General features: G+C 50.6%; 98 protein-coding genes, 2 tRNA genes and 1 other RNA gene (1 of these 101 running past the window's edge). 61 read left to right on the forward strand and 40 right to left on the reverse strand.

From position 1 onward, the window contains the following. Positions 1-252 precede the first annotated feature (252 nt). Positions 253-495 (reverse strand): hypothetical protein, encoded by a 243-nt coding sequence (locus ACMGDE_RS05570; protein WP_436831781.1) that lies wholly within the window; start codon positions 493-495, stop codon positions 253-255. Between the two features lies 1 nt (position 496). Between ACMGDE_RS05570 and ACMGDE_RS05575 the strand changes: the two genes are divergently transcribed. From ACMGDE_RS05575 to ACMGDE_RS05585, 3 genes are all read left to right on the forward strand, one after another. After that, positions 497-961, forward strand: coding sequence for a PH domain-containing protein (locus ACMGDE_RS05575; RefSeq protein WP_436831782.1), 465 nt, complete (start codon positions 497-499; stop codon positions 959-961). A gap of 135 nt (positions 962-1,096) precedes the next feature. Further along, complete coding sequence (locus ACMGDE_RS05580; RefSeq protein ID WP_436831783.1) at positions 1,097-2,257, forward strand: helix-turn-helix domain-containing protein; 1,161 nt, start codon at positions 1,097-1,099, stop codon at positions 2,255-2,257. A 96-nt stretch (positions 2,258-2,353) separates the two neighbouring features. Then, a complete protein-coding gene (locus ACMGDE_RS05585; RefSeq protein ID WP_436831784.1) occupies positions 2,354-3,505 on the forward strand; it encodes an acyltransferase family protein in 1,152 nt (383 codons plus the stop codon). Here ACMGDE_RS05585 and ACMGDE_RS05590 read toward each other — a convergent pair. Together ACMGDE_RS05590 and ACMGDE_RS05595 are read right to left on the reverse strand one after the other, a co-directional pair. Further along, positions 3,462-6,131 carry a hypothetical protein gene (locus ACMGDE_RS05590; protein WP_436831785.1) on the reverse strand — a complete coding sequence of 890 codons (2,670 nt, stop codon included), beginning with the start codon at positions 6,129-6,131 and terminating at the stop codon, positions 3,462-3,464. The two genes, ACMGDE_RS05585 and ACMGDE_RS05590, sit on opposite strands and share 44 nt — an antisense overlap. A 123-nt stretch (positions 6,132-6,254) precedes the next feature. After that, positions 6,255-7,187 (reverse strand): GLPGLI family protein, encoded by a 933-nt coding sequence (locus ACMGDE_RS05595; RefSeq protein WP_436831786.1) that lies wholly within the window; start codon positions 7,185-7,187, stop codon positions 6,255-6,257. A 189-nt stretch (positions 7,188-7,376) separates the two neighbouring features. Here ACMGDE_RS05595 and ACMGDE_RS05600 point away from each other — a divergent pair, with 189 nt between their 5' ends. Continuing rightward, complete coding sequence (locus tag ACMGDE_RS05600) at positions 7,377-8,927, forward strand: sensor histidine kinase (RefSeq protein ID WP_436831787.1); 1,551 nt, start codon at positions 7,377-7,379, stop codon at positions 8,925-8,927. A gap of 8 nt (positions 8,928-8,935) precedes the next feature. Beyond that, on the forward strand, positions 8,936-9,640 hold the full coding sequence (locus ACMGDE_RS05605; protein ID WP_436831788.1) for a response regulator transcription factor: 705 nt from the start codon (positions 8,936-8,938) through the stop codon (positions 9,638-9,640). A 106-nt stretch (positions 9,641-9,746) separates the two neighbouring features. Here the strand turns inward: ACMGDE_RS05605 and ACMGDE_RS05610 are convergent, their stop codons facing one another. Further along, entirely contained in the window at positions 9,747-9,944 is a 198-nt protein-coding gene (locus ACMGDE_RS05610) for a hypothetical protein (protein ID WP_436831789.1), read from the reverse strand. Between the two features lie 115 nt (positions 9,945-10,059). Here ACMGDE_RS05610 and ACMGDE_RS05615 point away from each other — a divergent pair, with 115 nt between their 5' ends. Then, a complete protein-coding gene (locus ACMGDE_RS05615) occupies positions 10,060-11,691 on the forward strand; it encodes an acyl-CoA carboxylase subunit beta (protein ID WP_436831790.1) in 1,632 nt (543 codons plus the stop codon). 74 nt (positions 11,692-11,765) lie between these two features. Further along, complete coding sequence (locus tag ACMGDE_RS05620) at positions 11,766-13,115, forward strand: acyl-CoA dehydrogenase family protein (protein WP_436832469.1); 1,350 nt, start codon at positions 11,766-11,768, stop codon at positions 13,113-13,115. Positions 13,116-13,118: 3 nt separating this feature from the next. Here ACMGDE_RS05620 and yidC read toward each other — a convergent pair whose 3' ends face one another. Both yidC and pyrG read right to left on the reverse strand, forming a co-directional pair. Continuing rightward, positions 13,119-14,933 carry a membrane protein insertase YidC gene (gene yidC, locus ACMGDE_RS05625; RefSeq protein WP_436831791.1) on the reverse strand — a complete coding sequence of 605 codons (1,815 nt, stop codon included), beginning with the start codon at positions 14,931-14,933 and terminating at the stop codon, positions 13,119-13,121. Between the two features lie 13 nt (positions 14,934-14,946). Next, a complete protein-coding gene (pyrG, locus tag ACMGDE_RS05630) occupies positions 14,947-16,572 on the reverse strand; it encodes a CTP synthase (protein WP_436831792.1) in 1,626 nt (541 codons plus the stop codon). A 355-nt stretch (positions 16,573-16,927) separates the two neighbouring features. Between pyrG and ACMGDE_RS05635 the strand changes: the two genes are divergently transcribed. After that, positions 16,928-19,954, forward strand: coding sequence for an amidohydrolase family protein (locus tag ACMGDE_RS05635; protein ID WP_436831793.1), 3,027 nt, complete (start codon positions 16,928-16,930; stop codon positions 19,952-19,954). A gap of 22 nt (positions 19,955-19,976) precedes the next feature. Next, positions 19,977-21,284: an amidohydrolase family protein gene (locus ACMGDE_RS05640; RefSeq protein ID WP_436831794.1), complete on the forward strand. Its 1,308-nt coding sequence runs from the start codon at positions 19,977-19,979 to the stop codon at positions 21,282-21,284. Positions 21,285-21,368: 84 nt separating this feature from the next. Here the strand turns inward: ACMGDE_RS05640 and rplS are convergent, their stop codons facing one another. Further along, positions 21,369-21,716 carry a 50S ribosomal protein L19 gene (rplS, locus tag ACMGDE_RS05645; RefSeq protein ID WP_436831795.1) on the reverse strand — a complete coding sequence of 116 codons (348 nt, stop codon included), beginning with the start codon at positions 21,714-21,716 and terminating at the stop codon, positions 21,369-21,371. Between the two features lie 155 nt (positions 21,717-21,871). Here rplS and ACMGDE_RS05650 point away from each other — a divergent pair. From ACMGDE_RS05650 to ACMGDE_RS05680, 7 genes are all read left to right on the forward strand, one after another. Continuing rightward, positions 21,872-21,945: transfer RNA gene (locus tag ACMGDE_RS05650), tRNA-Pro, on the forward strand. A 135-nt stretch (positions 21,946-22,080) separates the two neighbouring features. Continuing rightward, positions 22,081-22,284, forward strand: a complete 204-nt coding sequence (locus ACMGDE_RS05655; RefSeq protein ID WP_436831796.1) for a tyrosine-type recombinase/integrase — start codon at positions 22,081-22,083, stop codon at positions 22,282-22,284. Between the two features lie 106 nt (positions 22,285-22,390). Continuing rightward, the gene (locus ACMGDE_RS05660) at positions 22,391-23,671 is read left to right on the forward strand and encodes an erythromycin esterase family protein (protein WP_436831797.1); all 1,281 of its coding nucleotides are present in this window, start codon (positions 22,391-22,393) and stop codon (positions 23,669-23,671) included. Next, positions 23,668-24,576 (forward strand): ABC transporter ATP-binding protein, encoded by a 909-nt coding sequence (locus ACMGDE_RS05665; protein WP_436831798.1) that lies wholly within the window; start codon positions 23,668-23,670, stop codon positions 24,574-24,576. Before ACMGDE_RS05660 ends, ACMGDE_RS05665 begins: the two co-directional genes overlap by 4 nt. Then, the gene (locus ACMGDE_RS05670) at positions 24,569-25,339 is read left to right on the forward strand and encodes an ABC transporter permease (protein ID WP_436831799.1); all 771 of its coding nucleotides are present in this window, start codon (positions 24,569-24,571) and stop codon (positions 25,337-25,339) included. The genes ACMGDE_RS05665 and ACMGDE_RS05670 overlap by 8 nt, the downstream gene beginning before the upstream one ends. A gap of 153 nt (positions 25,340-25,492) precedes the next feature. Continuing rightward, the gene (locus tag ACMGDE_RS05675) at positions 25,493-25,681 is read left to right on the forward strand and encodes a DUF1016 N-terminal domain-containing protein (RefSeq protein ID WP_436831800.1); all 189 of its coding nucleotides are present in this window, start codon (positions 25,493-25,495) and stop codon (positions 25,679-25,681) included. A 315-nt stretch (positions 25,682-25,996) separates the two neighbouring features. Continuing rightward, positions 25,997-28,000 carry an FUSC family membrane protein gene (locus tag ACMGDE_RS05680; protein WP_436831801.1) on the forward strand — a complete coding sequence of 668 codons (2,004 nt, stop codon included), beginning with the start codon at positions 25,997-25,999 and terminating at the stop codon, positions 27,998-28,000. Here ACMGDE_RS05680 and ACMGDE_RS05685 read toward each other — a convergent pair. Beyond that, positions 27,997-29,052 carry an NAD(P)-dependent alcohol dehydrogenase gene (locus ACMGDE_RS05685; protein ID WP_436831802.1) on the reverse strand — a complete coding sequence of 352 codons (1,056 nt, stop codon included), beginning with the start codon at positions 29,050-29,052 and terminating at the stop codon, positions 27,997-27,999. The two genes, ACMGDE_RS05680 and ACMGDE_RS05685, sit on opposite strands and share 4 nt — an antisense overlap. Before the next feature lie 118 nt (positions 29,053-29,170). Between ACMGDE_RS05685 and ACMGDE_RS05690 the strand changes: the two genes are divergently transcribed. The 3 genes from ACMGDE_RS05690 to ACMGDE_RS05700 all read left to right on the forward strand — a co-directional run bounded on the left by ACMGDE_RS05690 (position 29,171) and on the right by ACMGDE_RS05700 (position 32,722). Beyond that, positions 29,171-29,821, forward strand: coding sequence for a Rossmann-fold NAD(P)-binding domain-containing protein (locus tag ACMGDE_RS05690; RefSeq protein WP_436831803.1), 651 nt, complete (start codon positions 29,171-29,173; stop codon positions 29,819-29,821). Between the two features lie 213 nt (positions 29,822-30,034). Continuing rightward, a complete protein-coding gene (locus ACMGDE_RS05695) occupies positions 30,035-31,198 on the forward strand; it encodes an aldose epimerase family protein (RefSeq protein WP_436831804.1) in 1,164 nt (387 codons plus the stop codon). A 165-nt stretch (positions 31,199-31,363) separates the two neighbouring features. Continuing rightward, positions 31,364-32,722, forward strand: a complete 1,359-nt coding sequence (locus ACMGDE_RS05700) for a M23 family metallopeptidase (protein ID WP_436831805.1) — start codon at positions 31,364-31,366, stop codon at positions 32,720-32,722. 143 nt (positions 32,723-32,865) lie between these two features. Here ACMGDE_RS05700 and ACMGDE_RS05705 read toward each other — a convergent pair whose 3' ends face one another. The 6 genes from ACMGDE_RS05705 to ACMGDE_RS05730 form a co-directional block, all read right to left on the reverse strand. Next, on the reverse strand, positions 32,866-33,891 hold the full coding sequence (locus ACMGDE_RS05705; protein ID WP_436831806.1) for a hemin-degrading factor: 1,026 nt from the start codon (positions 33,889-33,891) through the stop codon (positions 32,866-32,868). A 1-nt stretch (position 33,892) separates the two neighbouring features. Then, positions 33,893-34,702, reverse strand: a complete 810-nt coding sequence (locus ACMGDE_RS05710) for a heme ABC transporter ATP-binding protein (RefSeq protein ID WP_436831807.1) — start codon at positions 34,700-34,702, stop codon at positions 33,893-33,895. A 106-nt stretch (positions 34,703-34,808) separates the two neighbouring features. After that, positions 34,809-35,858, reverse strand: a complete 1,050-nt coding sequence (locus ACMGDE_RS05715) for a FecCD family ABC transporter permease (RefSeq protein WP_436831808.1) — start codon at positions 35,856-35,858, stop codon at positions 34,809-34,811. Further along, positions 35,859-36,725, reverse strand: coding sequence for a heme/hemin ABC transporter substrate-binding protein (locus ACMGDE_RS05720; protein ID WP_436831809.1), 867 nt, complete (start codon positions 36,723-36,725; stop codon positions 35,859-35,861). Positions 36,726-36,782: 57 nt separating this feature from the next. Further along, entirely contained in the window at positions 36,783-37,376 is a 594-nt protein-coding gene (locus ACMGDE_RS05725) for an HmuY family protein (protein WP_436831810.1), read from the reverse strand. 30 nt (positions 37,377-37,406) lie between these two features. Continuing rightward, complete coding sequence (locus tag ACMGDE_RS05730) at positions 37,407-39,500, reverse strand: TonB-dependent receptor plug domain-containing protein (RefSeq protein ID WP_436831811.1); 2,094 nt, start codon at positions 39,498-39,500, stop codon at positions 37,407-37,409. A gap of 88 nt (positions 39,501-39,588) precedes the next feature. Between ACMGDE_RS05730 and ACMGDE_RS05735 the strand changes: the two genes are divergently transcribed. Further along, on the forward strand, positions 39,589-40,383 hold the full coding sequence (locus ACMGDE_RS05735; protein ID WP_436831812.1) for a copper homeostasis protein CutC: 795 nt from the start codon (positions 39,589-39,591) through the stop codon (positions 40,381-40,383). Positions 40,384-40,402: 19 nt separating this feature from the next. Here the strand turns inward: ACMGDE_RS05735 and ACMGDE_RS05740 are convergent, their stop codons facing one another. Beyond that, positions 40,403-40,585, reverse strand: coding sequence for a spore protein (locus ACMGDE_RS05740; protein ID WP_436831813.1), 183 nt, complete (start codon positions 40,583-40,585; stop codon positions 40,403-40,405). A 30-nt stretch (positions 40,586-40,615) separates the two neighbouring features. After that, positions 40,616-40,686: transfer RNA gene (locus tag ACMGDE_RS05745), tRNA-Cys, on the reverse strand. A 252-nt stretch (positions 40,687-40,938) separates the two neighbouring features. On the opposite strand from ACMGDE_RS05745, the gene ACMGDE_RS05750 reads away from it, so the two are divergent. Then, positions 40,939-41,577 carry a porin family protein gene (locus tag ACMGDE_RS05750; RefSeq protein ID WP_436831814.1) on the forward strand — a complete coding sequence of 213 codons (639 nt, stop codon included), beginning with the start codon at positions 40,939-40,941 and terminating at the stop codon, positions 41,575-41,577. 74 nt (positions 41,578-41,651) lie between these two features. On the opposite strand, the gene rpsJ is transcribed toward ACMGDE_RS05750, so the two are convergent. The 7 genes from rpsJ to ACMGDE_RS05785 form a co-directional block, all read right to left on the reverse strand. Next, positions 41,652-41,957 (reverse strand): 30S ribosomal protein S10, encoded by a 306-nt coding sequence (rpsJ, locus tag ACMGDE_RS05755; RefSeq protein WP_090632042.1) that lies wholly within the window; start codon positions 41,955-41,957, stop codon positions 41,652-41,654. A gap of 66 nt (positions 41,958-42,023) precedes the next feature. Beyond that, positions 42,024-44,138 carry an elongation factor G gene (gene fusA / locus ACMGDE_RS05760; protein WP_436831815.1) on the reverse strand — a complete coding sequence of 705 codons (2,115 nt, stop codon included), beginning with the start codon at positions 44,136-44,138 and terminating at the stop codon, positions 42,024-42,026. Positions 44,139-44,237: 99 nt separating this feature from the next. Continuing rightward, on the reverse strand, positions 44,238-44,705 hold the full coding sequence (gene rpsG / locus ACMGDE_RS05765) for a 30S ribosomal protein S7 (RefSeq protein WP_436831816.1): 468 nt from the start codon (positions 44,703-44,705) through the stop codon (positions 44,238-44,240). 19 nt (positions 44,706-44,724) lie between these two features. Continuing rightward, positions 44,725-45,138: a 30S ribosomal protein S12 gene (gene rpsL / locus ACMGDE_RS05770; RefSeq protein WP_079717716.1), complete on the reverse strand. Its 414-nt coding sequence runs from the start codon at positions 45,136-45,138 to the stop codon at positions 44,725-44,727. 120 nt (positions 45,139-45,258) lie between these two features. Then, the gene (locus ACMGDE_RS05775) at positions 45,259-45,963 is read right to left on the reverse strand and encodes a hypothetical protein (RefSeq protein WP_436831817.1); all 705 of its coding nucleotides are present in this window, start codon (positions 45,961-45,963) and stop codon (positions 45,259-45,261) included. Between the two features lie 83 nt (positions 45,964-46,046). Further along, entirely contained in the window at positions 46,047-46,652 is a 606-nt protein-coding gene (locus tag ACMGDE_RS05780; protein ID WP_436831818.1) for an FMN-dependent NADH-azoreductase, read from the reverse strand. Between the two features lie 31 nt (positions 46,653-46,683). Next, a complete protein-coding gene (locus ACMGDE_RS05785) occupies positions 46,684-47,043 on the reverse strand; it encodes a DoxX family protein (protein ID WP_436831819.1) in 360 nt (119 codons plus the stop codon). A gap of 100 nt (positions 47,044-47,143) precedes the next feature. Between ACMGDE_RS05785 and ACMGDE_RS05790 the strand changes: the two genes are divergently transcribed. Next, positions 47,144-47,515 carry a winged helix-turn-helix transcriptional regulator gene (locus tag ACMGDE_RS05790; protein WP_436831820.1) on the forward strand — a complete coding sequence of 124 codons (372 nt, stop codon included), beginning with the start codon at positions 47,144-47,146 and terminating at the stop codon, positions 47,513-47,515. Between the two features lie 107 nt (positions 47,516-47,622). Here ACMGDE_RS05790 and ssrA read toward each other — a convergent pair. From ssrA to hisG, 3 genes are all read right to left on the reverse strand, one after another. Further along, positions 47,623-47,991, reverse strand: a transfer-messenger RNA (tmRNA) gene (ssrA, locus tag ACMGDE_RS05795). Between the two features lie 79 nt (positions 47,992-48,070). Next, positions 48,071-49,357: a histidinol dehydrogenase gene (hisD, locus tag ACMGDE_RS05800; RefSeq protein WP_436831821.1), complete on the reverse strand. Its 1,287-nt coding sequence runs from the start codon at positions 49,355-49,357 to the stop codon at positions 48,071-48,073. A 6-nt stretch (positions 49,358-49,363) separates the two neighbouring features. Next, positions 49,364-50,215 (reverse strand): ATP phosphoribosyltransferase, encoded by an 852-nt coding sequence (gene hisG, locus ACMGDE_RS05805; protein ID WP_436831822.1) that lies wholly within the window; start codon positions 50,213-50,215, stop codon positions 49,364-49,366. 249 nt (positions 50,216-50,464) lie between these two features. Here hisG and ACMGDE_RS05810 point away from each other — a divergent pair, with 249 nt between their 5' ends. From ACMGDE_RS05810 to ACMGDE_RS05840, 7 genes are all read left to right on the forward strand, one after another. Next, complete coding sequence (locus ACMGDE_RS05810; RefSeq protein ID WP_436831823.1) at positions 50,465-52,918, forward strand: glycoside hydrolase family 31 protein; 2,454 nt, start codon at positions 50,465-50,467, stop codon at positions 52,916-52,918. A gap of 50 nt (positions 52,919-52,968) precedes the next feature. Further along, positions 52,969-54,888 (forward strand): 1,4-alpha-glucan branching protein GlgB, encoded by a 1,920-nt coding sequence (gene glgB / locus ACMGDE_RS05815; RefSeq protein ID WP_436831824.1) that lies wholly within the window; start codon positions 52,969-52,971, stop codon positions 54,886-54,888. Beyond that, positions 54,878-56,311 carry a glycogen synthase gene (locus tag ACMGDE_RS05820; protein ID WP_436831825.1) on the forward strand — a complete coding sequence of 478 codons (1,434 nt, stop codon included), beginning with the start codon at positions 54,878-54,880 and terminating at the stop codon, positions 56,309-56,311. The genes glgB and ACMGDE_RS05820 overlap by 11 nt, the downstream gene beginning before the upstream one ends. Then, positions 56,311-57,579 carry a glucose-1-phosphate adenylyltransferase gene (locus ACMGDE_RS05825; RefSeq protein ID WP_436832470.1) on the forward strand — a complete coding sequence of 423 codons (1,269 nt, stop codon included), beginning with the start codon at positions 56,311-56,313 and terminating at the stop codon, positions 57,577-57,579. The genes ACMGDE_RS05820 and ACMGDE_RS05825 overlap by 1 nt, the downstream gene beginning before the upstream one ends. Positions 57,580-57,600: 21 nt before the next feature. Next, positions 57,601-58,962 (forward strand): tRNA uridine-5-carboxymethylaminomethyl(34) synthesis GTPase MnmE, encoded by a 1,362-nt coding sequence (gene mnmE, locus ACMGDE_RS05830; RefSeq protein WP_436831826.1) that lies wholly within the window; start codon positions 57,601-57,603, stop codon positions 58,960-58,962. A 177-nt stretch (positions 58,963-59,139) separates the two neighbouring features. Then, positions 59,140-60,408 carry a DUF2130 domain-containing protein gene (locus tag ACMGDE_RS05835; protein WP_436831827.1) on the forward strand — a complete coding sequence of 423 codons (1,269 nt, stop codon included), beginning with the start codon at positions 59,140-59,142 and terminating at the stop codon, positions 60,406-60,408. Positions 60,409-60,507: 99 nt separating this feature from the next. Then, positions 60,508-61,239 (forward strand): SIMPL domain-containing protein, encoded by a 732-nt coding sequence (locus ACMGDE_RS05840; protein WP_436831828.1) that lies wholly within the window; start codon positions 60,508-60,510, stop codon positions 61,237-61,239. On the opposite strand, the gene ACMGDE_RS05845 is transcribed toward ACMGDE_RS05840, so the two are convergent. Further along, on the reverse strand, positions 61,236-65,564 hold the full coding sequence (locus ACMGDE_RS05845) for a translocation/assembly module TamB domain-containing protein (protein ID WP_436831829.1): 4,329 nt from the start codon (positions 65,562-65,564) through the stop codon (positions 61,236-61,238). The two genes, ACMGDE_RS05840 and ACMGDE_RS05845, sit on opposite strands and share 4 nt — an antisense overlap. A gap of 85 nt (positions 65,565-65,649) precedes the next feature. Between ACMGDE_RS05845 and tsaD the strand changes: the two genes are divergently transcribed. Together tsaD and mgrA are read left to right on the forward strand one after the other, a co-directional pair. Further along, the gene (gene tsaD / locus ACMGDE_RS05850; protein ID WP_436831830.1) at positions 65,650-66,651 is read left to right on the forward strand and encodes a tRNA (adenosine(37)-N6)-threonylcarbamoyltransferase complex transferase subunit TsaD; all 1,002 of its coding nucleotides are present in this window, start codon (positions 65,650-65,652) and stop codon (positions 66,649-66,651) included. A 38-nt stretch (positions 66,652-66,689) separates the two neighbouring features. After that, complete coding sequence (mgrA, locus tag ACMGDE_RS05855) at positions 66,690-67,721, forward strand: L-glyceraldehyde 3-phosphate reductase (RefSeq protein WP_436831831.1); 1,032 nt, start codon at positions 66,690-66,692, stop codon at positions 67,719-67,721. Position 67,722: 1 nt separating this feature from the next. Here mgrA and ACMGDE_RS05860 read toward each other — a convergent pair whose 3' ends face one another. From ACMGDE_RS05860 to ACMGDE_RS05875, 4 genes are all read right to left on the reverse strand, one after another. Continuing rightward, complete coding sequence (locus ACMGDE_RS05860) at positions 67,723-69,108, reverse strand: LutB/LldF family L-lactate oxidation iron-sulfur protein (protein ID WP_436831832.1); 1,386 nt, start codon at positions 69,106-69,108, stop codon at positions 67,723-67,725. A gap of 55 nt (positions 69,109-69,163) precedes the next feature. Beyond that, positions 69,164-70,906 (reverse strand): aspartate--tRNA ligase, encoded by a 1,743-nt coding sequence (gene aspS, locus ACMGDE_RS05865; protein ID WP_436831833.1) that lies wholly within the window; start codon positions 70,904-70,906, stop codon positions 69,164-69,166. An 85-nt stretch (positions 70,907-70,991) separates the two neighbouring features. Further along, positions 70,992-71,675 (reverse strand): response regulator, encoded by a 684-nt coding sequence (locus tag ACMGDE_RS05870; protein ID WP_436831834.1) that lies wholly within the window; start codon positions 71,673-71,675, stop codon positions 70,992-70,994. Between the two features lie 235 nt (positions 71,676-71,910). Beyond that, on the reverse strand, positions 71,911-72,321 hold the full coding sequence (locus ACMGDE_RS05875) for a hypothetical protein (protein WP_436831835.1): 411 nt from the start codon (positions 72,319-72,321) through the stop codon (positions 71,911-71,913). Positions 72,322-72,583: 262 nt separating this feature from the next. Here ACMGDE_RS05875 and mraZ point away from each other — a divergent pair, with 262 nt between their 5' ends. The 18 genes from mraZ (at position 72,584) to ACMGDE_RS05965 (ending at position 95,548) form a co-directional block, all read left to right on the forward strand. Then, a complete protein-coding gene (mraZ, locus tag ACMGDE_RS05880; RefSeq protein ID WP_436831836.1) occupies positions 72,584-73,057 on the forward strand; it encodes a division/cell wall cluster transcriptional repressor MraZ in 474 nt (157 codons plus the stop codon). After that, a complete protein-coding gene (gene rsmH / locus ACMGDE_RS05885) occupies positions 73,050-73,955 on the forward strand; it encodes a 16S rRNA (cytosine(1402)-N(4))-methyltransferase RsmH (RefSeq protein ID WP_436831837.1) in 906 nt (301 codons plus the stop codon). The genes mraZ and rsmH overlap by 8 nt, the downstream gene beginning before the upstream one ends. 14 nt (positions 73,956-73,969) lie before the next feature. Continuing rightward, positions 73,970-74,377 carry an FtsL-like putative cell division protein gene (locus tag ACMGDE_RS05890; protein WP_436831838.1) on the forward strand — a complete coding sequence of 136 codons (408 nt, stop codon included), beginning with the start codon at positions 73,970-73,972 and terminating at the stop codon, positions 74,375-74,377. A 24-nt stretch (positions 74,378-74,401) separates the two neighbouring features. Further along, positions 74,402-76,495, forward strand: coding sequence for a penicillin-binding protein (locus tag ACMGDE_RS05895; protein ID WP_436831839.1), 2,094 nt, complete (start codon positions 74,402-74,404; stop codon positions 76,493-76,495). Continuing rightward, the gene (locus tag ACMGDE_RS05900) at positions 76,492-77,949 is read left to right on the forward strand and encodes a UDP-N-acetylmuramoyl-L-alanyl-D-glutamate--2,6-diaminopimelate ligase (protein WP_436831840.1); all 1,458 of its coding nucleotides are present in this window, start codon (positions 76,492-76,494) and stop codon (positions 77,947-77,949) included. The genes ACMGDE_RS05895 and ACMGDE_RS05900 overlap by 4 nt, the downstream gene beginning before the upstream one ends. Positions 77,950-77,956: 7 nt before the next feature. After that, entirely contained in the window at positions 77,957-79,201 is a 1,245-nt protein-coding gene (gene mraY, locus ACMGDE_RS05905; protein WP_436831841.1) for a phospho-N-acetylmuramoyl-pentapeptide-transferase, read from the forward strand. A 5-nt stretch (positions 79,202-79,206) separates the two neighbouring features. Further along, positions 79,207-80,580, forward strand: a complete 1,374-nt coding sequence (gene murD, locus ACMGDE_RS05910; RefSeq protein WP_436831842.1) for a UDP-N-acetylmuramoyl-L-alanine--D-glutamate ligase — start codon at positions 79,207-79,209, stop codon at positions 80,578-80,580. A gap of 10 nt (positions 80,581-80,590) precedes the next feature. Next, positions 80,591-81,766 (forward strand): FtsW/RodA/SpoVE family cell cycle protein, encoded by a 1,176-nt coding sequence (locus ACMGDE_RS05915; RefSeq protein ID WP_436831843.1) that lies wholly within the window; start codon positions 80,591-80,593, stop codon positions 81,764-81,766. Positions 81,767-81,794: 28 nt separating this feature from the next. Continuing rightward, positions 81,795-82,901, forward strand: coding sequence for an undecaprenyldiphospho-muramoylpentapeptide beta-N-acetylglucosaminyltransferase (gene murG, locus ACMGDE_RS05920; RefSeq protein ID WP_436831844.1), 1,107 nt, complete (start codon positions 81,795-81,797; stop codon positions 82,899-82,901). A 79-nt stretch (positions 82,902-82,980) separates the two neighbouring features. Next, complete coding sequence (murC, locus tag ACMGDE_RS05925; RefSeq protein WP_436831845.1) at positions 82,981-84,336, forward strand: UDP-N-acetylmuramate--L-alanine ligase; 1,356 nt, start codon at positions 82,981-82,983, stop codon at positions 84,334-84,336. Beyond that, entirely contained in the window at positions 84,329-85,192 is an 864-nt protein-coding gene (locus ACMGDE_RS05930; RefSeq protein ID WP_436831846.1) for a POTRA-like domain-containing protein, read from the forward strand. Before murC ends, ACMGDE_RS05930 begins: the two co-directional genes overlap by 8 nt. Positions 85,193-85,194: 2 nt before the next feature. Next, complete coding sequence (gene ftsA, locus ACMGDE_RS05935) at positions 85,195-86,541, forward strand: cell division protein FtsA (protein ID WP_436831847.1); 1,347 nt, start codon at positions 85,195-85,197, stop codon at positions 86,539-86,541. A gap of 139 nt (positions 86,542-86,680) precedes the next feature. Beyond that, positions 86,681-88,399 (forward strand): cell division protein FtsZ, encoded by a 1,719-nt coding sequence (gene ftsZ / locus ACMGDE_RS05940; RefSeq protein ID WP_436831848.1) that lies wholly within the window; start codon positions 86,681-86,683, stop codon positions 88,397-88,399. A gap of 133 nt (positions 88,400-88,532) precedes the next feature. After that, the gene (locus ACMGDE_RS05945; RefSeq protein WP_436831849.1) at positions 88,533-89,780 is read left to right on the forward strand and encodes an aminotransferase class I/II-fold pyridoxal phosphate-dependent enzyme; all 1,248 of its coding nucleotides are present in this window, start codon (positions 88,533-88,535) and stop codon (positions 89,778-89,780) included. 282 nt (positions 89,781-90,062) lie between these two features. Further along, positions 90,063-90,248: a BF3379 family histone-like protein gene (locus tag ACMGDE_RS05950; RefSeq protein ID WP_436831850.1), complete on the forward strand. Its 186-nt coding sequence runs from the start codon at positions 90,063-90,065 to the stop codon at positions 90,246-90,248. A 108-nt stretch (positions 90,249-90,356) separates the two neighbouring features. Further along, complete coding sequence (locus tag ACMGDE_RS05955; protein ID WP_436831851.1) at positions 90,357-92,354, forward strand: T9SS type B sorting domain-containing protein; 1,998 nt, start codon at positions 90,357-90,359, stop codon at positions 92,352-92,354. A gap of 20 nt (positions 92,355-92,374) precedes the next feature. After that, positions 92,375-94,351, forward strand: a complete 1,977-nt coding sequence (locus ACMGDE_RS05960; protein WP_436831852.1) for a T9SS type B sorting domain-containing protein — start codon at positions 92,375-92,377, stop codon at positions 94,349-94,351. Between the two features lie 57 nt (positions 94,352-94,408). Beyond that, complete coding sequence (locus tag ACMGDE_RS05965; RefSeq protein ID WP_436831853.1) at positions 94,409-95,548, forward strand: sugar phosphate isomerase/epimerase family protein; 1,140 nt, start codon at positions 94,409-94,411, stop codon at positions 95,546-95,548. Between the two features lie 22 nt (positions 95,549-95,570). Here the strand turns inward: ACMGDE_RS05965 and ACMGDE_RS05970 are convergent, their stop codons facing one another. Then, complete coding sequence (locus ACMGDE_RS05970; protein ID WP_436831854.1) at positions 95,571-96,212, reverse strand: response regulator transcription factor; 642 nt, start codon at positions 96,210-96,212, stop codon at positions 95,571-95,573. A 297-nt stretch (positions 96,213-96,509) separates the two neighbouring features. Here ACMGDE_RS05970 and mscL point away from each other — a divergent pair, with 297 nt between their 5' ends. After that, on the forward strand, positions 96,510-96,920 hold the full coding sequence (gene mscL / locus ACMGDE_RS05975) for a large-conductance mechanosensitive channel protein MscL (RefSeq protein WP_436831855.1): 411 nt from the start codon (positions 96,510-96,512) through the stop codon (positions 96,918-96,920). Positions 96,921-96,978: 58 nt separating this feature from the next. Here mscL and ACMGDE_RS05980 read toward each other — a convergent pair whose 3' ends face one another. Beyond that, entirely contained in the window at positions 96,979-97,854 is an 876-nt protein-coding gene (locus tag ACMGDE_RS05980; RefSeq protein ID WP_436831856.1) for a ChaN family lipoprotein, read from the reverse strand. A gap of 131 nt (positions 97,855-97,985) precedes the next feature. Between ACMGDE_RS05980 and rpmH the strand changes: the two genes are divergently transcribed. From rpmH to tsaB, 4 genes are all read left to right on the forward strand, one after another. After that, positions 97,986-98,144 carry a 50S ribosomal protein L34 gene (gene rpmH / locus ACMGDE_RS05985; RefSeq protein WP_436831857.1) on the forward strand — a complete coding sequence of 53 codons (159 nt, stop codon included), beginning with the start codon at positions 97,986-97,988 and terminating at the stop codon, positions 98,142-98,144. 64 nt (positions 98,145-98,208) lie between these two features. Then, positions 98,209-98,616 carry a ribonuclease P protein component gene (locus ACMGDE_RS05990; protein WP_436831858.1) on the forward strand — a complete coding sequence of 136 codons (408 nt, stop codon included), beginning with the start codon at positions 98,209-98,211 and terminating at the stop codon, positions 98,614-98,616. Next, a complete protein-coding gene (gene yidD / locus ACMGDE_RS05995; protein ID WP_436831859.1) occupies positions 98,613-98,867 on the forward strand; it encodes a membrane protein insertion efficiency factor YidD in 255 nt (84 codons plus the stop codon). The genes ACMGDE_RS05990 and yidD overlap by 4 nt, the downstream gene beginning before the upstream one ends. A gap of 81 nt (positions 98,868-98,948) precedes the next feature. Then, complete coding sequence (gene tsaB / locus ACMGDE_RS06000) at positions 98,949-99,644, forward strand: tRNA (adenosine(37)-N6)-threonylcarbamoyltransferase complex dimerization subunit type 1 TsaB (RefSeq protein ID WP_436831860.1); 696 nt, start codon at positions 98,949-98,951, stop codon at positions 99,642-99,644. Positions 99,645-99,775: 131 nt separating this feature from the next. On the opposite strand, the gene ACMGDE_RS06005 is transcribed toward tsaB, so the two are convergent. Next, positions 99,776-100,678 (reverse strand): magnesium transporter CorA family protein, encoded by a 903-nt coding sequence (locus ACMGDE_RS06005; RefSeq protein ID WP_436831861.1) that lies wholly within the window; start codon positions 100,676-100,678, stop codon positions 99,776-99,778. Positions 100,679-100,806: 128 nt separating this feature from the next. On the opposite strand from ACMGDE_RS06005, the gene ACMGDE_RS06010 reads away from it, so the two are divergent. After that, positions 100,807-102,303, forward strand: a complete 1,497-nt coding sequence (locus tag ACMGDE_RS06010; protein WP_436831862.1) for a glycoside hydrolase family 130 protein — start codon at positions 100,807-100,809, stop codon at positions 102,301-102,303. Here the strand turns inward: ACMGDE_RS06010 and ACMGDE_RS06015 are convergent. The 3 genes from ACMGDE_RS06015 to ACMGDE_RS06025 form a co-directional block, all read right to left on the reverse strand. Further along, positions 102,292-103,302: a glycosyltransferase family 4 protein gene (locus ACMGDE_RS06015; protein WP_436831863.1), complete on the reverse strand. Its 1,011-nt coding sequence runs from the start codon at positions 103,300-103,302 to the stop codon at positions 102,292-102,294. The two genes, ACMGDE_RS06010 and ACMGDE_RS06015, sit on opposite strands and share 12 nt — an antisense overlap. Next, entirely contained in the window at positions 103,253-104,362 is a 1,110-nt protein-coding gene (locus tag ACMGDE_RS06020; protein ID WP_436831864.1) for a hypothetical protein, read from the reverse strand. Before ACMGDE_RS06020 ends, ACMGDE_RS06015 begins: the two co-directional genes overlap by 50 nt. A gap of 127 nt (positions 104,363-104,489) precedes the next feature. After that, on the reverse strand, positions 104,490-105,095 hold the full coding sequence (locus tag ACMGDE_RS06025; RefSeq protein ID WP_436831865.1) for an OmpH/Skp family outer membrane protein: 606 nt from the start codon (positions 105,093-105,095) through the stop codon (positions 104,490-104,492). Between the two features lie 204 nt (positions 105,096-105,299). Between ACMGDE_RS06025 and gyrB the strand changes: the two genes are divergently transcribed. Further along, entirely contained in the window at positions 105,300-107,258 is a 1,959-nt protein-coding gene (gene gyrB, locus ACMGDE_RS06030) for a DNA topoisomerase (ATP-hydrolyzing) subunit B (protein WP_436831866.1), read from the forward strand. Between the two features lie 79 nt (positions 107,259-107,337). On the opposite strand, the gene ACMGDE_RS06035 is transcribed toward gyrB, so the two are convergent. Both ACMGDE_RS06035 and ACMGDE_RS06040 read right to left on the reverse strand, forming a co-directional pair. Next, a complete protein-coding gene (locus ACMGDE_RS06035; protein WP_436831867.1) occupies positions 107,338-107,556 on the reverse strand; it encodes a hypothetical protein in 219 nt (72 codons plus the stop codon). Between the two features lie 23 nt (positions 107,557-107,579). Continuing rightward, positions 107,580-108,071, reverse strand: coding sequence for a hypothetical protein (locus ACMGDE_RS06040; protein WP_436831868.1), 492 nt, complete (start codon positions 108,069-108,071; stop codon positions 107,580-107,582). 424 nt (positions 108,072-108,495) lie between these two features. On the opposite strand from ACMGDE_RS06040, the gene ACMGDE_RS06045 reads away from it, so the two are divergent. Genes ACMGDE_RS06045 through ACMGDE_RS06065 form a run of 5 tightly spaced genes read left to right on the forward strand, consistent with a single transcriptional unit; the run spans position 108,496 to position 114,119 of the window. Further along, positions 108,496-110,139, forward strand: a complete 1,644-nt coding sequence (locus ACMGDE_RS06045; RefSeq protein WP_436831869.1) for an ArnT family glycosyltransferase — start codon at positions 108,496-108,498, stop codon at positions 110,137-110,139. Positions 110,140-110,198: 59 nt separating this feature from the next. Continuing rightward, on the forward strand, positions 110,199-110,636 hold the full coding sequence (locus ACMGDE_RS06050; protein ID WP_436831870.1) for an Xre family toxin-antitoxin system antitoxin: 438 nt from the start codon (positions 110,199-110,201) through the stop codon (positions 110,634-110,636). Positions 110,637-110,643: 7 nt separating this feature from the next. Then, complete coding sequence (locus ACMGDE_RS06055; protein WP_436831871.1) at positions 110,644-111,105, forward strand: RES family NAD+ phosphorylase; 462 nt, start codon at positions 110,644-110,646, stop codon at positions 111,103-111,105. Positions 111,106-111,144: 39 nt separating this feature from the next. Then, a complete protein-coding gene (locus ACMGDE_RS06060) occupies positions 111,145-112,452 on the forward strand; it encodes an acetylxylan esterase (RefSeq protein WP_436831872.1) in 1,308 nt (435 codons plus the stop codon). 23 nt (positions 112,453-112,475) lie between these two features. Next, the gene (locus ACMGDE_RS06065) at positions 112,476-114,119 is read left to right on the forward strand and encodes an FMN-binding glutamate synthase family protein (RefSeq protein ID WP_436831873.1); all 1,644 of its coding nucleotides are present in this window, start codon (positions 112,476-112,478) and stop codon (positions 114,117-114,119) included. 32 nt (positions 114,120-114,151) lie between these two features. On the opposite strand, the gene ACMGDE_RS06070 is transcribed toward ACMGDE_RS06065, so the two are convergent. Further along, positions 114,152-115,343, reverse strand: the 3' portion of a protein-coding gene (locus ACMGDE_RS06070; protein ID WP_436831874.1) for a M20/M25/M40 family metallo-hydrolase. Its footprint extends 407 nt past the window's final position; only the last 1,192 of its 1,599 coding nucleotides appear in the window; the start codon falls outside the window, past its right edge — the gene reads right to left on this strand; the stop codon is at positions 114,152-114,154.

Here is a 115,343-nt window from a genome sequence, read left to right on the forward strand (position 1 = left end):
GAGACGGAAAGGAAGATCGCAGAAAGCATCCGGGTTTACAATGAAGTAAGACCCCATGCCAGTTGTGATTACCTCACTCCCCGGCAGGCGCATCTCAGGGCAGGGACCCTGCCCAAACGGTGGAAAAACAAAAAGAAGGAATTTACTCTTGTATAGCTCAGTCAGAATTAACAATTTGCAGGGTATAATCCAACCAGGAATAACAGATCTCAGTGTATAATTAATTCAGGATTTATTTATTAACCTGTATAGCTATATCAGGATAAGACATAGTTCCTCCTTTCTACCGCCTTTTTTCTGCCTTTCTTCTGCCAGTGTTCTCCCATAACGCGGCCCCCGCTTGGGCTGTATGCGGGCCGTACGCGGGTTTTTCTCAGATACGCCCCGAGCGAGCCCCAAGTGGGGGACGGGAGATGGCGGGAAAACGGCAGGAGAAAAGGGGAAGTTCGTCAGGAGAAAATGAAGAGCCAAAATAAAGTTACTTATCTTTGGCATGATGCGGACTCATTTCAAAAGCAGGAAAGACCCCTTGTTCGGGGTGGTTATCTTGGGTGCGGCACTTACGCTGTTGGTTGTCTCGTTGACGGGTTTGGTCAATGGTAAGTTTGAGGGTGCTGTGGACGTATTTGGGTTGATGCTGATGGTGCCGGCTATGGTATTCATGTTTTGGCTGTGGTTCGATACCCACTATCGAATAAATGACGCGTTTGTTTATTTCCGCTCAGGCCCGTTTCGTGGAAAAATCCCTGTGTCATCGATACGTGAAGTGGTTGTAGGCACAACCATGTGGGTTGGATTCAAGCCTGCGTTAGCCCGGAATGGCGTGATTGTGAAATATAATAGATATGATGATATCTATTTTTCGCCGGATAATAATGACACATTCATCGACGCGTTACTGCATATAAATCCGGAAATACGGATTGTTGGCAGGACGGATAACGGACTTGTACAGTCATAGGGCGGTTTCGCTTTCAAATTCTGCATCCCTATGCCGCCGTGCTTTTTCGCCATAGGGTTGCCGTTAGGGAAAAACTCGGGTTGGTGCGCTACTTTTTCTTACTTTTGATGTACCGTTGCACCTATTTTGCTGCCGATGGCTGATACGAATATCCCTGTGACCCTGGATTTTTATGCCTTATTCACTTTGTTGGGTATTGCGCAAGGTCTTTTCCTATCGTTGTTTTTTCTCGGTTCTGCCAATCGTAGTAAACCATTCAATGTCTTTCAGGGGTGGATGCTGGTCTGTATGGCCCTCAGCCTGCTGGAGATTTTCCTCCTGTATACGGGGTATATTGCCGAGGTATTGTTTCTGGTGGATTTTTCCGAAACCCTCAGCCTGCTGATTGCCCCGTTGTTCTATTTGTCGGTAAAGTCGCTTTTGAAGGGAAGAATCAGCAGGGGTGAAATCGCCGTTCACTTGGCCTTGCCTGCCGCGTACCTCCTGTCATCGCTGCCTTACCTGTTTTCTTCGGAGGACATCAAGTTCAATGCATGGGTGGCCTCGTATGACCTGGATTATCCCCTGAGGGAAATCGTTCTGCCGTGGTGGTGGTATTCTCCCTTTTTCCGCCTGACTATTTACCACACCGATATCCTAGTGCCTTATTTCGGTATTTATTTTTTGATGGCTTCGTGGTTGCTCGTCAATGCTTTCAGGCATCGGAATGAACGATTGCTCGCACCGAAAACACAGACACTCAAGACGGCCCGGGCATCGGCTATCCAGTTTTTTGTGGTGCTGCTGATCATCATCGTTGTAAAATTACTGAATCCCCACGATACGGGCGACCAGATTATCGCAACCTGCATTTCTCTGAGCGTTTACTTTACGAGCTTCATTGTGGTCAAAAATTCCGGTTTCTTTAAGCAGGTGCCGCTAACGGAAGATGTAAAATATAAAAACTCGAATTTATCTTCCGATGACAAGGTACGGATAGCCAATCTGCTATCCCGGATGATGGCGGAGGGCAAGCTATTTGCCTCGGCGGACATCAGCTTGGCAAAACTCGCTACCGAAATCCGGAGCACCCCTCATGTGGTCTCCCAGGTGATCAATGAACAATTCGGCAAGGGCTTTTTCGAGTGGATCGGTGAATACCGTATCCGGGAATCCAAGGTGCTGCTGAAACAGCATCCCAACTATAAGATCGAGGAAATTGCCGATCGGGTGGGGTACAGTTCCAAGTCCTCATTTAACACCGCCTTCAAGAAAATCACCGGTACGACACCTTCGCAATATCGGCAATCTCAATAAATCAGCGTTCGACTTTATAAAAGCGAACGCCGTACCGATAAAATCGCTCTTTCCGGGTGATTGAAAGTGTTTTCTTTGGTGAACAATTCAAAGAAAATGAAAACTGCATTTACATCGACACGGAGACACGACCTGGATTGGTTGAGGTTTCTGGCCATTTTGATTCTCTTGTTTTTCCACACCGGTATGTGGTTCAATACCTTCGGCTGGCACGTCAAAAACGCGGAGTTGACACCCTCATTTGATTATTGGATGATCTGGCTGCATTTCTGGCGCATGCCGCTGTTATTGTTCATTTCTGGCGCGGGTACCTACCTCGCGCTAGGCAAACGCTCGCCGCGCCAATTCGCGGGCGAGCGTATCCGAAAGCTGTTGATACCGCTGGTATTCGGGATGCTCGTGGTCGTTCCCCCACAGATCTACTTTGAGTACATCGGTAAGTACGGCAACTATTGGGATTTCTATAAGACGGTGTTCGAATTTGCCCCCTATCCGGGGGGCAGCTTCAGCTGGCACCACTTGTGGTTCATCCTCTACCTATTGATATATAGCCTGCTGGCCCTACCGTTGCTGCTGTTTATGAAATCGCCGCGTTCCTTAGGCTTCAAAACCCTGCTTTACCGTGTGCTGGGTGCCCCCTGGGGGATGGTTGGGATACCTTCTGGGTTTATCTTACTGACGCAGGTATTGCTGCGCCCTTATTTTCCGGAGGAAACGCATGCGCTGGTGGACGACTGGGCCTTTTTCACGTTCTACGCCTGTTTTTTTCTGCTGGGCATGTTATTTTATTCGACCCCCCAGCTGTGGGAGACGGTGCGGCTGAACCGGAAGTACCTGTTGGTTGCGGCTTTGCTGATGTTGATCCCGTTTTATGGATGCTATCTCCATATGCGCGGAGTCATCGCTTTGCCCATGACCGCCCGTGAGGCGGAGGTGGTATTCGATGTATCGGCTATCTTCCTGAGTTGGTTTACGGTAATCACGGTGGTAGGATATGCCCAGCAATACCTGAACCGCCCCCATCCCTGGTTGAAGCACGTAAACGAAGGGCTGTATCCCTTTTATATTTTGCACCAGACGGTGATTATCTGGATCGGCTATTACATCTGCCAGTTGGATTGGGGAATCCTGGCAAAATTCTGTGCCATCAGTTTGCTGACCCTCGTGGGTTGCATTGGGTTTTACCTGCTGTGCATACGTCCGTTTAACGTGATGCGGTTGTTGTTTGGGATGAAGTGGAAAGATTAAACGTCAGCTTCAACACGGCCATCCGCCCGCGCAGGTCATACCGGTTGTAGCCGAATTGATTGGCCGAGAGGCTGTAGGTCTCATATTCGGTGATGTTGGCCAGGTTCGTCAAGTTCAGCTCAATATCCGTATTCCACTTATTGAGTTTATAGCGGATGTTCGCATCAGCAAAGAAGTAGCTGACATCTTCCAGCTGCTGCTGGCTCATATACTGGTGGCGACCGCTGAGGCGCAGGAACGTATTGCGGAAGGGCGAGTAAAGCAGGCTCACCGACTGGTCGTACCGTCGGATCTGCCGGTCGGGCATGGTCACGACGGTTTCGCCCGATATCAGTTTGCTGGTCGTCCAGGTGCCCGTGCCTTCATAACTGAGGCTGATGCGATCCCAGAGGCGGGCTTCGAAGCTCGGCGTGACGCTGACCGATACGTTGTTGAAGGGGAGCAGCTGGTCATTGAGCAGCTGATTGAAGCGGGAGGTGCTCCAGGCTCCTTTCAATCCTGCCGTAGCCCCCAAAGCGAAGATGTACTTGCTGATGCCCGCATTCGTGCTGAACGTGCTTACATTATTGTCATAGGGCAGCAGTACGGTATTCATGATGTTATCGGTCACTACATTGGATGCAATGGTGTTGCTCGTCGTATAGCTGTAGTTGATACCCACATTCATAAACAGCATGCTGATGTTGCGTTGGAAATGATAGTTCAATCCCATGTTATGGCTATTGCGCTCTTCCAACGGGGCATCATTGGCTCGCAGGCTGCGGTAGTTGGAGAGGATGGCCCCTTGGTATACGCTGTTGATGTTGCCCATCTGGTTGTTGTAAACGTAGTTGAACGAGAGGTAATCTTCGGGCGTGGTCATGTATTTGGCCCGAAAAAGGGGGTTGAACAGCAGGCGTCCGCTTTTTTCGTCGAGCGCAAAGCCCGTATCTTTATAGGTGATATGCTGCCAGGTAAATGGCAAGGAGAGGAGGGCCTCCCACCGGCCGCCCAGCTGCAGTTCATAGGTAGCGCTTAACTGGGCGTTGTGCCGTTGCCATTCCAGGTTATTGCCGGAGCTCTCCGTGTATGGGAGCTGTTCGCCAGTGGCTTGGGTAAGCAGGAGCTGCGAGTGGAGCTGCTGCCATTCGTTGAGGGTGCTCAGTCGGTAGTTTTGCATGATCAATCCATCAGGGATCCTGTAGCCTACCGACAACGTGTTGAACCAAGTGGGTGTCTCGGTATACTGCTGTATGCCATCAAAAGGCTGACCGCCGTTCAGTATAGCTGCATTGATGCCGGGCTGGATGTCCAGCGTCTGCGGACGATTGAAATGGTTGAGGTACCAATTAACGCTGAGGATATGTTGATTATGCAATGCAGGTAGGTATTCCAACTGATTGGAGAAGTCGCGCACGCGGTTGCGAAGCTGCTGCGTCATGTCCATTGCGTTGCTAGCCAGTGTGGAACTGCCGGTTTCGCCCGAATAGCCGATTTTGAGTGCGTTGTTGAAGTAATACGTTTCTTTGTTGGCCTGCGCGTTGAGCGAGACATCCACCAAGAAAGGGCTCCGGTCGATTTGCTGGATTTCACTGTACTGGATGGTGTCATCGGCGAGGTAAAGGTCGTTGGCGCTGTAATAATCCATGTCATTGTTATCCAGCAGTAATCCGACGTTTGATTTCAGTTGCAGCCCATTCTTGAGGTTGATGAGATTGTTGGCGTTCAGCGAACCGGAGTTGTTTAAATAGTAGCGGCTGGTGGGCAGTGCGGGATTGCCTACCGTGCCGGACGATAACAGTTCCGCGGGGCGCGTATTGCCCAGACCGGAGAGCCTGCCCGCTTGGTTGAATGCGGTGAAATCCGTGGCGAGGTCGGTGCCGACGTTGTTTGCCTTGCCTACGTTGAGCATCTTGTATTTCTTGTTAAACAAGATGGCGTTCAACTCGCTGTCGTATTGACCAGGAAGCCCGCCCCCCGGTTTGGCCTGTCCGGTAAGGTCCAGCTTGGCCTCGTCCTTGATTTTAAGATTGAGGGCTACGTTTTCGCTGAGTGTCTTGCCTTGCAATACCTTGAGAGGCTGATGGTTTTGCATCACTTCCACGTCCTGCACCATGGCATGTGGTATGGTCTTGGTGCCGATGGCATATTTGTCGTCCAGCAGGTCATCTCCGTCCACGTAGAAATTCGATATCGCCTTGCCGTTATATTTGATCTGTCCGCTTTCATCCACTTCCATACCCGGCAGGCGTTTCAGGACGTCGCCGATCGTGCGGTCTTCCGCCTTGGTGAAGGAAGCTACATCATAGCTCAACGTGTCACCCCGGAGACTGATTTTCGGTCGGCTTTTGACCTCCACTTCGGCCAGATCGATGGCTTGCGCTTCCATCAGGACGTCATATCGGTGCTTGTCGGCAATCAATGGTAGGGTAACTTTTTTATACCCCAAATGATTGATCTCGATTGACAACTCCGTGAGCGCGGCCGTATCGGGCCATGCCAAGGTGAATGCCCCCGCATGGTTGCTGGTATGGAACGCCAGCACACGCTGCTGCTTGTTTTTGACCATGACACTGGCGTATGGCACGGGCTTGCCGTCCTTGGTATTCAGCGTTCCAGTGATCTGCCTGTTTTGAGAAAAAGCCATAGCAGACCAACACAATAGGAGTATAAAGGGAGCGAGTATCCGCATAATTTTTAGTATCATTTATTTTGCTCTATCCACCCATCACTGATCATCAACCACCCATCACTGATCATCAACCACCCATCACCGACCACCCTCCAATTCCAAGGGGTTATTCGGGCGCTTGATCTTGCCTTCTTTCATGGCCATCTCGCGCATGGCGCTGAACTCTTCCGGTGTCAGCTCGCGGCCATTTTGGTCTTTCATGACGATTTTCCGTTCCATCTTGGCACCTGCTGGTGCATTGACGCCACGCATGGCATTGGCCATGGGGTTTTTGTCAAAGGCCGCTTTTGCCTTGGCAAATTCCTTGGCTGTGGCGGTCGCCGCATCCTTTGGGAGGGCGATATCGATGCGCGCACCTGTTTCTTTATCGAAGCCTGCATACCGGAAGATCACTTCCTTTCGACTGTCCTCTGCTTCGAGGATGAGTCCGGGTAACCCATGGAGTTTCCAAGGGCCATACGGAAATGGCAGTTCGGTGGTGAACCATGCGGTGTATTCGCGACCACCAAACGTGCCGGTTGCTTGCTGGCATTGATATCCGCCGATCGTCTTGGTCTCCTCACCGATCTGCCAATCGATCTGTGGGTAATCTTGCGGAATAATATAGGTGCTGGTACCCAGGCGATCGGTGAGGAAGGCTTTGCCTGCCGGTGGAAAAAGGTAGAGCATTTCATTGGATAGATTGGGGGAGCCGACAAAAAACCGGTTCATGCCGTTCCGTGCGTTGATCTTGGCGCCATCGGCCTGCTGTTTTTCTTCCATATCCTTTTTCATTTTCTCCAAGGTAATCGCCAACGTGAAGCTGTTGTACATCGTGGATTGCTGGCCGATATAGAGCATCATCTCTTCCTTACGCGGATTGTCTCGGAAGTTGGTATCATCAATATGTACGAATTCGTACTTGATGTGGGCCAGTGCAGCATCGGCTTCTTGTGCGCGGCCCGCTGTCGTGAGGCACGTCAGGATACTGCCTACCCATGCCGCTGTGATAAAATTTGTTCTTGTATTCATTATCTTGTATGATGTGTAACTGATTATGTTTGACAAAAATAAGAAGGCGGTGCCCTGTAAGGCGTGTTTTTACTGTTAAGCAGTGTTAACAAATGCCAGTTGTGTTAAATACTGTTAACGTCTGTTAACTGGTGTTATATTTAAGCATTACCTGTTTTCAATACCTATCAGGTTTCATAGTTTTGTATGATGTCTAAGAGGATACGCTTCATCGTCGTGATTGTCACCTGTTCATTGGTGGGTATACTTCTTTTTCAAGGGTATTGGCTAGCTAATTCCTACCAGCTTTCTGCCCAACAATTTAATCGAGACGTGCGGGAGGCGATGAGGCGACTGGAGCGCAGCCACGTGTTGGCTGATCTGGAAACCATGGGCTTCCTGTCAGACAGTACCGGAAAAAGCGATACCGGCCGATTAGCCAAAACGGTGGATTTCCTCCTATCGGGTCCGCAACCACCGCTAAATGGGATGATTGGCGAACGGTCCAAAGACCGCAGGTTCATCAAGCAATCAAAGGTGATGGTTACGTACCTGGATGATACAGCGGATGCCCCTCGAGGCATGAGTTTGGATAGTGTATTGACGTTGAGGACCCACGTTGGCGATTCGGTGATCCGGATGCGGACGGATAATCGGCCGGGACGGCCATTGACGATCAATGATACGACCCATGATTATACCACGGATGAATTTTCGGCGTTGAGCGGCGCATTGGCGCGCGAGGTAGACTCCTTGTTGCAGGCGGTGGGAATCGGTTCTGTTTTTGCCGTTAGGTTGAGTAATCTCAGCGGGCATGGTGATACCTATGTGTCGGACAGTACGTTCTTCGGGCGGCAACTTCCGGTAACCGCTGTCGACGTCAAAGTAGGATTGCGCAAGCCTTACCGCCTGACGCTGGCCATGGGCAATGATATCGGCTACATCTTGCGCGATATGCTTTGGGTGTTATTGGCATCGCTGGCCATCGTCGGAATTACCGTATGGGCGTTTATGGCCATGCTTCGCACGATTTTTCAGCAAAAGCGGCTATCCGATATCAAGAATGACTTTATCAACAACATGACACATGAATTCAAAACACCGATTGCTACGGTGTCCTTGGCAGTGGAAGCCATGAAGAATTTCGACGTCATCAACCGGCCCGAGCAGGCGAAGGAATACCTCGATATCTGCGAGCATGAACTGAAGCGGATCTCGGTGATGGTCGAAAAGGTACTGAAAATGGCCGCATTTGAACGAATGGACCTCAAGTTATCCCTACAGAAGACCGATATGGGCAAGCTGGTGCGCGATGTGGTCGAAAACATGCGGCCGCAATGGGAAAAGAAGGCAGCGAAACTGTCCATCCGACCGGAGAACAATCGCGTGGAAGCGATGGTAGACCCTACGCACTTATCGAATGTGGTATACAACCTGATCGATAACAGCCTCAAATACACGGCTAGTACGCCTGAGATCGAAATTGCTTACGACTTGATCCACGACGATCAAATTCAACTAACGGTGAGCGACAATGGCATCGGTATCCCTCCGGCGTATCGTGAGCGGGTGTTTGAGAATTTCTTCCGTGTACCGACAGGCAATATCCACAATGCCAAGGGCTTCGGCCTTGGATTGGGGTATGTGGCAGCCATCGTTCAAAAACACCGGGGAAACATTAACGTTAAAAGTGCGGCGGGCACGGGTAGTGTATTCACCATTACATTTCCGGTAGATCCGCAGCGCGATCGATCCAATTAACCCGAAAGATGATGCAACAGACCGGATTGCTCAAGGTGCTATTGGCAGAAGACGAGCCCTTTTTGGGAAAGATCGTGAAGGAGAGTCTGGAATCAAGGGGGTTTAATGTGCTGTGGGTGCAGGATGGATTGAAGGCTTACTCGGCATTTCGGACATTCGATCCGGCCATTTGCATCTTTGACGTGATGATGCCGACCAAAGACGGGTTCACGCTTACGGAAGATATCCGTAAAGTGAACGATCGGGTGCCCATTATCTTCCTTACCGCTAAATCATTGACCGAAGATGTCGTAAAGGGATTCGAGCTGGGCGGCAATGATTACCTGAAAAAGCCATTCAGCATGGAAGAACTCATTGTGCGGATGAACGCCTTGTTGAATAGGCCTGTCAAGCAACAGCTCACGGCTGTTGAACAATTTACGATCGGTAAGTACACGTTTAACAGTGCGTTGCAGGAACTTGTCTCGGATGGGGAGGTGGTGAAGCTCTCCTTTCGGGAGTCGGCCCTGCTTAAAATGCTGATTGAAAACAAAAATCAAGTGCTGGACCGCAAACTGGCGTTGGATTACCTCTGGGGAGATGACAGTTTTTTCAATGCGCGGAGTATGGATGTCTTTATTACCAAATTGCGCAAACGCCTGAAGAATGATAGCGACATTGAAATCGTGAACATCAGGGGAATCGGGTACAAATTAATGGTTGACGAACTTTGAACGAAACCTGCATGAGCCGTCACTCAGCAAAGGATGAAAAAAGGGGTAACCAGTTAAGGATACCCCTTTTTTACAGATTTTTCAATCCGGTTTTGAGATACTGATCTTACAAAGAATCAGGTGCCAAAGAGTCGATTGAATCGATTGCTGAGTCAGCCACAGAATCTACAGAATCAACCATAGATTCGATTTCGTTTGTCAATGAATCAGCTGTTTCTTCGCTTTCAGAAGTAGTCGTGTTACAAGCAGCGATCGCTACAGAAAGAGCCAAACCTAAAAAACCGAACTTAAATGCATTTTTCATGTTAACTTTCTTTTTTGGTTAAAACAAATTTGTTTATTTATCCCTTAATACACGGCTATTAGAAAAGGTAACCCAAAAATTTTAAAAAAGTCGGAAATATCGTACCTTGTGGACCATGGTAAACCTAGAATTTAACCAGTATGAGGATTTTAATAAGCAGGCGGCTGCTGAACTGAAAAGTCGGCTGAAAAAGGTTTATGCGGGTGGGGGAGCGGTGGCCGCGGAAAAGCAGAAAGCCAAAGGAAAGCTATTGGCGCGCGAACGGATTGCGTACCTACTGGATGCCGACCGGCCATGGCTGGAAATCGGTGCATTGGCAGCGGACGGCCTGTATGCCGAACACGGCGGTTGCCCTTCGGCGGGTGTAGTGGCTGGTATTGGCTATGTAGCGGGGCGGCAATGTGTGGTCGTGGCTAACGATGCAACGGTAAAGGCGGGGGCCTGGTTTCCGATGACGGCCAAGAAGAATCTGCGCGCACAGGAGATCGCCCTGGAAAATCGGTTGCCGATTATTTACCTGGTGGATTCTGCGGGAGTGTACCTGCCCTTACAGGATGAGATTTTTCCGGATAAGGAACACTTCGGCCGCATCTTTCGGAACAACGCCCGGATGAGCAGCGAAGGAATTGTGCAGATCGCGGCCATCATGGGCGCCTGTGTGGCGGGCGGCGCATACCTGCCCGTCATGAGTGACGAAGCGATGATGGTGGAAGGGACGGGTTCCGTGTTTTTGGCCGGGTCGTACCTCGTCAAATCGGCCATCGGCGAATCGGTAGACAACGAAACGCTTGGCGGGGCGACTACGCACTGCGAAATTTCGGGGGTGACAGATTATAAACATCCGGATGACAAGACCTGCCTGGATGCCATCCGCAACATCATGGGAATGCTGGGCAAGCCCCAGGATGCGGGGTTTGACCGCATAAAGCCCGCCGCTCCGAAACGGGATGAGCGGGAAATCTATGGAATACTGCCATCATCCCGTGAAAAACCCTATGATACCAAGGAAATCATCCTGAGGCTGGTGGACGATTCTGAATTCGAAGAATACAAGGCCCTGTATGGAAAAAGCATCATCTGTGGTCTTGGCCGTGTGGACGGCTGGGCGGTGGGTTTCGTGGCCAACCAGCGCAAGGTGGTAAAGACCAAAACAGGGGAGATGCAGTTCGGCGGCGTTATCTATTCGGATGCGGCCGACAAGGCTACGCGCTTCATCATGAACTGCAACCAGAAGAAAATCCCGCTGGTGTTTTTGCAGGACGTGACGGGTTTCATGGTCGGCAGCCGTGCCGAGCAGGGGGGAATCATCAAGGACGGCGCCAAGATGGTCAACGCCGTGGCGAACTCCGTGGTGCCGAAATTTACCATCGTGATGGGTAATTCTTATGGGGCGGGCAACTATGCCATGTGCGGCAAAGCGTATGATCCGCGGCTTATCGTCGCTTGGCCGTCGGCGAAGATTGCGGTGATGGGCGGTGCACAGGCCGCCAATACGCTGTTGCAAATCCAGACAGCATCCTTGAAAGCAAAAGGAATGGAAACTGACGAGGCAGAAAGAGCGGTATTGCTTGAGGAGATCACGGCGCGGTATCACGAGCAGACGACACCCTACTATGCTGCGGCACGACTATGGGTGGATGCCATCATCGATCCCTTGGATACCCGCAAGGTGATTTCCATGGGTATTGAGGCAGCCAATCAGTCGCCCATCGAGAAGCGGTTCAATGTGGGCGTGATACAGACATGAATGGTGGTTGGTGATGGGTGACCGGTGGTGGGTGTTCGGTGACGAAATTATTGAACTATTAGAAATAAAGCATGATGTTTTCAAAAATCAAAAAAGCTTATCAACTGTTCAAGAGTATAGATTTTGAGCAACTGGACAAATTATCTCGGAAAATTGACTTGCCCATGGCAATGGAATCGTTCGCGAAGTTGGACGATAAACAGCTCAGCGGCCTGATGAAAATGCTCGAAGGTGGGAAACCTAAAAAGGAACTGCCACCGATCAATGGCGACTTCTATGAGCTTCACTTGCGGCTCAACGAAGAGGACCGTGCCCTGCAACTCAAGGTACGGGAGTTCATGGAACGTGAAATACGCCCCTTGGTCAACCATTATTGGCTCCGCGATGAATTTCCCTTCGAGATCATCCCCAAGTTGGCTGAGCTGGATATCTGCGGCCTCACCTATGAGGGGTACGGCTGTGCGGGCAGGTCATCGTTGATGGAAGGCATCATCGCGATGGAAATTGCCCGGATAGATGCCTCCGTGGCTACGTTCTTCGGCGTGCAAAGCGGGTTGGCCATGGGTTCGATCTACCTATGCGGATCGGATGCGCAGAAGGAAGAGTGGCTGCCGGCCATGCAGCAGATGAAGCTAATCGGCGCTTTCGGCCTCACCGAACCGGAGGTCGGCTCAGGGGCGGCGGGGGGCTTGACAGTAACCGCGCAGAAGACCGAAGCTGGCTGGGTACTCAATGGACAGAAAAAGTGGATCGGCAACGCGACCTTTGCGGATGTGACCGTGATCTGGGCCAAGGACCTTGCCGATGGCGAGGTGAAAGGCTTTTTGGTGCGCAAAGGCACCCCAGGGATCGAGGTAGAGAAAATAAAGGGCAAGATGGCCCTGCGGATCGTGCAAAACGGACTGATCACGCTGACGGATTGCGTGGTGCCCGAAAGCGACCGCCTGCAACAGGCCAATACCTTTAAAGACACGGCAAAGGTGCTGCAGCTGACACGGGCCGGTGTAGCGTGGATGGCAGTGGGGTGTGCACAGGGAGCGTACGAAAATGCACTGGATTATACGCGTAAGCGCAAGCAGTTTGGTAGGCCCATCGCTTCTTTTCAGCTCATCCAAAACCATCTGGTGGAGATGCTGTCCAACCTCACGGCTATGCAGACATTGGTGTATCGGCTTTCCGAATTGCAGGACGGCGGGATGCTGCGGGACGAACATGCTTCCCTGGCAAAAGTGTTTTGTACGCTCCGCACACGAGACATCGTAAGCAAGGCGCGCGAAGTGATGGGGGGCAATGGCATCCTGCTCGAGTACGATGTGGCCCGTTTCTTGGCCGATGCAGAGGCCATTTACTCATACGAAGGCACGAAAGAGATCAACTCACTGATCGTTGGCCGGTCGATTACCGGGTTCAGCGCGTTTGTGTGATCCTTATTTTTTCTTCTTCGCCTGTCCCTGCTGCTGACGCATGTAGTCTTCCATGCGCTGCTGAAACTTCGATTTTTTCTGACCATCCACGGGCTTTTTCTTTTTGTTTGCCTCAATGATGGATAGGATCTTGTCATCGTTGATCATGTTGCGGATGAGCAACTGCTGGCCGAAGGTGATGACCGTGGATAGGAAATAATAATAGTTCAATCCCGCGGGGAAGCTGTTCAGTACAAAAAGAAAAATCAGCGGCATGAAGTAACCGATGTATTTCATCTGCCCGGTGGCTCCTGTAATGGAGTTATTGTACCACGTGGAGAGCAGCGTAGCGATCGTCATCAGGATACACATCAAGCTGATGTGGTCCATACCAATGAGGGGCAGCGGTGCAAAGGAGATGGGCGAATCGTATGTGGATAAGTCTTTTACCCATAGGAAGCTCTCGCCCCGCAATTCAAACAAATTGGGGAAAAAGAAAAAGAATGCAATCGTAAACGGCATTTGAAGGATCAGCGGGATACACCCCCCAAGTGGATTGACACCGGCCTGCTTATAGAGTTTCAGATACTCCTGTTGCAACAATGTCGGATTGTCTTGCCCTACCTTTTCCTTGATCTGGTCCATTTCGGGCTTGAGCACCCGCATCTTGGCCATGGATACATACGACCGGTAGGTGAGGGGCGATAGCACCAGTTTCAGCATCACTGTCAGGATCAGAATGACCAGGCCGTAGCTCCAATTGAAGCTATCCAAGAAATTAAATACCGGAATGGTAATGAAACGGTTGATCCACTTCATCGGTCCCCAGCCCATGTCAATTTGCTCTTCGAGTCCTTGGCCATGCGCTTTCAATACGTTGTATTGGTTTGGCCCGAAGAAAAAATGCATGGGGTAGGTGTTAATGTCCTGGCGGCTGAAGTCAAGCTGCAAATTGGCGGCAAACAGCTTAACGATATGGTCTTCTACACTGGTATATACATTCACCTTGCCACCGTCGAAACCATTATCGGCAACCAATACATTCGAAAAAAAGTGTTGTTTAAAAGATATCCATTTGACGTTTTCGGCGAGTGTTTCCTCGTCGTCCTCGGTGGTATTCAGGTGGTCTACTTCACCGTCCGTGAGCGCATAATATAAGGTAGACCGCTGGCGCTCGCTGTCCATGTCCTTTTCCTTTTGCGAAAGCGCGGCCTCCCAATTGAGCACCAGTTGTTTTTCGGTGGGAGCAACCACCTCCTGCATCCCCTTGGTAATAATGGTAAAGCCAAGTGTATAGCCGCCGCCCTTGATGGAATACACATAGTCAATGTACTGATCAGCCGCGTACGACAGCCTGAACGTGACGGAGGCCGAGTCTTGTCCCACGACCTGTATATCCTTGCCTTCCGTCGTGAAGTAGAGGTCGTTGGTCGTGATATTTTTTCCGGCGGACGAGAAAAAGAGGCCGAATTTATTTTGTTCGCCATCAAAGAGCATCAGCGGTTGGCTGTCATAGGTCTTTTCATCCTTCAGTTCGACCGATTTTACACGGCCGCCTTTAGTGCTGATCACCGCACGGATGTGCTCGTTTTCGAGCGTGATCGTTTTTTCTTCGCCAGCGATGGCTTGGCCGAAAGGACCGCGTAAGCGCGCCGAGTCAATGATGGGTGCCGTCTTCGCCACGGCGGCGGTGTCTATTTGCTCAATGCCTGTTCGGGCAAGGGAATCCTGTAATTGGCGTTCCCGTTTGAGTTCTTCATCCGAGGGCTGCAACAAATAAAAGGAGCCCGCGATGATGATGAAAATTAAAACGAGTCCGGTGATTGAATTTTTATCCATTTCTTAATATACGCTATTTCTGCTTGGCCGCTCTGCTTTTGCTATAGGCTAAGGAAGCGGCTACAAAGCTAACAAAAAGTGGGTGAGGATTTGCAACTGTCGACCTTAATTCGGGGTGAAACTGTCCCGCCACGAAAAAAGGATGATTTTTGAGCTCTACGATTTCGACGAGGTTGTTCTCGGGGTTGATGCCCGACGCAACCATTCCGGCGGCTTCGTATTGGGTTAGGTAATCGTTGTTGAACTCATATCGATGACGATGCCGTTCGGATACCTTGGTTTTTCCGTAGATAGCTGCAGCTTTAGTGCCCTTTTTGAGTTCGCACTCATAGGCGCCCAACCGCATTGTACCGCCCATGTTTTTGACCTTTTTTTGCGCTTCCATGAGGTGGATGACGGGATGTTTGGTTTTCGGATCCATCTCGTAGCTGTTGGCATTTTTGAGTTTCAGTACGTTGCGTCCAAACTCCACAACGGCACACTGCATGCCGAGGCAAATGCCGAAGAAGGGTATATTTTGCTCCCGGGCATAGCGGATAGCAGCCAGCTTGCCTTCCAATCCCCGTTCGCCAAAGCCGGGGGCTACCAGCACCCCGCATACACGCTTCAGTTTTTCTTCTACGTTGCCATCATTTACGCTCTCCGCCGCCATCAGTTTTATTCTTACCTTGCATTCGTTCATGGCACCGGCGTGAATGAACGCTTCATTGATGGATTTATACGCATCGGGCAGCTCGACATATTTGCCGACCAACGCAATGGTCACTTCGGCAGTGGGGTTTTTCAGCTTGCCCAAGAACACCTTCCAAGTTTCCAGGGCAGGCTCGTTTTTCGTAGAAAGCTTGAGTTTCGTCAGCACCGTTTTGTCTAACTGCTCTTTCAGCATGAGCAACGGCACATCATAAATGGATGGCGCATCGATCGATTCCACTACCGCATTGACATTGACATTGCAGAATAGGGCGAGCTTCTTGCGGATCTCGGCATTGAGGTGATGTTCGGTACGGCAGACCAATACATCCGGCTGGACACCGTATTCCAGTAACGTTTTTACGGAGTGCTGCGTAGGTTTGGTTTTGAGTTCACCGGCGGCGGCCAAAAATGGCACGAGTGTAAGGTGGATGACCAGCGAATTGTTGCTGCCCAGTTCCCAACGCAGCTGCCGCACCGCTTCAACAAAGGGGAGCGATTCAATATCGCCTACCGTACCACCAAGCTCGGTGATGATGATATCATATTGGCCGTCTTTGCCCAATAGACACATTCTCCGCTTGATTTCATCCGTGATATGGGGGATGACCTGTACGGTTTTGCCCAGGTAAGCGCCTTCGCGTTCCTTATCGATGACGTATTGGTAGATGCGCCCGGTGGTGACGTTGTTGGCCTGGGATGTCGGGGTGTTGAGGAAACGTTCGTAGTGGCCAAGATCGAGGTCGGTCTCTGCGCCGTCTTCCGTTACATAGCATTCGCCATGCTCATAGGGATTGAGTGTGCCCGGGTCAATGTTGATATAGGGGTCGAATTTCTGGATGGTTACTTTGTAGCCACGTGCCTGAAGCAGCTTGGCCAAAGACGCCGAAATAATACCTTTTCCCAACGACGAGGTGACGCCGCCCGTAACAAAAATGTATTTAGTCATGACAAATTTGGGTGTTTTTATACGTTGTCTATGGCAAAAAAAGCTTCGAACATCACGTTTGTGTACGGGATGCAAAGGTACGTTTTTTTCTGGTATGTTGATTAAAGATTTGTGCGATTCTGATTTTATTGGCCTAATAGAGGAATACTCGGGGAATATTCAGGTTGCCGTCTCATCGCTCGGTGAAGTGGAGTAACTTTCCTATTACCGAACCACTTTTTTGTCGCAAAATCGGGATATCCCATTAAATTTGATGAAAATCATTCCTTTTAAAAGGAAACCATCGTGAGCAACCTTCGCCAAACAAGCCAATAATGCTCATGATGGCCTCATTGCTGTTAAAACAATTACGCTAATGAAAAAATCAGTACTTTTCTTTTGTTTCATGCTCATTTCGCGGCTACTTATGGCCCAAGAAAGTTTTCCCGTAAACGGTTCGCATGACGAACGGCCGCGATTGTATGCTTTAACGAATGCAACCATCGTCGTGAGCGCCGGAGAAGTTATCCAAAACGGTACCTTATTGGTGGATGGGCAACGGATAGCGGCCTTGGGCAAGGGTCAGTCCATTCCAAAGGGCTATGTGACCATTGATTTACAGGGCAAATTCATCTACCCGTCGTTCGTCGATGCCTTTAGCGAATACGGGCAGCCCAAAGAGGACCGAGGAGCAGGCCAACAAGGGTTTGGTGGCGGACGGCGAACCCAGCTATTTGAGTCGACCAAGACGGGGCCTTACGGCTGGAATGAGGCGATACGTCCGGAGACAGCGGCCAAGGAGACCTTCACGGTGGACCAGCGGCAAAGCGAAGAGTTGAAGAAGATCGGATTCGGCGCTGTACAATCCATCGTGCGCGATGGCATTGCGAGGGGCAGTTCGACGGTAGCTACCCTAGCCGATTCACGGGAAAATGAAGTAATCATCCTGCCGGAGGCAGGCGCGCATTATTCGTTTAGCAAAGGGTCAGCAGAAACCAGCTATCCATCATCACTGATGGGAACAATCGCGTTGCTGCGACAGACCTACTATGACAGCCAGTGGTATGCCAAGCAGGACGATGAATACAATATGTCTTTGGAGGCCTTTGATAAGCTGCAAGCGTTGCCGCAGTTTTTTGAGGTAGATGACATGCTCGATATCCTCCGGGCCGACAAAATTGCCAAGGAGTTTGGAAAACGTTATATCATCAAAACCGGAGGCAACGAATACCAGCGGATTGCCGAGGTGAAAGCCACCGATGCCAGCCTGATCGTGCCGCTCAACTTCCCGAAGGCGTATGACGTGGAGGATCCGGTGGATGCCCGCAACGTGTCACTGGCGCAATTGAAGCACTGGGAAATGGCACCGGCTAACCCAGCGCTGTTGGAAAAGGCAGGCATTCGCTTCGCGCTCTCGCCGATAGGGTTGGATAACCTGCGCGATTTTTGGGGCAACCTCCGGCTGGCCATCGATAATGGACTCTCGCCAGACTATGCCCTGCGGGCACTCACCGAAATACCGGCAGAAATGCTGGGGCTGTCAGACAAGTTGGGTACCCTGGAAGCGGGGAAACTAGCCAATTTTATCATCACGAGTGATACCTTGTTCAAGCAAGGTACGGTGATCTATGAAAATTGGGTGCAAGGGAAAAAGTTTGTAACAACAGCAACTTACGCAACGGCCATTACGGGCGAATATGCCACCCAGCTGCCGGGTGTAGGTGCGGCGAAACTGTTTATCCAAGACCGAGACGGTAAATTGGAATCCCACCTGACCATCGGGAACGATACCGCCGAGACGAAGGTAGCCGCATCACGCGTCGGCGATTTGTTATCTTTCAGCTTCAATCCGAAAGGGCAGCAAGGCAGTACGCGCATTAGCGGCTATGTCGTCGAAGGTGATCCGATCGCTTTGAAGGGGGAGACCGTGCAGCCGGATGGCACCTCATCGCCGTGGACGGCCACCTATACGGCTGCTTACGCCGCGAAACCCTCAGACAAGCAACGACGAGGTGGTGCGAATAAAGTGGTTGCTGAAGGCGACATCATCTATCCCTTCGAGGCTTTTGGCAATAAGGAACTGCCACAAGCGGAAGCCGTGCTGATCAAAAATGCGACAGTGTGGACGAATGAGACGGACGGTATCGTGGAAAATGGGGATGTGCTGTTGGCTGGTGGAAAGATCAAGGCTGTCGGGAAAAACCTGTCAGCAGGCGGGGCAACAGTAATCGACGGAACGGGAAAGCATGTAACGCCGGGTATTATTGACGAGCATTCGCATATTGCCGTAAGCAGGGGGGTCAATGAAGGTTCGCATTCGGTTACTGCGGAAGTGCGGATAGCAGATGTGCTCAACTCGGAGGATATCAACATCTATAGGCAGTTGGCCGGCGGGGTGACCACGTCGCATCTGCTCCACGGGTCGGCCAACTCCATCGGTGGCCAATCCCAGTTGATTAAGCTGCGCTGGGGAGAAAATCCTGAAGGACTGAAATTTGGGGAGAACGATGGTTTCATCAAGTTTGCGCTGGGCGAAAATGTGAAGCAAAGCAATTGGGGCATTACGGGCACCCGTTTCCCCCAAACCCGCATGGGTGTAGAACAGGTGTTTTACGACGCATTCACGCGGGCGAAGGAATATAAAGCGCGCACAGCGGCGAATGACCCGACGCTTCGGCGCGACCTTACCTTGGACGCGCTGGTAGAGATACTGGATAAAAAGCGGTTTATCACCTGCCACTCCTATGTACAGTCCGAGATCAACATGCTGATGCATGTGAGCGACAGCATGGGCTTTACGGTGAACACCTTCACCCACATCTTGGAGGGGTATAAACTGGCCGATGAGATGGCCAGTCGGCAAATCGCTGGTGCATCCTTCGCCGATTGGTGGGCGTATAAGATGGAAGTACAGGAGGCGATTCCTTATAATGCTTACCTCATGCATAAGCGGAATGTGCTGACCGCCATCAACTCGGACGATGCCGAAATGGCGCGCCGACTTAACCAGGAAGCCGGAAAGGCTGTGAAGTACGGCGGGGTGAGTGAGGAAGAAGCGCTGAAGATGGTGACCCTCAACGTAGCCGAAATCCTGCATGTAGCTGACCGGGTGGGGAGCCTTGCTCCCGGCAAGGATGCCGACATCGTGATCTGGAGCGATAAACCGCTGTCCATTTACGCTAAGGCAGAGAAAACCTTCGTAGATGGCGTGAAGTATTGGGACATCGATGAGGATGCGGCAAAGCAACAAGCGCTGAATGCAGAGAAGGCGCGGCTTATCCGCAAGTCGCTGCAGGCAAAAGGGAATGGCGGTGTGACACAACGGGCCATTGCCCAACCCAACATGGAATACCACTGCGAGACCATCGGCGAAATCGGCGAGTTTGAAGAATACATGAATTAAGGGCTTTTCAAGTAACACGGCAATGAAATCAATCGTCACATATTTATCAGGCATAGCAGCACTGCTGCTCGTCAACGGGGTGGCCAAGGCACAGCCAACTATCTATCCGGCCAAGGCCCAGGAAGGGCCTGTGGCCATCACCGGAGCGACCATCCACGTGGGAAATGGTCAGCTGATTGAACAGGGAACACTATTATTTGATCAAGGGAAAATCACCTATGTGGGCGGACCTACCGCCATACCCGCCGGAGCGCTGACCATCGACGCCGCCGGTAAACACGTTTATCCAGGGTTCATAGCGCCCAATACCAACCTGGGACTGGTGGAGGTGGAATCGGTACGGGCGACGATCGACTACGCCGAAGTGGGCGAAAACAATGCCCATGTCCGCTCGCTGGTGGCCTATAATACCGATTCGAAAGTGATCAACACCTTGCGCTCCAACGGCATATTGCTTGCGCAGATCACACCGCAGGAAGGGTTGGTATCCGGACAGTCATCCATCGTACAGTTGGATGCCTGGAACTGGGAAGATGCGGCATATGAGGTAGACGAAGGCATCCACATCAATTGGCCGACGGTGCGTTTCGGACGTTTCGGCGGCGGCGCATCCGATCCCGATGTGCAGAAAGCACAAGTGCAGGCCGAAATTGCCCGGTTGGCGGATTATCTCAACGAAGCCAAAGCCTATGCGGAGCTGAGCGGCGACCATGCCAGCAATGCACGGTTTGAGGCGTTCAAGCCAGTATTTTCCGGTGAGCGCAAGGTATACGTGCATGCCAATAGAGCCGCGGACATCATCACCGCAGTGTCAACGTTGAAAAGGCTCGGGATTAGTCCGGTACTGGTAGGCGGCACCGAAGCCCATTTGGTGACCGACCTGCTCAAAGACAATCAGGTGCCCGTGATCCTTCGGCAATCGCATTCCCTCCCGTATGCGACCGATGCCGATGTATACCTTCCGTATAAGCAAGCGAAATTGCTGACCGATGCGGGACTGTTAGTGGCGTATAGCATAGACGGCTTTTGGCAACAGCGCAATTTGCCATTCATGGCGGGTACGGCAGCGGCCTATGGGTTGGATAAAGAGCAGGCGTTGGCGACCATTACCGGCAATACCGCGAAGATACTGGGCATCGATGACCGTACAGGTACGCTCGAAGTAGGAAAAGACGCCAATGTGATCATATCAGATGGAGACGCACTGGATATGCTCGGCAATGCAGTGGTGCGGGCGTTTATCCAGGGCCGGGACATCAACTTGGACGACCTGCACAAACAACTGTTCGAGCGGTATGAGTACAAATATGGGCTGACCGAAGATAAATAGCGGTTGATCGCATAATGGATTGCATAAAAAAAGAAGCTGTCAAAAATGACAGCTTCTTTTTTTATGCGGAGATGGCAAGCGCGCTTAAATCCTTTTGGATTTGATACGTGCAGCTTTGCCGGTCAGGCCACGCAGGTAGTACAGTTTCGAGCGCCGTACTTTTCCATGGCTGTTTACCTCGATCTTCTCGATATTCGGCGAATTTACCGGAAAAATACGCTCAACGCCTATACCATTGGAAATCTTACGTACGGTAAATGTTTGGTTGGCACCGACGCTATTGCGTTGGATGACCACACCTTGATAAACCTGAATACGCTCTTTGTTGCCCTCGCGAATTTTATAGTGAACGCTAACAGTATCCCCAGCCTTGAATGCGGGAACTTCGTTTTTTGTTACCGCTTGTTCTTCTACAAATTTTACTAAATCCATGATTTTAAGTAATTAATGACGATTATTATCCCGTAAAAATCGAGCTGCAATATTAGTGATTATTTTTGGAATATGAAAACCGTTTGTCAAAAATTAATTGTGAAGTTGTTTTTGGAATCTGGATTTAATTTATACCTTTGCAGACCCTCAAGGGACGGGGTGTAGCGTAGCCCGGTATCGCGCCTGCTTTGGGAGCAGGAGGTCGTAGGTTCGAATCCTGCCACCCCGACAATACTTACACTAAGTAAGGTCAAAAACCCGCAAATTGAACGAATTTGCGGGTTTTTTGTTTTCCCCCCCATACCAAATAAACCTTAAAGAATATCAATCAACATGTGAGCTATTCGGTGAGTGATTTGCTACATTGAGAAATTCCTGTTCCCCCGTCATTTCCAACCAGCGCATAAACGGCTACATAAAGGAAATAGCGGACATATGTGGAATCACCAAAAGGCTTACGTTCCATATCGCACGGCACGCGTTTGCTACTACGGTCACATTGAGCAACGGCGTACCCATCGAATCGGTGAGCAAGATACTTGGACACACAAGTATCCGAACCACATAGATTTATGCCAAGTGGTCGAACACAAGTTAAACGAGGATATGCAGAACCTCAGCGGGAGATTATTTTGTTTTTTTAATATCTTTAGAAGATCTAGAGTTCTTGAATGATGAAAAGATTTCTGATTATATTGGTAATTCCTGTTGTGTTGATTCTCGTAATCAACCTTGTTATATATGAAGAGGTTCCTGAATCGATAAGGACTGTACAGAGGGCAGAAATTGAACGTTATGGTACTATTGTTAAAAGCATATCTATAACTGACACCGATTACCATGATTTACAAATGCTTGATTCTATACTTGTTAGTAATAGGGTTCTGATGTTGGGAGAAAACGTCCATCACGATGGGCAAACCTTTAAGGCAAAAAGCAGGCTTATCAAATACCTGCATGAACATATGGGATATCACGTCGTCTTATATGAAGCCGGGCAGTACGACACTTGGTGGATGAATAAGGAAATGAATGAACGAGATAATCCACAAGTCTCCGATGATTCGATCGGTGGAATTGGTTTGTTTAATTTTTGGTGGGCAAATCAAGAATCAAAACCGCTCATCGATTATTACCTGAAAACGAAGTCAACTGTCACTCCCATTGAACTAGGCGGATTTGATATCCAATTTTCAGGAGGAGTGTTGACCGATACACGCATGCAACTAATAAAAAGCTTTTTTGCCAAGAACGGAATAAATCTTGAAAGCTACCCTACTTTTAGCACGTATTTGCCAGACCTTCATTTATTATTATACAAAGCCTATGCGGACAAAAGGCTCGACGATAAACAAAAAGCACACTTCCTCGATGAAATAACTCAATTGGAGCAGGTTACATCGACCCTTGAAACATCCGAAGAAAACACCATGTATGCAAGATACCTTAATGATATGAGAAATAATTTCTTTAAATCATGGAAATATGAGTCAGGGTCAATGGCAAGCATGCACTTTAGAGATTCGTTAATGGCAAGAAACCTTATCTATCAAATTGATTCCGTTTATACAGATCAAAAAGTTATCGTATGGTGCGCCAACATTCACACTTTTGCAAGCAGATACAGTAAAGATTATCTCCCAATGGGAACGTATATCAAAAATAGGTACGGGGAATCCGCCTATATGCTGAATTTTTCCTCTTATGCCCGATACCGTGATGGAAATAAGATTGTTGACAAGCCCAGCAAGCTTGCCATCGAAAATGCTTTTCATGCAACTGGATTTCCTTATTTTTTTGTCGACCTAAAAAGCCTTCCGCAAGGCTCGTTTTTAAAACATGATTTTGTTTCAACAATTAATCAAGGAGTCGCTCAAAAACGAGTATGGAGTGATTTTATCGACGGGATCTTCTATATCGATATTAACAGAAACCCCACTTATCCAGAAAAATGACGGAGAGCATAACGACAACAAACCTATGTTATAAAATTGGTTCCAAAACCATTTTGAGTGGCATTGATCTTCACGTACCGATGGGGAGTGTTTATGGCTACCTCGGTAGGAACGGAGCAGGTAAATCAACCACAATCAAGTTGCTTCTTGGACTTTTGAAAAGCGAGGAAGACAATATTCTTATCCAGGGGATAAGCCTAAAACAAAGAAGCACACAAATCCACTCAATTGTTGGAAATCTAATAGAAGCTCCTTGTTTTTATAATAACCTGACCGTATATGAGAATTTGAGATACCTGGATATTATTCATAAAAGGGGAGCAAGGCGAATCGACGAAGTCTTGGCGTTAGTGAATCTTCATTTAGAAAGAAAGAAAAAAGCAAGTGCTTTGTCGATGGGAATGAAACAGCGATTGGGGATTGCTATGGCTATCTTTCATGATCCACAGCTGTTAATTCTTGATGAGCCACTGAACGGGCTTGACCCACAAGGTATTTTTGAAATGAGAAAGTTGTTCCAAAATCTTAACGAACAAGGGAAAACCATTTTTCTGTCGAGTCATATCCTCAGTGAGTTGGAGAAAGTAGCAACCCATATCGGGATTATTGAGAACGGGGGTATGATCTTTCAGGGAACAAAAGATGATTTTTTAGGTAAAATAGAAAGACATGTTCGTCTTAGGATCGATGATGTTGAAACGGCAATTGCTGTTTTATCACCTTTAGGTTTCTCTATACAGCATGTTGGAGCCAATAAGATTTTGGTCACGATCAATGGTGATCAACATTTTAATTCACTTGTAAAAAATCTGATTTACAATGAGATTGGGATATATGAAATTGAATCCCAAAATGCTAATTTGGAACAAACCTTTATCAATTTAATATCCAAGGAAAATGACTGATACATTATATAGGGCTATTTCATCCGAACAGTACAAGCTCACTAAAAACAAGGAGATATTTGGGATTTTGTTAATACCCGTAGCCTTGATTGTACTCATCGACGGATATCTTATTTACGAAGCCAACAAATCAGGGTTTGTTGATTCCGCTGCCAATCCTTGGAAAATCCTGTTGGGGAGGTACGTCTTTCAATTTTTTTATATACTATATCCCATCCTTGTCGCGATTTTCGTCCATGCATGCTGTGATATTGAATATAAAAACAACAATTATAAAATCCTCTTTACTATTCCATTGTCTAAAACAATGATTTTTTTTTCAAAAGCCCTTTTTATTTTGTTCATTGTTTTGCTCTCCGTAATATTATCTTATTTGGCATTTTTGTCTAGTGGTTACTTGTTGAGTTTGATGTATCCAGAAATTGGATTCCAAAATTATGACTATCGGGAAGTTATTTTCTGTACTTTCCTAAAGCTTTTTGTTACACTGACAGCGGTTTCTATGATTCAGCTATCTATAAGCCTTGCTTTTAAAAACTTTATCTATCCAATTGGCGTTAGTGTGTTTATGACGGTATTTTCCATAATAGTAGCACAGAAGAAATTTTCAGATTTTATTCCTTATAAAGGCTCTTACAATTCATTCGCAAATATTATGAACGAAAATAGTTCTTTTGAAAGACTGGATTACAGTAATACTACAATGATAATTATATTTCTATTGGTAAGCTTTTTTCTATTTAAACGAAAAAAAGTGGTTTAGGTAAAAATTCTTCACCAAGGATTATATCCGTAACTTTCCTTCAAAGGACAAACCTAAAGATTTGAAAATATGCTGTAAACCAATACAGAAGCATATCAAAAATGACCATTCGGAAAGCAATTATTTTTAAATTTGTGCTTTATGCAGTCAAAAATGGACCAGAGATTTACCGACATCATAAACCTAATAAAGCAAGCCCGTTACAACGCGATAAAAGCCGTAAATGCAGAACTGATAAACCTGTATTGGAATATAGGCGAATATATCAGCAAAAGGGTTGAAAGCTCCAATTGGGGGGCAATCAGTTGTAAAGGAATTAGCTGTACATATACAACGCAATGAACCCGAAATAAAGGGTTTTTCAGATAAAAACCTTTGGAATGAAGCAATTTTATGAAGCCTACAAAGACTTTCCAAAACTCTCAACACTGTAGAGAGAATTAAAAGCCGATGTAACAAATGCTTTCAAAGACAGCTCGAGATTTTCGAGAACAGTAATGCCGAAGAAATTTAAGTATAAGTACATTAAAGCGTGTCAAAGCAATTAGTGATGCCCTATATAAGTACATTTAACAAGTATGGCAAACTAATCCCACCGCGCATTTGTGGCCTGGGAAACCCACTCAAGCACATTCCTAAGATCAAAACCAGTTAACCATGCGGCGAAAACGAACGGTGTTCAACAAAGTCCCGTTGTGCCTTTCCGGGGAGCATGGTGGGGATGCGTTGCGCAATACCCTTTGCGCCATCGTCCCCGGCGTGGTTTTCTATTGGCTGGGGCAAGCCGATATGGCCGTTGCCGCAGGCATGGGTAGTCTGCTCGTGTCGCTGACAGATGTTCCGGGTAACCGGGGTGACAAGTGGCGTTCGGCCTGTTGGAGCATGTTCCTGTTTTTCACGACCGCACTTGCCGTGGCGGCTTGCCTGCCTTATCCGTGGGTGTTGGTGGTATTGCTTATTATACTTGCCTTCGCGCTGACCATGCTGTCGGTATTTGGCCAGCGCTTTGCCGTAATGGGGATGATGGCGCTTATCCTGTCGGCATTCACCATTGGCCTACGGCCTACGCAACCATTGGTGTTTGGTATATACGTCACCATTGGTGTAATTTGGTATTACCTCATTAGCCTTATCCAGGTTTACATCAGCCCGTTCCGTTCCCTGCGTTACTCCTTGGACAATGGCTTCCGTAGCACGGCTGCGCTGCTACGTGCCAAAGTGCTGTGTTACGACGAGTCGGTGCCTGTGGAAAAGGCCTACCAGCGGATTAGTGCGCTCCATGTCAGGGTAAGCGATCAGCAGGAACTCGTAAGGCACCTTTTGCTCCGCGATAAAAAACTCATCGATGTAGCTAACAAGCAGGCCGTGCATTGGATGGTCCGGACGTATGGCCTGATGGATCTGTATGAATTGGTGACGGCCCTCGATCACGACTATGAATCCATCCGTGGTGCGCTCGCTCCGGTGGGCGCCCTGCCGCATGTCCGCGAACTCATCGCACTATTGGCAGAGGACGTGGAAGCATTAGCTGAACTACGTGCTAATGGAAAAGAGGATGGTTGGGAGGGGCGTGTGTTGACCATTAAACGGACCATAAGCCGGTTGGAGGGACTTTGCGGTACCCACCCGGGTGAGCCCGCGCAGATACTGGGGGCTATCATACGCAATGTTCAGCAAATCATCCATTGCATAGGACGCATCCGTTCAGCAGCCAACGATGTACTTCCCCGACCTGCGTTGAGTAAGCAGATCGATTATCGCCCGTTTCTTTCCCTGCCCCTGGGCGGATGGCGGGCTTTCCGGACACAGCTTTCTTTCCGTAACCAAGTATTTCCCTTTGCGTTGCGCCTGGCGTTGTTGTTTGGTTTGGGTGGACTGATAGGGCTGGCGTTGCCGGCTGATCGTTATGCCTACTGGATATTGCTGACGGTCGTTATTGTGGCGCGACCTGGGTTTGCCATGACACAGCGCCGCAATTTCCAGCGCATTTTAGGTACGTTGGGGGGCGTGCTGCTTGGATTGCTCTTGCTTTACCTGGTCTCGGACGTCAGGGTGCTGTTGGTGACGGCCGCTGTTTTCCTGTATGGGTTCTTTGCGTTCAATCGGTTGAATTACATGATCAGTGTACTTTGTATTACACCGGCAGTCATCATCGGACTTCACCTCTATGAAGGAGATATGGTCGACATACTTGGTAGCAGGGTGGTCTTTACACTGATGGGGTGTTTACTTGCGATAGGGGGGTGGTACCTTGTACCCGTACGGCAAAGCCATAACCTTGACGCCCTGGCGCGTGCCGTGACGGGAAAAAACCAGGATTATTTCCGGACAGTCATAAAACGGTGGCTGGGGGATGTGACCGATGGGTATGGCGTGCGGTTGGCCCGCAAGGAGGCCCATACGGCATTGGCGTCGTTTTCGGATGTTGTACAACAATTGCAGCGTGAACCAGGTAGGAATAAACAGGACTGGGAAACCATCCACGCCTTCCATATGCTTGCCTATCGTGTTAATGCACTGATAACTGGGTTGTCGTTGGCCGGATCGGGTATTACAGACTTGAGTGATGCCGAAAGCCAAGACCGAGACCCACGGGTGGTGTACTTAAAACAGTTGCTTGTAACGCTCGGATCGCGGCAATCTCTCTTGACCCAGCGCTAATTTTTCAACGAAGCCATATCAATTACGAAGCGGTAGTGCACGTCGCCTTTTAACAGGCGCTCATAGGCATCATTGACCTGTTGAATATCAATCAGCTCGATGTCTGCGGTGATATTGTGCTCGGCGCAAAAATCCAGCATCTCCTGTGTTTCGCCGATGCTGCCGATGGTCGATCCTGCAAAGCTTTTCCTGGCAGGAATGAGGCTGAATGCGGCGACGGGGAGCGGGTGCTCGGGTGCCCCGACAAGGGCCAGCGTACCGTCGCGTTTCAGCAACTGGAGATAGGCGTTCACATCGTGGGAGGCGGATACGCAATCCAGGATGAAATGTAGGCTATTGGCGTGCTTTTCCATCTGCTCGGCATCGGTGGATAGGATCACTTCATGTGCGCCCAGGCGCTTGGCATCTTCCGTTTTGGACGCGGATGTGGTGATGACGACGACATGGGCGCCCATGGCTTTCGCGAGTTTGACACCCATATGCCCCAAGCCGCCGATACCGACGATGCCTACCTTTTTGCCCGGACCGACACCCCAGTGCCTAAGCGGTGAATAGGTGGTGATGCCGGCACAGAGCAATGGTGCCGTGGCAGCCAGATCAAGGTTGTCGGGTACACGCAACACGTAGCGTTCGTCTACCACGATGCTTTCGGAATAGCCGCCGAAGGTTTGCACATTCAAGTGCTTATCCGGTGAGTTGTACGTCAATGTATTGCCCTGTTCGCAGTATTGTTCGAGCCCCTCTTTGCAGGAGTCACACTCCCTGCAAGAATCGACCATACAACCCACCGCCGCTAGGTCGCCTACGTTGAATTTGGTGACATGATCGCCTACGCGGGTGATCTTGCCGACGATTTCGTGGCCGGGAACGACGGGGTAAACACTGTTGTGCCATTCGTTTCGGGCCGTATGGAGGTCGGAATGGCAGATGCCGCAGAACAGGATATCGATTTCAACGTCGTGGGGTGTTACGTCCCTACGTTGGATATCCAGCGATGTTAGTGGGGTTTCGGCAGCTGCGGTACCGAATGCTTTTATTTCTTTTATAGCCATGGTTCGACATTTTTAACAAATGTAAGGGGATATTGTGTCTTTAGCCAGCGGCAATTGGCTTATAATTTGGTGAGTTTATCTGTAGAAGTTGTAACTTGCATTTTCTGATCACAAAGCCATGAAAATTATCCTTACCGGAACGACGGGAATGGTGGGCGAAGGGGTGTTGCTGGAATGCCTCGCCAATCCACAGATCACCGATGTACTGAGCGTCAGCCGCAAACCCTGTGGCCACATGCATCCCAAACTGAGTGAATACATCGTACCTGATTTTTTGGAACTAACGGTTGATGACGGGCATTTCAAGGGCTATGACGCCTGTTTCTTCTGCGCTGGCATCAGTAGCGTGGGATTGAAGGAGCCTGAATATACGCGTATCACGTTTGATACAACCGTACATTTTGCGAAGGTGGTCTTGCAGCAAAGCCCCAGTGCCGTGTTCATCTACGTCAGTGGCGCAGGAACAGACAGCACAGCGCAGGGGAGAAGTATGTGGGCGCGGGTAAAAGGTAAAACAGAGAACACGTTGGCCGCTATGCCGTTCAGAAGGGTATATAACTTCCGTCCGGCATTTATGAAGGCAACCAAGGGGCAGGTGCACCTGCTGCCGATTTATCCTTACCTGGGCTGGATGTATCCGTTATTGAAAGTACTGGTGCCTAATGGCGTGAGCACCTTGCAACAGGTGGCGCAGGCGATGATTCGGCTCGTGAAGGAAGATCTCCCGAAAACGATCATCACAGTCAAGGATATAAAAGCATTGGCTTGAGTACTTTTTGCATATTATACAGTTATTGTGCTGATATATAGATAATTGAATTAATTACATGAAGTGAAAGCCACTAACTTTAACTAAAACTAATAAATATATACTAATCAGTATAGTTACCTATATTATATAACTTATTAAGTTAATTAAGTCAAATTTCCTGAGGCGAGATATATTTGTAACTTTAGGGCGTTATTGGATAAACCTCGAGACATGAATAGATCGACAATTTATAGTACGTTGTGCATTGCTGGTGCAGCCGCGTTGATGAGTTGTGGCGCACCACAATCGATGCAAGACCTGACGAAATCGGGATTGGATAGGCAACGTTTCCAAACGGTGGTCAATGGTGATTCGACGGACTTGTTTGTGTTGAGCAATTCGAATGGAATGGAGGTTTGCTTGACCAATTACGGCGGCCGCATCGTGTCACTGATGGTGCCGGATGCCGGGGGGCATTTGCGGGACGTGGTCCTGGGGTTTGATCACATCGGTGAATATACGGCTCAGCCTTCTTCTTTTGGCGCGACGGTGGGACGGTATGCTAATCGTATTGACAGTGGACGTTTTATGTTGGAGGACGATACCATCCAGCTGGATATCAACAGCGGTGTGCACTCCATTCATGGCGGCCGGGAGGGATGGCAATATCAGGTGTTTGATGCACAACAACCAAACGATAGCACATTGGTGCTTTCTTACGTTTCGCCCGATGGCGAGGGCGGGTTCCCTGGTGAGGTCAGCGTGTCGGTATCGTATACGGTAACCTCCTTGAACGAATTGATGATCGGCTATGAGGTACAGACCACGGCGAAGACGGTCGTGAACGTGACCAATCACAGTTTTTTCAACCTTTCGGGTGACCCCAGCACGACCGTGTTGGACGATGTGCTTTATGTGAATGCCAGCCAGTATACACCCTTGGATAGTACGTTGATTACCACCGGAGCGCTAATGCCGGTAGCAGGTACCCCCTTTGACTTTACCGAACCGATCAGCATCGGTGAGGCAATGGCGCGCGACTCCGCCCACACCCAGCTGCAAATCGCATCGGGTATCGATCATAATTTTGTGTTGGATACGCGTGGGGATACCCGGGAATTGGCGGCACGTCTTTATTCACCGCAAAGTGGCATTGCGCTGGAGGTATATACCAACGAACCGGGTATGCAGGTGTACACCGGGAATATGCTGGACGGCTCCCGGATAGGGAAAAACAAACAGCCTTATCATAAACAAACCGCGGTTTGCCTGGAAACCCAGCATTTTCCCGATTCACCCAATAAGCCCCATTGGCCATCCACCGTGCTTGAGCCGGGTGCACCCTACATGAGCCAGTGCATTTATCGATTTACCGCGGAAAGCGACAATCGGTAGCCCGAAATGTAAAAAAATGTTAAAAAAACAGGTAGCACTCAATAAAATTGTTTTATTTGCGTTTTGTGTATAATGTGGAGAAGTGGTGACATAATTATTTTGTTGCCAACAAACTTAAATTAACACTGAATCAACGTTGAGAATTCTAACTACCAGTAATAAAAAATGATTTTAAAAAAGAATGTGCTTGCACTGGTGATGCTTGTTGTGGTGGTATTGGGTGCCAGTTTCATTTTCCTTTCGTCTTTTGACAACGAGCCTGAACAAGTAGCCCTTTCCGCCGAAACGGCCGATACAAGCAACGTCCCTGAACTTTTATACGGATTAGCAATCGATGAATATGATATCGAAACGAAATCCGTGGAACGCAACGAGTTTCTTTCAGATATCCTACAGCGCTACCATATTGATCTTCCGCGTATCGCCACGCTGACTCGTAAATCAAAACCGGTCTTTGATGTACGGAAGATTGCCGTAGGACATGATTATACCGTATTCAAGGACCAAGCCGGGAAGGCGGCATACTTCGTCTACCAGCCCAATGCAATCGATTATGTCGTTTATGATCTGCGGGACAGCATAGCGGTATATAAGGAGCAAAAAGCGGTGGACACGAAGGTTGAAACAGTTGCCGGCATCGTCGAAAGTTCGCTATACCAAACGTTGGAAGCAAAAGGCGCGAGTCCCGATCTGGCCGTGCAACTGGCCGAGATCTACGGATGGGCCGTCAATTTCTACCGCATCAACAAAGGCGATTGGTTTAAACTCGTGTACGAACGGAAATATGTAGACGGTGCGCCCATCGGTCCGGGCAGGATACAATCAGCGATATTCGGCCATGGCGGCAAGGAATACCAGGCATATTATTTTGAGCCTGACGATGGAAAGCCGGGAGCATATTATGACGAAAATGGGAAGAGCCTCCGCCGGACATTCCTCAAAGCCCCATTGAAATTCAGTCGCATCTCATCCCGCTTTACCATGCGCAGGTTCCATCCCGTGCAACGCCGGTGGAAAGCCCATTTGGGAACGGATTTTGCAGCTCCGCGAGGCACACCCATCGTGGCGACTGCTGCTGGCGTGGTTACCGAGTCAGCTTACGGGGGTGGCAACGGCAATTATGTCAAAATCAAGCATGATAACGTCTACACCACCCAATATTTGCACATGAGCAAGCGCGCGGTGAGGAGAGGGCAACGGATTGCACAAGGACAGGTGATCGGTTATGTAGGAAGTACCGGCTTAGCAACCGGACCGCATGTATGCTACCGGTTCTGGAAAAACGGACGGCAGGTAGATGCCTTGGCTCAGGTGTTTCCGCCATCTGAACCCATTAAGAAAAAATATCGCGTAGCATTTAATAGGACACTCAATGTGCACCAACACGCGCTCGCATCCCTCGACTTCGAAGAGCAAAGCAATTTAGAAGTTTACGGTGCGCTGGCGTTTAGCATTGAAAGCCTCTTTGAACCCACTGAAGACAACAGCCGCATCCTTGATGGTTTCTCGGCGCAAATGCTGTAAAAAATCAATTTCGTTGGTTTACTAAAAAACCCCGGTGATTCACATCAGCGGGGTTTCTACTAACTAAACTAAACAACTATATAAAACAAACCATATATAGATCTTATCGACGCGGTATCACGTCGTATTTCAAAAATCGTTTCTCATTGCTCCAGGGCATAGTCGTTGACGACCTGGCGCCAATCTTCGCGCTCGGGGATCCTTGGCTTGCGCTTGCCGAAGAACTGCACAATCACATTGCCATCCGTGTCAAACGCCTCCAGACTGGTCACTATGCCGTCTTCGGTGGGTTTCCTGACCAGCCACACGCTTTCGATGCCATCCTCACGCAGGTGCATGTTGAAGTCGGGATCGAGCACGTTGAACCAAGGTCCGGTTTGCAGCAATTTCTTTACCTTACCGGTGTGGATCTGGATGCAACCACGGCTGCCGATAAATACCATGATTTCCAAATCGCGTTCGGACACCCCCTCCAGGATGCGTTTCAACGAAGATACTGTGATTTGTGTGGCGTGCCCTTCCGGCGCCAACCGCATGGCTTGGCGGCGTGTGATGCCGAAATCGCGCAGCATGCCGAAGAAATGGTGGGTATCTTTCAGGTCGAGCCACGCTTGGCGGAATCCGGCTACGTCGATTTCACTATCCGGGATTTCCACGATGGATTTGTCTACCGTGGTCGTCTCTAAGGGACCGTCCTGTATGGGTGCTTGATATCGGGCAACTAATGTTTCATATGCGGCGACGTCGCTTTGCTCGGTGAGGTAAATTTTATGCACCGCTTCGCCGTCTTTGTCGAAAAACTGTAGGCTGCGGCGATCCCCTTCCTGCACGGCGAATCCGAAATGCCACGCAGTCATGAACAGCCGGAGATCAATATCGGGATTGACCACGAGGCCGATATGGCCATTGAACGTGGCTTTGGTATACGTGCCTTTTCGCTCGTGCACAGCATGGTCATTGCGTGTAAGGGCCATCACATACCCGAGCGTGTTGATCTCTTTCAGGATATTTTCGAACTCGGGTTTCAGTGCGATGTTATCATCGCCAGTGGCCACCAGGTCTGCTTCGGAAACGCCGAGTTGCTTGGCCGCATCGCGGATGCGAACCTTGGGGTTCTCGACTTTGAATGATTGATATTGCGCTTTGAGCGAGATTGTTGTGTTTTCCATGTTATATGTTATTTTTAATGACAGCTTGTTCGGATAAAGTCATTGATGGAATCACCAATGGACACTTAAATTCTTCATCATCGAGTAACCGCACACGAATATTGAATGCCTGATGGATGTTTTCACAGGTGACCACTTCACGTGGCTTTCCAAAAGCGATGCGTTTTCCTTTTTTCAGAATCAATACCTTGTCTGCATAGCGCGATGCAAAGTTGATGTCATGCAGGATACTCACCACGCAATACCCACGATTGGCCAGGTTTCGGGCCAATGACAGCATTTGCTGTTGGTAAAGCAGATCCAGCCCGTTGGTTGGCTCATCCAACAATAGGATTCCCTCGGGTTGGTCGTAGATCTGTGCAATAACACGCGCTAGCTGCACCCGTTGTTGCTCCCCTCCAGAAAGCGTATGATAATCGCGGTCGGCAAACTCCGTAATGCCCGTTTCGTCCATGACGGTCTTTACCATGCGGACGTCGTCTTCCGTCGGGTTGTTGGCAAAGTGCGGGTATCGGCCCATCATCACGAGTTCGCGTACACTGAAGGATATCGATAGCGTGTTGCTCTGCGCCAGTACCGCACGAAATTTGGCCAACTCTTCCAGTTTATAGGTTTCGATAGGTTGTTGGCGGATGTAGATATCACCCCGTGCTGCAGGGATTTCCTTGCAAAGCAGCCTCAGCAAGGTGCTTTTTCCGGCGCCGTTTGCTCCGATGATCGCTACCAGTTGACCGGGTCGCACATCGAAACTCACATCGTCAATCAACTTGGCGTTGCCTACCGAATAATGGATGTTTTTGACTTCAATCATGGTCTCCTAATTTACCCTGCCGTAGCGTTTGTGTAGTCAAAATTCAGTTTAAAATTAACAATTTCAATGACATCTACATGAACAAGCGTTTAAAAATTGCCGATCCTTACCTACCGATGCCCCGTTTGCGCCGCTCTACCAGTATGATGTAGATGAACACCGGTGAGCCGATGATCGCCGTGAGTATGCCTATGGGCAACTCAGCGGGGGCGAAGATCGTACGCGCGACCAGATCGGCGGCGACTAAGACAGACGCCCCTAACAGCGCAGAGCCCGGAATGACCAAGCGATGGTCGGCTGAAAACGCCATCCGCAGGATGTGGGGTATAACCAGGCCGACGAAACCGATGATGCCGGATACCGCCACCGAGGCACCTACGCCCATCGTCGCCATCACGACAACGAATTTCTTTAGCAGGCCTACATTGATGCCCATGTGACCCGCCTGCGATTCGCCGAGTGCAAGTGCGTTCAGCGACTTGCTGAAAAATGGCAGGGCTACGAGGGATACCGATACGAATGGCAGAATCCCCGTAACGGTCTTCCAGCTCGCCCCACCAAGGCTACCCAACGTCCAAAAGGTGATGTTGCGTAACTGCTCGTCGGTAGACATGTACGTAAGCAGTCCGGTAAACGAGCCGGCCAGCGCGTTGATGGCGATGCCGGCCAGTAATAATGTTGTGATGTCTGCTTTGCCATTGCCCACCGCCAAACGGTATACAACAAAAGTCGTGGTACAGGCGCCGATAAATGCCGCGATGGACAAGGCGTGGTAACCAAATACGGTGGTCAATACACCGAAAAAGCGATGCTCCAATACAATGACCATGACGGCAAAAAGCGATGCGCCTGACGAGATGCCGATCAGTCCCGGCTCGGCCAAGGGATTGCGGAAAAGGCCTTGTAATGCCGAGCCTGCTATGGCGAGCGTGCCACCCACCAAGGCGCCTAAAAGGACACGCGGCAGGCGGATGTTGAGCAATACGGCTTCCTGCTGCGGCGCAAAACCTACGTGGTTATTCAATCCGGTTCGATAAGCAATCATGGACCATAGTTCTGAAGCACTGATCTTTACCGCACCTACACAGACCGACAGTGTGCAAGCCGCGATCAGCAAAACCAAGAGAACGATCAGTAGGGTGCGATGGTTTTTCACTCAATGTATCTTTTCAGCCAGCGTGGCGATAGCGTCTCCTAAGCGCGGACCGAACCCGGTAAGAAACTGCCCATCCATTTCCACGACGTTCCTGTTTTTCCCCGCATTGGTTTCGCCGATGCCCTGCACTTGCAACAGCCCATCGATGCCTCCTAAACTGGAAAGTCCGCTATCGAATAAAAGAATGACGTCAGGATTAGCAGCCACCAGCGCCTCGGCGGTCAACGGTTTGAAATCCGTGAACCCCTGGGCGGCGTTGTCGCCACCGGCCAGCTTGATCATCTCGTCTACCTGCGTACCCTGGCCTGACACCATCATGGTGCCTGTGCCCCGGGCGTAGATGAACAACACCTTTGGCTTGCTTGATGACTGTGCGACGATGGAGTCAGCCCGCGCCAGATCCACCTCCAACGCAGCGACGATGGAGTCACCCTTCGCCGCATATCCAATGCTGTCGGCGACGGATTTGATCAACCGCTTGGCGCCCGCTACCGAATATTCATGGTCGAAGAGCAAGAGCTTGGTACCCGCGACCTGGATTTGCTGGGCAATTTCGGGTTTCACCATATCGGTGATGCCCAGCACCCAGTCGGCATTTAGTGCGAGTACGCCTTCTGCTGAGATATCCCGATTATGACCGATTTTGGGCTTCTGTAGTAAACTCGTGGGGTAGGTGCTGGCCACATCCACACCTACGATGTGATCCTCAAGACCCAGTGCAACGAGGATTTCGGATATCGTTCCGTTGGTGGATACCACGTTGGTGGAATCGGATAGGGCCGTTTGCGAGGTGCTGGAAAGGTTGCAAGAGCCAAGCGCAAACGCCAACAGGAACGCCAATCCCATAAAAAAGATGTTCTTTTTCATATGTAAATATAACTGATTGTGAAACAACCGCATGGTGTATGGACCTACGTATGTCAACTATTTCAGATTCGTCGAGCCATCGGGCTGGATGATATACCTGAACGTATATATCCGGCTTTGCGGTCTGGTTTCCAAATTGACAAACTCCTCGGAGTTTGTGTCAGGGTTCCCAAGATAGTAGCTGATGAATTCGATTTTTGCGTATTTATTGTCGTGTGTTTTCACGACGAGGATACGGCCTGGAGTCGGCAAGACAGCATGTTGGGCGCCGCTTGGTGCTTGACCGGTATAGGTGTATACACTGCCAATCCCGGCAAGGTCTTCTGCGGAATAGCCGGCTTCAGCTGCGACGACGTAGTTATCGAAAATACCTTCTATCACTTGCGCCTCGGCGCCGTTGCCAAATGAGAAACTGCTGCTGTTGAGTTTAATATCCCAAGTGGCGGCTGATTCTTCCACCGCTGTTCCCGTTGACAGGCTGAAAAATACCGGACCTTGCGAGCCATCTAAATCTTCCACGGTCTTTACCTCAAGCTCAGGTGTGACGTTGTCGTCATCGTCACCCTTACTGCATGACGTAAACGAAAGGCAGGTGATGCCCAGTATCAAGGCGATGGATCGTGTGTTTAGGGTGTTAAATGTAGTTTTCATTGCTATTTTGATTAAAATTATGAGTAGAAATTAGTTGGCAAACCGGTAAGATAACCCTCCGTAGATCAGCCGGCCCGGTAAGTAACTGATGTATTCCCTGTTGGTGAACCCGAAGATGTTGTCGGCGGTAAACTGTAGTCGTAGCGTGTTGTTAAAGAGCGATTTTGATATTGAACCGTTGAATAATGAATAGCCGTTTACGTATTCATTGTCCAGGTTGATGATGCCATTACCATCCGTATCGCGGATGCCATACCTGCCCCGGTAGTTCCAGCGCAACGACAGGCGTATTCCGGTATGGACTTCATCATAGGATATCCGTGCATTAGCCATGTACTTGGATCGGCTAAGTAAGCCGCCGTAGTCACTTCGTGCTACCGCCACAGTCTGTCCTGTCTCCGGATCGCGGGCATAGGCGCGCCCTTCTTTGACCTTGTTCCACTCGTCTACGTCCTTGGCTTCGAGGTACTGGATACCGCCCCCCACTTCCAGCTTCTTCGAAAGCCAGTAGGTGATATCGGCCTCTGCACCTTGGGTGAATACTGCATTGCGGTTGAAATAGGAGAATACCGACTGCCCGTTGGTCTTGATTGCGATGCTGGCGGTAGAGATGAGATTATCTACATCGTTCCGGAAAATGCTGACATTGGCCGTCAACCGCTCTATTGGTTGCATGCGAACCCCAAGATTGTATGCCCATGAACTCTCGGCATTAAGTCTGGAAAGCGTGGAAGGGTCTATCAATACCTCGCGGATCTGCCCTTCGTCCTGTAGCCGTTGAAGGCTTTCTTGGAGGTCTTCATAACCGAATACGCTGTAGCCCGCTACAGCATTGGTGAAGTTCAAGTAGAGCTGTCGGAAGTCCGGTGCCTTATAACCCCGGCTTGCCGATGCAAGAAACGTGATTTTTTTATTCCATTGGTAACTGGCTGCCAGTTTCGGACTGAACTGCGACTTATAAACATTGTGCAGGTCATAGCGGCCCCCGGCGACGATGTTGAGCCGCTCGGCGAATCTCCAATCGGCTTGGATATACCCATAGCCGGTATTGAAACTTTTTTTCTCTTCGTAGCGCGTGGCTTCAACGGTTTCGTATTGATAGCCGATGCCGGCAGTAACGGTCAGGTTGGGCCGCACCTCGTAGTTGTGCTGAAATTCGCCCCGTGTAAATCCCTGGTCGAAGTACGTTTCATCATACAGTTCCTGGGTATCTTCATAACGAATGGAAGATTCCGTGCTGTACGTAGCCCGATAGAAGCGCAGCATGGACTCGTGGGCGTCCGAAAACCGGTGTGTCAGGCTTGGAAAGATGCTGAAATCGCGCTGTCCCCCTTGGCCGGATACGACCCGGTTTTCTATTCCATAGCGGTCATCCTGCAAATTGTCATAATAACGGAGGGATACGTTGAGTTTCGTTTTATCCGAAACATCATATCCTGCGCGGCCGGTAGCCGTGTAAGCGGCAAATGGGGCTACCGTTTGGAAGCCCGACTCGGGCAGCAGGGTGTATCCTTCATTGCTGAATCGATTCAAGAACGCGGACAACGTCAGTTTATCCGAGCGGTAGGCACCATCCACACTGATGTCTGCCGATCGGTTCGTGCCGTAGCGTGTCGCTATTCCGGCCGATGTACCTGTTGGCGGTGTTTTCGTAATAATGTTAATCACCCCGGCCATGGCCTCGCTGCCATACAAGGACGAGGAAGGACCTTTGACAATTTCGATGCGGTCAATATTGCCCATGGTGATGCGGGAAAGCTCCAAGGTGCCCGAAGTACGTCCGATCACGGGCTCCCCGTCAATTAATATCATGGTGTATTGGGCGTCGAATCCTTGCATTTGTACGCCAGTCCCGTGGTCGCCGACTAACGCAAGACCTGTTTGTTCGGCTAAGATATCGTTAAGCCTTACGATCCCTCGGTTTTGGATTTCCTGGGCTGAAACCGTGGTGATGGGGATGGGGAGCTCTTCGATTCTTCTGCCCGTGCGGGTGGCAGTGACCACCACCTCCTCAAGGGGATTGGTGGCTAGCGTGTCCACCGATTGAACAAGGGTTGCCTCCTGCGCCATCAATGGGGATGTAAGCCACATCAGAAAATAAACAAGCCTCGGTTTACTGCCCATTATTTAGATTAATTTTAAACAACGAAGCAAACATATCGGTTATTAAGAATAATTCCAAATAATTTACACGATTTATCTCAATAAGTTTTTGAACCAGCCGTTTTATACCTTTGGTGACGGAAGCAATCGACAAGAAATCATGGGCAAGCCCTATCAATTGGAAATATGTGCCAACTCAATCGCCTCGGCCTTGGCCGCGCAGGAGGGAGGCGCAGATCGCGTGGAATTTTGCCAAAACCTGGAAATGGGGGGGACGACGCCCTCCGCCGGACAGATTCGCCGTGTCCGTGAATGGTTGACGATTGATATCCATGTCTTAGTACGGCCCAGGATAGGAGACTTCCTGTATACGGATCTGGAGTTTGAGGAGATGAAGGCAGATATCCGCTTTTGCAAAGAAGCGGGGTGCGATGGCGTGGTGATCGGGCTGCTGCACGCTGATGGGCAGGTTGACAAGGAACGGACAGCCGCATTGGTGGCGCTGGCTCATCCGATGCACGTGACCTTTCACCGAGCGTTTGACATGTGCCGTGCGCCTTTTGAAGCGTTGGAAACCATCATCGCATGTGGATGCGGCAGGCTGCTGACCTCCGGTATGGAAAACACGGCAGCGGCGGGTTCGGGCTTAATCCGGAAACTCGTCGACCAAGCGAATGGAAGGATAACCATTATGCCGGGTTCGGGTATCAATGAAACCAATATCGCTAAAATCGCCGAGTCAACGGGCGCGACAGCATTTCACTCATCAGCGAAAGTGACCTTAATTAGCGGCATGATGCATGCCAATCCCACGGTAGAAGGGATGGGGGGCGAAGTCTGGGTATCCGCTAAAGAAAAAATCCGCCAAATGGCGGATATATTGAAAAACCTAAAAGGATCGTAATCGGCCCGATAATCGGGACTTATTTTTTCAAGGTTGTTTCCAGCTGATCCAGTACCGCATTGTTTTTAACGATCTGGCTGCTTGCAGGTAATTTCGAGCGGCTACCTGCTTCCAGGTTGCGACCAAGTTTCAAAAACTGCACTTGATTTTTCGCTACCACTTTATTTTTCCTGTCTTTCCTTTTTAATCGTGTAACTCCCATTTTCTTAATTTTTTGACTGTTGTAAAAACGAGGTCGGAAGCGGATTCGAACCGCTGTAAAAGGTTTTGCAGACCTCTGCCTAGCCACTCGGCCACCCGACCCTTTTTAAAGGACTGCAAAACTAAGATAAATTATTGATAATTGGAAGTGTCGGCTACATAATAATACACTACCTCGCCGTAAGTGTCCTTTTATCGTAAGTGTATAATAATCCATACACCTCATAAATAACGGCCTATTTTAATTAATTTGTTGATAATTAATATTTTGTAAAATCACATGATACTGTGGCGCATATCTTGCGACACGCTTTGCAGTTTAAATATATAATTGATTAAAAGGAGAACACAAACATGAAAAAGTTAGCATTAGCAATAGTAGCAGTAGGCCTTTCGGTTGGCGCTTTCGCCCAAAGCCAGTCGTTGGGATATGGTTTTAAAGCGGGCGTGAATTTCCCGAGTTATAATTTTTCTGGCGATAATTCAACAACGGAAACGAGTACATCCACGAATTTCCACGTTACAGGGTATTTGGACGCCCCACTGAGTAATTATTTATACGTCCAGCCGGGTATTTCATTGCAAGGAAAAGGTGCGAAGTTCAACGAGTTTGTTATTAATGGAAACACGTATGAATTCACCCAAAATACGATGTGGTTGGAAGTGCCTGTTAATTTGGTGGCTAAATTGCCTACGGGTGCAAGCGGCAACTTCTTCGTTGGCGCAGGTCCTTATGCGGGTTTCGGTCTTTCTGGCAAGAACAAGTTTAGTGGTGATGGCGGCTCGATCGAGTCAGATGATTTTGAGTTCGGCGATGACGGAGATTTGAAGGGGTTTGATTTCGGTTTGAATTTCCTTGCCGGATACCAACTGACTAACGGCTTGTTCGTACACGGCGGATATGGTCTGGGATTGACCAACTTAAGTCCTGGTGATGGAGATGTAAAACAGACCAACCGCGTATGGTCGGTGGGTCTTGGATTCGCGTTGTAAGTCGTAACCGTATCGATATAAACGAGAAAGGCTCGCCAATTGGCGAGCCTTTCTCGTTTCAAAGAAAAAATACATTACACTTTGATTTCCACTTCCACGCCGCTTGGCAATTCGAGTTTCATCAAGGCATCAACTGTTTTTGAATTGGAGCTGTAAATATCCAACAACCGTTTATAGGCACAGAGCTGAAACTGCTCACGCGCTTTTTTGTTCACGTGCGGCGAACGCAAAACGGTATACACTTTCTTTTCAGTAGGCAAGGGAATAGGACCGCTTACCACCGCACCCGTAGGTTTTACAGTTTTGACGATTTTCTCGGCAGACTTGTCCACCAAGTTGTAATCGTACGATTTCAATTTGATTCTGATTCGTTGGCTCATGTTATTTAGTTAAAAGTTAAGACTGCCCGTTAGAGCTATTTACAACGGGCAGCCGGGATGATTATATTAAATTTTTACTTTGCCTTTAGCCTTGGCAATCACGTCCTCTTGGACGTTCCTTGGCGCTTCTGCATAATGATCAAACTCCATAGTGGATGTAGCACGTCCTGACGTGATGGTACGCAATTGTGTGACATACCCAAACATTTCAGACAGTGGCACCAGGGCCTTGATCACTTGTGAGCCTGCACGGCTGTCTATACCCTGCAATTGGCCACGCCTGCGGTTCAAGTCGCCCATTACATCACCCATGTTTTCTTCGGGTGTAAGCACCTCGATTTTCATGATGGGTTCCATCAATACCGGCTTACATTTCGGTACCGCTTCGCGGAATGCCGTACGCGCTGCAATTTCAAAGGACAGTGAGTCAGAGTCGACAGCGTGGAACGAACCGTCTATCAAACGCACTTTCATGCTCGATAGGGGGTATCCGGCCAGTACGCCATTCACCAAAGACGCTTCAAAACCTTTTTGTACGGATGGGATATACTCCTTTGGAATAGCACCGCCCACGATCTCGTTGACAAACTGAAGCGCAGACTTACTCAAGTCATAGTCACTATCCACAGGGGAGATAACCACCTGTATATCGGCAAATTTACCGCGTCCACCGGTTTGCTTCTTATAGACTTCGCGGTGTTGTGCCGTACCGGTGATGGATTCTTTATAAGCCACCTGAGGCGCTCCTTGATTGACTTCCACCTTAAACTCACGCCGTAAGCGGTCGATCAAAATGTCCAGGTGAAGTTCACCCATACCAGAAATAACCGTCTGACCGGTTTCTTCATCGGTCTGCACGCGGAATGTTGGGTCCTCTTCGGCCAACTTACCCAAGGCAATGCCCAATTTGTCTACGTCTGCCTGTGTTTTCGGTTCGATAGCCAAACCGATTACCGGCTCAGGGAAGGTCATAGACTCCAATACGATCGGATGTTTCTCGTCACACAATGTATCGCCGGTTTTGATATCCTTAAATCCAACTACCGCGCCGATGTCTCCCGCTCCGATATTAGGAATAGGGTTTTGCTTGTTGGCGTGCATTTGGAAGATCCGCGAAATACGTTCTTTGTTATCTGAGCGGCTGTTATACACATATGATCCGGCTTCCAGGTTGCCTGAATATACGCGGATGAAGCACAGCCGACCGACAAAGGGGTCTGTAGCGATCTTGAACGCCAAAGCAGCGAAAGGCTCTTTTACGTCCGGTTTACGCAGGATTTCCTGTTCGGTACGGGGGTCCGTTCCTTTTACACCCTCTTGATCCATTGGCGAAGGAAGCAATTCCATCACCAGGTCAAGCATGGTCTGTACACCTTTGTTTTTGAAGGAAGAGCCACATACCATCGGTACGATGGAGTTATCAAGTACCGCTTTGCGCAGGGCATCCAGCACTTCCCTTTCGGTGATGGTATTCGGATCATCGAAAAATTTCTCCATCAAGGACTCGTCGTAGCCCGCTACGGATTCCAGCAGTTTCTCGCGCCAATGCGCTACATCCTCCAGCATGTCATCCGGAATGGGAACCTCCGTGAAGGTCATTCCCTTGTCATGTTCATTCCACACGATACCACGGTTGTTGATCAGGTCAACTACACCTGTGAAGTTGTCTTCGGCTCCGATAGGCAATTGCAACGGCACAGCTTCTGCACCGAGCATTTGCCTTACTTGCTTGACCACATTGAGGAAGTCTGCACCAGAGCGGTCCATTTTGTTGACAAAACCGATGCGTGAAACCTTGTAGTTATCGGCTAAGCGCCAGTTGGTTTCGGATTGAGGCTCCACACCGTCAACGGCCGAAAACAGGAATACCAGTCCATCCAACACGCGGAGCGAGCGGTTTACCTCTACGGTGAAGTCTACGTGCCCCGGGGTATCGATGATGTTTACTTGGTACTTGTTGTCGCGGTAATTCCAGAATACGGTGGTAGCGGCGGAGGTGATGGTGATCCCGCGCTCGGCCTCTTGTACCATCCAGTCCATGGTCGATGCGCCTTCGTGTACTTCACCGATCTTGTGGTTTACCCCTGCATAATACAGGATACGCTCAGTGGTGGTGGTTTTGCCGGCATCAATGTGTGCGGCAATACCGATATTTCTTGTGTATCTTAAGTCTCTTGACATGTTGTTATGCTATTGTCCCCTTAAAAAATCACACCGATTTTGTTGGACGATTGTTGTTTCCTTCAAATCGGTGTGATCCACGGGATATCTTGTCAATATTTAGAACCTGAAATGTGAGAATGCTTTGTTGGCCTCGGCCATGCGGTGGGTATCTTCCTTTTTCTTCACGGCAGCACCTTCACCTTTGGATGCCGAGATAATTTCGGCGGCCAATTTTTCGTACATGGTCTTTTCTCCACGTTTGCGGGCAAAGCTGATCAGCCATTTCATGCCTAAGGAAACCTTACGCTCAGGGCGCACTTCCGTGGGTACTTGGAAGTTGGCACCGCCTACACGGCGCGATTTTACTTCCACGGCAGGCATCACATTGTTCAATGCTTTTTTCCAGGTATCCAAACCGTTTTCATTGGTCTTCTTTTCTACCAGTTCCATCGATTTGTAGAAGATGGTATAGGCCAGTGACTTCTTGCCATCAAACATCATATTATTTACGAAGCGGGTTACCTGAACATCGTTAAACTTCGGATCAGGTAAAATGATTCTTTTCTTTGGTTTTGACTTTCTCATCTTAAATTCCTCCGTTTAACTATTTCTTTTTGCCTTTTGCAGGAGCAGCCGCTGCTTGTCCTGGTTTAGGACGTTTTGTTCCATACTTAGAGCGACGTTGATTACGTCCGGCAACACCTGACGTATCCAAAGCACCACGGATGATGTGATAACGTACACCCGGAAGGTCTTTTACCCGGCCGCCACGGATCAACACAATGGAGTGCTCTTGTAAGTTGTGGCCTTCGCCGGGGATATATGCGTTTACCTCTTTGCCATTGGTAAGGCGCACACGCGCCACTTTACGCATTGCTGAGTTTGGTTTTTTAGGGGTAGTGGTATACACGCGTGTGCATACTCCTCTTCGCTGTGGACAGCTGTCCAACGCTGGAGACTTACTCTTGTCCTCCAGAGCTACTCTACCTTTTCTAACTAATTGCTGAATAGTAGGCATTTACAGTTTTTTAATTTTTGCTTTTGTCCTATACTTATTTTAAGGACGGCAAAGATAGTGAGTTTATTTTTGATTATCAAGGGGTTTGGTTAAATAATGCATGAAGGTGCTTCCCGTGGCTCAAATTTCCTCGAGGACAACCTCAATACTGGAATAATACAACGTCGTTTGGCCCTCATAGCCCGAGTCTGTACCCACGATCAGCCACAGAATACCCTGATGATCGGTCACGGCCGAAAATTCACCCGTTCGCTCAAGCATGGTGTAGACATATTCTTCCGTTCCATTTGCAATGTCGCCGATCACTACCATATCACTTCCGTCGGTGCAGCATTGCTGGATCTTGTCGATATTCATCCGGTAAAAATTATTTTCATCGGGGGCCGAAAGGGGTTGGTCAACGGTAAGGCCCACGCCGATCCCCACAGATTCACCCGGTGCGCCACCAGCGCCTACTCCGCCGCTTCGGGCGTCGGAGGCCACTAGTATGACAAACTTGCCATTATAGCGCGTATTCGGTTTAAGGCCCTGTACCCGCTTGGTCAGGTACATGAATAGGTCATCGCTGCGATTATTACCCGAAATCCGATAAGCCGACCGGCTTCCATCCAGCGGCGGAGGCAATGGCGCAATGTCTTCCACGAGTTCATAGATTTCAGGATCGTCGCCGTTGTATTCGGAAAACCCAGCTTGCCAGCCATCTTTGCCGTCAGAAAAATCGGAATGAATCGTAATAGGCTGATTACCGCCATCTTCTTCTTTTTCGCAGGATAGCGAAAACAATAGTAACGTGATTATTCCACCGAAGAGCAACCGTCTCATCATCTCCCTTGTCAGTTAACAATCGCTACATTGGTAAACGGTTGAAGGGGGGGATTGTTTTGGGAAACGTATAATTTCGTCCGCCATTAATCGACCATAATACTTTCTACACCCTTTTCAAAGGCGGCCTCTTTGACGCCACTGACTCTTAAGCCTTCGGCCCGGACAATGCTAACGTCTGTAATGCCAAGAAATCCGAGTATGAATTTTAGGTATGGACTAACAAAATCAAACGACTGGAATTCGCCTTCAGAATATACGCCGCTCGAGGCAATAGCAATATACGCCTTTTTGTTTTTTAAAAGACCTTCAGGATTTCCATTTTCGGCATATCTGAAAGTAATTCCAGGTCTTGCAATGTGATCCAGATATGCTTTTAAGGTAGATGGAATGGCAAAATTATAAAAGGGGGCACCAATTACGCAGATGTCCGCATCCTGTATTTCCGTAATAGCTTCCTCGGAAATTTTGATAGCCTTTGCTTGTTCCGGTGAGTGGTTTTCGGCAGGCGTAAACCATGAGCTGATTTGTAGTTCGTCCAAATGTGGAAAAAGATTTGTGGTCAGGTTTCTTTCATGCACAATGCTACCAGGATACTTTGTTTTAATTTTCTCAATAATAGCATTTCCTAGTTTTTTGGTAACAGAGGGCTCGCCTTGCGGGCTTGAAATAATATGCAGTACTTTTTTCATTATTATTGTTTTTGATGTCAATAGTAATTTCTTAGTTATCGCTCGTCTTAGCATAAGTAATATAAGACACGATCAATATCGCTAAAACGACCAGCGGATAAATGCCAGCACCAATCGGGTCTCCTACAGCAGTGTGTGCAATAAATGCCGAAACGAAATTGATTGCCAGACCTATGTAGGCGGCTTCTTTCAATAAGCGAACAGGAAGCCAAAGTGCTATAGCAGCCATGAATTTGGCGACAGCCAATTCTATTCTGAAATAATCAGGAAACCCTAAGTGGTGAAAAGCTTCTTTTAATTCGGGCTTTGTCATATATGCATAGGCGGAAAATAGCATTGCAAAAGACACAAGTCCTGTTGTAACATAGTAAGTGGTTTTTATTGCTTTCATTTTTTTGTTTTTTTGATGGAGCAAAACTATGTATATTTGCTAATAAAAAGTTATTAGTAAACTAAAGGTTAGTAATAACCTTTTTGTTATCACCTCAAAAATGGAAGAAGTACCAACTCAAAAAACAGCGTTTTCAGAATCACAATGCACCATGCATTTGTCGGCAACGGAAGATGCTTTGTATGTAATTGGCGGAAAGTGGACGTTGCGGGTAATGATTGCATTGATGAGCGGACACGCACGGTTCAATGAATTGCAACGTACCATAAAAGGCATATCGGCAAGAGTGCTTTCAGGCGAATTGAAAGATTTAGAAATAAATGGTTTAGTGACACGAGTGGTTCTTGCTGACCGAAAACCTGTGGTGATAGAATATATACCAACTGAATATAGTAAGTCTTTGAAAGATATAATTTCCTCTTTGGCCGATTGGGGTACAAACCATAAAAAGAAAATTACGGCTCATGAATAGTAACACTTACTGCGCTCATTTCTTATTGTTGTTTTCAGTGTTGCTGAAGTGAACTTCGCATAGCCTTTAAAACAACAAAACCCGGCTGTCGCCGGGCTTCTTTTGTTTCGTGGAGCCGGAGAGATTCGAACTCTCGTCCAGACATGGTACAATATACGCTTTCTACATGCTTAGCTTCCGTTTCATTGTCAGGAAAGGGAAGGCCGGACGCTCGCCTATACCGTTTTCCTTAGTTGCTGTTTCTCGCCGGTGCGTCGCAACGCCGAGCCGGCCAGTACCGTAGTTCGATGCCCCGGATGCCTACGCTACGGAACCAAGCGCAAGCGGGACAAAAGCTGAGCTAATTCTAAATTAGGCAGCTAAGGCGTAGTTATTTTCGCCGTTTGTAAATCTGAAAGTTGATATTAAAGCGCCATACTTCCAACGCGCTGCATGCTTACATAACCGTCTCCATCCTGTCAATTCCGGTCGGCCCCATGTTATGCTAAGGCTACAAAAGTACGGATTTTTTTATCAATGTCAACACGGACGGTCGCAGCCTCGGCTCCATGGTGTTCAATGCAATCGCACAGACACTGCATTTTTATGGGCCTGTAATCCTTCTAATTCGGCCAATACCTCCACGGTGGGACCGATGTTTTGCAAGCCTTCGGCGGTGATGTGCTGGAACGTGATTTTTTTGACAAAGGCATCTACTGACACGCCCGAATACGCACGTGCATAGCCGCTGGTGGGCAATGTGTGGTTGGTGCCCGAGGCATAATCACCGGCACTTTCGGGCGTGAGGTGCCCGACAAATACCGACCCGGCGTTGCTGACCTTTCTCAATAGCGGTTGCCAATCGTCTGTTTCGATAATCAAATGCTCCGGAGCATACCGATTGCTGAATGCCATGGCCTCATCGAGGTCTTGACACAGCACCGCATAGGAGTTGTCCATGGCTTTTGCGGCCACCGCAGCGCGGGGCAGCTGGGCCAGCTGTATCTCCAAGGCGATCTGTACACGGTCGATCAGCCGCTGGTCTGTGCTGACCAATATGGCCTGGCTGTCGGCACCATGCTCGGCCTGCGCCAGGAGGTCGGCCGCCACGTATTCTGGATTCGCCGAGCTGTCTGCAATCACGAGCACCTCCGATGGTCCGGCGGGCATATCGATGCTTACCCCCGCAAGGCTTTGCACCAGGCTCTTGGCCTTGGTGACATATTGGTTGCCCGGCCCGAAGATCTTATCGACCTTGGGTACCGTGGCAGTACCATAGGCCATGGCTGCTATCGCCTGGGCGCCGCCTACCAGATACACCTTGTCGATTTTGAGCAGCTGCAGGCAATACGCCACGTAGCCATTGATTTGGGCATCGGCTTGGGGAGGTGAGCATACCACGATGTCTTTGCAGCCGGCAATGCGCGCGGGCACGCCCAGCATCAATAAGGTGCTGGGCAGTACGGCCGACCCACCGGGAATGTACAGTCCTACCTGCTCGATGGGCCGCGGTTCGCGCCAGCATTTGACGCCGGGCATCGTCTCCACTACCCGCTCCTTGCGCAGCTGGGTTTCATGAAAACGGTAAATGTTGGCAAAGGCGATTTCCAATGCGCGCTGTTGCTCGCGCCCGATGGAGGAGGCCAAGGCAGCGATTTCATCCGCTGTGAGAAAGAGGCGCGCTAATTGTACCCCGTCAAATTGCTGTGCATAGGCCACCAGCGCCTCGTCTCCCGCATTGCGCACCTCGTCGATGATGGTCATGACGGACTGCTGTATGGCATTGGATGGGTCGGTGTTTCGTGTCAGCAGTTGCTGGATATCGCGCTCCTGGAGCGAGCCATAGAAATGTGTCTTTAACATGGCTTCTTACATAATGATCTTTTCTACCGGCATGACCACAATACCCTGGGCGCCTGCTGCCTTCAGTTTGTTGATCTTATCCCAGAAATCCTGCTCGGAAATGACCGTATGCACAGCTACCCAATTTTCTTCAGCCAGGGGCACGATCGTGGGGCTTTTGACACCCGGCAGCAACGCGATGATCTCATCGAGGTGGGTGCGTTCTACATTCAGCACCACATATTTGGTTTCGGCAGCCCGAAGTACGGACTGGATGCGTTGTATCAGCTCCCGTACCACGGGGTTGCTGTCGATGCCATTTTTGCTGATGAGGATGGCTTCCGATGTCATCACATCGGCAAAGGGTACCAGCCCATTGCTGCGGAGCGTGCCGCCGGTAGAGACAATATCGAAGATAGCATCGCTCAGCTCCAGCGCCGGCGAGATCTCAACCGATCCGGAAATAATACGGATGTCGGCCGTTATGCCGTTTTCGTCAAGGAATTTTTTCAGAATCGTGGGGTAGGAGGTCGCAATTGCCTTGCCGTCAAGATCAGCTAATGTCTTCGGGTCGCTGTGGTTGGGGATGGCAATCTTGAGACTGCATTTGCCGAATCCAAGGCGCTGCAGGTACCGCACGTCGGCCTCCGTCTCCGCAATGACATTCTCACCCACGATACCAAGGTCGGCAATCCCATCCTGTACGTATTCGGGGATATCGTCATCCCGCAGAAATAGGATCTCCAGCGGGAAGTTGGAGACAGTGGTTATCAGGGAACTTTTATAGTTTTCAAAGTTCAGTCCGCAGTTTTTGAGTAGCTGCACTGACTTTTCATTAAGCCTGCCGGATTTTTGGATGGCTATTTTCAGATTCTTCATTCGTATAAATTATTAAAAACAAAACACTGGGGTCATCAATTGCTTCACGTAGAAACATACAAATTACATATCGCCGCAATGGCGATGATGGAAATGTACGCGATGGATGAAAGCAATTTGCATGTTTTCTATTAATAATCCATGAAGTTGGTGGGCAAATATAGAAGGTAAATGTGGGGTGTGCAAATTTTAAATTGTTTTGAATACGCAAAACATGTACTTTGGCTAAAAATAAGAGACGATCAATTTATGGCGAAGGATTTGACAAAACAAGAAGTGGATATAGCAAACACGGCACAGGTACTGGAAGAGGGGGTACAGCATGTCAATAACCCCGTGCTGGATTTGCCGGAGATCGTCAAGAACTACCTGGGACCCGTGGCCGGATTTCATCAGGAGCATAATAACTATTATTTTACCGATGGTGGGGCAAGTGTGGAGATCAAGGTGGTCAGCGATGAGATCATCCGCGTGCGGCTGGCCCCAAAGGGGCAATTTCTGGAAGATTTCTCCTACGCCGTACCGCAGTCTGACCAGCATGTGGCCGTCTATAATTTTGAAGAAGATGAGCAGGCCTACCGTGTCAAGACCAATACGGTGACCTGTGTGATCCGCAAAGCGGACTTCCTCATATTCTTCGAGGATCGTGAAGGTAAGGAATACAGCAAAGATTATTCAGCCATGCACTGGGAGGAAAACCCCGATTTTGGTGGTTACTATGTGTACTGCACCAAGACTGCCATGGCCAATGAGGCGTTTTATGGGTTGGGCGATAAACCCACCCACCTCAATTTGCGGGGGAGGCGATTCGCCAACTGGAATTCGGATACCTATTCGTTCCAGTTCGACCAAGATCCGTTATACCGCAGCATTCCGTTTTATATCGGGCTGCATGGCGGAGATGCCTATGGCATCTTTTTCGACAATACGTTCAAGACGTATTTCGACTTTGCGGCAGAGGCGCATGATCAGACGAGCTTTTGGTCAGAAGGAGGCGAGCTGCAATATTACTACATCCACGGGCCGCACATGATGGATGTGGTAAAACGGTACCATAGCATCACCGGTACCCACTACCTGCCTCCCCTGTGGGCGCTGGGGTATCATCAATGCCGGTGGAGCTATTATCCCGAGAGCAAGGTGAAAGACCTTGCCAGGAATTTCCGCGAACGCAAGATTCCATGCGATGCCATTTACCTGGACATCGATTACATGGATGGTTACCGCTGTTTTACGTGGAACAAGCGTCATTTCCCAGACCCGAAGAAGATGATCAAGGAATTAGCGGACGATGGATTCCAAACGGTGGTCATCATCGACCCCGGTATCAAAGTCGATGAAAACTATTGGGTATTCCGTGAGGGTAAAAAAAACCGCTATTTCTGCCGCCGTGGCGATGACTATTTCATGGAAGGGTACGTGTGGCCGGGCCGCTGCCAGTTCCCCGACTTTACCAACCAGGAAGTGCGCGAATGGTGGGGCGGGTTATTTAAAGGATTGGTAGAAGCCGGTGTAGCGGGCGTGTGGAATGACATGAATGAGCCTGCGGTATTCGGCCGGGGGACATTCCCGAACGATGTGCGCCATAATTTCGACGGTTACAGGGGTTCGCATCGCAAGGCGCATAATATATACGGCATGCAGATGGTGCGGGCTACTTACGAAGGGTTGAAAAAGCTGTTCCAGAAGAAGCGACCGTTTACCATTACCCGTGCGGCCTACGCGGGTACGCAGCGGTATGCATCGGTGTGGACGGGTGACAATGTTGCGACATGGGAGCACCTGCGCCTTGGCGCCTTGCAGTTGCAGCGGCTATCGGTATCGGGTATGTCTTTCTGCGGCACGGACATCGGTGGATTCAGCGGAGAGCCGGATGCGGAGCTGTTTACGCGGTGGCTTCAGTTTGGCGTGTTCTCCCCATTCATGAGAGCCCATTCAGCCGGAGATACGGCCGAGCGCGAACCCTGGAGCTTCGGTCCAGAACACGAAGCGATCAATCGGAAATTCATTGAATTGCGATACAAACTGCTTCCGTATATCTATTCGGTTTTTTGGGAGCATACCAAATATGGATTCCCCATCCTGCGTCCGGTGACGATGGTCGAGCAGCGGCTGGATAGCAACCTCCCGCGGGAAGAGGAATTTTGTTTTGGAGATAAGATATTGGTGTCGCCGGTGTTGACCGCGGGGCAGCAGCGCAAACTGGTGTACCTGCCCGCGGGCGACTGGTATGATTACTGGCAAGATACGCTGCTTGAAGGGGGACAAGAATACGAGGTGGATACGCCGATTGACAGGATGCCCATCTTCGTAAAGGCAGGCACCGTATTGCCGGAGTATCCAGTGATGCAACATGTCCATGAGCAGAAAATCGAATCGCTCAAGTTAGTGGTTTATCACACTTCCCAAGAAGCCAATTCATACCTGTACGAAGATCACGGCGATACCTTTGCCTATGAACAGCAGATCTATCTCGAGAAGAAATTTGTAGTAAAAGGGACTGCGGGAAGCTTGAGGATTACGCAATATGCAGAAGGCCTCTATTCCGAAAAGTATGATACGTATGAGCTTCACGCAGTAGCGCTGCCGTTTGCTGTGCAACAACTAACGGTAGATGACCGCCCGGTGGATTTCAGCCGCGATGAGCAGCAACGATATATTATAAAAGTGCCAAAGGATTTTAGGAGCCTGGTGATTTCGTGACGAAACCCTTGACGCCGCCAATTGTTGACCAATTATAAGCTTGTATTATTATGCAGAATCCGGTAGAAGTCTACTCGCTGTTCACTGATTTTGATCTAAGTCTCTTCCAGGCGGGCAAGCATTATAAACTGTACGAGAAGTTTGGCTCGCATGCGCTTTCTCGTGAGGATCAGGCAGGCGTTTACTTTGCCGTATGGGCGCCCAATGCCGAGGCGGTATCGGTGGTGGGCAATTTCAATGGCTGGAACCCCTATGCGCACATACTTCATGTACGATGGGATGGCTCGGGCATCTGGGAAGGCTTCATTCCCCATATCGGTGTGGGTGAATTGTACAAGTATTACATCCGGTCATACCAAGGCGAAATACTGGAAAAAGGCGATCCCTTTGCGTTGCAATGGGAAAATGCACCGCAAACGGCCTCCGTAATCTCCACCACTTGGTATGAATGGAATGATGGGGATTGGATGCAAACGCGGCATCTCTATAACGGGCTTAACCGCCCCATGTCGGTATACGAAATGCACCTGGGCTCATGGCTCCGCAGTCCAGACGATCCGGGGCGCCTGCTGGGGTATCGCGAAATCGCGGATAAGCTGGTGCCCTATATTAAGGAGGCAGGCTTCACCCATGTGGAGCTGCTGCCGATTATGGAGCATCCATATTACCCGTCATGGGGGTATCAGTTGACAGGGTATTTCGCCGCATCATCCCGTTATGGGTCTCCCCAGGAGCTGATGTACCTCGTCGAGCAGCTGCACCTCAATGGGATCGGGGTGTTATTGGATTGGGTGCCCTCGCATTTCCCCGGGGATGCACACGGGCTTCACCGCTTTGATGGGACGCATTTATATGAGCATGCGGATCCACGGCAGGGATACCATCCCGATTGGAACTCCTATATCTTCAACTATGGACGTAATGAAGTGCGCTCCTTCCTCATCAGCAATGCCATCTTCTGGCTTGACAGGTACCATGCCGATGGCTTGCGGGTAGACGCCGTGGCTTCGATGTTGTACCTCGACTATTCACGCAAGGAGGGCGAATGGATCCCGAATGAATATGGAAGCAGGGAAAATTTGCAGGCCATCGGTTTGCTGAAGGACCTAAACGAGGCGGTGTATAGTCAGTTTCCAGATGTGCAGACCATTGCCGAAGAGTCGACCTCCTGGCCGGGGGTGAGCCGCCCCACTTACAGTGGCGGACTGGGTTTCGGGATGAAATGGATGATGGGCTGGATGCACGATACCTTGCAATATTTCAGCCGCGATCCGCTGCACAGACGCCACCATCATGGACAGGTCACGTTCAGTATGCTCTATGCCTTCCATGAAAATTTCATGCTGCCGCTTTCGCATGATGAGGTAGTGCACGGCAAAGGTTCGATGGTCTATAAAATGCCCGGGGATGACTGGCAGCGATTTGCCAACCTGCGGGCACTGTACGTATATATGTTTACCCATCCGGGCACCAAACTGCTCTTTATGGGATGCGAATTCGGACAGACCGCCGAGTGGGACTATAACCGGTCGCTCGATTGGCACCTCATGCAGTACGAACCCCATAAAGGTGTTTTCGAGCTCATTAAATCGCTCAACTACCTGTATCGGACCGAACCAGCCCTCTATGAACACAGCTCCAGTCCGGAAGGTTTTGAATGGATAGAAGGGGGTGATGCGCATCATTCCGTGCTGGCCTATGTGAGAAAAGGGATCAACCCCGAAAATGACCTGTTAATTATTTTGAACCTAACACCGGTGGTGCGTTATTTTTATCGGTGTGGCCTGCCTTCAAAAGGGGAGTGGACGGTGGTGCTCAATTCGGACAACGGTATGTACTATGGCAGCGGTATTGAACAACAGGAGGTGGTGGCAGAACCCATCGGGTGGATGAACAAGGACTGGTCGGCCAACGTTACCTTGCCGCCGCTGGCCGGGCTGGTGCTCAAACGGAAGAACCATGCAGACTGAACCCACACATATCATCCACCTGAGTGCAGAATGCTATCCCGTGGCAAAGGTCGGCGGTCTGGGTGATGTGGTGGGCGCCCTGCCCAAGTACCTGCAGCAAACCGGCTTGCGTACCTGGGTGGTAATGCCGTGGTATGACAAACCGTTCGTGCGAAATCATGATTTTGAAGTCGTGTATACCGGGCGTTTCCAGCAGGGGTCCAGGCCGCTCGAGGTGCAGGTTTATCAGGAGAAGCATGACATATTGGGGTTTGGGCTGTTCTTAATAAAAATACCTGGACTGCTGGACCGGCAGGAGGTATACGGCTATGTGGATGAAAGTGAGCAATTCATGGCGTTTCAGCATGGCTTCTTGCATTGGATCACCGATCAGGGTATTACGCCGGATGTCGTGCATTGTCATGATCACCATACGGGACTCATACCGTTTTTCATGTACCATGGCGATGCCTTTAAGGCGCTGAGGGGAGTGCCGACCGTGGCTACGGTGCACAATGCACAGTATCAAGGATGGATGGACTGGAATAAGGCGATATTGCTGCCGGCATTCGATACTTGGCGATGGGGACTGCTCGATTGGGACCGCGTCATCAATCCATTGGCCGCATTGATCAAGTGCTGCACGGTGTTTACCACGGTATCTGAAGGGTACTTGGATGAGCTGACCACGCAGGCGAACGGACTGGAGCAATTGTTTTTGATGGAACGCGCTAAAAGTACCGGCATCGTTAATGGCATCGATACCACCGTGTGGAATCCGGAAGCGGACCCGATGATACACCATCCTTATCGTATAGCGAGCGTGCAATCGGGTAAGGCTAAAAACAAGGCATCGCTATGCGAACGCTTCGGACTGGACCCATCGAATCCGCTGATCGCTTATATCGGCCGGTTTGCCGCCGAGAAGGGTGCCGATCTGTTGCCCGAAATGATCGAAAACCTATTGGACAGTGAGCTGCCGATCACGATGCTGGTGTTGGGGTCCGGTGATCCCAACGTGCAGACAGCCATTGCCGCGTTGGCGGAAAAATACCAAGGGAAATTGGGGGCGTATATTGGCTATCAGGAGGAATTGTCGCATCAGATCTATGCTGCTGCAGACTTTCTGATCATGCCTTCGCGCGTAGAACCTTGTGGACTCAATCAGCTCTATTCCATGCGGTATGGCACCATCCCGATTGTGCGCCGTACCGGTGGCCTCCGGGATACCGTGCGCGATATTGCTGAGCGTGATGGCTACGGCATCACCTTTCCGCATGCCGATGCGGCAGACGCGGTGCTCGCCATACAGCGGGCGTTGGAGCTCGGAGGCGACAAGCAGCGAATGCAGCAATTGCGGAAAACGATTATGAAGTTCGATTTTTCCTGGGACAAGTCGGCAGCAAAATATTTGCATATTTATCAAAATATAACCAAGTTATGATTAAGCACAATGTGATTTCCGTCGTATTGGGAGGTGGCAAGGGGAGCCGCCTTTATCCATTAACGCATCAACGTTCCAAACCGGCAGTGCCGATAGCTGGCAAATACCGTTTGGTGGATATTCCGATTTCAAACTGCCTCAATTCAGGGTATAACCGCATTTATGTATTGACGCAATACAACTCGGCGTCGCTCAACTCCCACATCAAGAACACCTACAATTTCAGCGTGTTCAGCAAGGGCTTTGTAGAGATACTGGCGGCAGAGCAGACCAATGAGGGCGAAAAATGGTACCAGGGTACCGCAGATGCCGTGCGGCATTTGCAACGGTATCTGCAACACCACGACTATGAACACCTGCTCATTCTCTCGGGCGATCAGCTTTACCAGATCGATTTCCAGGAAATGATTGAAGCACACATCGAAACCGGTGCCGAGATATCCGTGGCCACCATTCCGGTCAACGCAAAGGATGCAACGTCTTTCGGTATCCTCAAGGCCGACGAGGACGGCAACATTACCTCATTCATCGAGAAACCAAACAGCACATTGTTGCCCCCGTGGGAATCGGATGTCAGCGATGAAATGAAAGCCGCAGGCAGGGTTTATCTGGCCTCTATGGGAATCTACATATTCAATAAGGGTGTACTTAAGCAGATTCTCGAAGAAAGCGAAGGTGTGGATTTCGGGAAAGAGCTCCTGCCAGAGGCCATCGGCAATTACAAAATCCACAGCTATCAATACCCCGGGTACTGGACAGATATCGGAAACATCGATTCATTTTTCGAGGCCAATATCGGGCTGACGGATGACATCCCCCAGTTCAACCTGTTTGATCGAAATACGATTTTTTCCCGGGCACGGATGCTCCCCCCGTCTAAGGTCTCCGGTACCACACTGGATAAGGTGGTCGTCGCCGATGGATGCATTGTGGCGGCGGAACAAATTGAGCGATCCGTCATCGGTATCCGGTCACGCATCGGCGCCGGTTCGATCATCAAAACGACCTATATGATGGGCAGCGACTTTTACCAAACCCTCAATGAGATCGAAGAAGCACATGCCAATGGGTTTCCATTGGTGGGGGTTGGCGAGCACTGCTACATCGAAAACGCCATACTGGATAAGAACTGCTCCATCGGCGACAACGTGCGGATCACCGGGGGAGCCCATCTGGCAGACGGCGATTTCGAAACCCATGCCGTCCGGGATGGGATCGTAGTTGTAAAAAAACGAGCGGTGTTGCTTTCGGGTACGGTCATTGGGTAAAAGTATTTGTAAGTTTGTCCTATGGCAAACAACGATACCATCGTCGCGTTAGCTACCGCCATGGGCAGCGGTGCCATCGCGGTCATCCGCCTTTCCGGAGCAGAGGCGATATCCATCGCCGATCAGGTTTTTAAAGGCCGGAATTTGACCGAACAAGCTTCTCACACCATCCATTTCGGTACCATCAAAGATGGAGACGAGGTGTTGGATGAAGTACTGGTGTCCCTTTTCGTCGCGCCGCATTCCTACACCAAGGAAAACGTCGTTGAAATATCCACGCATAACTCGCGATACATCATCGCACGGATCATCCAGCTGCTGATCCAGCACGGTGCCCGTGCCGCCCAGCCCGGAGAGTTTACCCTGCGGGCATTCCTCAATGGCCAGCTAGACCTTTCGCAGGCCGAGGCCGTGGCCGATCTCATCGCTTCCACTTCCGCAGCTTCCCATCAAGTGGCCATGCAGCAGATGCGCGGCGGATTTTCCAGCGTGTTGAAGCAGCTCCGCGAGCAGCTCATCCACTTTGCCTCCCTTATTGAGCTCGAACTGGACTTTTCAGAAGAAGACGTCGAATTTGCCAACCGCGGACAACTGAAGGCGCTTATCCAGGAAATCAGCGGCGTCACCCACAAACTTATTGCGTCATTCGAGCAGGGCAACGTGCTGAAAAACGGGGTGCCCGTGGTCATCGCCGGCAGGCCCAACGTGGGCAAATCCACCCTGCTCAACACCCTGCTCAACGAAGAGCGGGCCATCGTTTCAGACATTGCCGGCACCACGCGTGATACCATCGAGGATGAGATCAACATCAACGGCGTGATGTTCCGGTTCATTGATACAGCGGGCATCCGCGATACGGTCGATATCATCGAAGCCAAAGGCGTAGCGCGCACGCGCGAAAAAATGAGGCAAGCGCGGCTGATCGTCTACATGGCCGACCCGCAGCAGGATAATATAGACGAGATAAAAAGCCAGATTGGCGAAGTGGCCCAGCTGGACGTACCCTTTGTGGTCGTCATCAACAAAGTAGACCTGCTGAAACCGGAACATCAGGACGCACTCCGTACCCTCGACCCTCTTTTTATCTCCGCTAAGAACAACCTAGGGGTAGAAGAGTTAAAGCATGAATTGCTACGCAAGGTCAACCTACACAACCTCGGCACCGACGATGTTTTGGTGACCAATATCCGCCATGTGGAAGCGTTGCAGAAGACGGAAGAATCCTTACAGCGGGTGCTTGATGGCATTGACGGTACCGTCACCTCCGATTTCCTGGCCATGGATATCCGGCAGGCCCTGCATCATTTGGGCGAGATCACAGGCAGTGTATCGACAGATGACCTGTTGGATAATATCTTTTCGAAGTTTTGCATCGGGAAGTGATCCGATGGTTTGGTAGTAGTTTTATAGGTTACCGAACAAGATACAGAACAAGCGTTAAAATTGTTGCCATGGCCGGATGAACTATCGAAGCAGGCATGGAATGTTTTTTATTTTTTGCTAAAAATATTGGTAAATAGTTGTATCTTTGATTATGATGCTTGCATGTAGACCGACCTTATGAATAACACAACCCAAATAAAATGCCCCAATTGCGGCACTTCCATTGACGTGCAGGATATCCTGGCGCACCAGCTCGAGGAGAAAATCAAGCAAAAATATCAATCGCAATTGGCGGCTGAGCAACAGCATTTCGCCCGGCAGCAGGAGGAGTTGCTAAAGGCGAAAGAAGATTTTGAGCAAAAGAAAAAACAGGAAAATGAACTCTTCCAGGATCGCTTGCAGAAGCAATTAAAAGAAGAGCGGAAAGCCATCGAAGAGAAGATCAAAAAACAGCTGGGCGAAGAACAGTCTGATCAATTCAGGGCTTTGCAGCAGGAACTTAACGAAAAATCGGAGCAGATCAAGGAACTCAACCGTGCCAGGGCCGACATCGAGCGGCTGAAAAGGGAAAAGGATGAACTGAAGGAAGCCGTTGAGTTGGACCTGCAACGGAAAATGAACGAGCAACTCCAGACCGAGCGCGAGCGGATCAAAAAACTGGAAGAAGATAAAAATGAGCTGAAGCTGCGCGAACTCCAAAAACAACTGGACGACCAGAAAAAGCTCACCGAGGAAATGAAGCGCAAGCAGGAGCAGGGTTCCATGCAATTGCAGGGCGAAGTGCAGGAATTGGCCATAGAAGAATGGCTGGCCCTGCAATTTCCGCTTGACAGCATTGAAGAGGTCAAAAAAGGCGCGCGTGGCGGGGATTGTATCCAAGTGGTCAATACGCATAACCGGGTGAATTGTGGGAGAATCTATTATGAAAGCAAACGGACCAAGGACTTCCAGCCGAGCTGGATCGAGAAGTTTAAGGCCGATATGCGGGAAAAAGGCGCCGACGTTGGCGTATTGGTCTCCGATGCGATGCCCGCCGGGTTTGAACGGATGGGTATAAAGGATGGGGTGTGGATATGCACCTATGAGGAGTTCAAGGGCTTGTGTACGGTGCTTCGGGAAACTGTTATTCAAATCGGGTTGGCAGTTGCCTCGCAGGAAAACAAAGGGGACAAAATGCACATGCTCTATGATTTTCTGACCAGCAATACATTCCGTATGCAGGTGGAGGCTATCGTGGAGGGATTTTCGTGCATGAAGAGTGATCTGGAAAAGGAAAAACGGGCTATGCAACGGATATGGAAAGAGCGCGAAAAGCAGATTGACAAGGTGGTCACCAATACCATTGATATGTACGGATCGATCAAGGGCATCGCGGGGAATGCCATTCAGCCGGTCAAGGCCTTGGAATTGCCGGAAGGCGATTTGCTGGATGAAGAGGAACGATGAAAAAGTGGTTAAATAATTTCATTTTTCTTTATATTCAGGTCGATTTTTAAGGTAGCTTTGTTTTGAAGACGACACCTTGTTCAATAAAAGAATGGATCGATGAGGAACTATATCACAGCCGCGATTATCAGTGTTGCGTTTATCATAGCAACCTATCTCCTAGCCAGCGCGTTCAAAAATCGGCACGCAAATGAAGATACCATCAGTGTTACCGGATTGGGCAGCACGGACTTTGTTTCTGATTTGATTGTTTGGAACAGTTCGTTTTCTAAAAAGAGCAGTGACCTGAAGTCGGCCTATGCATCGTTAGAGCGTGATCGGGATGCGTTGAGGACTTATTTGCTGTCGAAAGGAATAAAGGAAAATGAAATTGTTTTTTCGTCGGTCAGTATCGCTAAAGATTTTGAAAACACATACGATCAAAATTACAACGTCCGTTCGCAGGTTTTTACCGGCTATACGCTGACGCAAAACGTGCAGATCGAAAGCAAAGAAGTCGAAAAGATTGAAAATATTTCACGGGAAGTGACCGAATTGATCAATTCGGGCGTAGAATTATATTCGAACCCGCCTCAATATTATTATACCAAATTGGCTGAACTTAAACTGAAAATGGCTGCCGAGGCAACCAAAGATGCCAAAATGCGCGCGGAGCAAATTGCCGAAAACGCGGGTGCTCAATTAGGTGATTTAAAAAAGGCTGATATGGGTGTTTTTCAGATCGTAGCACAAAATTCTTCGGAGGAATATTCCTGGGGAGGTTCTTTCAATACGTCTTCTAAAAAGAAGACCGCAACCATTACCATGAAGCTGGCTTATAAGATTGATTAGGGTGTTTTCACAGGTTCTTCTTCTGCTTCCTTCCGCCTCAGCCTAAACAACCGCTGGAAATATTCTTGAAACGTATAGAATTCCTGCCGGTACACCAATCCAAGTGCACTCACGTAGTTGTCATTCATGGTAAGTGGTAAGAAATTTCGGCTATTCAGCCGATTGGAGCCGCGCAGGACCAGCCGACCGTCCTTGCGGATGAGGTATAGCAATTCAGCGTCGGTGACCACTCGATCACTGAATACGCTGAGGTCGGTGAGGTTGCGCCTGTCGGTGACGCCACCGGTGAAGATCAGCCGATCATTGAACAAGCGCACGGATGCGCTGGCGTCATTGAGCGAACGGATATTGAGATCTACGAAATTGAGGTTGAGCGATTGCGCGATCAGGTTATTGAGCTGGTTGAATGCCAGCTCGGTGCCTGCGCTTAATAACGTGTTATTCAATTCACGACTCAGATCGGCGGCTCCCCCGGGCACGAAGCTGCGGCGGACGATCAGGCTGAGGGCCTGCTGGTTCACGTTGTTGACATCGCTCAGGTAGCTCTGCAGTTCGTCTTTCACATAGGGATCGTTCGGGAAATTGAGCGCAAAGGTGATATCGGGCCGCATGACATTGCCATTGAGGTTCATCAGGGCCTGGGCCATTACACGCTGTTCCACGGTTTCGCGCCCAGCGGCGTTATACAGGGGGGATAGACTGGTGCGCTGTCCATAGACCGCGGTGAGGTTAATGGTCGCATCGGTGGGTTGTCCCGTCCAACGAATGGTTCCTCCTTGGTTGATATCGAATATTTTGTTGATGAAATCTTGTGCGGTAAAGGTAAATTTGCCGATATTGATGGTATAATCGCCAAACATTTCAAAATCGCCGAGGCTGGAAATATGCAAGGATACTGACCCTTCTCCACGACCGGACAATTCACCTAAATCGGTGTAAAGGCTGGTTTCGGCGTCGGGTGTGATCTGTAGATCCATGTCCATGCTCAACCCCTTGAACAGTCGTGACTGGGGGCGTTGGGCCTCCAGCGTGTCGTGGCGTACAAAGTGGATGAAATCGTTATCGCTCACGGTACCTACTGCGTTGAGCGGAATATGGATGCTGGTGTTTTCGCCGGTTTGCGCCTGAATGGCAATGTTCATGGCGTTTGTCGGTCCATGGAAGGCAAACCTCCCGGTACCGTAAGCGATGCCATAATACAATGGATTGTGCCTGAAGGTGGTGTTGAGCACGAGGAAATCGGTGGCGTCGACCACGACATCGATCACCGGTATCAAGGGATTGCTCATGTCAATTTTCCCATTGGCAACGGCGTTATGTCCACCGGGATCGACGACGACTAGCTCTTCAAGGATAATGGTACTGTTTGACAAGGATACCTCATCGTCTATTCGGTATGGCGTTTTGAGGTAATTGACGGTAAATTGGGCGTCATGTAAGTGACAGGTGCCATTGATTTTGGGAGCTAATATCGAACCCGTAATGTGGAGATCGGCAGATACCGTACCGGCGATGTCTGAAACAAGCCTGCCCAGGAGCGGTTGAAAAACCAGCAGCTCGGTATGGTTGAGGTTTGCTTTTACATTTAGTTTATCGGTCTGGGCAGCGGCGTTATAGGTGCCTGTGGCCATCAGGGTGTTTACCCCGTCATGTATGGCCTCTAACCGTACGTTTACCAGCTCACTGACCCGATCGAAATTAGCTTGCAAGAGTACGTCTCCAATGGTTGTTTGGTTGATACGAACGTCCTTGGCCACCATATCTGTCAACGCGAAGGGATTTTTAAGGACCGATGATACGTCCATCTGCCCATCCAACACCCCACCGAGGTTCATGCCTGATGGCAAGGTGATGGCGTTGAGTGTATGGAGGTTGAAATTGTTGAAGGTGAGTGAAGCGTTATCCTCGGCATCAGCCGAAATGACGCCGTCCAATCGGACGATTTGATGGTTATTTGACAGTTGAAATCCACGCACGGTGAGTTTGCCATCCCTTAAATAAAACCGGGCATCCCGATCAAACTGCCAAGGTTCGTTATTCAATACCAACGACGACGATAGCAACTGCATGTTGAGGGGAGCATCTTTTTCGAAATGCACCAAACCATTCAAATCCAGCCGATTGCTTGCTGATGCGTCGGCGGCTTTGAGATTGAACTGCAGGCTGTCCCCCACAATGACGTTGGACAGGTTTACGTTATTGACATACAGGCTGTCGCCGAGGCTGATCCGGTCGGCAGTAACGAATAACCGCAAGGCGCCTTCCTGCGTAGACTCGTCTATAATCAATCGTCTCACATGGAGATTGCCGCGCGATACGTGGGGTACGAGGAGGTTAAAGTTGGCCACGCCTGTTGCCGTAGAGAAGTCTGCGTTTACCGAGGCGCCTTCGGGCACGTGCAGGTCAGGTGCCAGCAGGGCGGTGATGGGTAGGGCGTCTTTCAGTTCCAGGTTGAAATGAAAGGCTTGCTTGCCTACGGTGCCCAATGTCAACCCCATGGAAGGGGCGTATCGCATGGCGACGGATTTGAAATAGTTGCCCAGTGTGTTCAAGTCGATCTCGCCGTTTAATGTGGCATCTGCCATATCCGAATGCAGCCGAAGCGTTCGCTGCTGTTCACCTCCTGAAGCCACCAACGCCAGGGAGTCGATCGTGTGGGCTTCATTGTTGGTCCGGAAGTGGACATCGCGTAAGGCGATATCACCATGGATGTTGTTCAGCGTGTTGCCTTTGAAATTGCTGACCAGGGTGGCGCCCCCGATGACGACCTGGGCTTTGGGATAAAAACCTAAGTTGGGCAAATGCGCATGGGCTACCTCGGCGGAAAAGGCATACTCTGGCCATTCGGGATTGAAATTGATGCCTCCGGCGAATTGCAGTTGCAGGTTTGGATCATTCACGCCGATGTCTCCCGTGAATTGCCGGTCGACAAACGTGCCGAGCAAATCGATGTTGCGGTATCGGTACCCCCTGAAGTCCAAAAAGTGCAGGTCGCCTGCTACTTTGCTGTCAATGTCGTTTATGGCGAATCCTCGTCCGTCCACTGTGAGGTCGAAGCTGCCGTGTCCGAACTGCGCTTGTTGGAGTAAAATGCCCAGATCGAAGTCTGCCGCCGAAAGTTGGCCCGCGTATTGGCCGCCATCGCGCAGCATCAGATTGATATCGGTGTCAACAGAGCCAAGGGCAGTTTCGAGCGTGCCCTTGGCAACAAAATCGTGGTAAAGGCCTTTTAGCGTGCCTTGGTAGGTGAGATCGCCCAGGCGATGGATGAATGGCGGCAACTTCAGCTCAGCCGAATGGCCCAGCTGGGGGACTAATGACTCCAGCGCAAGGCTATTGGTGGTCAGCCGGGTCAGCTGTATGTCAAAGAGGGTTTGGTTGATGTCGGGCAGCCCGGTGATCGTAAAATTGCCTTGCAGACCGGTATGGTTGCCCATAGACAAGGCCACCCGCCGTGCGGTGATGGAGGATGCTTTGCCACTAAAGGATCCCGATACGGTGACGGCAAAGCGGGTGGCCGCTACGGCTGGCGCAAAATACTCGATGTCCCGGGAATGAATGTATGCGCGGTCGAGGTCCAGCTGAATACCTACGGCATCCACGAAATGATCAAACGCAGAAAAATCGGCATATTCCAGGCGCAGGTGATCGCGCAGCCGACTTCGATTGGTAGCCAGGTAGAGGTCTCGCAACTCCAGGCTGCTGCTGTCCACGACCGCTAGGGCATTCATTTCGCGGAGCATAAATCCGCTCTTCTCGCGAAAGGTGAGGCCGTTGACCGCAGCCTTGAACAGATGGTTGGTCACATCGATGTCCGTAAAGCTGCCGCTTAGCTCGGTCAGCTGGATGTCCCCGAAGCGGATACCGTTGCCTGTGGAACGACTTGCCAGCTGCTGGTAACCGATGGTCACATCGGAGAGGGTTACTGATCGGACATCCAAGGTGATCCGCCTGCGGCCAGATTGCCGGGCGATCATCGGTCGGAAGTAATCGACGATAAACGATAGGTTACTGCCCGCCGTGTCGCGCTTCACGAAAAAACGGCCGCCCGTGAGCTTCGCTTGCTTGACGATGACCCGGCTGTCGCGTAGCTTCCACAGGTCCACTGCTGCGGCCAATTGATCGGCATAGAGCAAGGTGTCGCCCGTTTGATCGGCAACAAACAGGCCTTGGAGTACCAATGATGAAAAAGGGCGGAAATATAAGCCGTCCAGTGATACGGTCGTGTTGAGTTCACTGGAAAGGTACGCCGCTGCTTTTTTAGCAAAATAAGTTTGTACAGGGCGGTATTGGAGCGAATACACCAGTCCGGCCAGCAAAAGCACCAGCCCGACAAGCGTCCACAGCGTTATTTTTAATATTTTTTTGATATTTTTGCTTTCGTTTAAACGTATTCAATTAGCACGCTTCATGGCCATCATTCTCGGCATCGAATCATCCTGTGATGAAACTTCTGCAGCCATTAGTATAGACGGCATTATCCGCTCGAATATTATCGCGAACCAAACCATTCATGAAAAATTCGGTGGGGTGGTACCTGAACTGGCTTCGCGTGCCCATCAGCAGAACATCATCCCCGCCGTGGAGCAGGCTATTCGCGAGGCAAAAGTACACAAAAATGACATAGATGCGCTGGCCTTTACGAGAGGACCCGGTTTATTGGGGTCATTGTTGGTGGGTACGTCATTTGCCAAGGCGTTTGCGCTGGCACAAAACATTCCGCTGATCGAGGTCAACCATATGCAGGCACATATTTTGGCACATTTTATCGAAGAACCGATGCCTGCCTTTCCGTTCCTCTGCCTTACGGTCTCGGGAGGGCATACGCAATTGGTGCTGGTAAGGGACTACTTTGAAATGGAATTGCTGGGGCAGACCCTCGATGACGCTGCCGGGGAAGCGTTTGACAAAACAGCCAAAATCCTGGGCCTGCCGTATCCGGGTGGACCGCTGATTGACCGCTACGCGCAGCTTGGCAATGCCGGAGCGTTTGCATTTCCTGAGCCGCAGATCCCGGGGCTTAATTTTAGTTTCAGCGGACTGAAAACGGCTATTCTTTACTTTGTGCAGCAAAAGGAGCGTGAACAACCGGGCTTCGTGCAGGCACACCTCCATGACATCTGCGCATCGGTGCAATCGCGCATCGTCTCCATCTTGCTCCACAAGCTCAAACGCGCTGCCATCGAAACCGGTGTGCGTGACGTGGCCATCGCCGGTGGCGTGTCCGCTAATTCGGGTTTGCGGAGCGGATTGGTGGCGTTAGGGGAGGAGCAGGGATGGCGGGTGTTCATCCCGAAGTTTGCTTATTGTACGGATAATGCAGCGATGATCGCCATCGCGGGGCATCATAAATACCTGGCAAAGGCATTTGTGGGCCAAGATGTGGCACCATTGGCGCGGTATGAAATATGAAGAAAAGAAAACAAGGCTGATGCCTAAATATAAAGAACATGACTTGGACACCCAATGCTGACCGTTACGGACAGATGATATTTAACCGATGTGGTAGAAGTGGACTGAAACTCCCGGCCATTTCCCTCGGTTTGTGGAACAATTTCGGCGATGATGTGCCCCACCACACCAAACAAGCGATATGCCGGCAGGCACTTGATCTGGGCATCACCCACTTTGATTTGGCCAACAATTACGGTCCGCCGCCGGGGAGCGCGGAGCTGGCTTTCGGCCGTATATTGAAAGAAGATTTCGCGGGTCTGCGCGATCAGTTGATTATTTCCTCCAAGGCGGGCTATGAGATGTGGCCCGGACCGTATGGCGAATGGGGTAGCAGGAAGTATTTGATTGCCAGCTGCGATCAAAGCCTGAAACGCATGGGGCTGGATTATGTAGATATTTTTTATTCCCATCGGTTCGACCCGGAGACACCGCTGGAAGAAACCATGATGGCGCTGGACCATATCGTGCGCTCAGGTCGGGCACTCTATGTGGGGATTTCATCTTACAATGCCAACCGCACACGGGAGGCCATGGCCATCCTGAAGGAACTGGGCACGCCATGCCTGATCCATCAACCCAGTTATTCCATGCTCAACCGTTGGGTCGAGACCGATGGGTTGCTCGATACGCTGGACGAGTTGGGTATCGGATCAATTGTCTTTTCGCCGTTGGCGCAAGGGCTGCTTACAGACCGGTATCTGGATGGTGTGCCTGCCGATAGCCGCGCGAATACCAAAGGATCTTTCCGGCGCGAATTTCTCAACGAACGGAACATGGAAAACGTCCGCGCGCTTCGTGCGATCGCACAGCGCCGTGGCCAGACATTGGCTCAAATGGCGATCGCATGGGTGCTGCGGGGCGGCCGCGTAACCTCGGCGCTGATCGGGGCCAGCAGGCCGGAGCAAGTGGTCGATTGTGTCGGCGCGCTGAAACGGCTGGACTTCTCGGCCGATGAATTGGTTGAGATCGATAACTATGCCCGTGAAGGCAATCTCAATATCTGGGCAAGATCGGCCGAACTGGGATAATTTATTTATTGCGATCCCGTTCTTTCCATTGCTGGCTGAATGACTTTGGAGCAATTTGGGGAAGACTGCGATGGCTGCCCCAGGCTTTCTTAAAAAACCGCCGCAACAGGGAGTTTTTAAATTTTCCGCCGAAGAAGTCCACGAGCTTACGTCGGGTAATGGCGTACGTAAAGCCTCGCCAGGCCAGTTTCTCCGTCTTGGAAACGGTATTGCTGGCCACCGCATCGCGACGATTGAGCAATAGCATGTTGTGGATGTCGATCTTCACCGGGCATACCTCCGTACACTTGCCGCAGAGGCTGGAGGCGTAGCTCAGGTGTTTAAATGATTCCATACCCCGCAAATGAGGCGTGATGAGCGAACCGATGGGGCCGCTGTAGGTGGTATTATATGCGTGGCCACCCACGTTTTTATAAATGGGGCACCCATTGAGGCAGGCCCCACAGCGGATGCAATAGAGCCCTTGCCGTTGTTCTTTTTGCGCCAATAGGTCGGTTCGGCCATTGTCAAGCAATACCACGTACATCTCCTCGGGTCCGTCCGATTCACCTTCTTGCCGCGGTCCGCCGATAATGCTGTTATATACCGTGAGCCGCTGTCCGGTGCCATGGGTAGATAGCAGCGGCCAAAACAAGTCAAGGTCGCCGAGAGAAGGGATGATTTTCTCGATGCCCACGATGGCAATGTGGATCTTGGGAAACGTCGTCGTCAGTCGCGCATTACCCTCGTTTTCCGTGATAGCAATGCTGCCGGTGTCAGCAATGAGAAAATTGCCCCCTGTGATGCCCACATCAGCCGTGGTGTATTGATGGCGGAGCAATTCGCGTGCCTTCAACGTCAATTCCTCGGCAGTGGCGTCCAGCGGTGTTCCGAAGTGCTGATGAAACAGTGCGGCGATGTCTTGCAGGCTCAGGTGCATGGCCGGTGTCACAATGTGATAGGGCTTTTGGTTGAGCAACTGCACGATATATTCCCCGAGGTCAGTTTCGACGGTGTCCACGCCTTTTTCGTGAAGAAAGGTGTTCAGCTCGATTTCCTCGGTGGTCATGGATTTGGATTTCACCACCGTCTTCGCCCCCGCGCGTTCCATGATCTTCCAGATTTCCTGCCGCGCTTCTTCGGCATCGTTTGCCCAGATGACCTTACCGCCTTTTTGAAGAAAATTGGATTCAAATTCGGGCAGCAGCTTATCCAGGTTTTCCATCACCTTCCACTTGACGATGTGGGCTTTGCGCTTTGAATTTTCGATGTGATGAAACTGTGAAAGGCCGATTCCGACCGATACATCGTACTTATCAATGTTGTAATTGATAATTTGCCTATGGCGGGGTTCAAACGCCTTGGCAGCGCTGTCCTTCAGGAAAACAGTTTCTTGTACAGACGGCATATTATAACGTTTGGTTACCTTAGATAACGTAGAAACATGGAAAGTGTTGTCGCGCTTAGCGAATGCCGATACTGAGCTCCTTCAGCTGCTCGTCCGAAATCGGGGCTGGGGAATCGATCATCACGTCCCTTCCTGAGTTATTTTTCGGGAAAGCAATCACATCGCGGATGCTGTCCAGTCCGCCGAATATGGCCACCAAACGATCAAAACCAAAGGCGATGCCACCATGCGGTGGGGCGCCGTACGTAAAGGCGTCCAATAAGAAGCCGAACTGCCGCTGTGCCTCTTCGGGTGTAAATCCAAGATGCTTGAACATCAGCGATTGCAACTCGTGGTCGTGTATCCGGATGGAGCCGCCTCCGATCTCTGTGCCGTTGATGACCAGGTCATAAGCATTGGCCCGTACATCGCCGGGTTGGCTATCCAGCAGGGGGATGTCTTCGGGTTTCGGCGACGTGAACGGATGGTGCATGGCGTGGTATCGTCCGCTGCCTTCATCCCATTCCAGCAGCGGGAAATCAACGACCCATAGCGGCGCATACTGTTGTTTATCCCGCAATCCCAACTGGGAAGCCACTTCAAGCCGAAGTTCGCTCAGCTGTTTGCGCACCTTGTCGGTATCTCCGGCCATTACCAGCAGCAAATCACCCGGCTTGGCATCGAACGCCTGCGCCCATTGCTGAAGCTGCTCCGGAGGGTAAAATTTATCGACCGATGATTTCAGAGAGCCGTCATCGTTATAACGGAGGTATACCAAGCCGCTGGCACCGATTTGGGGCCGCCGCACGAAGTCCGTCAGCGCATCCAGTTGTTTGCGTGTGTATGCTGCGCATCCTTCGGCATTGATGCCGACGATCAGCTTGGCGCTGTCGAATACGGGGAATCCCGCTCCTTGCAGGATATCGTTGAGTTCCACGAAAGGCATGCCGAACCGAAGATCGGGCTTGTCCGACCCGTAGCGACGCATCGCTTCGTCATAAGACATGCGCGGAATAGTGCCCAGGTCGATGCCCTTTAAGGTTTTGAACAGGTGCTGTACGAGTCCCTCGAAGAGATTGAGGATGTCTTCCTGCTCCACAAAAGCCATTTCACAATCGATCTGCGTAAACTCAGGCTGCCGGTCTGCCCGCAGATCTTCGTCGCGGAAGCACTTGACCAGCTGGAAGTAGCGGTCAAATCCCGATACCATCAGTAGTTGCTTGAACGTTTGTGGCGACTGGGGCAGTGCATAGAATTCACCGGGATTCATGCGGCTGGGTACCACGAAATCGCGCGCACCTTCCGGAGTGGATTTGATCAAGACGGGTGTTTCGACTTCCAGAAAATCCTGCAAATCCAGGTACTTGCGGGTTTCCTGCGCCAGCTTGTGGCGCAATATCAGGTTGTTGCGTACCGGATTGCGCCGGAGATCGAGGTAGCGGTATCGCATGCGCAGATCATCGCCGCCGTCGGTCTCATCTTCGATGGTAAACGGCGGCAATTTGGCCGCATTCAGCACCTCGAGTGATGAAACCTTGATTTCGATTTCGCCGGTAGTCAATTTTGGGTTCTTGCTCTCCCGTTCAATGACCCTTCCGGCCACCTTGATCACGTATTCCCGGCCGAGTGCTCGCGCCTGGCTGCGCAGCGCCTCATCATCTGCCGTATCAAAAACCAATTGGGTAACACCGTAGCGGTCGCGTACATCGATAAACGTCATGCCTCCCAGATCACGGGATTTTTGCACCCACCCACTCAATACAACATGTTGGTTTAAATTTGCAATGGTCAGTTCGCCGCAAGTATGTGTTCTATGCATGTTACCGTTTTGTGTTAGGCGACAAAATTAGCGTTTTTCGCAAGAACGGCGCGGCTTTCCGGGAGATTTTTTTAGCGGAGGTGGATTAGCATAGGCATGCGGCATAGGCGCGGCCGAGTGGCACGTTCTCCCCGTTATTCAGCAAGATGTTAGACGAACTGCGCGCCAAGATGGCGTCGCGATTGATGAGATACGATTTATGTATCCGGATGAATTTTTTGTTATTCAATATCGTTTCCGAGACCTCCTTGAGACACTTCCTCAGCACGATTTTTTTTTTGGTCGTGATAAACGTAGTATAGTTGCCCTCGGCATGCGCATAGATCATGTCGTCCAGCGGTATCTTGGTTTTCTGTTTCCCATCAGGAAGAAAAATGTCCTGGCGTTGTTCCTGTATTTCGATTTGGTTGAACGCTATTTCAATGGATGCATACACGTCGTTCCGGTTGAACGGTTTGACGATGTAGCCAGTAGGCATGGTGGCTTTTGCGGCGTCTATCGTGCTCCGGTCCGCATGCGACGTCAGGAAAATGAACGGAATATGATGGCTCCGGTTGACCTCATGCGCCAGGTCTATGCCTGTCTTTTCGCCGGAAAGAATGATGTCGATCAACATCAAATCGGGCTGACTGCTTTTGATGGCAGCAAGGGCATCTTCATAGGTCATCGAGACACCACAGACCTGATAACCCAGCTCATCAAGCATGTATTCCAGATCCATGGTAATGATCAATTGGTCTTCTACAATGAGTATTTTTTTTCTTTTCATTTGAATAAATTGTTTTTTTAATGGCAATGAAGCTTGCATAAATTATTCATATCCTTTTGTTTGTGGCAATTTATGCAGGTTTCATTTGAATAATGTTACACTGAATTGCTGTTGCAAGTTAAGCCTGTCGTCGATGATGAAACGAAAGTAGAGAAGCCCTGCTTAACTCCGTGTAGGAATACGGCTACATAATTTTAACTAACTGATAATAAGTGTATTTAGGCGATATGATTGGTTATTGGCAAATGCCGTCTTTCAATACCCATACCCGAGAAGTACTGCTGGTAAGCATGCTGGACGTGTCATGAGTGCCTTGTGCTTCGTAGGTCAGGGTAATATTCCCTTTTCCGGGGTTTCCGGTGGCGGCAAGCGCCACGGTCTGGCCCTTTTCCAATTCGATGGCTGCTGCAAAAGGAAGTACCGGATCGTGTGCCGTCACCTGCCCATCGTTTGTTTGGTACGTGATCGATGAAACCTCCGCGCCATCGCCCGCTGCTACCCGGTAGGTAATCAAACTGGGGGCAGATAGCGTCGCTACTTCGATGTCACAGCTGCAAGGCCGGGGAAACAGTTCCGGTTGCTGGTCGCAGGAAAACATAGGTACCAGGATAAAAGACAGCATATGAGGGGTAATGATTAAGCGCATAAATAGTTTATATGGATACGTTTGCAAAAGTGCCGATAAATCCGGCACGAACACTGTAATGGCCCAGGGTATTTTTCATTTTGTAGCGATTGAGCTACACGATGACGACCATTCGCGCTGCCTTCTATAGAAGGGTCGGTGGGGGTGCCGCGTGCTCGGAATCGCCTGAAAATAAATGTGGAAAACTTTTTTGTGGGGGAAAGTGGGGGAAAGTGGAGTAAAGTTTCTAATTTTACATCACTTTATCGGGTAAGGTGTATTTATGAGCCATTTAATAGGAGAGTTTGATTGCAAGTTGGATACCAAGGGAAGGATGGTGTTCCCGGCTGCGCTCAAAAGGCAAATGCCTGATGTAGAGCGCACCGGGCTTGTGATCAATCGTGGCTTTGAGAAGCACTTGGTGATTTATCCGAAAAGTGAGTGGGATCAGATCACGCGCAAGCTGGCCAAGTTGAACCAGTACGTGGCGAGGAACAGGAAGTTTATCCGTGATTTTACGCGGGGAGCCACGGAGCTGGCACTGGATTCGGCAGGGCGTGTGTTGTTGCCCAAGTCGTTGCTCGAATATGGGGGTATTGACACTGAGATCGTGCTATCCTGTCAATTCAATAAAATCGAAGTATGGTCCAAAGAAGCCTATAGCAAGTTGTGGGATGATAATGAGGATGATGATTTTGCGGCATTGGCGGAAGAAGTGATGGGCGGCAGTGGCCTTGGCGACGAAAACGATGAATAATATGTACCATGTGCCTGTGATGTTGCACGAATGCATGGACGCGCTGAAGATAAAGCCCGAAGGCAGCTATGTGGATGTCACATTCGGCGGTGGGGGGCATGCTAAGGAGCTATTGAAACAGTTGGGGCAGGAAGGACGGTTATATGCCTTCGATCAGGATCCCGATGCGTTGGGAAACGCAATAGCTGATGAGCGGTTTGTGCTCATACACCAAAATTTTAAATTCTTGAAGAACAACCTGAAGCTCTATGGCGTGCGGGAAGTGGACGGTATCTTGGCTGATTTGGGGGTCTCTTCGCACCAGTTTGATGATGCGCGGCGGGGATTTTCGACCCGTTTTGAGTCGGAGCTGGACATGCGCATGGATCAATCCGGGGAGCCGGACGCCAAGCAGGTGCTGAATACTTATTCGGAGGCCGAGCTGCACCGCATTTTTGGGATGTATGGCGAGCTGCACAATGCCCGTACGCTGGCGAAGACGATCGTGACCGCACGTATTCAGCAGCCTATCCAAACAGTAGAGGCGTTGAAGGCGGTGATCAAGCACCTGGTGCCCCGTGGCAAGGAGCATAAATACCACGCGCAGCTCTTCCAGGCCTTGCGCATCGAGGTCAATCGGGAGCTGGAGGCCCTGCAGGAATTTCTGCAACAAAGCATATCGGTGCTAAAGCCGGGGGGCAGATTGGTGGTGATGTCATATCATTCGTTGGAAGACCGGTTGGTCAAGAATTTTATGGCCAAGGGAAAATTCAAGGGCGAGGTGGATAAAGATTTTTACGGCAATGAAATGAAGCCGTTCAACGTCATCAGCCGCAAAGCCATTACGGCCGGAGAAGAAGAGGTAGCCCGTAATAGCCGTGCGCGAAGCGCGAAACTGCGGGTGGCGGAGCGGATTTAAATAGGATGAGCAGTATGGCAAGAAACGCATATAAACAGCAGCCATTAAGCGAGGAGCAGCAAGCTGAGTTGCAGGAGACGGTAGAAGAAAAGGCGGACGCTACGCGGAGCTTTTTTCAGTCGTTATTTTCTACTGATCGGTTCTCTTCTTCGGCGTTCGTCGGGTATATCCCGTTTATTGCATTCGTGGGGCTGCTCGCGATCATCTACATCGCCAACCGGCACTACGCGGAGCGGACAGTGCGCGAAATTGATCGTTTAGGCAAGGAAGTGAAAGAAATGAATTGGGACTATAAGTCGCTCTCGGCGGATTTGATGAAGCTGACCACCCAATCGGAAATCGCCAAGCGGGTGGATAGCATGGGGCTGAAGGAGCGAACGGCGCCACCGAAGAAAATCGTGGTAATAAGAGCAAAAGAATAATATAACGACGTTAACGTATCTGACATGAATATCAGGACCGACATATTGCTCAGGGTATACCTATCATTTGGGCTTATCGTGCTCATCGCCATTGCGGTGTTGGCCAAGCTCGTGCACCTGCAATATGTCGAAGGCGCGCAGTGGCGCGCGGTGGCTGATAGCCTTTCTACCCGTTACGTGGATGTCGAGGCCGTACGGGGCAATATTTTTTCAAACGATGGTAGCCTGCTGGCTACCTCTGTGCCTGAATACGACCTGCGGATGGATTTAATGGCCCCAGGTATTGAGGATGATGACGTCTTCTATTCCAAGGTAGATTCATTAGCGTTTAAACTGTCTGCTTTTTTCAAGGACAAGTCTTCTGCGCAGTACTCGCGTTTGCTTAAAGAAGCGCGTAAGAAGAAAAGCCGGTATTATTTGATTAAACGCGATGTCGGTCATCAAGCATTGAAACAGGTCAGGGCGTTTCCCATTTTTAACCTGGGCAAGTATAAAGGCGGTTTGATTGCCGAACGCAAAAATAAGCGGATACTGCCGTTCAGAAATTTGGCGGCGCGAACGATCGGCTATAAGATACCGGAAGAAGACGTGCATGTGGGATTGGAGGGTGCGTATGGTGAATACATCGATGGCAAGAGCGGCAAGCGGCTGGTGCAACGGATTGCCGGTGGGGTGTGGATGCCGGTTAACCGCGAGATCGAAGTGGCACCAGTGGATGGGGCGGATATCATTTCTACCATCGATGTCAATATGCAGGACATGGCCCAGCGGGCGCTGGAAAAACAGCTGATCGCCAGTGATGCGGATAATGGATGTGTCATCTTGATGGAAGTGGCCACGGGCGAGATACGGGCGGTCGCCAATTTCACAAGGGATTCGGAAGGTGTGTACCGCGAAAAATTCAACTACGCCATCGCGCAAAGTGCCGAACCGGGTTCGACCTTTAAGCTGGCCTCCTACTTGGTGGCGCTGGAAGATGGCAAGATCGATACCAATACCATCGTGGAAACCGGCAACGGTACTTATCAGGTGCCGGGACACACGATCCGCGATACACACGCCTACGGGAAGGTCACGGTTAAGCAAGCCTTTGAACTGTCATCCAATGTGGCCATCACCAAGCTGATCAACACGCATTATCACGACAATCCCGCTGCCTTCACCAAAGGCCTGCATAAGTTGCACCTGAATGAGCCGTTAGGCCTGCAAATACCGGGTGAGGGGAAGCCGCTGATCAAAACACCGGAAAATAGAAGCTGGAGCAAACTTTCCCTCCCGCAGATGGCATATGGCTATGAATTGCTATTGACACCGCTCCAGACGCTCACATTGTACAATGCGGTGGCCAACGACGGCAGAATGGTGGCTCCGCTATTCGTAAAGGAAATCAGGCATGTGGGCAACACCGTTGAGCGGTTCGAACCCCGTATCATTGACGAGCACATCGCTTCGGATCGGACCATCAGCAAATTGCAGGCTATGCTGGAGGGGGTGATGATCGAAGGCACGGGCAAGCGCCTGCGCAATCCGCAGTTTGCGATGGCGGGCAAAACCGGCACCGCGCAGATGGCCGATGACGCAAATGGATATCGTGACCGTAAGTATCAATCGTCGTTTGCCGGCTATTTCCCCGCAGATAACCCGAAGTATTCCATGATTGTGGTCGTCCGCAATCCACGCAACGGATATTACGGCGCTTCCATAGCCGGACCGGTATTTCGCGAACTGGCGGATATGGTGTTTGCTAATGACCTCAATCTGCATGATGACTTTGAGCAGATGCGGTTTGTGGGCAATACCGAATTGCCGTCTTCGCTGAAGGGTTCCAAAGCGGCTACGTTGCGCGTTTTTGATGCATTAGGCGTCAAGGCTACTTATGCGTCATCCGACCCGATACGGCATGTCGACACTGTAAAAGGTGTCGCATTTGCCGATGAGCAGATCAGCGAAGGAGTGGTGCCGGATGTAAAAGGCATGGGACTCATCGATGCCCTCTATGCACTTGAAAACTCGGGATACCGGACGAAGGTAAATGGCAAAGGGAAAGTCGTCGCGCAATCCTTGCCTGGCGGACAACGGATAAAGATTGGCACACCCATATTGATTGAATTAAAATGATGGTGCTTAAGGACATACTCCATGGCATTCCGGTACGTCAGGTCGTTGGCAACTTGAACATGACGGTGGCAGGTTTGTGCTTTGACTCACGGGAAGCGGTGCCGGACAGTCTATTTGTGGCTGTGCGCGGAACGCATACCGATGGGCACCGGTATATCGACGCGGCGATAACATTGGGGGCTTCGGTGGTGCTTTGTGAGACCTTGCCTGAGAAAACCCTTGACGCCATCACGTACATCCAAGTAGATGATACGGCTTTTGCGCTGGGCGTGTCGGCGTCCAATTACTTCGGAAATCCATCCAAGCGGTTGCGGCTGGTGGGGGTTACCGGTACGAACGGAAAAACAACCATCGCTACACTGCTCTATAAGCTGTTTCGGAAATTGGGTTATGAGGCCGGATTGCTTTCTACCGTGCAGAACATGGTAGGCGACCGTTTGGTGGCGGCCACGCATACCACGCCAGATCCACTGGCATTGAATAGGCTATTGCAGGAGATGGTCGAGGCCGGATGCGACTACTGTTTCATGGAGGTCAGTTCGCACGCCATCGTGCAGCAACGGATAGCGGGCCTGAATTTCGCCGGCGGGATTTTTTCAAACATCACGCACGACCACTTGGATTTCCACAAGACATTCGACGAGTACATCAAGGCCAAAAAGACATTCTTTGACGGACTCGACCGGTTCGCTTTTGCCCTGTCCAATGCCGATGATAAAAATGGGTCGGTGATGCTCCAAAATACGTTTGCCCATAAAAAAACATATGGGATCAAGAGCATGGCCGATTTCAAAGCAAAGGTGGTGGAAAGCCATTTCGACGGCATGCTGCTTCACCTCGATGGGCAGGAAGTGTGGGTAAAGTTGGTTGGCGGCTTCAATGCTTACAACCTATTGGCCGTATACGGCGCCGCGATATTGCTAGAGCAAGAGACCATGAAAATCCTCACAGCCCTAAGCACCCTTACGGGCGCGGAAGGTCGCTTTGACACCATGATATCAAAAAATGGGGTGATCGGCGTGGTCGACTACGCACACACGCCCGATGCCGTGCAGAACGTGCTGGAGACCATCCAAGGACTCCGCAAAGACAAGGCACAGATCGTGACGGTGCTGGGCTGCGGGGGCGATCGGGACAAGGCCAAGCGTCCTGAAATGGCGGCTGTGGCCGTGCGGCACAGCGACAAGGTGATCATCACGTCGGATAATCCGCGTACGGAAGATCCGATGCAGATCATCCATGATATGGAAGCAGGCATTCCTGAAGACAGCAGGCGGAGCGTGTTTTCCATTGCCGACCGGCGGGAAGCGATCCGGGCGGCGTATCATTTGGCACAACCCGGTGATATCATACTGGTGGCGGGCAAAGGACATGAGAAGTATCAAGAGATCAATGGCGAGCGGTACGATTTCGACGACAAAGCGGTCTTGACCAACGCATTTAACGAGCAATAACGCGCATATGTTATATTATTTATTCACTTGGATAGAAGAATACACGCACATTCCCGGGTCGGGCTTGTTTCAATACATCTCGTTCCGTACAGCTATGGCGGTTATTGTGTCCTTGATCATCACCACCGGCTACGGGAGCCGCCTGATCCGCGTGTTGAGGGCCAGACAGGTGGGGGAAACCATCCGCGACCTAGGCCTTGAAGGCGAAAAACAGAAACAGGGGACACCCACGATGGGGGGATTGATCATCTTGACGGGCATCTTGATACCCACCCTGTTGTTTGCCCAATTGGAAAATATTTACGTCATCCTGATGCTGATCACGACGGTATGGATGGGAGCAATCGGATTTTTGGATGACTATATCAAGGTGTTTCGCAAAAATAAAGAGGGATTGGCCGGTCGTTTCAAGGTCGTCGGCCAGGTGGGATTGGGCATTATCATCGCCTGCACCATGTATTTCCATCCCGACATCGTCGTACGCGAGCAGGTGACCAATCCGGCGCCGGGTAGTCACGTGCAGCGGCACGTGCAGGAAGGCACGGGCGAGGAATACTACACCAGAGATGTCAAGTCGACCAAGACCAATATCCCCTTTTATAAAAACAACGAGTTCGATTATGCAAAAGTGTTAAGCATATTTGGCTTGAATGGTCCGGTAACCACCTTTGTGGTCTTCTTGCTGGTGGTCGTCATCATCGTCACGGCGGTATCCAACGGAGCCAATATCACTGACGGGATAGACGGGCTCGCTACCGGTACGTCTGCCACCATTGGCGGCACATTGGCCATCTTGGCTTATGTGTCGGGCAACGTTATCTTTTCGGATTACCTCAATATTATGTACATTCCCAATTCGGCTGAACTCGTGATTTTTGCCGGCGCATTTGTAGGGGCGTGTACAGGTTTTCTTTGGTATAATTCCTACCCGGCGCAGGTGTTCATGGGTGATACGGGCAGCCTCGCCATCGGCGGCATCATTGCTGCATTTGCCGTGCTGATTCGTAAGGAACTGCTCATCCCTATTTTATGTGGGGTATTCCTCATCGAAAATGTTTCAGTCATCATGCAGGTCTCCTACTTTAAATACACGAAGCGAAAATACGGCGAGGGCCGCCGGATCTTCCGGATGTCGCCCCTTCATCATCATTACCAAAAGAAGGGATACCACGAAGCCAAGATCGTGACGCGGTTTTGGATATTGGGCATCATACTGGCGATTCTGACCATTGTCACCTTGAAAGTAAGATAATTCATATGGCAGCGATACCGACATACCATTATCCTCAGCACGGCAAACTCGCAGTACTCGGTGCTGGTGAAAGCGGGTTCGGTACGGCTGTACTGGCCCAGAAAATGGGCTTTGAAGTGTGGGTGTCTGACATTGGGCAGATTGCAGACCGTTATAAAACACAATTGCAGGATATGGGTATCCCGTTTGAAGAAGGCGGACATAGCGAGTCCGTCATCCTGGCTTCGGACCTCGTGGTGAAAAGTCCGGGAATACCCGAAACCGCGCCCATCGTGCAGCAGCTGAAAGCTAAGCAGATCCCCGTGATCGCTGAAATAGAGTTTGCGGCGCAGTATACCGATGCGAAATTGATCTGCATCACCGGCTCCAATGGCAAGTCTACTACGACGATGCTGACCTGGCATTTGCTGACGCAAGGTGGACTCAATGCTGGGCTGGCCGGCAATATCGGAAGAAGCTTTGCATTGCAGGTGGCGCGTGAACAGTATGACTACTATGTGTTGGAGTTGAGCAGTTTTATGCTGGATGACATGGAGCATTTCCGCGCCGATGTGGCGGTGCTGCTGAACATCACGCCCGATCACCTCGACCGCTATGACCATCAGCTGCAAAATTACGTCGATTCGAAGTTCCGCATCATCCGCAATCAGCAACCTGAGGACCTGTTCATTTACTGTGCGGACGACCCGATTACGCTGGAAGGGCTGGATAAGCATATCCCCGTAGCCCGGACACTGCCGTTCAGCATTGTCAGGCAAGTCGAACCGGGGGCCTATTTGAATGTGCATAATGAAATAGTGATTAACGTACCATATCAAGATACTTTTACGATGGATATTAATGAACTTTCCCTTCAGGGTAAACACAATGTGTACAACAACATGGCCTCCGGATTGGTGGCCAAGGCGCAGGAACTCCGCAATGCTTCCATGAAGGAAAGCATGGGCTCCTTCAAAAATATCCCGCACCGCCTGGAATTTGTGGCGTGTATCGCCGGTGTTAATTACATCAACGATTCGAAAGCCACCAATGTCAATGCGGTATGGTATGCATTGGAGAGCCTCGCGCCGCAAGTTGTACTGATTATGGGCGGTGTGGATAAGGGCAACGATTATGAGATGCTGAGTGACCTGATCCGGACAAAAGTGCGGGCAATCGTCTGCATCGGCAAAGATAACGCCCGCATATACGATGCGCTGGAAGACGATGCCCAGATCATTGTAAACAGCTCGAGTATGCGCGATGCGGTCGAGATAGCCTCGCACTTAGCGCAAAAAGGGGATACCGTATTGCTGTCGCCCGCGTGTGCGAGTTTCGATTGGTTCAAGAATTTCGAGGACCGTGGCAATCAGTTTAAAGAGGCCGTGATGGATCTGTAAATTTAAAAAAATGGAACAGGCGTTTTCAAAGTTAAAAGGCGACCGGTGGTTGTGGATCATCATCATCGTGTTGTCCGTATGGTCCCTGCTCGCGGTATATAGCTCCGTGGGCACCTTGGCCTATAAGGAGGGCAAAGGCACAGAGGTGTATCTGATCAAACACACCTTGCTGATCTTCGGCGGGTTTGCGCTGATGTATTTTTCGCACCTGCTCGATTACCGCTGGTACGCCGGTATTTCCAAAATCTTGATGCTGATCACGATCCCGTTGCTGCTTTATACCTTGTTTTTCGGAAATACCGTCAATGAAGCCAACCGGTGGGTCACCATCCCCGTCATTAATCAGACGTTCCAGACATCCGACTTGGCCAAGCTGGCGTTGATTACCTTTTTGGCAAGGACATTGACGCGCAAACAGGAAAACATTAAGGACGTGAAGACGGCGTTCTTGCCCATTATGGGTTCCGTTTGCCTCATCTTTGGGCTGATTGCACCGGCAAACCTTTCTACAGCGCTCATGTTGTTTGGTGTGAGCGTGCTCCTGTTGATCATCGGCCGCATCAGCATTAAGCAGATTTTTTACGTATGTGCCGGTGTTTTTGTATTGCTGATCTTGGTGATCGCGTTGGGACCGCGTCGGCAGACATACATGTCGCGTGTAGATACTTACCTCAACGGGGGGGCTGCTGATGACGATAAGTCTTATCAGGCCGATCACGCCAAAATCGCTATTGCGACCGGCGGACTGTTTGGCAAGGGACCGGGCAATAGCACCCAGCGCAATGTACTGCCCCACCCGTACTCGGATTTTATCTTTGCCATCGTCGTGGAAGAGTACGGTGCCATAGGGGGTTTTGTGCTGGTTTGCCTGTATGTAGCGCTCATGTTCCGATGCATCCGCATCGTGACGCTCAGTCCCAAAGCCTTCGGGGCGCTATTGGCCGCCGGGTTGGGGTTCAGCCTTACCTTGCAGGCTCTCGGGAACATGGCCGTGGCGGTAGGTCTGGGTCCGGTTACCGGTATTCCGCTGCCACTGGTGAGTATGGGCGGTACATCCATCTTGTTTACCAGTGTCGCCTTCGGCATCATCTTGAGTGTCAGTCGCAATATTGACGAAATGAAAACACAAGGATCGGCAGAGCGGAATAAAAAGGTCATCGTGGGTGAAATCCCCGCAATGGGGTAGGGCGCAATAAACGATAATAACAGGTATCATGGCAAAGCGAGTCATCATCAGCGGAGGGGGTACGGGGGGGCACATCTTCCCCGCAATAGCCATTGCCAACGCACTGAAGCGCCTGGCACCGGATACGAAGCTGTTATTCGTAGGGGCAAACGGCAAGATGGAAATGGATAAAGTGCCCGCCGCAGGATACGAGATCATCGGTCTGGATATCCAAGGTATCAACAGAACGTCTTTCTGGAAGAACCTGGCCCTGCCGTTCAAATTATATAAAAGCATCAGCAAAGCCCGGCAGATCATCCATGATTTTAAGCCGCATGTCGCCGTTGGTGTGGGCGGATATGCTTCCGGCCCATTGCTTCACACCGCGGTGCGGATGCAGATACCTTGCCTTATTCAGGAGCAAAACTCCTATGCAGGTATTACCAACAAGCGCTTAGGTAACAAGGTAGATAAGATCTGTGTGGCCTTCGCGGGGATGGATAGGTTTTTCCCGGAAGCGAAGATCCTGTTCACCGGAAATCCCATCCGGCGCGAATCCGTGGCGATCGAAAACAAACGGTTTGAGGCGGCCGAATTGCTGGGCCTTTCACCCCATAAGAAAACCATACTGCTCACCGGCGGAAGTTTAGGTGCACGTACCCTGAATAACTGCATGCGTGACGGTCTGGCGGAGTTGGCGACGGCAGATGTGCAACTGGTGTGGCAATGTGGCCAATATTATTACGAGGAGCTTCGCCAAGCGGTGGGCACGCAATATGATGATCGCATGAAACTGACGGCGTTCCTCCATCGCATGGATTTGGCCTATGCAGCCGCCGATGTGATCATTGCACGGGCAGGGGCAGGTACCATAGCGGAACTTTGCGCGGTGGGCAAACCAGCGATTTTGGTGCCCTCGCCCAATGTGGCGGAAGACCACCAGACCAAAAACGCTCAGGCGCTGGTGGATCAGGGTGCGGCACTGATGGTGAGCGATACGGATGCACCGCAGCAACTGGTCGATACGGCCTTGCGCCTACTGAACGATCAGGAGCGGGGCAAAACATTGAAAATGATGATCCGGAAACTCGCGATTCTGGACGCCGACGAAGTGATCGCCAGGGAAGTGTTGAGACTGGCAGACGTGAGGCGATAGACGTGAGACGTGAGACATGAGACATGAGACAATAGACATGAGACGATAGACATCAGACAATAGACAATAGCAAAAAAACATGAACATCGACAACATCAGGCAGGTATATTTCATCGGAATCGGCGGGATCGGCATGAGCGCATTGGCGCGGTATTTCCGCCATTTGGACTGCTTGGTGGCGGGGTATGACAAAACGGAAACGGAACTGACCAAACAATTGGTAAAAGAAGGGATTCCGGTCAGCTACTTGGACGATTTTACGCTTGTCGATGAATCCTTCAAGACGGCAGATGCGCATACCTTGATTATCTATACGCCAGCGGTACCCAGTGAACTGGAGATCCTCAATGGCTTTCAACAATTAGGACATGCCTTATATAAGCGCTCACAGGTGCTTGGCTTGATCAGTCAAAGCAGGTTTACCATCGCCGTCGCCGGCACGCATGGCAAGACCACCACATCCACTTTGATCGCTCATATCCTGAAAGATAGCGGCTACGATTGTTCGGCTTTTCTCGGGGGCATCAGCACCAATTATAACAGCAACGTGCTCTTCTCAACCAACAATGTGGTCGTGGTGGAAGCCGATGAATATGATCGGTCCTTTCTGACATTGTATCCGGACTTGGCGGTGGTGACTTCCGCTGATGCGGATCATTTGGATATTTATGGCGATAAAGATCAACTCCTTGAATCGTTTGCCTTGTTTCTCAGTCAATTGCACAAAGATGGCAAGTCGATCGTCAAGGCGGGATTGCCATTTGAGGCCGATATCTGGTATTCGTCAGACACGCCGACCGACGCCTATGCGGATAAGATTCGGATCGCAGATGGGGAGTTTTATTTTGACTACGTATGGGGCGACCAGCAGATTGCCGGTATTCATCTCGGGGTGCCGGGAAAACATAATGTGGAAAATGCGGTTGCCGCCATCACGGTTGTTCGCCAATTGGGTGTCGAGCCGGCAAAGATTGTAAAGGCCCTGTCGTCTTTTGCGGGCGTGAAACGCCGTTTTGAATATATCGTCAAGCGTGATGACGCGATCTATATTGACGACTATGCGCACCACCCGGCGGAATTGAAGGCCTTCTTGTCGGCTGTGAAGCAGTTGTATCCAACAAAAAAACTGACGGCTATTTTCCAGCCGCATCTGTATAGCCGCACGCGGGATTTTGCCGATGAGTTTGCAGAGGTATTGTCTACTGTCGATACCCTGCTCCTGATGGATATTTACCCGGCCAGGGAGTTGCCGATAAAAGGCGTGGACTCCCGGATGCTGCTTGATAAGGTGACGGTTGCTGACAAGCACCTCGTCACGCATGATAATGCAACGGATTATGTGCGGGTCTACCGGCCGGAATTGCTGGTGACGGTCGGTGCCGGCGATATCGATTTATTGGTGAAATCATTAAAAGCGACATTGGAAGATGCTTAAAGGGCTGTTATATCGATTCAATTGGCGGGGGCTGTTATACGGCGTCTTAAGCGCCGTTGTCTTGGCCGGACTGGTTTTGCTGATGGGCTTTATCAATACCAAGAGCGGTGAACAGGCTTGTTCGGCGGTTCGGGTGATCGTCTTGGGTGACGAATCGTTTATCGAACAACGCGATATCCTGACCATGCTCGGTGAGCAATACGGCGAATTGAAAGGACGCACACTGGCAGCGATCCCCATACACGAAATTGAACAGGATTTGCGTCAGATCCCGTTTGTTTATTCGGCTAATGTCACCATCGATATGGATGGCTTATTGACCCTGCGTATCAAACAGCGGGAAGCCGTGGTGCGTGTCATCAACAGCAGCGGGCGCGATTTTTACATTGATCGGCAAGCGCACAAAATGCCTGTCTCGCTGAAATACGTGCCACGCGTACCCATCGTCAATGGGCACATTGCCGAGCCGTATAATGGCGCGTTGGATAGCATACAAAGCCAATTGGTCAGGGACATCTTTAAAACCGCTCAATTTATCAGCAATGATAGCCTGTGGAGCAGCCAAGTGGTGCAACTTTATGTAAACGAACACCAAGACATCGAATTGATACCCCGTGTGGGCCATCAGCAGATTATCTTGGGCAACGCCGATTCGCTGGAACGCAAGTTCGAAAAACTGTTATTGTTCTACCGCAAAATCGTTCCCAAAATGGGGATGAACGCCTATAAATCCGTGAACTTGAAATTCGCGGGTCAGCTCGTTTGCGAGCGCGACGAGCGTTTCAAACCGGAAGAAATGACAACAACTCAGGATTCAATACATCATCGTTCAACAGATAGCATCAATACACAATAGTTATGAAGACAAAAGTGACAACCGAAAAAGACTCGCCGATCGTCGTGGGACTCGATATTGGTACCACCAAGATCTGTGTCACCGTAGGCCGGAGGAGCGGCGCGAACAAGATCGAAATCCTCGGTGTGGGGAAGGCTGAATCCTCTGGCGTGAGCAGAGGGGTGGTCGCCAATATCCAGAAAACGGTCAACAGCATCACCCAGGCGGTCGAGGAGGCCAGCGGGCAGTCCAACGTGGACATCAAAGTCGTCAACGTAGGCATCGCCGGTCAACACATCAAAAGCATCCAGCATCGGGGCATCCTCACGCGCAAGGACGATAATGAGATCAGCCGCGTCGACATTGAACGGCTGATTGAAGATATGTACAAGCTGGTGCTCCCTCCGGGCGAGGAGATCATCCATGTGCTGCCCCAGGAGTTTACCGTCGATAACGAACCCGGGATCAAAGACCCCATCGGGATGGCCGGCAGACGGATGGAAGCCAATTTCCACATCATCTCGGGACACGTAAGTGCGGTCAAGAACATCAAAAAGTGTATTGACAATGCTTCTTTGGAGGTACAGGACCTGATCCTCGAGCCCTTGGCTTCTTCCGAGGCCGTGCTTGACGAGGCCGACAAAGATGCGGGGGTGGTATTGGTGGATATCGGCGGCGGTACCACCGATGTAGCCATTTTCCATGAGGGCATTATTCGCCATACGGCGGTCATCCCATTGGGGGGCAATATCGTTACCGAAGATATCAAGCAAGGCTGTGCCGTGTTGCGCAATCAGGCAGAGCTCCTGAAAATTCGCTTCGGATCGGCCCTGGCGGATGAAAATAAGGAGAATGAAGTGATTTGCGTGCCCGGACTCCGTGGGCGTGAACCCAAGGAGATTTCGGTCAAAAACCTGGCCTATATCATCCAAGCCCGTATGGAAGAGATCATTGAGCATGTATACTATGAAATCAAATCTTCCGGTTATGAAAATAAGCTCATCGGAGGCATCGTGATCACCGGAGGCGGTGCCCAGCTGAAACACTTGGTGCAGCTGGTCGAATACATCACCGGCATCGACTGCCGCGTGGGTTTCCCCAACGAACACCTGGCCAAAAATGAGGTGCTGGCTAAAAACATATATGATGAACTGAAAAGCCCGCTCTACGCCACCGGTATCGGATTGCTGATCAAAGGTATCCAAGCCGAGGAAGAACAGGAAGAAATGATCCAGAAGAAAGGTATACCACTGTCGGTAAAAGAGATCACCGACAAAGGCAACAAAGAGAAAGGGTTCTTCAAATGGTTCAGGGATATCATTAAGGACGGCAACGAAATCGATGACGAAAGCTACCTGGGCAAGAGATAGTTTTCAACAACAGTTATTTTTTCCACATTATTAACAGTTGTGGAAAACCATTGTGTAAAAAGTGCTATTATTACACTACGATTATAGGGTCAACATGATTTTTGTATCACGCTCTGTTGGAGCAAAATACGATTGAAATATGTCTTTCAAGTTTGAAATGTTAAAGGAACAATCGGCAATTATCAAGGTAATTGGCGTAGGTGGTGGCGGGGGAAACGCGGTCAACCACATGTATAAGCAAGGGATCAGCGGTGTGGATTTCATCGTTTGCAACACAGACGCCCAGGCGCTCGAGTTGAGCCCGATTCCCAATAAGGTGCAGCTGGGGGCCAGCCTCACCGAAGGAATGGGCGCAGGTGCTGATCCCACGGTCGGCGAAAATTCAGCCATCGAAAGCATCGAAGACATCAAGCGCATGCTGGGGTCAAATACCAAGATGCTCTTCATCACGGCGGGCATGGGCGGTGGCACCGGTACCGGCGCAAGTCCGGTGCTGGCCAAGGCGGCCAAGGAATTGGGGATACTCACCGTGGCCATCGTGACAACACCTTTTGCTTTCGAAGGCAAAAGGAGGCGGACGCAGGCCGAAGAGGGATTGGATGAATTGCGGAAATATGTCGACTCCTTTTTGGTGATCTCAAACGACCGGTTGCGCGATATTTTCGGCAACCTTACCATGACGGCCGCATTTGCAAAGGCGGATGATATTCTCACCACCGCGGCAAAGGGCATCGCCGAGATCATCACGATACCCGGCTATGTGAATGTGGACTTCAAAGATGTGCGGACAGTGATGAATGACAGTGGTGTAGCCATCATGGGCAACGCCATTGCCGAAGGGGAGCAACGGGCACTGCGCGCGGTTGAAGGAGCACTCGCCTCACCGCTCCTGAAAGATAATGAAATCGAGGGTGCGCGGTATATTCTGCTGAACATCACCTCCGGAAAACAGGAAGTGACCATGGATGAGGTGACGGTCATCACTGACTATATCCAAGGGAAAGCCGGATTATCGGCTGATCTGATCTGGGGTAATTGTATCAGCGACTCGCTGGAAAACGAATTGTCGGTGACCATCATCGCCACCGGATTCCAAACCGCCGAGGAACGCAAATTGGAAAGGGAAAACGAGCGGATAGAAATCCCGCTCACACCGGAAGAACCCAAAGCTCCTTACGTAAAACCCATCAACCAATTCGTACAAAAGGAGACAAACGCCTCAGATGCGGAGCCGGCCATCAAGCCAGCTGCCGAACGGAATGCTCCGCAGCCCACAGTGCAACAGGCTGATTTGTTCAGTACCCCGTCTTCTTCAAAACCCCAACTGCGGAATAGTACGCCTGATAAGGATGGTATCATCCGTCATACGCTGGCTCCGCAAGCCGACGAGCCGTCTAATGAAGAGCCGGTAAGCGATGGCTATGAAGTGAAAGTCGCCCCGTCGCCGTTTCAGTTTGAACTGCCAACTGTCTCGGAGGAAGTTGCAGACGAACAGCCGCAGGCAACACATCCCCAGGAGGAAGCACATCCCATGACCAATCCTGTGAGCCCTGCACCTGCAACAGCAGCGGAGGCCTCAATCGGCGCCGATGCGCATAAGACGCCGGAGTTCGTAGAAGAGCAATTGCTGAAAACCAAGGAACGTATCCTTCGCCTCAAGGAGCTGAGCATGAAACTGAAGTCTGCAAATGGCCTCCAGGAGTTGGAAACAGAGCCTGCATACCGGCGCAAGCAGATGGCATTGGACGATGTGCCGCACTCCTCAGAATCACAAGTATCGCGGTTTACGCTATCTACGGAGGAAGGCATTACCGAAATCAGGCCAAACAACTCGTTTTTGCACGATAATGTAGATTAAGGCATTTCTGCCTTTTAAGATAACGGCTGTTTGGCTGGGATTCGACAGGATTTCAGCCAAACAGTTTTTTTTTGATCTGATATAAACTTTATCTTTGCAACAATTTTTTTGTACATCATATTGAGAAACGATATTGGACTTATTTGATAAAATCGCGAAGAATCTAGGCCCGATAGGCCAGCACTATGAGTGGTCGCATGGTTATTTTTCCTTTCCGAAATTGGAAGGAGAAATCGCACCTCGCATGTTGTTCAACGGAAACGAGCATTTGGTCTGGAGCCTCAATAATTACCTTGGCTTGGCCAATCACCCCGAAGTGCGGGAAGTGGATGCCCGGGCGGCCGCCGAATTCGGCATGGCCTATCCGATGGGCGCTCGGATGATGTCTGGAAATAGCGTGCATCACGAAGAATTGGAGCAGGACCTGGCCACTTTCGTGGGCAAGGAAGATGCATTCCTGCTCAATTACGGTTACCAAGGGATGGTATCGATCATCGATGCCTTGGTAGACCGAAACGATGTGGTGGTGTATGATGCAGAGTCACATGCGTGCATCGTAGACGGTGTACGGCTTCACATGGGCAAACGGTTTGTTTACCGGCATAATGATATCGAAAGCTGCGAAAAACAGCTGGTCAGGGCCGCAAAGTTGGCCCGTGCCAGCGGCGGGTCTATCTTGCTGATCACCGAAGGGGTCTTCGGGATGTCCGGTGTGCAGGGACAATTGAAAGAAATTGCGGCGCTGAAAAAGAAATACGGATTTCGGATGCTCGTAGACGATGCGCATGGTTTCGGTACCATGGGTCCCACAGGGGCAGGCACGCACGAAGCCCAGGATTGCATGGACGACGTCGATATTTATTTCGGCACATTTGCCAAGTCAATGGCCGGAATAGGGGCCTTCGTGGCGTCTACCAAGGAGGTGATGACCTACCTGCGCTATAACATGCGCTCCCAGACATTTGCCAAATCCCTGCCCATGCCGATGGTGTTGGGGTTGAAAAAGCGCTTTGAGCTCCTTAAGAACAGTCCCGAACTGCGCGAACGGCTATGGCGTATCGCCCGGGCGCTTCAAAATGGATTGCGCGAACGCGGTTTTGATATCGGGGCCACCAACACGATGGTGACACCGGTATTCCTCAAAGGCGACCTCAACGAGGCGACCGCCCTGACGCGCGACCTCCGGGAAACCCACGGCATCTTCTGCTCCATTGTGGTGTACCCCGTCATCCCGAAAGGGCTGATTGAGCTGCGCTTAATCCCCACTGCGGTGCATACCGAAGCGGATGTAACCTATACGTTGGATGCCTTTACCGCGATCAGCGAAAAGTTGAACGCAGGCTACTACCGGCAGACGGTTTCGTTACCATCCGAAAGTTAACCGGTTTATTTTCTCAAAAAAGGCCAAAAAAAGCGTGTATAGCGCATTTTTGGCCTTTTTATTTTCATCCACTCGAACCTGCGTTATCTGGTTGATTTTCAGTATAATACCGGTTTGTCGCTACAGACATGCGATGGGCTACCGGGTCGAATGTGGAAAAAAAAGCCCGTTTACAGCCTGTTTTGGATGTTTTAAAGTTTTTTTTTCCGAAAAAAGATTATACTTTTAACCCACTGTAGATTATTAACTTTAATTAAATCAAAAACTAAAGGAGTATTTATTATGGCAAGTATTCAAAAATTTAATGAGCTTAAGAGCTTGATTGAAGGGTTAGATGGAGACGCTGACAAATTCTTCAATAAGGGCAACAACGCTGCCGGTACACGGGTTCGTAAAGGCCTGCAAGACGTGAAAAACTTGGCGCAAGCGATCCGCTTGGAGATACAAGAAACAAAAAACACAAAATAAGCATAACGGTCGGCGCATACGCCGCCGATTGATAAGCCCTGATTCCAATCAGGGCTTTTTTTGTTTGGCCGAATTAGCTAACTTCGTTTTTCCCAACGATGAGATGACATGGCAAATGAGGTGAAGGTGCCGATCCTGTTCATGGTCAGCTTCTGGATGACCTGGGAAATGATCGGGGTAGGGTACGCTCAACAGCGATGCGCGAATTCCGGCGACCCGATTGTTCACATCACGTTCGGCAATGCGGATTCGCCGATGACGCGATTGCAGGAAGGCACTACCGATTACCAACTATACCAGGGAGGAACCTCATTTATGCGTCCCAATCAATATACCATTACCCATGACGCGCAGACCGCTGGACAAGTATTCCACCGCTTCACGGACCACACCGGCGATCAGGCAGGCGGCATGCTGCTGGTCAATGCGGACTATCAACCCGGTGTTTTTTACACCGAGGTGCAGCGCGACTTATGCCCGAATACTGACTTTACTTTCAGTGCATGGGTTATCAATGCCAGTCCACCTGATCTATGCGGGACGGCCGATAGTACGCTAAAGCCCAATGTGCTTTTTGAAATACGGACCTTATCGGGCGAGCAGATCGGAGAATTATCCACAGGGGTGATTGAGGGGCAAGCATCGCCCCAATGGCGGTATTTTGAGGTATCATTTAATACCGGCAACAACACTGACGTGGTGCTGGTCATGCGCAACAATGGCCCCGGCGGATGCGGCAATAACCTGGCAATAGATGATATCCAATTCAGGCCATGCGGACCAGACCTTACGCTTCAGCCGTCTTTGCCGCCTGCCGTTGGTAATACGGTGTTGCTTTGCGCGGGGGTCAATGAAGTGACCCTTGGAAGCAATATCGGTCCGGGGTATGATGTGCCGGTATACCAGTGGCAGGAGCGGTCAGACACCAATGCCGGCTGGGTAGACATCCCCGGTGCAACTACACCCTCACTGACGGTCGGACCGGTCGAAGGCACCTCATACCGGTTGGCCGTGGCAGCCAATGCTGCCAGCTTGGGGAATCCGAAATGCCGGGTGGTGTCGGATGTCATACGGGTGGCTCAAGCGCAGGCGCCACGCTTGCCGCTGATACCCATAGCCCAGTCGCGCTGCCTCCATGACAACCAACCGCTTGATCCGGAAGCATTCACGTGGCCCGATACAGGCCCGTTGACCTACCAATGGTACGAACGCGATGGCAACAGCTGGGTGGCCATTCCGGGTGCTGACGCCAGTACCTTTACACCGCTTCCACCCGAGGCAGGCTTATACGCTTACCAGCGACGGGCGATCAATAGCTGCGGGGTGGATTTTCCGGTCAATGAATTTGAGATTGACGTTCGTCCGCTGGTCGAAGCGTCACTTCGTTTGCCGATGGAGCTGCTTTGCGAAGATGGAGCGGAGCTGCTGCTGACGGGCGGTTCTCCCGAGCTATTCGATGGGCAAGCAGGCCAATACGATGGTCCCGGGGTGGAAAACGGTGTCTTCTACCCCGACCGTTCCGGAGTGGGTTCGCACACCATCAGGTATTCGCCGCCCGCAGGGTCGGATTGCCCAGCGCCTGCCACGGCAACCATTACCGTTATTGAAGCCGTGTATGTAGAACCCATGGCGGATCAGGTCATTTTAAAGGGCGACGGTATCCGGCTGAATCCAAAAACCAACGCCACCCATTTTGCGTGGGAAGGCAGCGACCCCGGACTGAGTGATTACACCAGTGCCGGTCCGCTCGCGGCCCCGTTGCTCACAACGACTTACTCGTTGACCGTCGCCAATGCGGCTGGATGCGAACAAACCACCACCGTGACCGTCCGGGTGTTGGAACCCTTGGTGATACCCAATAGCTTTACACCCAATGGGGATGGGGTAAACGATGTCTGGGAAATCGTAGACCTGGCACAATACCCCAACGCCGTCTTACAAGTGTTCAACCGTTGGGGAAAATCCGTGTTTTTCTCCAAGGGGTACGCCGTCCCGTGGGATGGAACGTTTAACGGGACCTCCTTGCCGGTAGGGGCTTATTATTATACCTTATCCTCAGCTGTGCTGCAACGACCAATACGTGGCGCAATAACCATTTTGCGATGACCATAACAAACCGACCACGTTTGAATTGCCTTGTTGGATTAAGTGCCCTGATCGGCACAATGCTGATTAGCCACTACGGCCAGGCGCAATGCGGTTCCACGGGCGATCCGATTGTCAACATTACGTTCGGGACAAGCGATAACCCCGATTTGGGAGGCGGAACCACCACCTATCTACTTAATGAATACGGGCAGTTGAATGATGGTGAATATAGATTAGCAAGCAACGTTAATCAAGGACGGCAAGACTGGCAAACTTTCAGCGATCATACCAACATCGGACAGGGCATGATGCTGGTGGCCAATGCCAGTTACGAGCCGGGCGAATTCTATCGGATACGCGTATCCGGACTATGCGAAGCGACCCGGTTCCGGTTCAGCGCGTGGATCGCCAGCGCCAACCGCGTCGAGGAGTGCGGCGGCAATCCCATACCGCCCAATGTACGGTTCGCTATCGAAGATCTGGCCGGAAATATCGTCGCCGAGAGCAGTAGCGGAGAAATACCGCCATCTGCTCAAAACCCATGGCGAGAACATGGTTTTGAATTTGATACCGGCGATCAAACCGAATTCTATCTGGTGCTGACCAATGATAATCCGGGCGGGTGCGGCAACGACCTCGCAATTGACGATATCCAGTTCAGGCCCTGTGGGCCACAGATTACGTTGGAAATGGACCCGACGTTGAAGCAAGCAGATACCTTGTTTTTTTGTGAAGGCGCCACCGACCCGATTCACATTAGTAGTGAAATCAGCTCCGATGAGAGCTACGCAACTACACCTGCATTCCAATGGCAGACCCGTCAAAACGGGCAGAATGCTTGGGTGGATTTACCGGGCGAAAATGAGCAAGAGATAAGCATTGCGCCCATCCATGATCAATGGTACAGACTCACCGCCGCCGCGAATACTGATAACCTCAGTAACTTACTTTGCAGGGTTTCGTCCGACTCGGTTCGGATCGCGCAGGTTATTCCGCAGGCAGATATCCCCGGTATCGAAAGGATCGGCCCCATATGCGCTGACGGTGCCATAACCCTGGATCCGCCTGAATACGTTGGGGCAGGTGTGGGTCCCTTGACCTACCAATGGCAGCTCGATGAAGGAAATGGACCGGTTGACATACCGGGAGCTACAGCGAGGGCGTATGAATTTCAGGCCAGTGCACCCGGTACAATCCGATTACTCCGCGGGGCCATCAATGTTTGTGGTCACGGCTTTATAACCGATACGTACGAAGTTGAAGTGATGGAAACCCTCCGTACCACCTTTGCGCTGCCCCAAAACACACGATGTGCCGATGCGGATCCGATGCTGCTTACCGGCGGGACGATAATCAATGGCAACGGCGATCTGCAAGGCGTCTATAGTGGAAACGGCGTTTCAAATGGGATTTTTTATCCGGATATCGCCGGTGTGGGTCAACACACGATTACCTTTTCACCCCCGGCCGGCACCTTATGTGCCGAGTCGTCGGAAGCGATCATAACGGTATATGACACCGTATATCTGGAAGCCATGCCTGCCCTGGTGATGTTGCCCGGACAACGTGTTACGCTGCGGCCACAAACCAATGCCGTGCAATTCCGCTGGAGCAGCGATCGATCCGGCCTCGACGATTATCATACCCAATATCCGGTTGCTTCACCGGTCGAAACCACAACGTACACGCTTACCGCAAGCAACGCGGCGGGATGCGAGCAAACAGGCGATGTTACCGTTATCGTGTTGCAAAACCTCATCGTGCCCAACAGCTTTTCCCCCAATGGTGATGGCATCAACGACACCTGGGAGATCGGTGGATTGGAAGACTATCCGAATGTCGTGGTGCAGGTATTCAACCGATGGGGCACATTGGTGTTTTCATCCCAAGGGTACGCAGTACCCTGGGATGGTCAGTTCAACGGCCGTCAGCTGCCGGTTGGTGCGTATTATTATACGATCTCGTCCGATGTGTTGGAAAAGCCGGTATCCGGCGCAATATCCCTCTTGAGGTAAGAGGGTTGTTGCTCCATATGTTTTTTTTTCGTATCATCGCTCCAAACATCGTCTTATATGGCAAACAAACTGAATAACCCCATATGGGTGATGAGCTCTGCTTTTGCGCAGCTCACGCTTAAGGAACTCATTTCAGCAACCTTGGATATCGGGGCACAAGGGATCGACCTGTGCGTTTTTCGCCGGGATGGAACCCGGCAGGATCACACCGCCACTCACTTGGATTATGATGGTTTCACGGCGGATACCGCTAAGAGTTTATTGGATGATTTCAATGCCGCCAACCTAAGGCTTTCGCTCGGGGCGTTCGAAAACATGATCGGAGGTGATCCCGCGGAACGGATCAAAAATCAAAACCACTTGCTGAAGTTGATCCGGATCGCCCATCTATTGGGCGGCGATGCCAACGACGTAAAAGTGGGGACGTTCGTGGGGTATAACCATGAGCTCGGCGTGGAGGAAGGCGGATTCCAAAAGAACCTCGACGAATATAGGCGGGTGTTTGCGCCCATTATTAAGTACGCGGAAGACCTGGGCGTGACGGTGCTGTATGAGAATTGCCCGATGGAAGGATGGCGTGCGGCATCCTTTACCACCACCTATAACAACCTACCGGGTGTACTCGCCGCGCGTAAGCTGATGTACGCGTTGATTCCCAGCAAGGCACATGGTGAGCTATATGATCCTTCGCATGATGTATGGCAACACACCGATCCTGTGGAGGTGATCGCCCAGAGCGATGTCTCCCGCATTCATCGCATCCACGTGAAAACGACCCGTAACCTCCAGACAAGGGCACGGACCGATTGGGGTGGCATGTATCCCATGCAGGCGGTGGATGCTACCTTGGCTGCAAAGGCCGGTGTGGACATACCTGCCAGTGCGTGGGACCGCCACCATTATGAGGCTATGCTGCCCGGATTCGGCGGATCCGACAGTATGGATTGGCGGGCATTCGTCGACCTGCTTACAGCTAAGGGATTTGACGGGCCATACGAAATTGAAAATGAAGCCAAAAACTCCAAAGATACCGGCAACCTGGCAGCCACGATGCAGGGATACCAAGCAGCCGTTCGATTCCTGTATCCCATGTTGTGGGATCTCGATGAATCAGCCGGCTATGCGTTCCGCGCGTTGCCTCCGCTAATGCAGCCGCAGGTGCGTGATATACCGGTGATGACGATGGATCAGTTGTGATGCGCCGGTTGGATTTCGGCGGTCAGGTGCCGGAATGTAAGCGGAATTTTTCGATCAGTTCGGCGATGTTATCTACCTGCAGCTTTTCGAAGATTCGGGTTTTGTAGGTGCTGACGGTCGATGTACTGAGGTTAAGCGCCTTGGATACCTCCATGATGCCCATTCCTTGCACCAGGTATTTTGCCACGTCCACTTCCCGGTTGGAGAGTTTGTTCAGCGGATTATCCGCTTTCAATACCGATTTTCCCATCGTGAGTGTATTGTAATACAATTCTCTCACCTCCGGACTCATGTATTTGCCCCGTTGGATCACCGCGAGGATAGCCTCTTTCAAGTCCGTTTTCGAGGTGTTTTTGTTGAGGTAACCCGCCGCACCGGCCTGCAGGTACCGGAGGGCATAAAGCGTCTCGTCATACGACGAGAACACCAGGATTTTGATATTCGGTCGTACCATCAATACATGCTCAACCATTTTAATGTTATTGCCGCCCGGCATGTTGATGTCAAGCAGCAAAAGATCATATTGTTTTTCGGTTAACAAGCTGATCATTTCATTAAAATTCTCGGCTTGGGTGACTTTTGCCAATGGCAATGCTTCCTTTACTACAATTGATGTGCCCAGCCTCACGATCCCGTGATCATCCGCTATCAATATTTCTGTCATGCGTCGTGCGATGTTTTTACCGACGCCAGGTAGATGCTGGCGTTCGATTTGTTCATAAGTAAAGATGTTTAACGTGCAAACTGTACAAATATACTTGAAAATGTAATTAGATGAACGTCGTGGGTTAAATTTATCCAATTTGCGGTAAAATTATGTTCGAGGCGGTTAATTTTCGTTAGACCGATCGGCTGTTGCGCGTGCGCTAGGAAAACCCATGCTGAAAAAAAATTTGTTTAAATGCCGAAAATGCGCAATTTAGACCTGAGAATATTTAATTAACAAATTAACCTCTTATTTATGGGAATTTTGAAAGAATTCAAGGAATTTGCCATGCGGGGCAGCGTGGTAGACCTTGCCGTCGGTGTGGTTATCGGCGGTGCCTTCGGCAAGATCGTGACCTCTTTGGTAAATGATGTCATCATGCCGCCGATCGGAGTGATCACCGGAGGCGTTGATTTTGCAGCAATGAAGTATGTGCTCGAACCGGGAGATGAGGCAAACGGTGTAGCAGAAACAGCAATCAACTACGGTAATTTCATCAATGTGATCATCGAGTTTATCATCATTGCATTCTGTATTTTTATGGTAATCAAGGGGCTCAATTCCCTGAAACGCAAAGAAGAAGTAGCGCCGGAAGTACCGGCGGCTCCCACCAACGAAGAAACGCTTTTGGCTGAAATCCGAGACCTGCTAAAAGCAAAACAATAACAGTTTTTTGAATGAGAGGGCGCTGAAAAGCGCCCTTTTTTTGTTTCCGTAAGGAGCATCAAAACGTTTTCGCTACGGATGTGGCTGTCAGTATGATGTAATCACCCAGGTGACTGAATGCCCTCCAGTTTGGATTGGAAAGGCCTTCGTGTGGGAAACACGAAATGTTGGAAACCGACATCCGGGGTGCATACTTCCGCAATTGGGCGATCGTCCCTAATTGTTCGTCACTGTGAAACCGCCCATTGATGTGCAGGATCTTGTTAATGGATTTTCTCTTTTTGAAGGTGCGGATCCGAAACGCCATGGTCGCATCCCACAGGTTCTGGCTTTGGTAGATCTTTAAGTTTCCCATGCCCTCATGGCCGCCCATCAGGTCGGCAAACTTCTTATAATAGGGTCCGGTGAGGGTATCGATGGGTAGGGGAGCCAGCAGTGCTTGAGCCGTTTTGTCCAGCGCCTCCAAGCTTTCCAATCCCTCACGGGTCACCCGGTTGGTATAGCGGCTAGGCGCGTTTGCCGCCAATACCGGTATCTGATGCGCCTTGGCATACTCCACCATCGGATGGTAGTCGTCATAATTGTTCCATAGTACGGCGTCTTTACGCAGGTTTCGCTCCGTGATCAGTCCGCCAAGGTATTCATCCAATACCAGCTGGTCATCGCTGACAAACATTTCCATCGATAAGGCAACCCCGGGATACCGTTCATCCATCGCTTTCAATAGCTCATGTTGCAAGACATGGGCTACCGAATCATCGTGCTCTTCGCCGAAGAACACCACTTCAGCACCGCGCAACGCATCGGCCAGCTGGGGCAGCGTAATTTCCTGCTGTGTCCGGGTATCGTACACCCGATAACGTGTACTATCCATCTGCGCAGCGGCCACTACCGGCAGCAGCATCGGCAGATAGCAAAGCATCGATGTTGTCATGTTGCGAAGATAACGGTTTCTGCCGCTCGGCGCATAGAAAAAAATGCAGGATAAATTTGATATTTATAGGATTAACCCGTACATTTGCGCTCTCATTTCGGGGATATAACAAACATTAGCTATTAAGCGTCATGAAGAGAACATTTCAGCCGTCGCTACGGAAAAGGAAAAATAAGCATGGATTTAGGGAACGCATGAGCAGTGCCAATGGCCGTCGTGTATTGGCTGCGAGGCGTGCAAAAGGCCGGAAACGCCTAACCGTATCGGACGAAGGCCGTCATAAAGTCTAATAACGGTATTGCCGGTGACTGCTTGAATCCGGAGCCTTCAACCGGTTTCGTGTACGTCATCGACATGAAAACAAATAGATTTCCCAAAGAAGAACGATTGTGTAGCAAAAGGTTGATTGACGACCTTTTTCACAATGGTTCTTCTTTTTTTATTCACCCCTACCGGATCGTGTTCCTGCGGGTAGCGGGATTGACTCCCAACGTACAGGTGTTGTTTTCTGTACCCAAGCGCCGTTTTTCGCTTGCCGTACACCGAAATCTGTTGAAGCGGTGCATGAAAGAGGCTTACCGACTTCAAAAAGGGGAATTGCTATATCCCGCCCTTGAAAACCAGCATGATGGTCTCGTATTCGTGATCCAATATGTCGGTAAAGAACTGCTGGATTATCCGATGATACATTCCCGTATGGCTGCCGTATTGGAAAAGCTAGGGGAGCTATGCACGTCAGGAAACGATACATCATACCGATGAAGATGTTTACGTTCATTTGGGAGAAGTTGGTCAAAGCGGTAATAGGCAGCATTTTCCTGGTACTGATCAAGGCCTATCAGCTATTGCTGTCACCCATGCTGGGGGCTTCCTGCCGTTACACGCCGACCTGTTCGCAATACGCGGTCGAGGCCATACGTAAGCATGGGCCTTTCAAGGGTGGTTGGCTCGCCCTTAGACGCATCGCCCGATGCCACCCCTGGGGAGGGCATGGGCATGATCCCGTCCCCTGACCCGTAACTTCCCAATCACCCATCACCCATCACCAACCACCACTCACCATTCACCGAAAATCACTACCTTCGCGTCCATATATGCCCAAACACGTTATCCTGCAAATCGAAACGGCCACACAAGTATGTTCCGTGGCCTTATCGGCCAACGGCGATCCGTTAGCATTTCGCGATATCGACGAGCCCAACGTGCATGCGTCGCGCCTCACCCTGTTGATCGCCGACGTGTTGCGCGAGGCAAGCCTGACCTTCGCAGACTTAGCTGCCGTGGCGGTAAGCAAAGGTCCCGGATCGTATACAGGCCTGCGCATTGGGGTCTCCACGGCCAAGGGATTGGCTTACGCGCGGGATTTGCCGTTGATCGGCATTGATACCCTCGCTGCGATGGCCGCCGGATTTGCCGCTGAACATGCGGCGGTGGATGCCGATACCTGGCTTTGTCCCATGATCGATGCCCGGCGCATGGAAGTGTATTCGGCCGTCTATGACCAGCAGCTCCGGCCCGTCAGCGCCACCCAAGCCACCATCATCGATCACGCATCGTTTGATGACCTCCCGCCGGAGCGCAGGATCGTCCTGTTCGGCAGCGGAGCCGATAAATTGGCAGCCTTATTTGAAGACAGTCATCACGTCGCGGTGGTACCGGGTTTCAAAAACTCAGCCCGTTACCTAAGTCGCTTGGCTCATCAGGCATTCATGCGTAAAGACGTGGTAGACGTCGTCTATTTCGAGCCCTATTACCTGAAAGATTTTGTAGCGACTTTGCCAAAGAAGTAAAGGATTTTTGCCAAACTCGGAGCCGCGCTATCCTCCTAACCCCACCAACGATTCAGGCGGCTTGCGGACGAAACCTCGGAATTGGGAGCAACGCGAACCGATTCCAGTTTCGGAGCATCCGCCTGAATCACTCACAACCACCCCTTCCGTTTGAACCAAAAATAGATGGCCACGGCAATGCCGACCATCACCACCATCACGGCCGGATAGCCGTAATGCCAGTTCAGCTCCGGCATGAAGTCGAAATTCATTCCATAGATGCCGGCGATGAATGTAAGCGGCATAAAGAATACAGAAAAGACGGTCAATACCCGCATGATCTCATTGGTGCGCTGCGAAGCGATGGAGAAATAGACCGACAGCAATTGAGCCGTATTTTCAGAAAGGTTATCAAATAGCGTCTGTATACGGATGTACAGGTCGCGGAGGTCACGCGTATAAGCATCGCGCCGTCCCGGCGAATCGATGTTGTCGACGATTTCGTACGACAGCAGCATCAACCGGCGTATCACATCAATCTGGCGTTTCACAAAATACAGGTCCCGCAGGATCGCCGATTTGCGTTGCTTCAAAAACACCTGTTCTTCATAATCATCCAACGACCTGGACAAAGCGAGGCCGGGTTGTTCAAACGTCATGACCATTTCCCGGACAAGCGCGTAGAGCAGGTGCAACGTCGACCCGCACCTGCCCGTATCGATGCGTTTGGTTTTGACTACGTTTATCAGGTCATATTCAACGCGGTGTACCGTGATGAGGTAATCACCATTAAAGAAGATGGCAATTTTATTGGTCAGCTCCTGGATGGTGTCGGCCTCCTGTTCGGGATTGTCTGCCATGACCCTGAAGATGACGAAGGTGTAATTGTCGAACAACTCATATTTGGGCAAATGATCGGGCTGCATGCAATCTTTGATAGATGCCTCATGCAGGGCGTATTCACCAGCCACCTGCTTGATCTCCTCATCGCTCGGTGCCGATAGGTCGACCCAATCGAATCCGTTATTCTTTTTGGATGCCAGCAATTGAATCATTGGTCAATTATTTTGAAAAAGCACACTGCCGAATGTCTAAAAAAAACTTCGTTTTTACGCTGTTTTTTGTAATAAAAATCCTTTTTTTGTTAACAGTAACACGGTGTCGCGATACGAAATAGAACTACATGCCAGTAACAGTCATCCGAAAAGAGAAAATATTCCAACCCGATGCCAGTCGGGTGATCGCCAGATTCCTTTACACGGGCGAGGAACGGGCAAAGCGGTTGATTATGGCCGTGATGGCCATGAGCAATGAACAGCAGCGAGAAATACTCAGTCAGGTGTTGCGCAAGTATTCCAAACGCCACCGCAGTCTCCAAAAGATTTTCGCCAATCATTTCAAGCGCCTGGTGCCCGTGATGGAGCGGATGGAGATCGACGATGCCAAATTGCCGGAGCATTCCAAGCAACTTATCGGGTCCTATTTCACGATGGAGTATTCCATTGAGGCTGCGGCTTTTTTCAACCCGTCCATCATTGAGCATCCCGACCAGAGCTCGCTTTCCCGCGGTCAGCGCCGGGTGATCATCAGTTTCAGGGCCACCGGAGAGGGGCATATCTCCTCGATCGTCTTCAGGCAAGGGGTATTGGATACCGATATGGACATTGATGTGGAGCCCCCCGGAAAGATGCTGGAAGTGCCCGAGCATGTGAAAAACCATACTTATCACAAAAAGACATTCCTCCGCAAATTACGGGAAATGTGGAGCGATAGCGGGTACCGTAATGACGAGGCAGATGGGATCATCAGCGAACAGCTGCCGGATACCTTCACCTATGAGGAACTGAAAGAGGCGATGAAGGCGGTACAGGAAAAGCTGGAGCCCCGGCAGGATAACCTGGCATTTTTGCAGGAAGTGTGGTGGCTGGCCTCTTCTCATTACGAAATGACGTTTTCGGCAGATACCTCGGTATGCGAGCGGGTTATTTATCCGATCGCCGATACCGAAAAGAACGGGATCGAGGATGCACGGTTCGTCCGCTTCATCGGTGAAAAAGGAGCCGTGACCTACTATGCCACCTACACGGCGTACGATGGCATATCCATCCTTCCTAAACTGTTGATGACGAAAGATTTCCGCCATTTCCAGGTCATGCCGGTACACGGCTATATTGCCCAAAATAAAGGCATGGCGCTGTTTCCACGTAAGGTCAACGGGAAATATGCCATGCTGTGCCGTATCGATGGGGTAAACAATTACATTGCCTATTCGGATACCATCAATGTTTGGCGCGAGGCAAAGCTGATCCAAACGCCGAACGAACCTTGGGAGTTGGTGCAGATGGGCAACTGCGGTTCGCCGTTGGAGACCAAGGCAGGCTGGCTGGTGCTGACACACGGGGTAGGACCGATGCGTGAGTACGTGCTCGGTGCGTTGCTCCTCGACCTGGAAAACCCCGAGCAGGAGATCGGCCGTTTGAAGACCCCATTGCTCGTGCCCAACCGCAAAGAGCGGGAAGGTTATGTGCCCAACGTGGTGTATTCCTGCGGGTCATACATACACCTGGGGAAGTTGATCATCCCGTATGCCATGTCAGATTACACATCGACATATGCTGTGGTGGACGTAGAGGAACTGTTGGCCAAGCTGCTCGATCAGGGCCATGCGTCAATCCAGTAGGATGCGCCGGTAAACGTCGATATAGCCATCCACCATCTTCTCCATCGAAAACATGCTCTTAGCCCATAGGGTACTGGCCGTTCTCGAGAGCCGGGAAAGCCGGGCAATTGCCGATACCGCCTCGTCCACGTCCGACACCAAAAAGCCGGTTTGACCATCGATCACCAGTTCCGGCATTGATCCCCTGTTGATCGCCACTACCGGCGTGCCGCAGAGCATCGCCTCCGCCACGCTCAGTCCGAACGGCTCATCAAAGCCAATCAGATGCAGCAGCGCAGCAGCATTGCCCAGTAGGCGGTTTCGTTCCTCCGGTCCCACATTGTCCACGTATTGGATCCGATCACCGTCGATATGAGGCGATACGCTCGTCATGAAGTAATCCCGATCCTGTATCAGTCCCGCTAGGATGAGCCGGCGGCCCGTCCGCCTGGCCACTTCAATCGCCAGATGAGCTCCCTTCTCCGGATGGATACGTCCAAAGTAGAGCAGGTAGTCGCCGGGATGTCCAACAAAGTCAAACAACGACGTATCGACGCCGTTGTACACCGTGGCCATGTAGTGCAGATCGGGCGACCGGTCCGAATCGCTGATGGACACATAGGCGCACCGATCGTTATATCGCTGATATACCGGGACGATTTTAGGGGAAGAGAAGCCATGGATGGTTGTCACCATGGGCGTGTCGATCAACCTCGAATACGTGAGCGGCAAGAAGTCAAAATGATTGTGGATGATGTCAAACTCCCGGGCGGCTTCCATCACCTGACTGATGTGCAGGCACTCCTCCACTTTCGGATCCAATGCAGGGGTTTCAGCATAGCCCGTTGGTGCAGTATGCCGGTGTTTTCCGGCGGTAATGGAATCTCCCGTGGCAAAAAGCGTCACATCCAGCCCCTTCTTCACCAGTCCTTCGGTGAGCGTGGACGCAACCTGCTCCCACGGTCCATACTTACTGGGCGGTGTCCGCCAGGCGATGGGTGCTAATACTGCTATTTTCATGGATTTCCTCCGTCTCCAGCAAGACAAGGCGCGAAATCAAGTATGCCAGCGTGCTTTCAGCTCCTTGATTCCGATTTACACCATCCTTCGCCAGTCCATCACAACAGCCGCCGGTTTCAGCGTCATAAAGACTCATGTGCAGGTCATTTTCGCCTAAGAACCACCTGAACGCTTTGTGTGCCGACCGCAGGTAATGCGGATCGCCCGTATAGCAGTATACCTGAAGGAAAAGCAGGACAGTGGCCATAACATCCACCGGTTGCTGATCAAAAAGCGAACGCACCCCATTACGCTTGAACCACTCCTCGTTGCCCACGATGCTCAAGTGCCCTTTGCCCATGGTGTGTTCTTCCAGAAACACCGTACTCTCCAACCCAATGCCGCGAAACGTGTCGTCATTGAACAGTTCGCCCGCCCGCAGCATCGCCAGCGGCAGCAACGCGTTGTCGTAAGCCAGCAGCGATTCAAACCAATGCCAGTCGTCGCGCCGATGGATGTTATATTCATCAAGCAGCCGCAGCGCAAGTTTACGGGTCAGGTCCGTCATGCCGTCATCTGTGGGATGACCCTTGAGGTAGTGGTATAGCCCGAGGATGGTATTGGCGATGCTGCGAATCGACCGTAACTGCTCAAATTGCGGCACAGCCTTGAAGAACAGTTGACGGGCCACTTGAACATAAGCGTCCTTTGGCGCATGCGTCATGGCATAACCAATTGCCCAGATGGTGCGGCCAAACGCATCTTCCGATCCCACGTCATCCAGGAAATGGCGGTCAAATCCCATAAAATTGCGGAAGGTGCCGTCATCGTTCTGCGCGTAGTGGATATAGGCGAGGTAGGTGGGCATATAACGCAAGGCTGTTTCATCCTTGATGGCGCGATAGGCCATCAGGGTCATCAACAGTGCCCGCGCGTTATCATCCAGGCAATACCCCTCGTGGTAGTTGGGGATGCCGTAGGTGGCATGCTGGAAAATACCGGTACTATCCGTGAGCCGCATCACATGGTCAAACCGCAGCGGCGGCAATGCGCTTCGATCGAAGGCCGGTGTTTTGTTCATTGTTTCTGTTGTTACGCCTATAGACTATATGATGAAACTCCAGAAATGACAATTGGTTTGATTTCTGGGCAAAAAAATAAGGCTGCCGAAAGGCAGCCTTACACCAGTTGCGCGTGTAAGCAAGCAATTATTTCTTCTCCTTGTCCTTGGCGTATTCCGCATTCAGGGCAGCAAGTACTTCGTTGGTGATTTCCAGACTTTCATCGGCATATAATACGGCCGGATTAGCAGCAGAGTACGTCAACACGAATTTGTATCCATTTTCCTTTGCGTGCTTTTTCAGGTAATCGGTGATCCTGCCATACAGTTTCTCGTTTTCAGCAGCCTCTTCCTGCGCAAAAGAAGTGCTGGCGTTTTGGTTATGGCGGGCCAGCTCATCCTGTTTGCGGGCCAAGCGTTCTTCCGTGCTTTGGCGGTCTGCCGCACTCATCGTGGGCGCTTTTTGCTGGTAGTCGGCTACCTCCCGTTGAAACGCATTGCTGCGCGATTGAAGGTCTGCCTGAGCCTTTTTTGCTTTGGCCTCCAGGTTGGTTCTGATCGCCTTGAAATATTCATATTTCTCCAGCAGCGTGTCGGCGTTGACATACACGATTTTTTCGAGGTTGGCTTCGGTAGAATCTCCCGCGGCGGCGGCTGTAGTCGGTTTTGATCCCTGATTGTTGCAAGACACCACTGTGGCGGCCAGCAGCACACATATACCAGCTTTTGCAATAAATGCGAATGCGTTTTTCATACGTTCTTTATTCATTTTCTTAATCAATGGGCAAACCTAAGATAAAAATCCCATATTCCGCGATTTTCAATCGTGAAATTTCGATATGGCTATCGAAGGAGGACCGTTGGTTCGGCGATGCGCGTGCTGTGATTCGCACCCCTTACCCCCTTGCTTTTGCCGTACTTTTTTTGTACCTTTGGGCACCGAATTTCAAAAACGATAATGAGCGAAGAAAACAAGGACAGATCAACTTATTCAGCAGATAACATACAAGTATTGGAAGGATTGGAGGCCGTGCGCAAACGGCCTTCCATGTATATCGGTGATACAGGCGTCAAAGGCCTCCATCACTTGGTGTATGAGGTAGTCGATAACTCCATTGACGAAGCGGTCGCCGGTTATTGCGACGACATCCAGGTCATTATACACAAAGACAATTCCATTACGGTTGATGATAACGGCCGGGGTATCCCCACCGGTATCACCAAGAAAGAGAAGAAGTCGGCCCTCGAGCTGGTCATGACCGTGCTCCACGCGGGGGGGAAGTTTGATAAAGACACCTATAAGGTATCCGGTGGCCTTCACGGCGTGGGGGTATCCTGCGTCAATGCGCTGTCGACCGTATTGATAGCCGAGGTGCATCGCGAAGACAAGGTGTTTACGCAGGAGTACCACAAAGGGAAGCCCCAGTATGACGTCAAGGAAGTGGGAAAGAGTGAACGTACAGGCACTAAGATTACGTTTCACCCCGACCCCGAGATATTTACCACCACCACGGTGTACAATTATGATACGCTGGCCAGCCGCCTGCGGGAGTTGGCGTTCCTCAACAAAGGGATACGGCTTACCTTGCTGGATGAACGGGAGGAGCAGGAAGACGGCTCTTTCATGAGCGATGTATTTTATTCCGATGGCGGATTGAAGGAGTTTGTCAAGTTTCTTGATGGCACCCGTCAGCCGCTGATTCCCGAGCCCATCCATGTGGAAGGGATCAAACAGGGGATTCCGGTAGAATTGGCGTTGCAGTACAACGAAACCTACTCCGAAAATGTGCACTCCTATGTCAATAACATTAATACCATCGAAGGCGGTACGCACGTAGCGGGGTTCCGCAGGGGACTTACCCGCACGCTAAAGGCTTATGCCGACAAGTCGGGCCTCCTCAAGAACATGAAGGTGGAGATCACGGGCGACGACTTCCGCGAGGGACTTACCGCCGTGATTTCGGTGAAGGTGGCCGAACCGCAGTTTGAAGGGCAGACCAAAACCAAGCTGGGCAACAACGAGGTGATGGGTGCTGTGGACATGGCTGTCGGTGAGATTCTCAACAACTACCTCGAAGAAAACCCCAAGGAGGCGAAGACCATCGTCCAGAAGGTGATCATCGCCGCACAGGCCCGTGCTGCGGCCCGCAAGGCCCGCGATATGGTGCAGCGCAAAAATGTAATGGGCGGCAGCGGGTTGCCCGGCAAACTGGCCGATTGCTCCAACAGCGACCCTGTAAAGTGCGAGATATACCTCGTGGAAGGGGACTCCGCGGGTGGAACGGCCAAGCAAGGGCGCGACCGCGAGTTCCAAGCGATACTACCCCTACGGGGTAAGATCCTCAACGTAGAGAAAGCCATGGAGCACAAAATCTACGAGAATGAGGAAATCAAAAACATGTTTACCGCACTGGGCGTCAGTATCGGTACGGATGACGATGCCAAAGCGCTCAACCTCGACAAGCTACGCTATCACCGCGTCATCATCATGACGGATGCCGACGTGGACGGTTCGCACATCACCACACTGATCCTCACCTTCTATTTCCGTTACATGAAGGAACTGATCGAAAATGGCTACGTGTACATCGCCACACCTCCGCTATACCTGGTCAAGAAAGGCAAGGAGCAGGAATATGCCTGGAATGATGACCAGCGGGATATTGCCATCCAACGCCTAAAGGGCGGTGGCAAGGAAGACAGCGTGCACGTGCAACGCTACAAAGGTCTTGGTGAGATGAATGCCGAGCAGCTTTGGGACACGACCATGAACCCGCAAACGAGGACACTGCGTCAGGTCACCATCGAGAATGCTGCGGAATGCGACCGGATTTTCTCCATGCTCATGGGCGATGAGGTGGCCCCCAGAAGGGAATTTATCGAGCGCAATGCCAAGTACGCGAAGATCGATACATAGGAGCGGGTATTTCGATCAGGAAATGCTAACATGACCATCGTGGTAGGAATGTTGATGATTTCACTGGTAGGATCGGGGTTTACTTCTTCGCCGTTTGCTCTTTAAACCGATTGATATCTTTCAGGATGCTGTTCGTATTATTGCCAAATTCGGCTATCCAGCCAGTAGGTGTAGCAAAACCTGCTTCTTTTCCTAGGGTAGCCATGTCGTCGGTCACATGGAATGCTTCCAGTATGATGGTAGGATAGAACGCTTTGTCCGTAACCTGTACCTGCTTGCCAGCCCAGTTAGTTGACAAGTAGCGTAGTGACAGCGTAACGATTACAATGGCACCCTGGGGCAACTGCTGGCTGCTTGACCAATTAACCTCGACTTCTTGGTTGATGTTTTTAAAATCGAATACCTTTCTGTCGATGATCCGGGCATATTCTTCGCGGAAGTGAAAAGTGGTGATTGCGATTTTTCGAATGGCGCATCTGCATTGAATTTAAATCCTTTCAATGGGTCGAGATCGGCATCGTGAAGATTCCGCTCACCGATATCCTTTTCCGACGTGCGGATACAGGCTGCTACAGCGGCTGTTAGCCTGGCCGCCATTTTGCCGTCAGCTTCCTCATACACGCCCCTGAAAACACGGCGAAGTACTTTGGCCTGCGCGCTGGCCAGTCCAAACTCCATGGCATTCAGCTTAGTGGCGTAGGTTTGCTTTACACGGGCCGGGGCGATTTGCATGACTTGTTTATCGCCCAGTTCGCGATAGACGATGTTATTGATTTTGCCTCGGATTTTTCCATTTTTGTCTTGTATGGCCATAAGTAGATTGTTTTGTTTTTTTGTTTGAGATTCTTAACTTAGCTATTCCGGCTGATTTGTCTTTACTCCGTTATCTTGCTCTGCACCGTATACGTAATCTGGCTATACTTAGTCCTTACCTCATTCGCCATGAATCAAACGAGAAGCCGTGGTGTATCCGTGGTGAGTCTAGGTATTTAACGTAAAAAGTCGGATTCACCTTGGACTCATGTCGGACTCACCCTGGACTCACTCCGAAGAAGGTCTCAAGAAGGCCCCTGCTTGGTGTAAAGAATGTTTTGTCAACCATAAGTGGAAGATTTAATTAGTTCAGTTGCTTATCGGTAGATTAACCAAATATAGCGACCTGGCTTGAGAAAAGCAAATATCGTTCATAACTTTACATCACGGTTCGTCACCACCCATTGGTTATTCAGAATCTTATATGTTGAGTAAGCGTGTTTTTACGTTGCTATGTGTCATCGGCATTGCCGTGAACGGGATCGGTCTTTTTACCGGAGTAATGATGATCGATGGCGCGCTCTACGCGCTCATTGCCAAAAACATGGTGCTGGCTGGTAATTATGAGTTTCTCACGCTTCATGGTTTCGATTGGCTGGATAAACCCCATTTTCCCTTTTGGTGCACTGCGTTGAGTTATCGAGTTTTCGGCATCGACGATTTTGCCTATAAATTACCCGCATTCGTTTTCTGGCTTATCGGGGCGTTATATACTTATTTGCTGGCGCGTAGGCTGCATGGAGGGCATGTAGCACGCATTGCAGTGCTCGTTTATCTCAGCGCACTGCATCTGTTGGTCTGCAATTCGGCGGTGAATGCCGAGCCATACCTGACGGGAATGATCGTTGCCGCAATTTACCATTTCCATCGCGCATATCGGAATAATACATTCCATCAGCTCATACTTGGTGCGTTGTGGTCCGCGGCTGCGGTGATGACCAAAGGCATATTTGTATTAATCATTATCGGCGGCGGTTTTATCGTCCTTTGGCTGATCCGGAAAGAATGGAGGCAATTCCTCAACTACAGATGGTACCTAGCTGTTGCCCTGTTGTTGGTCTTTATCCTGCCCGAGCTGTGTTGCCTGTACAGGCAGTTTGACGCCCGGCCGGAAGTAGAAGTATTCGGGCAGAAAGGTGTCTCCGGTATCCGATTCTTTTTTTGGGACAGCCAGTTTGGCCGTTTCTTCAATTCGGGTCCAATAAAGGGCCACGGCGATCCTTTTTTTTATCTGCACACAACCTTGTGGGCTTTCCTGCCATGGTCGCCGCTGCTGCTGTCTGCCGCTTACTTTTCCGTTGGCAGAAAGACGAAGATTGGGCATCCCTTGGTGTGGGGGACGGTCTCGGTGGCGCTGTTGCTGTTTTCTGCCTCACAGTTCCAGTTGCCACATTACCTCAACGCACTTTTTCCGCTGATGAGTATCTGGGTGGCCCAGCTGCTTACGCGCATGGACCGCTTGCCGGCCGGTGGCGTCATGCACCGCATACAATGGTATTCGGGCTTGTTGATCGTCGTTTTGCTCGGTGTGCTGAGCTTTCTTTTTCACAGCTGGGACTGGTGGGGATATTGCGCATTTATCGCGATTGCGGGAGGGCTGGCGCTGGTTTTTACCCGTCAGGTATCGACCAACAATACCCTTTGCGTGAGCTATAGCGTAGGCCTCCTAATAGGTATGTTCTATGGAGGATACCTGTATCCGGGACTGCTGACGTATCAAAGTGGCGATCGTATGGCCCATTTTATCAATACCCGCATTGCAGGCGGAGGATGGCCGGACCACATTTACGTGCTGGACTATGAAATAAATAACTTTACGCTTGGTTTCCAAAGCGATGTACCGTTACAAGCCATTCGTTCCGGTGAACAATGGGAGACAATAGGTGATGATTGCTGGCTTGCGGTAAATACCGAGCGTATGAGCGAAATACCGGATCGGTATAAGGTTGAGATGGTGGCTTCGTTTTCCGGTTACCGCGTCAGCCGGCTGACACCGAAATTCTTTTATTACCGTACCCGCGGTGCGCAGCTTGGCCAGTTCCATTTGGTTCGGCTGAAAAGACGATAAGTTGTGAAATAATTGAAAATATTCCTTTCCATGTTGGAAAATTTTCAATAGCTTTGGGCATGGCAATGATGACAAAAGAGACGAACACTAAACCATTTACTAAGGCATTCAAATCGCTGGATGTGGCCAATGAAGCTGCTATTTTCTTTTCGGCGCGAGAAGGGGTAAGTCCGGCGGTGTTCTACCATTTTGCAAAGGCGGCACAGTTGGCTGAAAAGGAGTTGGCTCGTCTCATCAACCTTTCTGCGCGTACCATAGGCAATTACCAGGAAAAGCAGAAGCCGCTAGCACGCGTGGAGAGCGAACATCTATTGAAGCTTATTGCGCTTTACGAAAAGGGAGAGTTGGTGCTTGGCAATGTATCCGAGTTCAATCATTGGCTGCGAAAACCTTTTTGGAATCACGACGACCGCCCGATCGATTGGCTCGATACGCCGTCCGGTGTCGATTTGGTGATGGCTGAATTGGACCAAATGGCACATGGGTACGTGATATAGTGAGGCCATGTTACTGTACCGGATTGCTTTCAAGGCATTCAGCCAAGCTCTTTTTGCCCCGGGGATCGCTGGGCGCTGGAACAGTACCGGAAAAAAAGTGATTTACACAGCCGAATCCATACCGCTGGCCTTTCTGGAAAGCATGTTGCGCAGACAAGGTAGTGGATTCAACAGGGACTTCAATACGATGACGATTGAGGTGCCCGACGGGGTCTCCATGACCGTAATTGGACCGGATGAATTACCCAATGGCTGGCGGAGCACACGTGACTATCGCATTTGCCAACAACTTGGGGATCGCTGGTATGATGGTATGGTGTCGCCGATACTTAAAGTGCCTTCTGCGGTCTTGCCCGATGCGGCTAATTATATACTGAATACACTCCATGCGGATTTCTCAAAAATCAAGCTGTTGAGGGTCTCCGATTTGATTCCGGATGATCGTATAGAATCGTTGTTGAAAAAGTAAGATAATACTATTGTGATAACCATTAAAATCAATAAAACCATGAATAGACTATCTTTTGTCCGTACCGTCGCGTTGGCCTGCGGGCTGTTATTCTTTTCGCTGTCCACGTTTTCCCAGTCAAGGCCACCGCACCCCATTCAAGTACTGGTGTCGCCGGATAAACCCGATTGGACGTATGCACCCGGTGAAGAGGCAACGTTTACCATACGGGTTTTGAAGCATCAGGTTCCGATGGACGATGTGGAGGTTTCTTACGCCATCGGCTTGGAAAAGATGCCCCCAAGTAACCAAGGGACGTTACGGTTGAAAGGGGCTGCCGCCACCGTCAAAGGCAAGTTGACCGATGCTGGCTTCCTTCGCTGCGAAGTGCAGGTTACGGTAGATGGTGCAAACTATCGGGGGCTAGCTACAGCAGGATACGACCCCGAAAGCATACAGCCCACACAGCAGCTGCCGAGCGATTTCTGGGACTTCTGGAACAGCGCGAAGGCGGAGGCAGCCAAGGTGCCGCTGGATGCCAAGCTGACGTTGCTGCCGGAGCGGTGTACCGAGAAGGCTGATGTATACCAGGTAAATATTCAGCATTTCGAAACGGGTGCCCGCCTGTACGGTATCCTGGCCAAACCGAAGGCTCCTGGCAAATACCCGGCGGTGTTGCAGGTTCCGGGTGCGGGTATCCGGCCCTACCCGGGGGTCGTAGACCTTGCGGAGCAGGGGATCATTACCCTGCAAATCGGGATTCATGGGGTTCCGGTAATCTATGAAACGGGCCTGTATGATGATCTGCGTGCCGCGCCATTGAAAAATTATCAGTTTTTCAATATGGACGATCGCGATCAATATTATTATAAGCGTGTGTACCTGGGCTGTGTGCGGGCTGTCGATTACCTGTATTCCCTGCCTGATTTTGATGGCGAGACGTTGGCGGTATGGGGCGGCAGCCAAGGGGGTGCCTTATCCATTGTGACGGCGGCGCTGGATGACCGGATTGATTATCTGGTGTCGCTGTATCCAGCATTGTGTGACCTCACCGGCTACCTTCACGGCCGCGCTGGCGGTTGGCCCCACATGTTCAACGAAGCGAACGCCCCATTCATGGCCAAGGAGGAAAAGATCGCCGTATCGGCGTATTATGACGTGGTCAATTTCGCCCGTTCGGTCAAGGTGCCCGGCTTTTACACCTGGGGATATAACGACGAGACCTGTCCGCCTACTTCTTTTTATGCAGCATACAACCAGATCGAGGCACCTAAGGAATTATTGTTAGTACAAGAAACGGGGCACTGGACATTTCCGGAGCAGCAGGTGAAGATACAGGAGTGGCTGCTAAAGCAGTTGAAACCCTAGAAAAAAATTCCCATCTTTGGGTTATGCGTAAAGCGTTTTTGTATGGTGCCGGCCTGCTGCTTGCCCTCATCGGGGCGATCAGTACCTGGTGGCTCCCGGTCCTGTGGAGCCTTTTGGTGGTGGTGCCGCTCATCGTGTTGGGCGTATTGGACATGGTGCAGACCAAGCAGGCCATCCGGCGCAATTTCCCGCTATTCGGGCGGTTGCGGTACCTGTTCGAAAGCATCCGTCCGGAAATCCAGCAGTATTTTGTCGAGAGCGATACGACGGGGCGGCCGTTCAGCCGGATGTTCCGGAGCGTGATCTACCAACGGTCCAAGCGGGTGCTGGACTCGACGCCTTTTGGTACGCAGCTGGATGTATATGACAATAACTATGAATGGCTGAGCCATAGCATCACCGCTATTGACTATTTCAAGATCAATGAACATCCGCGGGTGACCGTGGGTGGTCCCCAGTGTACCCAACCGTACTCCAGCAGCGTGTTTAACATATCAGCCATGAGCTACGGTTCGTTGAGCAACAATGCGGTAATGGCATTGAACGAAGGTGCAAAAATGGGAGGTTTTTACCATAATACCGGCGAGGGCGGACTCACGGATTATCACTTGGCTGGTGGGGGTGACGTGGTGTGGCAGATCGGTACCGGGTATTTCGGATGCAGGTACCCCGATGGCAATTTCAACGCGGAGGCGTTTGCGGATAAGGCGCAGCATCCCCAGGTGAAGATGATCGAGATTAAATTGTCACAGGGCGCAAAGCCGGGCCATGGCGGTATATTGCCTGCCGTAAAGGTGACGCCTGAAGTGGCTCGTATCCGGTTGGTGGAGGTGGGAAAGGAAGTGGACTCGCCCCCCTTTCATCGGGCATTTTCAACGCCGGTGGGGTTGCTGGATTTCGTCAAACAGCTGCGCGAACTCTCGGGTGGCAAACCGGTTGGATTCAAGCTTTGTATCGGCCATCGAAGCGAATTTGTGGCCATCTGCAAAGCCATGATACAGACGGGTATATATCCTGATTTCGTCACCGTGGATGGGGGAGAGGGCGGAACAGGAGCCGCGCCGCTGGAGTTTTCCAATTCCGTGGGTATGCCGCTGAGAGATGCATTGGCATTCGTATATGATTGTTTGACCGGGTTTGATTTGAAAAGGCATATCAAGGTCATCGCTTCCGGCAAGATTGCCACGGGCTTTGACCTGGTGAAGCATTTTGCGCTCGGCGCAGATATCTGCAACAGCGCACGGGGCATGATGATGGCGCTCGGTTGCATCCAGGCGCTCCAATGCCATGCGAATACCTGTCCAACGGGGGTGGCCACCCAGGATCCCAACCTGGTAAAAGGATTGGTGGTGACGGATAAACGGGTGCGGGTGGCGAATTTCCATCACGAGACGGTCAAGAGTGCCGGCGAACTGATGGGTGCGGCGGGCATCACGCATCCGGACGATATCCACCGGGTATATATCCATCGGCGCGTGTCTCCCAACAAGGTGGAGACTTATTTGGATTCGTTCCCTTATATCCCTGCCGGAAGTCTGTTGGAAGGGCCTTCTCCCACATCGTTCGAATTGCTGATGAAAATCAGTCGACCGGATTCGTTTAAGCCTGATTTCTCGGGTATTGATTTCGTGGAATACGCCTGGGCGAAAAAGCCGATGACGGGATAGGCGTAGACCTGGTAGCCTATCCCGTGCTAAGGTTAATATCCTACTCCCGTGCGCCTTGGCTGCCGGATGACCGGCCACTGTCCGGGCTGCCCATCGCGGCCGATTGGCAACACGCTTTGTTCCCGGTTGACCAATTCGGGTTCTTCGCTGGCTTTGTAGGCAAGCGTGGCGATAAGGATGACATTGGATTTCAGGTCATCAAAAATCAATTTGTCATAGGTATCCAGGTTGGTATGCCATGTGATCGTGCCGTAGCCCCACGAGAGGGAACTCATCATGAACGCGGGTATCCCCGCTGCTACGAATGATGCATGATCCGATCCGCCGCCGCCGGGAGACCCCGGGTAGTCCGTATCGATTTCCGCAGTGATCTCGCGGGGAGCGGCGGCCATCCACTTACCCATGAAATCGTAGGCATGCAGGAAGCCAGAGCCGCTGAGGTTGGCTACCCGGCCGGTACCGTTATCTTGGTTGAATACGGCTTGTGTCTTTTCCACGATGTCGGAGTGGTCCAGCACGAATGCCCGCGATCCATTCAATCCCTGCTCCTCGCTTCCCCAATGGCCGATCAGGATGGTCCGCTTGGGATTGGGGTATACCTTTTTCAGGATGCGGGCCACCTCCATCATGGTGATGGTGCCGGTACCGTTGTCGGTGGCACCAGATCCCCCTTCCCAGGAGTCGAAGTGTGCGGACAGGATCACATATTCATCGGGTTTTTCGGTGCCTTTGATTTCGGCGATGGTGTTGAATGTCGGCACGGTTCCCATGTCTTTGGATTCGGTCTCCACCTTGATCCGGGGCTTGTGCCCGTTTTTGGCTAGGCGGTAAAGGATGCCATAGTCTTCCAGTGAGATGTCCAGTGAAGGGACCTTGGTTGTCCGTGCGCCGAAGATCTTATTGGAGCCGAACTCGCGCGACCAGTAGCTGCTGAGCACGCCTGCAGCACCGGCTTCTTCCAGTATCCGCGGAAGGGAGTTGGCCGAAACACCCATTGCCTGAATGTTCTCGTTCCACACCCCCATCAGGGAATCCCGCTCCTTTTTCATTTTTTCAACCGATTCAGGCCGCCCAAATTCCTCCCAGTTGTAGTCGGGGCGTCCGGTGGGCTGGGGCATGGAAACCATGACATACTTGCCTTTGACGTTGGGTAGCCACGCCTGGAAAGCCACTGAATCCTGCACATCGGGCAGCGTGATGACCTCGCCTTCTACGGCCTTTCCG

Source organism: Parapedobacter brassicae, from assembly GCF_051400755.1.
In the GTDB taxonomy this organism is placed as follows: domain Bacteria; phylum Bacteroidota; class Bacteroidia; order Sphingobacteriales; family Sphingobacteriaceae; genus Parapedobacter.

Bases quoted from the DNA above. Each gene is read 5' to 3' on its own strand.
- ACMGDE_RS06050 (WP_436831870.1), top strand. From the start codon at position 110,199: ATGGCAATGATGACAAAAGAGACGAACACTAAACCATTTACTAAGGCA.
- ACMGDE_RS05900 (WP_436831840.1), top strand. From the start codon at position 76,492: ATGATGGTGCTTAAGGACATACTCCATGGCATTCCGGTACGTCAGGTC.
- ACMGDE_RS05750 (WP_436831814.1), top strand. From the start codon at position 40,939: ATGAAAAAGTTAGCATTAGCAATAGTAGCAGTAGGCCTTTCGGTTGGC.
- ACMGDE_RS05875 (WP_436831835.1), bottom strand. From the start codon at position 72,321: ATGCGCTTAATCATTACCCCTCATATGCTGTCTTTTATCCTGGTACCT.
- ACMGDE_RS06045 (WP_436831869.1), top strand. From the start codon at position 108,496: ATGTTGAGTAAGCGTGTTTTTACGTTGCTATGTGTCATCGGCATTGCC.
- hisG (WP_436831822.1), bottom strand. From the start codon at position 50,215: ATGAAGAATCTGAAAATAGCCATCCAAAAATCCGGCAGGCTTAATGAA.
- ACMGDE_RS05955 (WP_436831851.1), top strand. From the start codon at position 90,357: ATGGCAAATGAGGTGAAGGTGCCGATCCTGTTCATGGTCAGCTTCTGG.
- ACMGDE_RS06010 (WP_436831862.1), top strand. From the start codon at position 100,807: ATGCCAGTAACAGTCATCCGAAAAGAGAAAATATTCCAACCCGATGCC.
- ACMGDE_RS05790 (WP_436831820.1), top strand. From the start codon at position 47,144: ATGGAAGAAGTACCAACTCAAAAAACAGCGTTTTCAGAATCACAATGC.
- ACMGDE_RS05600 (WP_436831787.1), top strand. From the start codon at position 7,377: ATGTCTAAGAGGATACGCTTCATCGTCGTGATTGTCACCTGTTCATTG.
- ACMGDE_RS05580 (WP_436831783.1), top strand. From the start codon at position 1,097: ATGGCTGATACGAATATCCCTGTGACCCTGGATTTTTATGCCTTATTC.
- ACMGDE_RS05670 (WP_436831799.1), top strand. From the start codon at position 24,569: ATGACTGATACATTATATAGGGCTATTTCATCCGAACAGTACAAGCTC.
- ACMGDE_RS05980 (WP_436831856.1), bottom strand. From the start codon at position 97,854: ATGACAACATCGATGCTTTGCTATCTGCCGATGCTGCTGCCGGTAGTG.
- ACMGDE_RS05610 (WP_436831789.1), bottom strand. From the start codon at position 9,944: ATGAAAAATGCATTTAAGTTCGGTTTTTTAGGTTTGGCTCTTTCTGTA.
- mraY (WP_436831841.1), top strand. From the start codon at position 77,957: ATGTTATATTATTTATTCACTTGGATAGAAGAATACACGCACATTCCC.
- ftsZ (WP_436831848.1), top strand. From the start codon at position 86,681: ATGTCTTTCAAGTTTGAAATGTTAAAGGAACAATCGGCAATTATCAAG.
- ACMGDE_RS05895 (WP_436831839.1), top strand. From the start codon at position 74,402: ATGAATATCAGGACCGACATATTGCTCAGGGTATACCTATCATTTGGG.
- ACMGDE_RS05660 (WP_436831797.1), top strand. From the start codon at position 22,391: ATGAAAAGATTTCTGATTATATTGGTAATTCCTGTTGTGTTGATTCTC.
- gyrB (WP_436831866.1), top strand. From the start codon at position 105,300: ATGAGCGAAGAAAACAAGGACAGATCAACTTATTCAGCAGATAACATA.
- murC (WP_436831845.1), top strand. From the start codon at position 82,981: ATGAACATCGACAACATCAGGCAGGTATATTTCATCGGAATCGGCGGG.
- mscL (WP_436831855.1), top strand. From the start codon at position 96,510: ATGGGAATTTTGAAAGAATTCAAGGAATTTGCCATGCGGGGCAGCGTG.
- ACMGDE_RS06005 (WP_436831861.1), bottom strand. From the start codon at position 100,678: ATGATTCAATTGCTGGCATCCAAAAAGAATAACGGATTCGATTGGGTC.
- ACMGDE_RS05710 (WP_436831807.1), bottom strand. From the start codon at position 34,702: ATGATTGAAGTCAAAAACATCCATTATTCGGTAGGCAACGCCAAGTTG.
- ACMGDE_RS05680 (WP_436831801.1), top strand. From the start codon at position 25,997: ATGCGGCGAAAACGAACGGTGTTCAACAAAGTCCCGTTGTGCCTTTCC.
- ACMGDE_RS05840 (WP_436831828.1), top strand. From the start codon at position 60,508: ATGAGGAACTATATCACAGCCGCGATTATCAGTGTTGCGTTTATCATA.
- aspS (WP_436831833.1), bottom strand. From the start codon at position 70,906: ATGCATAGAACACATACTTGCGGCGAACTGACCATTGCAAATTTAAAC.
- ACMGDE_RS05640 (WP_436831794.1), top strand. From the start codon at position 19,977: ATGAAATCAATCGTCACATATTTATCAGGCATAGCAGCACTGCTGCTC.
- ACMGDE_RS05590 (WP_436831785.1), bottom strand. From the start codon at position 6,131: ATGGCTTTTTCTCAAAACAGGCAGATCACTGGAACGCTGAATACCAAG.
- mnmE (WP_436831826.1), top strand. From the start codon at position 57,601: ATGGCAAACAACGATACCATCGTCGCGTTAGCTACCGCCATGGGCAGC.
- ACMGDE_RS05685 (WP_436831802.1), bottom strand. From the start codon at position 29,052: ATGGCTATAAAAGAAATAAAAGCATTCGGTACCGCAGCTGCCGAAACC.
- ACMGDE_RS05665 (WP_436831798.1), top strand. From the start codon at position 23,668: ATGACGGAGAGCATAACGACAACAAACCTATGTTATAAAATTGGTTCC.
- ACMGDE_RS05595 (WP_436831786.1), bottom strand. From the start codon at position 7,187: ATGAATACAAGAACAAATTTTATCACAGCGGCATGGGTAGGCAGTATC.
- ACMGDE_RS05740 (WP_436831813.1), bottom strand. From the start codon at position 40,585: ATGGGAGTTACACGATTAAAAAGGAAAGACAGGAAAAATAAAGTGGTA.
- ACMGDE_RS05720 (WP_436831809.1), bottom strand. From the start codon at position 36,725: ATGAAAAAGAACATCTTTTTTATGGGATTGGCGTTCCTGTTGGCGTTT.
- rpmH (WP_436831857.1), top strand. From the start codon at position 97,986: ATGAAGAGAACATTTCAGCCGTCGCTACGGAAAAGGAAAAATAAGCAT.
- ACMGDE_RS05585 (WP_436831784.1), top strand. From the start codon at position 2,354: ATGAAAACTGCATTTACATCGACACGGAGACACGACCTGGATTGGTTG.
- ACMGDE_RS05860 (WP_436831832.1), bottom strand. From the start codon at position 69,108: ATGCCGTCTGTACAAGAAACTGTTTTCCTGAAGGACAGCGCTGCCAAG.
- ACMGDE_RS05570 (WP_436831781.1), bottom strand. From the start codon at position 495: ATGCCAAAGATAAGTAACTTTATTTTGGCTCTTCATTTTCTCCTGACG.
- ACMGDE_RS05605 (WP_436831788.1), top strand. From the start codon at position 8,936: ATGATGCAACAGACCGGATTGCTCAAGGTGCTATTGGCAGAAGACGAG.
- tsaD (WP_436831830.1), top strand. From the start codon at position 65,650: ATGGCCATCATTCTCGGCATCGAATCATCCTGTGATGAAACTTCTGCA.
- murD (WP_436831842.1), top strand. From the start codon at position 79,207: ATGGCAGCGATACCGACATACCATTATCCTCAGCACGGCAAACTCGCA.
- ACMGDE_RS05970 (WP_436831854.1), bottom strand. From the start codon at position 96,212: ATGACAGAAATATTGATAGCGGATGATCACGGGATCGTGAGGCTGGGC.
- ACMGDE_RS05810 (WP_436831823.1), top strand. From the start codon at position 50,465: ATGGCGAAGGATTTGACAAAACAAGAAGTGGATATAGCAAACACGGCA.
- ACMGDE_RS05785 (WP_436831819.1), bottom strand. From the start codon at position 47,043: ATGAAAGCAATAAAAACCACTTACTATGTTACAACAGGACTTGTGTCT.
- tsaB (WP_436831860.1), top strand. From the start codon at position 98,949: ATGCCCAAACACGTTATCCTGCAAATCGAAACGGCCACACAAGTATGT.
- yidD (WP_436831859.1), top strand. From the start codon at position 98,613: ATGAAGATGTTTACGTTCATTTGGGAGAAGTTGGTCAAAGCGGTAATA.
- mraZ (WP_436831836.1), top strand. From the start codon at position 72,584: ATGAGCCATTTAATAGGAGAGTTTGATTGCAAGTTGGATACCAAGGGA.
- ACMGDE_RS06060 (WP_436831872.1), top strand. From the start codon at position 111,145: ATGAATAGACTATCTTTTGTCCGTACCGTCGCGTTGGCCTGCGGGCTG.
- ACMGDE_RS05950 (WP_436831850.1), top strand. From the start codon at position 90,063: ATGGCAAGTATTCAAAAATTTAATGAGCTTAAGAGCTTGATTGAAGGG.
- hisD (WP_436831821.1), bottom strand. From the start codon at position 49,357: ATGTTAAAGACACATTTCTATGGCTCGCTCCAGGAGCGCGATATCCAG.
- ACMGDE_RS05700 (WP_436831805.1), top strand. From the start codon at position 31,364: ATGATTTTAAAAAAGAATGTGCTTGCACTGGTGATGCTTGTTGTGGTG.
- ACMGDE_RS06040 (WP_436831868.1), bottom strand. From the start codon at position 108,071: ATGGCCATACAAGACAAAAATGGAAAAATCCGAGGCAAAATCAATAAC.
- ACMGDE_RS05695 (WP_436831804.1), top strand. From the start codon at position 30,035: ATGAATAGATCGACAATTTATAGTACGTTGTGCATTGCTGGTGCAGCC.
- yidC (WP_436831791.1), bottom strand. From the start codon at position 14,933: ATGGATAAAAATTCAATCACCGGACTCGTTTTAATTTTCATCATCATC.
- ACMGDE_RS05690 (WP_436831803.1), top strand. From the start codon at position 29,171: ATGAAAATTATCCTTACCGGAACGACGGGAATGGTGGGCGAAGGGGTG.
- ACMGDE_RS05675 (WP_436831800.1), top strand. From the start codon at position 25,493: ATGGACCAGAGATTTACCGACATCATAAACCTAATAAAGCAAGCCCGT.
- ACMGDE_RS05635 (WP_436831793.1), top strand. From the start codon at position 16,928: ATGAAAAAATCAGTACTTTTCTTTTGTTTCATGCTCATTTCGCGGCTA.
- ACMGDE_RS06025 (WP_436831865.1), bottom strand. From the start codon at position 105,095: ATGAAAAACGCATTCGCATTTATTGCAAAAGCTGGTATATGTGTGCTG.
- ACMGDE_RS05705 (WP_436831806.1), bottom strand. From the start codon at position 33,891: ATGGAAAACACAACAATCTCGCTCAAAGCGCAATATCAATCATTCAAA.
- pyrG (WP_436831792.1), bottom strand. From the start codon at position 16,572: ATGACTAAATACATTTTTGTTACGGGCGGCGTCACCTCGTCGTTGGGA.
- ACMGDE_RS05820 (WP_436831825.1), top strand. From the start codon at position 54,878: ATGCAGACTGAACCCACACATATCATCCACCTGAGTGCAGAATGCTAT.
- ACMGDE_RS05890 (WP_436831838.1), top strand. From the start codon at position 73,970: ATGGCAAGAAACGCATATAAACAGCAGCCATTAAGCGAGGAGCAGCAA.
- ACMGDE_RS06065 (WP_436831873.1), top strand. From the start codon at position 112,476: ATGCGTAAAGCGTTTTTGTATGGTGCCGGCCTGCTGCTTGCCCTCATC.
- fusA (WP_436831815.1), bottom strand. From the start codon at position 44,138: ATGTCAAGAGACTTAAGATACACAAGAAATATCGGTATTGCCGCACAC.
- ACMGDE_RS06055 (WP_436831871.1), top strand. From the start codon at position 110,644: ATGTTACTGTACCGGATTGCTTTCAAGGCATTCAGCCAAGCTCTTTTT.
- ACMGDE_RS05620 (WP_436832469.1), top strand. From the start codon at position 11,766: ATGTTTTCAAAAATCAAAAAAGCTTATCAACTGTTCAAGAGTATAGAT.
- ACMGDE_RS05575 (WP_436831782.1), top strand. From the start codon at position 497: ATGCGGACTCATTTCAAAAGCAGGAAAGACCCCTTGTTCGGGGTGGTT.
- ACMGDE_RS05835 (WP_436831827.1), top strand. From the start codon at position 59,140: ATGAATAACACAACCCAAATAAAATGCCCCAATTGCGGCACTTCCATT.
- rpsG (WP_436831816.1), bottom strand. From the start codon at position 44,705: ATGAGAAAGTCAAAACCAAAGAAAAGAATCATTTTACCTGATCCGAAG.
- murG (WP_436831844.1), top strand. From the start codon at position 81,795: ATGGCAAAGCGAGTCATCATCAGCGGAGGGGGTACGGGGGGGCACATC.
- ACMGDE_RS05930 (WP_436831846.1), top strand. From the start codon at position 84,329: ATGCTTAAAGGGCTGTTATATCGATTCAATTGGCGGGGGCTGTTATAC.
- ftsA (WP_436831847.1), top strand. From the start codon at position 85,195: ATGAAGACAAAAGTGACAACCGAAAAAGACTCGCCGATCGTCGTGGGA.
- ACMGDE_RS05915 (WP_436831843.1), top strand. From the start codon at position 80,591: ATGGAACAGGCGTTTTCAAAGTTAAAAGGCGACCGGTGGTTGTGGATC.
- ACMGDE_RS05725 (WP_436831810.1), bottom strand. From the start codon at position 37,376: ATGAAAACTACATTTAACACCCTAAACACACGATCCATCGCCTTGATA.
- rpsL (WP_079717716.1), bottom strand. From the start codon at position 45,138: ATGCCTACTATTCAGCAATTAGTTAGAAAAGGTAGAGTAGCTCTGGAG.
- ACMGDE_RS05870 (WP_436831834.1), bottom strand. From the start codon at position 71,675: ATGAAAAGAAAAAAAATACTCATTGTAGAAGACCAATTGATCATTACC.
- glgB (WP_436831824.1), top strand. From the start codon at position 52,969: ATGCAGAATCCGGTAGAAGTCTACTCGCTGTTCACTGATTTTGATCTA.
- ACMGDE_RS05730 (WP_436831811.1), bottom strand. From the start codon at position 39,500: ATGGGCAGTAAACCGAGGCTTGTTTATTTTCTGATGTGGCTTACATCC.
- rplS (WP_436831795.1), bottom strand. From the start codon at position 21,716: ATGGATTTAGTAAAATTTGTAGAAGAACAAGCGGTAACAAAAAACGAA.
- ACMGDE_RS05965 (WP_436831853.1), top strand. From the start codon at position 94,409: ATGGCAAACAAACTGAATAACCCCATATGGGTGATGAGCTCTGCTTTT.
- rsmH (WP_436831837.1), top strand. From the start codon at position 73,050: ATGAATAATATGTACCATGTGCCTGTGATGTTGCACGAATGCATGGAC.
- ACMGDE_RS05780 (WP_436831818.1), bottom strand. From the start codon at position 46,652: ATGAAAAAAGTACTGCATATTATTTCAAGCCCGCAAGGCGAGCCCTCT.
- mgrA (WP_436831831.1), top strand. From the start codon at position 66,690: ATGACTTGGACACCCAATGCTGACCGTTACGGACAGATGATATTTAAC.
- rpsJ (WP_090632042.1), bottom strand. From the start codon at position 41,957: ATGAGCCAACGAATCAGAATCAAATTGAAATCGTACGATTACAACTTG.
- ACMGDE_RS06015 (WP_436831863.1), bottom strand. From the start codon at position 103,302: ATGAAAATAGCAGTATTAGCACCCATCGCCTGGCGGACACCGCCCAGT.
- ACMGDE_RS05615 (WP_436831790.1), top strand. From the start codon at position 10,060: ATGGTAAACCTAGAATTTAACCAGTATGAGGATTTTAATAAGCAGGCG.
- ACMGDE_RS05775 (WP_436831817.1), bottom strand. From the start codon at position 45,963: ATGATGAGACGGTTGCTCTTCGGTGGAATAATCACGTTACTATTGTTT.
- ACMGDE_RS06020 (WP_436831864.1), bottom strand. From the start codon at position 104,362: ATGAACAAAACACCGGCCTTCGATCGAAGCGCATTGCCGCCGCTGCGG.
- ACMGDE_RS05990 (WP_436831858.1), top strand. From the start codon at position 98,209: ATGAAAACAAATAGATTTCCCAAAGAAGAACGATTGTGTAGCAAAAGG.